This is a genomic window from Bacillus sp. 01N45, from assembly GCF_056399205.1.
The window spans coordinates 1-115,343 of the sequence record NZ_JBFTQW010000015.1; the positions used below are offsets into that span (position 1 = coordinate 1).

The 115,343-nt window shown below is 32.5% G+C and carries 90 protein-coding genes and 16 pseudogenes; 20 read left to right on the top strand and 86 right to left on the bottom strand.

Annotated elements, in window-relative coordinates; genetic code table 11:
- From AC1DMU_RS25525 to AC1DMU_RS25605, 17 genes and pseudogenes are all read right to left on the bottom strand, one after another.
- Positions 1–205: AMP-binding protein (locus tag AC1DMU_RS25525; RefSeq protein ID WP_476941637.1), on the bottom strand; the 205-nt coding region annotated here is incomplete at its 3' end.
- 378 nt (positions 206–583) lie between these two features.
- The gene (locus tag AC1DMU_RS25530) at positions 584–1,843 is read right to left on the bottom strand and encodes an MFS transporter (protein WP_097891355.1); all 1,260 of its coding nucleotides are present in this window, start codon (positions 1,841–1,843) and stop codon (positions 584–586) included.
- Positions 1,844–1,852: 9 nt separating this feature from the next.
- Entirely contained in the window at positions 1,853–2,776 is a 924-nt protein-coding gene (locus AC1DMU_RS25535) for an aKG-HExxH-type peptide beta-hydroxylase (protein WP_476941602.1), read from the bottom strand.
- Between the two features lie 37 nt (positions 2,777–2,813).
- The gene (locus tag AC1DMU_RS25540) at positions 2,814–3,911 is read right to left on the bottom strand and encodes a ThiF family adenylyltransferase (protein ID WP_098215793.1); all 1,098 of its coding nucleotides are present in this window, start codon (positions 3,909–3,911) and stop codon (positions 2,814–2,816) included.
- Between the two features lie 1,043 nt (positions 3,912–4,954).
- Positions 4,955–5,113, bottom strand: coding sequence for a hypothetical protein (locus AC1DMU_RS25545; RefSeq protein ID WP_476941603.1), 159 nt, complete (start codon positions 5,111–5,113; stop codon positions 4,955–4,957).
- Positions 5,114–5,486: 373 nt separating this feature from the next.
- Positions 5,487–5,677: pseudogene (locus AC1DMU_RS25550) on the bottom strand (DnaD domain-containing protein); the annotation flags it as partial.
- Positions 5,678–5,941: 264 nt separating this feature from the next.
- Positions 5,942–6,088: pseudogene (locus tag AC1DMU_RS25555) on the bottom strand (JAB domain-containing protein); the annotation flags it as partial.
- A gap of 146 nt (positions 6,089–6,234) precedes the next feature.
- Positions 6,235–8,148: a group II intron reverse transcriptase/maturase gene (gene ltrA / locus AC1DMU_RS25560; RefSeq protein ID WP_476941604.1), complete on the bottom strand. Its 1,914-nt coding sequence runs from the start codon at positions 8,146–8,148 to the stop codon at positions 6,235–6,237.
- A 188-nt stretch (positions 8,149–8,336) separates the two neighbouring features.
- Positions 8,337–8,516, bottom strand: coding sequence for a hypothetical protein (locus tag AC1DMU_RS25565; protein ID WP_000858402.1), 180 nt, complete (start codon positions 8,514–8,516; stop codon positions 8,337–8,339).
- Positions 8,517–8,863: 347 nt separating this feature from the next.
- Positions 8,864–9,181, bottom strand: a pseudogene (locus tag AC1DMU_RS25570) (JAB domain-containing protein); the annotation flags it as partial.
- A 432-nt stretch (positions 9,182–9,613) separates the two neighbouring features.
- On the bottom strand, positions 9,614–10,828 hold the full coding sequence (locus AC1DMU_RS25575; RefSeq protein ID WP_476941605.1) for a hypothetical protein: 1,215 nt from the start codon (positions 10,826–10,828) through the stop codon (positions 9,614–9,616).
- 320 nt (positions 10,829–11,148) lie between these two features.
- On the bottom strand, positions 11,149–11,646 hold the full coding sequence (locus tag AC1DMU_RS25580; protein WP_476941606.1) for a hypothetical protein: 498 nt from the start codon (positions 11,644–11,646) through the stop codon (positions 11,149–11,151).
- Between the two features lie 597 nt (positions 11,647–12,243).
- Positions 12,244–14,007: a DUF262 domain-containing protein gene (locus AC1DMU_RS25585; protein WP_476941607.1), complete on the bottom strand. Its 1,764-nt coding sequence runs from the start codon at positions 14,005–14,007 to the stop codon at positions 12,244–12,246.
- A gap of 811 nt (positions 14,008–14,818) precedes the next feature.
- Positions 14,819–18,607 (bottom strand): hypothetical protein, encoded by a 3,789-nt coding sequence (locus tag AC1DMU_RS25590; RefSeq protein WP_476941608.1) that lies wholly within the window; start codon positions 18,605–18,607, stop codon positions 14,819–14,821.
- 264 nt (positions 18,608–18,871) lie between these two features.
- Positions 18,872–20,093: pseudogene (locus tag AC1DMU_RS25595) on the bottom strand (McrC family protein).
- Positions 20,086–22,248 carry an McrB family protein gene (locus tag AC1DMU_RS25600; protein ID WP_476941638.1) on the bottom strand — a complete coding sequence of 721 codons (2,163 nt, stop codon included), beginning with the start codon at positions 22,246–22,248 and terminating at the stop codon, positions 20,086–20,088. The pseudogene AC1DMU_RS25595 and the gene AC1DMU_RS25600 overlap by 8 nt, the downstream one beginning before the upstream one ends.
- A 240-nt stretch (positions 22,249–22,488) precedes the next feature.
- A complete protein-coding gene (locus AC1DMU_RS25605; RefSeq protein ID WP_476941609.1) occupies positions 22,489–22,662 on the bottom strand; it encodes a hypothetical protein in 174 nt (57 codons plus the stop codon).
- Between the two features lie 314 nt (positions 22,663–22,976).
- Between AC1DMU_RS25605 and AC1DMU_RS25610 the strand changes: the two genes are divergently transcribed.
- On the top strand, positions 22,977–23,960 hold the full coding sequence (locus tag AC1DMU_RS25610) for a tyrosine-type recombinase/integrase (RefSeq protein WP_476941610.1): 984 nt from the start codon (positions 22,977–22,979) through the stop codon (positions 23,958–23,960).
- 208 nt (positions 23,961–24,168) lie between these two features.
- Positions 24,169–24,933: pseudogene (locus AC1DMU_RS25615) on the top strand (hypothetical protein).
- Positions 24,934–25,222: 289 nt separating this feature from the next.
- Here AC1DMU_RS25615 and AC1DMU_RS25620 read toward each other — a convergent pair.
- The 4 genes from AC1DMU_RS25620 to hsdR form a co-directional block, all read right to left on the bottom strand.
- A complete protein-coding gene (locus AC1DMU_RS25620; RefSeq protein ID WP_476941611.1) occupies positions 25,223–26,008 on the bottom strand; it encodes a restriction endonuclease in 786 nt (261 codons plus the stop codon).
- Positions 26,009–26,175: 167 nt separating this feature from the next.
- Positions 26,176–27,507, bottom strand: a complete 1,332-nt coding sequence (locus tag AC1DMU_RS25625) for a restriction endonuclease subunit S (protein WP_476941612.1) — start codon at positions 27,505–27,507, stop codon at positions 26,176–26,178.
- Positions 27,504–28,958, bottom strand: coding sequence for a class I SAM-dependent DNA methyltransferase (locus tag AC1DMU_RS25630; protein WP_476941613.1), 1,455 nt, complete (start codon positions 28,956–28,958; stop codon positions 27,504–27,506). Before AC1DMU_RS25630 ends, AC1DMU_RS25625 begins: the two co-directional genes overlap by 4 nt.
- 110 nt (positions 28,959–29,068) lie before the next feature.
- Positions 29,069–31,396, bottom strand: a complete 2,328-nt coding sequence (gene hsdR / locus AC1DMU_RS25635) for an EcoAI/FtnUII family type I restriction enzme subunit R (RefSeq protein WP_476941614.1) — start codon at positions 31,394–31,396, stop codon at positions 29,069–29,071.
- A 733-nt stretch (positions 31,397–32,129) separates the two neighbouring features.
- On the opposite strand from hsdR, the gene AC1DMU_RS25640 reads away from it, so the two are divergent.
- Positions 32,130–32,990 (top strand): hypothetical protein, encoded by an 861-nt coding sequence (locus AC1DMU_RS25640; protein ID WP_476941615.1) that lies wholly within the window; start codon positions 32,130–32,132, stop codon positions 32,988–32,990.
- A gap of 151 nt (positions 32,991–33,141) precedes the next feature.
- Here AC1DMU_RS25640 and AC1DMU_RS25645 read toward each other — a convergent pair.
- The 8 genes and pseudogenes from AC1DMU_RS25645 to AC1DMU_RS25680 form a co-directional block, all read right to left on the bottom strand.
- Positions 33,142–33,649 (bottom strand): annotated as a pseudogene (locus AC1DMU_RS25645) (JAB domain-containing protein).
- A 393-nt stretch (positions 33,650–34,042) separates the two neighbouring features.
- Positions 34,043–34,387 carry a hypothetical protein gene (locus tag AC1DMU_RS25650; protein ID WP_476941616.1) on the bottom strand — a complete coding sequence of 115 codons (345 nt, stop codon included), beginning with the start codon at positions 34,385–34,387 and terminating at the stop codon, positions 34,043–34,045.
- Positions 34,388–35,032: 645 nt separating this feature from the next.
- Entirely contained in the window at positions 35,033–37,327 is a 2,295-nt protein-coding gene (locus AC1DMU_RS25655) for an RNA-directed DNA polymerase (RefSeq protein ID WP_476941617.1), read from the bottom strand.
- A 971-nt stretch (positions 37,328–38,298) separates the two neighbouring features.
- Positions 38,299–39,336: a hypothetical protein gene (locus tag AC1DMU_RS25660; RefSeq protein WP_476941618.1), complete on the bottom strand. Its 1,038-nt coding sequence runs from the start codon at positions 39,334–39,336 to the stop codon at positions 38,299–38,301.
- Between the two features lie 41 nt (positions 39,337–39,377).
- A pseudogene (locus tag AC1DMU_RS25665) lies at positions 39,378–39,543 on the bottom strand (tyrosine-type recombinase/integrase); the annotation flags it as partial.
- Positions 39,539–39,658 (bottom strand): annotated as a pseudogene (locus AC1DMU_RS25670) (IS6 family transposase); the annotation flags it as partial. The pseudogenes AC1DMU_RS25670 and AC1DMU_RS25665, both read right to left, overlap by 5 nt.
- A gap of 433 nt (positions 39,659–40,091) precedes the next feature.
- Positions 40,092–41,402, bottom strand: a complete 1,311-nt coding sequence (locus AC1DMU_RS25675) for an HNH endonuclease (RefSeq protein WP_476941619.1) — start codon at positions 41,400–41,402, stop codon at positions 40,092–40,094.
- Between the two features lie 4 nt (positions 41,403–41,406).
- Positions 41,407–43,659 carry an AAA family ATPase gene (locus AC1DMU_RS25680; RefSeq protein ID WP_476941620.1) on the bottom strand — a complete coding sequence of 751 codons (2,253 nt, stop codon included), beginning with the start codon at positions 43,657–43,659 and terminating at the stop codon, positions 41,407–41,409.
- 633 nt (positions 43,660–44,292) lie between these two features.
- Here AC1DMU_RS25680 and AC1DMU_RS25685 point away from each other — a divergent pair.
- From AC1DMU_RS25685 to AC1DMU_RS25695, 3 genes and pseudogenes are all read left to right on the top strand, one after another.
- Positions 44,293–46,155, top strand: a complete 1,863-nt coding sequence (locus tag AC1DMU_RS25685; protein ID WP_476941621.1) for a DUF262 domain-containing protein — start codon at positions 44,293–44,295, stop codon at positions 46,153–46,155.
- Positions 46,156–46,710: 555 nt separating this feature from the next.
- Positions 46,711–46,895: pseudogene (locus AC1DMU_RS25690) on the top strand (hypothetical protein); the annotation flags it as partial.
- Positions 46,889–47,061, top strand: a pseudogene (locus AC1DMU_RS25695) (IS6 family transposase); the annotation flags it as partial. The pseudogenes AC1DMU_RS25690 and AC1DMU_RS25695, both read left to right, overlap by 7 nt.
- A gap of 171 nt (positions 47,062–47,232) precedes the next feature.
- On the opposite strand, the gene AC1DMU_RS25700 reads toward AC1DMU_RS25695, so the two are convergent.
- Positions 47,233–48,081 (bottom strand): helix-turn-helix domain-containing protein, encoded by an 849-nt coding sequence (locus AC1DMU_RS25700; protein WP_476941622.1) that lies wholly within the window; start codon positions 48,079–48,081, stop codon positions 47,233–47,235.
- A gap of 483 nt (positions 48,082–48,564) precedes the next feature.
- Between AC1DMU_RS25700 and AC1DMU_RS25705 the strand changes: the two genes are divergently transcribed.
- The 3 genes and pseudogenes from AC1DMU_RS25705 (at position 48,565) to AC1DMU_RS25715 (ending at position 50,637) form a co-directional block, all read left to right on the top strand.
- Entirely contained in the window at positions 48,565–48,780 is a 216-nt protein-coding gene (locus AC1DMU_RS25705) for a hypothetical protein (RefSeq protein ID WP_061531644.1), read from the top strand.
- Positions 48,781–48,966: 186 nt separating this feature from the next.
- Positions 48,967–49,935, top strand: a pseudogene (locus AC1DMU_RS25710) (DNA/RNA helicase domain-containing protein); the annotation flags it as partial.
- 235 nt (positions 49,936–50,170) lie between these two features.
- Positions 50,171–50,637, top strand: a pseudogene (locus AC1DMU_RS25715) (DUF2691 family protein).
- Positions 50,638–50,695: 58 nt separating this feature from the next.
- Here AC1DMU_RS25715 and AC1DMU_RS25720 read toward each other — a convergent pair.
- From AC1DMU_RS25720 to AC1DMU_RS25915, 40 genes and pseudogenes are all read right to left on the bottom strand, one after another.
- On the bottom strand, positions 50,696–51,742 hold the full coding sequence (locus AC1DMU_RS25720) for an N-acetylmuramoyl-L-alanine amidase (RefSeq protein ID WP_476941623.1): 1,047 nt from the start codon (positions 51,740–51,742) through the stop codon (positions 50,696–50,698).
- Between the two features lie 92 nt (positions 51,743–51,834).
- Positions 51,835–52,323: a phage holin family protein gene (locus AC1DMU_RS25725; RefSeq protein ID WP_476941624.1), complete on the bottom strand. Its 489-nt coding sequence runs from the start codon at positions 52,321–52,323 to the stop codon at positions 51,835–51,837.
- Between the two features lie 72 nt (positions 52,324–52,395).
- Positions 52,396–52,776, bottom strand: coding sequence for a hypothetical protein (locus AC1DMU_RS25730; RefSeq protein ID WP_476941625.1), 381 nt, complete (start codon positions 52,774–52,776; stop codon positions 52,396–52,398).
- Between the two features lie 15 nt (positions 52,777–52,791).
- Positions 52,792–53,724, bottom strand: coding sequence for a hypothetical protein (locus AC1DMU_RS25735; RefSeq protein ID WP_476941626.1), 933 nt, complete (start codon positions 53,722–53,724; stop codon positions 52,792–52,794).
- Between the two features lie 15 nt (positions 53,725–53,739).
- Positions 53,740–54,120 (bottom strand): DUF1998 domain-containing protein, encoded by a 381-nt coding sequence (locus AC1DMU_RS25740; RefSeq protein WP_098851812.1) that lies wholly within the window; start codon positions 54,118–54,120, stop codon positions 53,740–53,742.
- A 12-nt stretch (positions 54,121–54,132) separates the two neighbouring features.
- A complete protein-coding gene (locus AC1DMU_RS25745) occupies positions 54,133–56,073 on the bottom strand; it encodes a hypothetical protein (protein ID WP_476941639.1) in 1,941 nt (646 codons plus the stop codon).
- A gap of 860 nt (positions 56,074–56,933) precedes the next feature.
- Positions 56,934–59,111 (bottom strand): hypothetical protein, encoded by a 2,178-nt coding sequence (locus AC1DMU_RS25750; protein ID WP_476941627.1) that lies wholly within the window; start codon positions 59,109–59,111, stop codon positions 56,934–56,936.
- A 629-nt stretch (positions 59,112–59,740) separates the two neighbouring features.
- Positions 59,741–61,654 (bottom strand): hypothetical protein, encoded by a 1,914-nt coding sequence (locus AC1DMU_RS25755; RefSeq protein ID WP_476941628.1) that lies wholly within the window; start codon positions 61,652–61,654, stop codon positions 59,741–59,743.
- A 15-nt stretch (positions 61,655–61,669) separates the two neighbouring features.
- Positions 61,670–64,135, bottom strand: coding sequence for a hypothetical protein (locus tag AC1DMU_RS25760; RefSeq protein WP_476941629.1), 2,466 nt, complete (start codon positions 64,133–64,135; stop codon positions 61,670–61,672).
- A 21-nt stretch (positions 64,136–64,156) separates the two neighbouring features.
- Positions 64,157–65,893, bottom strand: a complete 1,737-nt coding sequence (locus AC1DMU_RS25765) for a hypothetical protein (RefSeq protein ID WP_476941630.1) — start codon at positions 65,891–65,893, stop codon at positions 64,157–64,159.
- A gap of 16 nt (positions 65,894–65,909) precedes the next feature.
- Positions 65,910–67,268, bottom strand: coding sequence for a hypothetical protein (locus tag AC1DMU_RS25770; RefSeq protein ID WP_476941631.1), 1,359 nt, complete (start codon positions 67,266–67,268; stop codon positions 65,910–65,912).
- A gap of 13 nt (positions 67,269–67,281) precedes the next feature.
- Positions 67,282–67,659, bottom strand: a complete 378-nt coding sequence (locus tag AC1DMU_RS25775) for a Low copy number virion structural protein (RefSeq protein ID WP_476941632.1) — start codon at positions 67,657–67,659, stop codon at positions 67,282–67,284.
- Positions 67,660–67,671: 12 nt separating this feature from the next.
- Entirely contained in the window at positions 67,672–68,046 is a 375-nt protein-coding gene (locus tag AC1DMU_RS25780; protein WP_215559154.1) for a Low copy number virion structural protein, read from the bottom strand.
- 44 nt (positions 68,047–68,090) lie between these two features.
- A complete protein-coding gene (locus tag AC1DMU_RS25785; RefSeq protein WP_476941633.1) occupies positions 68,091–68,474 on the bottom strand; it encodes a hypothetical protein in 384 nt (127 codons plus the stop codon).
- Between the two features lie 10 nt (positions 68,475–68,484).
- Positions 68,485–70,029, bottom strand: a complete 1,545-nt coding sequence (locus AC1DMU_RS25790; RefSeq protein WP_476941634.1) for a hypothetical protein — start codon at positions 70,027–70,029, stop codon at positions 68,485–68,487.
- Positions 70,026–70,709, bottom strand: a complete 684-nt coding sequence (locus tag AC1DMU_RS25795; RefSeq protein ID WP_098961796.1) for a hypothetical protein — start codon at positions 70,707–70,709, stop codon at positions 70,026–70,028. The genes AC1DMU_RS25790 and AC1DMU_RS25795 overlap by 4 nt, the downstream gene beginning before the upstream one ends.
- Positions 70,706–73,090, bottom strand: a complete 2,385-nt coding sequence (locus AC1DMU_RS25800) for a phage tail protein (protein WP_098961797.1) — start codon at positions 73,088–73,090, stop codon at positions 70,706–70,708. The genes AC1DMU_RS25795 and AC1DMU_RS25800 overlap by 4 nt, the downstream gene beginning before the upstream one ends.
- Before the next feature lie 30 nt (positions 73,091–73,120).
- Entirely contained in the window at positions 73,121–73,525 is a 405-nt protein-coding gene (locus tag AC1DMU_RS25805) for a hypothetical protein (RefSeq protein ID WP_098961798.1), read from the bottom strand.
- Complete coding sequence (locus AC1DMU_RS25810) at positions 73,504–74,001, bottom strand: hypothetical protein (protein WP_098230544.1); 498 nt, start codon at positions 73,999–74,001, stop codon at positions 73,504–73,506. Before AC1DMU_RS25810 ends, AC1DMU_RS25805 begins: the two co-directional genes overlap by 22 nt.
- 42 nt (positions 74,002–74,043) lie before the next feature.
- A complete protein-coding gene (locus AC1DMU_RS25815) occupies positions 74,044–74,640 on the bottom strand; it encodes a hypothetical protein (protein WP_000118567.1) in 597 nt (198 codons plus the stop codon).
- A 12-nt stretch (positions 74,641–74,652) separates the two neighbouring features.
- Complete coding sequence (locus AC1DMU_RS25820; RefSeq protein WP_000208342.1) at positions 74,653–75,069, bottom strand: hypothetical protein; 417 nt, start codon at positions 75,067–75,069, stop codon at positions 74,653–74,655.
- The gene (locus AC1DMU_RS25825) at positions 75,066–75,482 is read right to left on the bottom strand and encodes an HK97-gp10 family putative phage morphogenesis protein (protein ID WP_002175907.1); all 417 of its coding nucleotides are present in this window, start codon (positions 75,480–75,482) and stop codon (positions 75,066–75,068) included. Before AC1DMU_RS25825 ends, AC1DMU_RS25820 begins: the two co-directional genes overlap by 4 nt.
- A gap of 1 nt (position 75,483) precedes the next feature.
- Positions 75,484–75,810, bottom strand: coding sequence for a hypothetical protein (locus tag AC1DMU_RS25830; protein ID WP_000392019.1), 327 nt, complete (start codon positions 75,808–75,810; stop codon positions 75,484–75,486).
- Positions 75,811–75,838: 28 nt separating this feature from the next.
- The gene (locus AC1DMU_RS25835) at positions 75,839–76,372 is read right to left on the bottom strand and encodes a hypothetical protein (RefSeq protein WP_000406978.1); all 534 of its coding nucleotides are present in this window, start codon (positions 76,370–76,372) and stop codon (positions 75,839–75,841) included.
- Between the two features lie 13 nt (positions 76,373–76,385).
- On the bottom strand, positions 76,386–76,550 hold the full coding sequence (locus AC1DMU_RS25840) for a YqbF domain-containing protein (RefSeq protein ID WP_000691127.1): 165 nt from the start codon (positions 76,548–76,550) through the stop codon (positions 76,386–76,388).
- Between the two features lie 16 nt (positions 76,551–76,566).
- A complete protein-coding gene (locus AC1DMU_RS25845) occupies positions 76,567–77,547 on the bottom strand; it encodes a phage major capsid family protein (protein WP_098230543.1) in 981 nt (326 codons plus the stop codon).
- 20 nt (positions 77,548–77,567) lie between these two features.
- Positions 77,568–78,758 (bottom strand): XkdF-like putative serine protease domain-containing protein, encoded by a 1,191-nt coding sequence (locus tag AC1DMU_RS25850; protein WP_377867348.1) that lies wholly within the window; start codon positions 78,756–78,758, stop codon positions 77,568–77,570.
- A 28-nt stretch (positions 78,759–78,786) separates the two neighbouring features.
- Entirely contained in the window at positions 78,787–80,127 is a 1,341-nt protein-coding gene (locus AC1DMU_RS25855) for a phage portal protein (RefSeq protein ID WP_476941635.1), read from the bottom strand.
- A gap of 93 nt (positions 80,128–80,220) precedes the next feature.
- Positions 80,221–81,468, bottom strand: a complete 1,248-nt coding sequence (gene terL / locus AC1DMU_RS25860; protein ID WP_476941636.1) for a phage terminase large subunit — start codon at positions 81,466–81,468, stop codon at positions 80,221–80,223.
- 189 nt (positions 81,469–81,657) lie between these two features.
- Positions 81,658–82,149: a hypothetical protein gene (locus AC1DMU_RS25865; RefSeq protein WP_098961803.1), complete on the bottom strand. Its 492-nt coding sequence runs from the start codon at positions 82,147–82,149 to the stop codon at positions 81,658–81,660.
- Between the two features lie 17 nt (positions 82,150–82,166).
- Positions 82,167–82,352: a hypothetical protein gene (locus tag AC1DMU_RS25870; RefSeq protein ID WP_000892958.1), complete on the bottom strand. Its 186-nt coding sequence runs from the start codon at positions 82,350–82,352 to the stop codon at positions 82,167–82,169.
- A 501-nt stretch (positions 82,353–82,853) separates the two neighbouring features.
- The gene (locus tag AC1DMU_RS25875) at positions 82,854–83,354 is read right to left on the bottom strand and encodes a sigma-70 family RNA polymerase sigma factor (RefSeq protein ID WP_098230537.1); all 501 of its coding nucleotides are present in this window, start codon (positions 83,352–83,354) and stop codon (positions 82,854–82,856) included.
- A gap of 269 nt (positions 83,355–83,623) precedes the next feature.
- Positions 83,624–84,004, bottom strand: coding sequence for an ArpU family phage packaging/lysis transcriptional regulator (locus tag AC1DMU_RS25880; RefSeq protein ID WP_098961806.1), 381 nt, complete (start codon positions 84,002–84,004; stop codon positions 83,624–83,626).
- Positions 84,005–84,078: 74 nt separating this feature from the next.
- Positions 84,079–84,258 (bottom strand): Fur-regulated basic protein FbpA, encoded by a 180-nt coding sequence (locus AC1DMU_RS25885; RefSeq protein WP_098230535.1) that lies wholly within the window; start codon positions 84,256–84,258, stop codon positions 84,079–84,081.
- Positions 84,259–84,262: 4 nt separating this feature from the next.
- Positions 84,263–84,877 carry a hypothetical protein gene (locus AC1DMU_RS25890; RefSeq protein WP_098961807.1) on the bottom strand — a complete coding sequence of 205 codons (615 nt, stop codon included), beginning with the start codon at positions 84,875–84,877 and terminating at the stop codon, positions 84,263–84,265.
- A gap of 235 nt (positions 84,878–85,112) precedes the next feature.
- A complete protein-coding gene (locus tag AC1DMU_RS25895; RefSeq protein WP_476941640.1) occupies positions 85,113–85,895 on the bottom strand; it encodes an ATP-binding protein in 783 nt (260 codons plus the stop codon).
- Complete coding sequence (locus AC1DMU_RS25900) at positions 85,879–86,643, bottom strand: conserved phage C-terminal domain-containing protein (protein WP_098961809.1); 765 nt, start codon at positions 86,641–86,643, stop codon at positions 85,879–85,881. Before AC1DMU_RS25900 ends, AC1DMU_RS25895 begins: the two co-directional genes overlap by 17 nt.
- A gap of 79 nt (positions 86,644–86,722) precedes the next feature.
- Positions 86,723–87,007, bottom strand: a complete 285-nt coding sequence (locus AC1DMU_RS25905; RefSeq protein ID WP_098230531.1) for a hypothetical protein — start codon at positions 87,005–87,007, stop codon at positions 86,723–86,725.
- A gap of 68 nt (positions 87,008–87,075) precedes the next feature.
- A pseudogene (locus tag AC1DMU_RS25910) lies at positions 87,076–87,340 on the bottom strand (DUF771 domain-containing protein).
- A 184-nt stretch (positions 87,341–87,524) separates the two neighbouring features.
- Complete coding sequence (locus AC1DMU_RS25915) at positions 87,525–87,731, bottom strand: helix-turn-helix transcriptional regulator (protein ID WP_000549412.1); 207 nt, start codon at positions 87,729–87,731, stop codon at positions 87,525–87,527.
- A gap of 138 nt (positions 87,732–87,869) precedes the next feature.
- Here AC1DMU_RS25915 and AC1DMU_RS25920 point away from each other — a divergent pair, with 138 nt between their 5' ends.
- Complete coding sequence (locus AC1DMU_RS25920) at positions 87,870–88,514, top strand: LexA family protein (RefSeq protein WP_098230530.1); 645 nt, start codon at positions 87,870–87,872, stop codon at positions 88,512–88,514.
- A 228-nt stretch (positions 88,515–88,742) separates the two neighbouring features.
- A pseudogene (locus tag AC1DMU_RS25925) lies at positions 88,743–89,824 on the top strand (right-handed parallel beta-helix repeat-containing protein).
- A gap of 273 nt (positions 89,825–90,097) precedes the next feature.
- Here the strand turns inward: AC1DMU_RS25925 and AC1DMU_RS25930 are convergent.
- The 3 genes from AC1DMU_RS25930 to AC1DMU_RS25940 form a co-directional block, all read right to left on the bottom strand.
- Positions 90,098–90,391: a hypothetical protein gene (locus tag AC1DMU_RS25930; protein ID WP_002204138.1), complete on the bottom strand. Its 294-nt coding sequence runs from the start codon at positions 90,389–90,391 to the stop codon at positions 90,098–90,100.
- A gap of 4 nt (positions 90,392–90,395) precedes the next feature.
- Positions 90,396–90,596 (bottom strand): helix-turn-helix transcriptional regulator, encoded by a 201-nt coding sequence (locus tag AC1DMU_RS25935; RefSeq protein WP_000933886.1) that lies wholly within the window; start codon positions 90,594–90,596, stop codon positions 90,396–90,398.
- Positions 90,597–90,784: 188 nt separating this feature from the next.
- Positions 90,785–91,210 (bottom strand): HD domain-containing protein, encoded by a 426-nt coding sequence (locus tag AC1DMU_RS25940; protein ID WP_215559148.1) that lies wholly within the window; start codon positions 91,208–91,210, stop codon positions 90,785–90,787.
- A 170-nt stretch (positions 91,211–91,380) separates the two neighbouring features.
- Here AC1DMU_RS25940 and AC1DMU_RS25945 point away from each other — a divergent pair, with 170 nt between their 5' ends.
- The 3 genes from AC1DMU_RS25945 to AC1DMU_RS25955 all read left to right on the top strand — a co-directional run bounded on the left by AC1DMU_RS25945 (position 91,381) and on the right by AC1DMU_RS25955 (position 92,726).
- On the top strand, positions 91,381–91,668 hold the full coding sequence (locus tag AC1DMU_RS25945; RefSeq protein ID WP_373452624.1) for a hypothetical protein: 288 nt from the start codon (positions 91,381–91,383) through the stop codon (positions 91,666–91,668).
- 281 nt (positions 91,669–91,949) lie between these two features.
- Positions 91,950–92,315: a hypothetical protein gene (locus AC1DMU_RS25950; protein WP_088609809.1), complete on the top strand. Its 366-nt coding sequence runs from the start codon at positions 91,950–91,952 to the stop codon at positions 92,313–92,315.
- 138 nt (positions 92,316–92,453) lie between these two features.
- Complete coding sequence (locus AC1DMU_RS25955) at positions 92,454–92,726, top strand: HU family DNA-binding protein (RefSeq protein WP_215559147.1); 273 nt, start codon at positions 92,454–92,456, stop codon at positions 92,724–92,726.
- A gap of 187 nt (positions 92,727–92,913) precedes the next feature.
- Here AC1DMU_RS25955 and AC1DMU_RS25960 read toward each other — a convergent pair whose 3' ends face one another.
- Together AC1DMU_RS25960 and AC1DMU_RS25965 are read right to left on the bottom strand one after the other, a co-directional pair.
- On the bottom strand, positions 92,914–93,492 hold the full coding sequence (locus tag AC1DMU_RS25960) for a GNAT family N-acetyltransferase (RefSeq protein WP_215559146.1): 579 nt from the start codon (positions 93,490–93,492) through the stop codon (positions 92,914–92,916).
- Between the two features lie 393 nt (positions 93,493–93,885).
- A complete protein-coding gene (locus tag AC1DMU_RS25965; RefSeq protein WP_215559145.1) occupies positions 93,886–94,356 on the bottom strand; it encodes a DUF6773 family protein in 471 nt (156 codons plus the stop codon).
- Between the two features lie 561 nt (positions 94,357–94,917).
- Between AC1DMU_RS25965 and AC1DMU_RS25970 the strand changes: the two genes are divergently transcribed.
- On the top strand, positions 94,918–95,706 hold the full coding sequence (locus tag AC1DMU_RS25970) for an MBL fold metallo-hydrolase (protein WP_215559144.1): 789 nt from the start codon (positions 94,918–94,920) through the stop codon (positions 95,704–95,706).
- A 208-nt stretch (positions 95,707–95,914) separates the two neighbouring features.
- Here AC1DMU_RS25970 and AC1DMU_RS25975 read toward each other — a convergent pair whose 3' ends face one another.
- From AC1DMU_RS25975 to asnB, 6 genes are all read right to left on the bottom strand, one after another.
- Positions 95,915–96,514 carry a TasA family protein gene (locus AC1DMU_RS25975; RefSeq protein WP_215559143.1) on the bottom strand — a complete coding sequence of 200 codons (600 nt, stop codon included), beginning with the start codon at positions 96,512–96,514 and terminating at the stop codon, positions 95,915–95,917.
- A 258-nt stretch (positions 96,515–96,772) separates the two neighbouring features.
- Positions 96,773–101,014 carry a S8 family serine peptidase gene (locus tag AC1DMU_RS25980; RefSeq protein WP_215559142.1) on the bottom strand — a complete coding sequence of 1,414 codons (4,242 nt, stop codon included), beginning with the start codon at positions 101,012–101,014 and terminating at the stop codon, positions 96,773–96,775.
- 403 nt (positions 101,015–101,417) lie between these two features.
- Positions 101,418–102,059 (bottom strand): response regulator, encoded by a 642-nt coding sequence (locus AC1DMU_RS25985; RefSeq protein ID WP_029437449.1) that lies wholly within the window; start codon positions 102,057–102,059, stop codon positions 101,418–101,420.
- Position 102,060: 1 nt separating this feature from the next.
- Positions 102,061–103,893, bottom strand: a complete 1,833-nt coding sequence (locus AC1DMU_RS25990; protein ID WP_088062909.1) for a GAF domain-containing sensor histidine kinase — start codon at positions 103,891–103,893, stop codon at positions 102,061–102,063.
- A 454-nt stretch (positions 103,894–104,347) separates the two neighbouring features.
- The gene (gene satA / locus AC1DMU_RS25995; RefSeq protein WP_088062908.1) at positions 104,348–104,902 is read right to left on the bottom strand and encodes a streptothricin N-acetyltransferase SatA; all 555 of its coding nucleotides are present in this window, start codon (positions 104,900–104,902) and stop codon (positions 104,348–104,350) included.
- A 216-nt stretch (positions 104,903–105,118) separates the two neighbouring features.
- Positions 105,119–106,945 carry an asparagine synthase (glutamine-hydrolyzing) gene (gene asnB, locus AC1DMU_RS26000; protein ID WP_098133275.1) on the bottom strand — a complete coding sequence of 609 codons (1,827 nt, stop codon included), beginning with the start codon at positions 106,943–106,945 and terminating at the stop codon, positions 105,119–105,121.
- Positions 106,946–107,345: 400 nt separating this feature from the next.
- On the opposite strand from asnB, the gene AC1DMU_RS26005 reads away from it, so the two are divergent.
- Positions 107,346–107,915, top strand: coding sequence for a TetR/AcrR family transcriptional regulator (locus AC1DMU_RS26005; RefSeq protein WP_088062874.1), 570 nt, complete (start codon positions 107,346–107,348; stop codon positions 107,913–107,915).
- Positions 107,916–108,005: 90 nt separating this feature from the next.
- On the opposite strand, the pseudogene AC1DMU_RS26010 reads toward AC1DMU_RS26005, so the two are convergent.
- From AC1DMU_RS26010 to AC1DMU_RS26020, 3 genes and pseudogenes are all read right to left on the bottom strand, one after another.
- Positions 108,006–108,447, bottom strand: a pseudogene (locus tag AC1DMU_RS26010) (ArpU family phage packaging/lysis transcriptional regulator).
- A gap of 546 nt (positions 108,448–108,993) precedes the next feature.
- Complete coding sequence (locus AC1DMU_RS26015) at positions 108,994–110,337, bottom strand: patatin-like phospholipase family protein (protein WP_088062873.1); 1,344 nt, start codon at positions 110,335–110,337, stop codon at positions 108,994–108,996.
- Between the two features lie 174 nt (positions 110,338–110,511).
- Positions 110,512–110,958, bottom strand: coding sequence for a hypothetical protein (locus AC1DMU_RS26020; RefSeq protein ID WP_016089889.1), 447 nt, complete (start codon positions 110,956–110,958; stop codon positions 110,512–110,514).
- A gap of 235 nt (positions 110,959–111,193) precedes the next feature.
- Between AC1DMU_RS26020 and AC1DMU_RS26025 the strand changes: the two genes are divergently transcribed.
- Together AC1DMU_RS26025 and AC1DMU_RS26030 are read left to right on the top strand one after the other, a co-directional pair.
- Positions 111,194–111,649, top strand: coding sequence for an exosporium protein D (locus AC1DMU_RS26025; protein WP_088062871.1), 456 nt, complete (start codon positions 111,194–111,196; stop codon positions 111,647–111,649).
- Between the two features lie 773 nt (positions 111,650–112,422).
- Positions 112,423–112,609, top strand: a pseudogene (locus AC1DMU_RS26030) (hypothetical protein).
- A gap of 574 nt (positions 112,610–113,183) precedes the next feature.
- Here the strand turns inward: AC1DMU_RS26030 and AC1DMU_RS26035 are convergent.
- Complete coding sequence (locus AC1DMU_RS26035) at positions 113,184–113,408, bottom strand: hypothetical protein (RefSeq protein ID WP_088062870.1); 225 nt, start codon at positions 113,406–113,408, stop codon at positions 113,184–113,186.
- Between the two features lie 507 nt (positions 113,409–113,915).
- Between AC1DMU_RS26035 and AC1DMU_RS26040 the strand changes: the two genes are divergently transcribed.
- Both AC1DMU_RS26040 and AC1DMU_RS26045 read left to right on the top strand, forming a co-directional pair.
- The gene (locus AC1DMU_RS26040; protein WP_088062869.1) at positions 113,916–114,113 is read left to right on the top strand and encodes a hypothetical protein; all 198 of its coding nucleotides are present in this window, start codon (positions 113,916–113,918) and stop codon (positions 114,111–114,113) included.
- An 18-nt stretch (positions 114,114–114,131) separates the two neighbouring features.
- Positions 114,132–114,344 carry a hypothetical protein gene (locus tag AC1DMU_RS26045; RefSeq protein WP_088062868.1) on the top strand — a complete coding sequence of 71 codons (213 nt, stop codon included), beginning with the start codon at positions 114,132–114,134 and terminating at the stop codon, positions 114,342–114,344.
- A gap of 78 nt (positions 114,345–114,422) precedes the next feature.
- Here the strand turns inward: AC1DMU_RS26045 and AC1DMU_RS26050 are convergent, their stop codons facing one another.
- Complete coding sequence (locus AC1DMU_RS26050) at positions 114,423–114,737, bottom strand: hypothetical protein (RefSeq protein WP_088062867.1); 315 nt, start codon at positions 114,735–114,737, stop codon at positions 114,423–114,425.
- Positions 114,738–115,343 lie beyond the last annotated feature (606 nt).

The following is a 115,343-nucleotide window of genomic DNA, read 5'->3' on the forward strand; positions in this document are numbered from 1 at the left end:
CCCCTACCATACTTTCAGGTCCTACGTTTCGTTTCTGTAGATAAAAAGCTAATTGATTTACTTTTTCATTTAATTCCTTATAAGTTAACTGTTGTTCTTTATATACCAACGCAACAGAATTCGGATTCTGAATCACTTGCTGTTCAAATAATTTTTGAACAGCATGTTCTGATTTATCAGTAAATTTAAGGTTAATATTCATTATATCGCTCCTTTAATATCATATTTAGCAGTAATCATAGTACTCATATATCTTGATTTACTCTTTCTTAAAATCTAGAATATTATCAATAGATATATAAAACAGGATTAGGTTCCGAAAATTTGATTATTTAATTTATTATCTTCATTAAACGGGTAATTGTTATATTTCTAAACATTAGGGTTAATTTTATCCACCCTTAATACGGTTTATTTCACCGACTAATCAAAATTTTTATATCGCATTTAAAAAATTAATGAACATAAAAACTTTTAGAAAATCCTAAAGGTTTTTATGTTCACTATTAATTTTATTACCCATAGCAATCATTAATTTTTTAGGGTATACACTTAAATATAAAAAATATTATTACTTACAAAATCATGCTTCTGTAATAGAGCTATTATTTACTTGATCGTTTTTAACATATAAAAATTTATTCATAAGTAGTGAAACAATAACTGGCAAAATACCAATAACAAACAAAGTAAACATAAATGTTGTATTAGCAAATAACCAACCAACTAAAAATGAACCTATTCCCATACCACCTATAATTAAAACATCAATAGCTGCAAATACTCTTCCCGAAGCATTGTCAGGAGTCTCTTCCTGAATAATAGTCATAATAGGTGCTTCCGGCAACATAGTAAAAATACCTATAAATAAAACTGCTAAATATGCTACGAAAACATGATTTATTCCACCACAAATAATACAAGCAATAAAAGAACCTAATACGCTTATCCAAATTATAAAAGTAAGATTTTTCTTACCAAAGTGTCCACCTAATAAAGTTCCGATAACACACCCTAATCCATTAATCGCTAAATAATATCCCGTACCTGAACCTTCTTGTCCAGTTATATCAGCAAGATATGGAACAAAAACAAAGACTGATCCAACAACTATATGAATAAAGCATAAAATAATAGAGACAGAAAAAATCTTTTTATTGAATAAAATAAATTTAAATCCCTCTACAATATTATTTAGAGAATCTGAAATTTTAACCTTTTGTTCAGTTTGCAACAATCCATCAAAATTTTGATTGATAGATTTTGGTATAAAACACACTAAAACTAAACAAATTAAATATACTAGAACATTAATTAAAAACGCCCAAAATAAATCGTTTAAACCAACCAATACGCCTCCAATAATAGGAGCTATCATAAGAGAAATTGTACCTAATGAAGTCGTAAGTGTATTCATTGCTAATAATGAATCCTTATCAACTAATTTTTTACCAATTGTTAATCTAATAGGGTAATCTATAGTTCCTACAAACACCTGAATTAAGGAAACTAGAAGAAACACATATAAAGAATTAATTTTTAAGAAAGAAAATATAATAAGCATTGTCATAGATAGTACATTTAAAAGATTTATAAAAATAATTATTTTTTTCCTCGGAAATCTATCAATTATATAACCAGATATGGGTGAAAAAAGTATATATGGAATTTGTCTTGTAAGACCAAATATCGCAACTCCTGTAGTTCCAAATTGCTGATAAATCAAAGCGGTCATTGCAACTACATAATTCCAATTCGCAATACTTGTTAAGAAACCGGAATATAAAAAACTTTGAAAACCGGGAAAATGAAACGTTTGCTTCAAATACTTAAATAAGTTCATAAACTCTCCTTAAGAATAAATTAATAAAAACTCGCTCAATTCTTGTTTAATTTCATCAAAAAAGATTTTCCCTAAATTAGAAAACTCAGCTTCGTTTTCTAAAATCTCCACACCTTTTTCCAATCTCAAAATAAATTCTTTTTCCAAGTTATCCATTGTTATTTTTTCCTCTTCAGATAAAACAACTTCAGATTCTTTTATTTTAGAAAATACTTTTAAAACTCTCCATAACACATATGTAGCATGTAACGTACCATTTAACCAACGTTTATCTTCTCTTAAAGGAGAATCTGCTTTTTTAGTTAAATTTTCAATCATTCTTCCAAATGTTTGTTTAACCATTAATGCTTGATGTCCACTTTCATGTATTAAAACATCAACAAAATTCATAGCATTCCAACCTGGTTTATTTTTCAAAAATATTGCCCCAAATGAATATGCTCCAGTAGCCGAAGTAAAATTATCACCATTAGAATCAATCACAACAATCTTTTTTGATAATAATTTTATTTGTTTATAAGCTTCTGGCCAAGCCTTTTCAATAATACTTAAAGCTCTATTAATTAATTCACATTCTTCTGTAGTTGGAACATTCATTTTCAACACAATTTCTCTATTTAAATCTTTTGAATTACTTTCAGATAAAATATCAAGTGAACGACTAACCCAATCATTATCATTTATAGAATTAAACCATGACTTATCTTGTTCTGAGATAGCAAGATTTTCCTTTAAAAGCTCAACATTTTCAGGATCACGATAAATTGACCAAGCCATAGCTGGATGGTATTTTAACTCATCTGAAAAATTTATTTCATACTTACTTAATAATTCTTTATATGTATCTAAAAGGGCTAATAAAAATTCATTTGCTTCATATTTCAACTTAGATTCCTCTAGAGTAATAGTAAATATGTCTTCTATTCTTTCCATTAATTAAACATCTCCTATCAAATATTAGATTAATAAATTATATAGAACACGATTCACATAATTCATTTTTCAACACATCCTCTGTTCTTACAATATCACCTGTTTTAAAAGTTAAAACTTTATTTTTAGTTAAAGGCTCATATGTACCTGTTAACCAAGAAAACCATTCTAAAAACTGATAATGTGATGATAATGTAATTCCTGAAACAACAGAAGGATACTTTCTTCCTCGTTTCTTTTGCATCCCAATAATTAAATCCTCATAATCACTTTTGTCTAAATTTTGTCTTATATATTCTTCATAGCATGTAAAACAAGCTGTTTCTTCTGGTATAAATAATGGACCAATCTGTTGAGCAAAGCTTCCTATATAAGGAATTTTTAACTTTATACACGCTTCATTTACCCACCTATTCAATATAAATCTTGGTTCATCAGCTTCTACAAAAATAAAATCAAGACCATCAGCAAACGAATAAACATCTTCTAAATTTTCAACATAACTATTAATACATTCCACATTAACATCTCTATTAAATGAATTTATTCTCTTTTTAATAATTTCGGCTTTAAATTCACCAATTTGATTTTCATCATAAAAAATTTGCCTAACTAAATTCGAGGATTCAATTTTATCTCCATCCATTAATTTAAGATAACCAACACCAGTAGCTCCAAGCATCATTGCTAATAAGCTACCTGTTCCTCCCATGCCTATAATCCCAACTTTGGCATTTCTAATTTTTTCAAAAGCTTCCCAGGGATTATTTTTTAAATCCGGAAAATTTTCAAACAAATCAATTAAAGTAAAATACCGATCATATTGTTCATTAGAAAGCCATTCTGGAACCTTTCTTTTATTACATTCAACTACAATTCCATTTTCAGAAAATGTCTCTAATATTTCCTCAATTTCTACTTCTGTTATATCATAATTTTCCAATCTTAATTCATTAACAATTTGCTTTATATTTTTAGTGCCATCACACTTTTCAAGTAAACATTCAAGTATAGATTCTGCTTTTTCAATTCTCATATGACGCCCCATATGACTGTTTAGAAATATATCTCCATTCGACAGTTTTATAGGCTCAATTGACGATGATACTATAGGGAATTCAATTTGTTTTTTCATTATAGTAACCTCTCTAAAATAAAGTATTGAAAATCTATATAATATATAAACTAAATATTATTCATATTTTGAATCAAAAAATCAGTAAAGGGGCCTAATGTAAATAGGCCCAATTACTATTTTGAATTAAGCGCGTGGCTCGCCAAGTGAAGATGTTAATTCTTCAGCTTTAATGTTAACTTTAACTTTAACTTTTTTCATGATTATCAACTCCTTGTTATGTAATAAAACCTAAATTGTAATAATATACAACACTTAGATTAAGCACGTGGCTCGCCAAGTGAAGATGTTAACTCTTCAGCTTTAATGTTAACTTTAACTTTAACTTTTTCCATGATTATCAACTCCTTTTCTTGTTTTTTAAAAATTATGTTTGCATAATTTTCATACTTGGATTAAGCGCGTGGCTCGCCAAGTGAAGATGTTAATTCTTCAGCTTTAATGTTAACTTTAACTTTAACTTTTTCCATGATTATCAACTCCTTTTCTTGTACTCAAAAAATTATGTTTGCATAATTTCTACACTTGGATTAAGCGCGTGGCTCGCCAAGTGAAGATGTTAATTCTTCAGCTTTAATGTTAACTTTAACTTTAACTTTTTCCATGATTATCAACTCCTTTTCTTGTTTTTAAAAATTATGTTGTCATAATTTCCACACTTGGATTAAGCACGTGGCTCGCCAAGTGAAGATGTTAATTCTTCAGCTTTAATGTTAATTTTAACTTTAACTTTTTCCATGATTATCAACTCCTTTTCTTGTACTCAAAAGCTTATGTTGTAATAATATTCCACACTCGTTCGTTTGTAAATATAAAATATTCAAAAAATTCTTTATTTTAACTTTATAAATACTTTTCTGAATTTACAGAAAAGTATTTATAAAGTTACAGTATGCTATGTGCTTAGATATATTAATATGGGATTTACATGAAGAAATAAATGGTTTTTAAAAATATGAAGAATTGAAACATTAGTCAACCAACTAAATGTATAAACCTTTCAAACAAACAACGGCAGTAAACGAACATTCAAAACTTCCTATTTATAAACCCATCTTTTCAAAATCCATAGTAGATAATTTGTTTTTGGGATTATCAAAATATTTTTGCATTGATTTGGGTTTTATCAAATTTTTCTTCTGCCTGCCAATTGCTTGTTTGGCATGATTATGTAGCTCTTCGACAGATTGCCACACCTTCAATACAATCACTCCTTCAACTTTGGAATCTGATGAAGCTTTTTATGTGTCTAAAGCTAAAAATGCAAATTGAATCTCTTAATATAAGCCTTTTCAAAATCAAATATTGTTAGTTGCTCAGGCATTATAATCACTCCAAACCCTTACTTTTTATTTTTCAGCTTGATCATAGACTAGTAAAATTGCTTACTGGGGTTTCCGTTTAAATATTTTCAAAATGTTCCCTACAGAAATACCAAATTTCCACATCTCTCGAAAATCATTAATCTATTGGATACTCCACCCATGATTAAATTTCTCTCGCATAATATAATCTACTTCCATTTGACTTAAGCTTCTTTTCGATATTTAGCTAATACTTGTTCTAAACGTTTACGTTTACCTTAGGCGCATTCTTTTGTAAAGCTATTTCCATTGCCTTGAGAACAAGTTGTGAATTTAAATCTTCAATCCCCGTATTATTCCCTTCAGCCACAAATGGTTTACTAACTCCAAAGTTTGCTCGTTGAATGCTATTGGGTTTTCTTCTACTACTTTTCTATCACTTGAGCAACTTACTGCTTCTTTTCCCTTCATATCAAAAACCTTTAAGCTAATTTTGCTCGCTTTAGATTAGAGTTACCTTGTTAGGTTATTAGGCATAGATCCTTTTTTTCTTATCCTATATTTCTGACCTTTTAATCTGTCCATTTCCACGAATCACATATTATGAATTCATTTATAAATCACACTTACAAATAAAAAAATAAGAAGATCCATGCGAATAAACGCTTTAGAATCTTCCTATTCCTCCTTATACACCCTTAAAAATAGTTGGCTTATTGCTTTGTATTAGATAATCCCCTTTTTCAATAAACTTACATAACTATTATCCCCAATGATGACATGATCTAGTAGAGGGATACCGATAATAATTCCACACTCCTTTAATCTCTTAGTTACTTCAACATCTTCATGAGACTCCATACTATGTCCTGATGATAGCAATAGGTAAGACTTTGAAGTTATCTCCATCTTTTCCCCTGCTCCACACCGTGCATGCAACTTTCATCGCACACGGCATTCCATCGTTTGCCTTCTATTTCATTTTCCTCAATCTACTTAGTTTAATTTGAATCCCTAATTTACTTGATTATTTCATTCCCAATTAACAACCTTAGTTTATTCAACTTTATAAGTTGTTCCTCATTTAATTTAAGAAATTCAAGATATCTTTGAATTGTTTCTGTATCTGTGGCATGGATTAGCCGGTGAACATCTCTAGTAATTAGTACTAAGTTGGAATATCTATCGTCCTTTGTTTCACTCCATAATTTTTTATGGTGGCAATCCATTTCCGTAAGAATCAATTCTTCCCCTGTTACTGCACATTTTCCATTTTGGGCTATAAACAGCGATATTCGATTGTCATTAAACTCAATTGTTACTCGTTCGTTTATGATAGGATGTTCCCTAATCCATTGAACTTGCCAGTTTGGAACTGACTTTTGTTCTCGATGCATTAGTTCCCGTCCTTCTTTGGTGAATTTATTAGCACCATTTTTGGGCATTAACGCTGTTTTCGTTTTAATAAACCCAATTGGAATGAGGGGATATCCATTAATATATCTTGTCATCTTTGATTTCAAATAAGGTTTAATGCCTTTATCTTTGATTGGATAATTGGTTGTTTTTCTTAATGAGAATTGCTTTAGTCGATGACGTTCTACTTGTGTTAGTTGATATTGTATTGGCATCAGACTATCGTTTACTTGCGTTGCGATTTGATAGTAATTATGAATGCCAATGACCATGCTATTGTAGATTCGAATGTTTTTGATTAATTCATTTTCGTTGGGAGCTTTTTGCATGAGTTTGATTTGGTCTTTAAGTTGCTTTTTAATCCTCTTTCGTGCTTTTTCTGCTATATGTGATTGACAGACGTATTTTCTACGTCCAAAACGATTATATCCTTTTCGTTCCATTTTCAGTTGAAAACCGAGAAAATCGCTGCTTTTCTTTTTCAGATTTGTAATTTGAGATTTCTCTTCAGAAATAGAAAGGCTTAACCGTTCCTCTAGCCACATCTTACTTGCTATGAAAATCTTTTCCGCATTTAATCGTGTTGTAGTGAAAATTTTAAAATCATCTGAGTAACGGACAATATACATTTCTTTTAATGTAGATGTTTCTCTAAGTTGTTTATAGCGATAATCGCGTCTATACAATCCTGTTTTCTTATTAAAATGGTCATTAATCGTTCGACACTTTTTACTTTCCCATTGGTTTGCAATCCACCAATCAAATTCATTTAAAGTGATATTCGCCAATAGAGGGGAAAGTATTCCACCTTGCGGTGTCCCTTTTGTTGGATGTACGATTTCTCCATTTGGTAAAACAATAGGTGCTTTTAACATTTTACGTATAATCACAAGTAATTGTTTATCACGAATACCCATTGTCCAAATTTGTCGCATAAGCTTTGAATGTTTCACTTCATCAAAGAAACCTTTAATGTCTATGTCCACTACATATTGCATTTTATTATTGTTTATTCGTCCATTACATGCGGATATTGCATTTTCAGCTGATTTTGTCGGCCTAAACCCATAACTATATTTATAAAAATCAGCTTCACATATAGGTTCCAGTACTTGTAGAATACATTGTTGTGCAATTCTATCCCACATAGATGGAATACCTAATGGTCTAGTTTTTCCATTAGATTTTGGAATTTCCACACGTTTTACTTTTCGAGGATTATACTGTTTAAATCTTTTCTTCACAATTCCAATAAACTCATGGGTTCCAAGCTCTTCAACGTCCTTTATCGTAACTTCATCGACTCCAGGCGTGGCACTTCCGTTATTCCGTTTAATATTTCGATAGGCGAGTAGAATGTTGTTGTCTGAAGTAATGATTGACATGAGGTTTTTAAATTTTTGTTTGTCCTTACTTTTTGCATAAAGTTCATCGAAGGTTTCAGTCATGCCATAATACTCAGCATGGCGTAACCTTGTATTTTTCATTCTAGGGATCTTCTTAAAGTTTTCGTTCAAGATATATCACGCTCCAATCTTGGCTCGTGACCTTTTTAGTCATACGAGAATCCTTGAGATGATTGAGTTGAAATAGTTTAGGCGAAACGACTTGAGGCTATTGTTCCATTCCCATTACAGAAACTTCACCACTCCTGCCTCTACTCTCACTATCATAAAAGGAAGTTATAGATATATTCCTTTCCTCCCTACCACTTCATAGAGTGTGTACTCTCCATGTTGATAGCTTTCCACGTTCCCTTAACTCTATCTATTCTTAACTTAGGTGCTAGCTCTTGCCTGACGTCCTCTCCATCGCCTGTAACGATGCATGGAGCTTTCGAAACCACCATACTTACTCGCCCACGGAACGCACTTGAAGTTTTCATCAAGTCTACTCATTTCTAAGTAGTTCCACTTACAGACATTTCGTTCGCTAGTTCGTCAGTGTTTTACCACATTCTCACCATATTAAGTTTTTCACGACTCACGACCTATCAGTTGTACCAACCACCTCTGGTTAGCTTTCGGTTACTCATGAGTACTACGACAACTTTCAGCCGACTTCACCGAGCTTCACACCCTATTCTTATACACATTCGAATAACGCATGTCGGAGTATTAGAGTAGGCATTTCAAGGCGTTACCCTATCATTCTACCTATCGAGTTAAGAGTTCACGACTCTCTTACTTGCCATAAATGACGTTCAGACAGCGTGCGTAACCTTTTCAGTTAGGAACGTGTCGCACGATGGTTATGAAAACATACGATTGAAGATGCATTGTTTAATATTGCCGTGCGGAAGGTTTCCCTTGGATGGACTAACGATGAATCAACAGTTCCTTCGAACACGATACTACAACCAATAATTTCATTCTTTGTATTTAAGTTAAATACACCAAAAATTTCATTTGGCCTTGATTCTATATCAAATATAATCTGTGCAAAGCGTACAGCATCCGCTGGACAAGTGATTTTCTTTTTCTCAATATCATAAATACGATTACTGTCTTTTACCAATTTTACAGATTGAACCATAATCTTCTTACCCATGTCCTTCTCCTTTCGAAATAAAAAAGACGAGACTGTACCTCTCATCTTTTTTCAACTTCTTTTGTATTTTAAAATTCAAGACTCTTACTTCTTTACTACATTTCTTAAAAATTTAAGACATTCTATCACACCCTTGTTAGTTCATTACTTGTCCTATTCCTACAACGCAAAAAACCTCTCAGGAATACATTCGTATTACAAATTAGCGTATATGTTTTATACACTTCCTTGTAAGGAATCGTAAACCCGAAAGGTTTGTGGTTATTTAGGAATGATTAAAAAGGAAAAAATTTCTTTACGTTATTATAAAGTATAATGAATAATCTGTCAAATGAACGAAATACGTTTAATTGCCTGTGATTAGGTCTCTCCTCTGATAGTTACGTAATTAATTTGTAAATAGACACTAATAAGTTACTTACATTTAATTTACTACTTTTTACTATAATCTTTATTCCAAAAACGATAGAGCGAACGAAATTCATCTGTTTTAGAAATATCAATTTTCTCCTTTTTTCTCTTATCATATAGTTCATCATTCTCTATCCCAAATATTTCTCCCACCACTGGCTTTTTCCCCTCTTCATACATAATAAAATCAGGAATGAATCCCCCATAACCCTCAATTGGTAGATATGGTTTTACAAATAACTTTTTCTGATGACAGAGTTCATTATATATAACCTTTTCATAATTACTTTCAACAAATAATCCTCTTTTTGAAATTGGAATCAAACAATAATTCCCTAACGTCAATTTCCTATGATGGTATTTACTTGCCCTATATACAAATCCAGCAAGAATATATCTATCACTATGGGGTTCGCTTTTTAGCTTAATATCAAATTCTTCCCAATTAACATAAAACCCAAACTCTTGATCAAAAGCATTTTTGCAAACAACGTATCCTAAAGACTCCTTTCCTATTTCCTCGGACTTCCTTCCTCTCTCAGGAAGGTATTCCATATAAACAAAAGCCACGTCTTTTTTTACTTCTAAGCCCCTAATATTTTTACCTCTCAACATTTGTTCAAAGAACATTTTCTGTAATATTTTACTCTTATTACTCAATCTAATATCCTTTGAAACTCCAAATACATGTTGAGATACTTCATTTGAATTTGTCGGAAGTCTTCCCTTTTTACCTGTGACAATTCTTTCCCATGACATCATGTTAAGTTTGGTAGCCAATCCAAAGACAGTAGCTTCTCCTTTTTTTGTAGAGTTAGGATATTCTATATAGATCTTGGTCTTTCGTTCCTCTTCTTGCTTCACATTCTCTTTTCCTATTTTTTCTTTTGAAGGGGGTATCAACGCTTCCATTCTTACAACATGTTCCCCTTTTTCTTCATCATATTTCCACGCTTTTTCATAAGCACTGTTCCCTTCATATTGAGGGCTTCTAACACAATTAATAGAATGTTTCTTTTTTCTAGTGGCAGGATATAGATAAGGAATCTCTGTCTTGGACACCTTCATCTCAACATGGTTTAAACAAGAACAGTATAAAGAAATTATTCCCTTCTCTTGTTTTTGTTTTAGAGTATTCAGATAATAATCGTTAGCAGATTGATAACTCTTTTTTTCTAGTAACATACCTGTTTTTTTATCAAAAATTTCAAATGAACGTGATGTAATCAATTTCATATCCCCCTACTCATATATAATTCATATATCTTACATGTAATCCTATAAGAAAAAAATGTTTGATAAACGATATATACCCTCCTCTAAGTTGAGAAGTTCTACTTAGCAAACGCTCAAACCGTTCACCCTTAAATACCCTTGATTTCCCCAAAAATAAATCCTTTTATTCAAAATATTCCCTAATATTTTATCATTTTTTATGCAGTAAACCTTTTAATTACCACTTTCAATAAAACAAAAAGTATATGTATTCATATCCTTTTCTGTACTTTAAATTTCCCAACTTCAAAAATGTCACTTCTATACTTTTCAAAAATTATTTATTCGTCCTTCTCACTTATACATTCTTCTACTATGAATTTAAAAAAAAGCAATTTAGAATGTTCTTTTTTTAGCGAACTTACTGCCTTAATAGAAACAAAAGTATAAATCAATAATACGAATAAAAAGGTAATTGCTGTAATTATAACCCCATTCTGTTTAATCAACCCTTCACTAAAAAAATAATTATTCCCAAGAACAATTAGAAAGGTAGTAATAAACGGGACGATAAATTGAATCATCTTATATCCATCATATTGTTCTTCTATGCTAGATACGCGACTGAAGGTATTTTTTAAAGTCTTTTTTTCTAGTAACATTAATGCACTTGCTTCTTTTTCTAATTGTTTTTTAGAAAATAATCCTTTTTCATAATTAATTGAATGTGTTACAAACTTTCCAAAGGATTTATTATCTAAACATATTAACTTACTATCTAATTCCTCAGTTGTTAAGTCACTAAACTTAGCAATCGTCTCTTTATTTCTAAACAACACACTCCCCCCTCACTTCCTAATATTTACAAGAATTATATCATTAAGAAGATCAAAGACAAATGCGCTTACTTACTACTAATTGAACAAAAGCGTAATTTATCAGAGTAGTTTGCTTCATTGGCATTACGTCAATTCTACAAGAAGAAGGAAATGGCGAATTACCACTATCTATGAAATGACAAACGAATATGTCAAACAGTGAACTAAAGAAGCAATTTGATGATGATACATATTTTCACGGTATTGCTGAATCGCCTTCTAATAGTTTTTCCATTTATCCCATCAACACTCCACAAATACATCACAACATTTTTTATAAGAAAATTACTACGCACGAATTAATAAAATAATACAATTAATAATTTTTGTTCTATACCTAATCTACTAATTTCCTTTTCACCTGAATATAAACCCGTTTACAAATACCTATTTTACCATTTTCTGTGTTTCAAATAATTTTCGCCTCTAAAAAGGTATCTTTAAGATTTAGTAATAACCAGGAATGTAAAAAAACAGACCGATTTTTAAATCAGTCTGTTTTTAATTCAATAATACTTGATTTTATATTAAAAAATAATACGATTTAACTATTTCTTTTTATTTTACCCCAACTTTAATGACTAAATTTCGCCCTAAAACATTAGTATAATAATCTTCAGCCATTTTCTTAGCTCTTTCCTCTATTAATTCTTTAGTAAATTCATGAAGATCATCGTAATCTGTTACGAACTGTGAAACATATGAATACTTAGATTCTTCATACTTCACCCTTTTCTCTTTAAAATCTTGATTATCAATTTCATTGTTAATCTTTTCTTCTAATAAAATTAAATTTCCTATGCTTAAACTATATTTTTCATTTTTATCTTCAGAAAGTATGTGCTCGACAGAGCCATCTTGTTTTGAGATGCTCTCTTCGGAATAATATTTTTCTAAATTGTTTAGTACATACTTACTTAACATATTTGATTTATTTTTCCCCTTAGAAAACTCCAACTTAATAAACTCTTCCTCAAATTCGTTATAATTTGGAAATATTTCATCTAGCGTTTTCTTTAATTCGTCAATAATCTTATTTGCATCTTCCTTTGATTCAGCAGCATTTAATTGAATAGCAAACTTCGAATATTTAAGCTCCAACATATTAGATCTTTTTTTACACAAAGAGTTATATGCAAAATGAAAACCATGTAAATATATCAATATTTCTTTGAATTTTTTATTTTTTATTCTATCTTCATTTCGAGCATTCAACAAAGCCAATAATGCTACACGAATTTGTTTTATCTTAAAGTAATTATTAAAGTAACTTAGACACTCCGGAATAAATAACAATTCTTTTCTATTATCATAATCTTTAGTATATGGACAGACTATTTTCATATATAACTCTGCCGCTTTTTCAACATCCATTAAGAATTTTTCATATTCTTCAGGTTGTATTTCTTTAATAAATTCATTATAAAGCTGATCATCTTTTACTTTCTTATATTTTGATATCCAATAATGCCTAAAGAATGTTTGAAATTCTATTCTTACATCTCTAGAAGTCAAATTACTCTTAATTCTATTCCAAATATTATTTGCTTCATCTGTTGGTTCAATAGAATCTAAATACTTAAATATTTTATTTTTAATTAAATCTATTGAGTCTAACTGCTTTCCTTTTGCATTTAATATCTCAAAGATCGTGTTTGAACTTTTTTTATCCTTTGTAGATATACATATAATATTACTACTCAATAATTGCGTTCTAATGCCTTTTAAAATATCAATATATGGTATATTATTAAAATCATCATTGTTATGTAACTTAATTAATTGCTCTTTAATTTTCCCCTCTTTTAATATTTCATTACAATAATCATATGCTTCTTTCATTCTATCCTGCTCTTCATCTATCGATTCTAAACTACACTCTTTTTTCATCTGTATTAAATATTCAAAATAATGATTTGCTGTACTATTCTCTAAAACCTTAGATAATTCTCCATCATCATTTTCCTTCATTATGTAGTTCCACACTAAATCACCTAATTTTTGTTCTTCTATTGCATAAAAACTTTTAGCAAGAGACGACAAGAATATAGTCATAGTTGTAATTCTTTGTTGTCCATCTATTACTTCTATCGTTTTATTAGATTCATTAATATCACCAGCAAGCAATATTGTGCCGAAAAAATACTCACTACATTCTACTTTATTATCTTTTAATTCTATTCCTAAGAGTATATCGTTAACAAACTCTGACACTTCCTTAATCTCCCAAGAATAATCTCTTTGAAATCTTGGAATATAAAGTTTATTATTATTATGCCCTAACATTGCCCTTACTTGCAGATTGTTAAAATTAAAATTCATCCTATTATCTCCTTCTTGTATTATCCATATGATTTTTTGGTTATATAGTATAAAAACCCATGATTACTCTTTTATTTATTATTTAAAATTTTGATAGTTTCCCAATCTTTTTAAATAATATCCTTTGCCAAGGCATTAAAAAATTTAGTCAAAGTAATTTAATTTTAATACTACATCTCATAACACTATATTAATATATTCTTATAAACCTATAATATTTTACCATAAATTTATACATTTTTGTATTTGAAATGAGCTCGAAAATCTATACAAACTTACTTACCCTATCGTCTCTATGTATCAAAATGGCACTTAAATTTCTTTTTCAGCAATTAAAAGAATAAATACTAATTAATCTATCTTCCTTTTTATCAAAATAAATTATAACAATTTTATAAGACTACCGACTTTGTTCTTTACCTTCAGTATAATATCTTTTCTTCCTAATTATCTAAAATATCATTTTTAAATTAAACATTTTCAATAGACACAAATTCAATTTCTTTCACCTTTAATACAACTTTATTGAGTTATTTTTCTTTTTAGGTTATTATCACGCTTTATTATATAAGCTATTTTTCAGTCTCTGGCGCCACTTCACATACTATAATGACTTGAATTTAATCCTTAGCAGCTCCCTTTTTTCCAAAATCCATATTTATGCGCTACACATCAAGAACAAATTTTCTAGTAATTTTATTTTCTACAATTTTTCACACATTACTATTTCATATATCTCCTTAATTTCTTCATTAAAATAGCCTTAATTCCTTATTAGGAATTAAGGCAAGAATGCAAAGATATACCTCTACTACTCAAAACGTTCATTTCTCTCTCTCTCTTGCTTGAACTCTCTTTCTTGTTCCATACGGATATTTTTTTTGAATTTGATTTCATTCTTTCTTGCCCAATCTGCGATAGAGACATTTTCATGTTCTTTCAAATCTGATAGTAGAATTAGGCGGCTTTCCAGCTGTTTAGCTTGTGATCCCCAAAATGAATGAGACCAGAAGGAAGAATAAAATTGATTTAAAATTAACAGTGGCTCATTACAATTATTGATAATCCATAACGCTAAAGTTGTCCATTCCAATTTATCCTGATTTTTATTTTGTTGAAAAGGAATAATAGTCGATGCTAAAATAAGGCACCTTTTTTGAAGGTTTGCTTTACACCAGTTAATAATTACAGCATCTTTAATTTGAGATATTGGACCATTATCCGTTACAAGTTCTTGGTTTATCGAATAATAAAGTTTATCTCCTCTTTCTAAAAACATATCAAGGAAAATTATTGGTTGATTTTTGGCAAGTGTATTTAGAACCTTTTCATAATCGCTTGAAAAATAATCATAACTTTCAAGGGATCTAACAAGACTATCACATAAAACTCTAGCATCCTCTTTTGCAGATTCATCTGCAAAACATAACTCAATAATATTAGCTAACCTAAAATCTATTTTAACTGTCTCATTTTCTCTTCTTAAAAACAGGTATTTTAATACTAGTTCTCGCCCTAAATGTTGTATATCATGACTTAAGACATCTTCTTTTGAATACCAGTGAAGTTTCATATGTAGAATATTAATTGCCACTTCCACTCCATCTTTCCTTAAAGAAATCTCTCTTAATAGTTCTGATAAATCAGCATCACTTATAGTTTCATACCTCAAATGACTATACTGCCATATTGGTGCTAATCCATACTCCAGTGAGCGCTTCAATCTTACTACATCTTTCGCATTCATTTTTACACTTACCTGCAACCATGGATATACTGTTGCCAGAACATCATTCTTTGTGGACTCTTCTAAAATCTTCTCCGAAATATTTACATCCATTTCAGAAATCCTATTTAGAAAACCTCGAAGCACTCGATATCTACGTTTTGATACTTCTAGTCGAGATAGCTGATTACAAAAATCCTTCCACATTTTCTCTGGATTGGCACATCCTTCTGCCAGCCCCTGCCCAAAGCTAAAAAGTCTAAAAGAATCCTGACTTAAGATCTCCGGTAATATTTCTTTAAAAATACGGTCTTGTGAACCAACCTCCTTACCTAAAGTTCGAGTCACCTCTTCTGCTGCACGATATTCGTTCCCCTCTTGATTGCTATCAGATTCGGCTAATTCTAAGGAATAATCAGAAAAAGCATATAGCCTTGCACGCTCAATTAAAGATGTTGGTTTAAGAATTTTATCTAAATTATTTAATCGCTTGTGAATTTTTGAATCCATTTCGCCGCTATCAAATTTCTTAGTTTCTCTAACAGCTAACCAGCCTTCATTCCAAGCACCTTTTGTAACAATCATTTTTACAGCAACCTCAAGTTCATGATACATGCCTGCTTTTATCCAAAGACCTCTAAACTGCTGGGCTAAAAGATTTTTAACCTTACAGGAAGCTGGATGCTCAGAAACCGCAATATTTACAGTGTACTCAATAAATAATTTATACCATTGCTGCATGTCATTATTATTATTTGGTATAAATCCATAATCTCTTAGACGAGCACCAAATTCAAAGCTAAAATGAGATCTAAAATGCCACGATCTCAAAGCTGCGTCTAATAAAGAAATGCCTAAATTAACTTCATTTTCAACATTTGACTCAATCAACTGCTGAATTCTACTAAGCCTTTGTTCCGCTGTTGCATGTGTACCTGAAAGTTTAATATAAAAAAGAGATTTCATCACTTCTCTGATTGAATTGTAGTTTTCCTCTGGTTTTTCTGATAATGCAAAACGACAAAGTAATTCAGTCGATTTATTAAACAGTTTCTTATCATACGCCAAAGACCTAAGAAGCCTTGTAAAATCGCTATAATGGACATTATCTCGAGAATAAAAAAACTGCACATTCTCCATCTCTGCGACTCTTTCAATTGCAGAAAGTGTTAATTCGGGATTTAATGGGGCAATGTTTTTAAGTAAATTTATACCCAATCTATCCAAATTGCTAACATCCTCCAATAAACCATTCTCTCCAAACCATTTTCGAGAAATTTCTAAAGCACCTTCACATTCGTGTAAATAACTTAGCCGTCTAGAAAAGGATTGCAATAACCTTTCAGAACCCCTTTCTTCAAACACATCACATATTATATTAATTGGTATGTTTTCAAAGGCTCTCCGTGCAAGTTTATTAGCAATTGCATGGGGTAATACAGCTCTCCATACACCTCTCTGCTGTACTAAATCACGTCGTTTTAACTCACCTACATTCCTGTATAGTTCTTGAGCACTCATGCCCACCAAAGAGCCTAAAAGCTCTAGCTCTGCATTATTCTCCGCAGTCATTTGATTGTTAAACGAGTACACTAGTGAACAAGCCTCTGCAGCTCTCAGCAGTGATCTACTTGGTTCATTCCTTTGTTTAAACAGCCTATCAAAAAGTTCACTATCCCTTAATTCTGACAAATTTTCTCCTTGTTTAACGGTTCCTGCCACAGCTATAGCAATACGCGCATTTCCTCCTGAAAAATTCGCTATCGTACGTGCTCCAACTTCTGTTAAATGACTGAATCGAACAAGTAAAATTTTTTCTATTAGTTCTGTAGAAGCTGGTTCTAAAAGTATCACTTCAGTGTCTTCAGGTTGATCTTCACGAACGTCATATTCTATTGTAATTAAGCTAACTTTACTTCCTTTTGCTGAGCAAATAGTCTTTAAACGCTTATGTAAATCTGGGGGACAATTATCTATAGCAAGGATTGCTGGTTTCCGTAGAGCTATTAAACGTCTAGCAAAGTTAGGAGGGTCTGGATCAGGACTATCGCTAATATCTGTATAAAATACAGACGACTTATGTAATGGATTTTCCCCAATCCTTCCGTCGAATAACGCTTGAAGTAATCTCGTTTTTCCTACACCTGAAAGTCCAACTAACCGTACCGCTGCGGATGCAGACAAATGAAACATATTCCATATTTCGTTAATTCCATCAATTGCAGAGGAACCATCCTCTTGAGATTTAGTATTATTATATAAACAAATATGCTTGTCAAACACATACTCCTCTTCAATTCCATTAGGACAGTTGGACCAATTATCGTATCCTTGCCACCCTTGAATTGGCTTTCCAATTCTTTCCCTTACCCAAAGAACTAAAGCCGGATGACTACGGACCCATCCAGCAATTCTTTCTCTATCATAAAAGTCAACCTTCAAGTCTTTACTATTAGAACAATCAACTAAGGCCTCTTCCATAGCTTTTTTTCGATCTTTTAGTGCAGAGTCTGCAGTTGAACCTTGACTGCTGACGATAATATATGCTCCTTTAGCATCAACTAACTCTTTAATAACAGGCCTAAGCTTTCCTTTAGGTTTCATTTCATCAATTATATTAGCTCTAGCCATATCGGGCTTTTTCACTTGAAAACCCGTTTTTGCTCTAGGAACAAAGCCATCATTATGTAAAGCAGTTGTAACCTCAACACGAACATCAATGCCTCCATCTTTGGCATTTTGATGGCCACCCCAGGTAACACCTGCGATCGGTAAACCAGAAGCATGGAGATCCGCTTCACAAAGAAGACCCACTAACGATCTTAAATCACTATCACTTAATTCACTAATGTCTTTACCTTCAATCTCAAGCATATAGTTAACAGTCCTCCCTTTAATAATTTCCTTATATTCAATTACACTAAAAATATGTAATCATAGACTTTAAAAAATAACATAACTCATTGATATTCCGTCTAAAAGTTATACTATTATTTAATTTACAGTACACCAAAATTTTAATAGTAGTATTTTTTAATGAAAATTTATATTCATCCTATAAATAAACCTTTAATCCAATCAATAAATCAAAAATAAATTTTCACATCATTAGGCATTTCCACATTCCCCATATCTATTTCATATATCTAAAAATGCAGAATTACCCTTTATTATTCCTTTCAACTCTCTCACAGTCTCAGGAAATTCATCTATTCTTACAGTGCACATTTCAATAGTTTTTTCAGTATCGATAACTTTCCACACAGGATGAATAACTTCTCCCTCCTGTTTCGGATACAGCAATATGCACCTTTGAACTTCCTTATAAGCAGTTACATACGCATACATTTGATAAATGTCACTCTGAACATAACTACTTCTTCCATTATTTGTTGCACGTTTCCACTTCGTATCCATGATTATCAATCACAAAATCTGGTTTTAATAAAATGTTCTGGCGTCCACTCTTCTTATTACGTAATAGCCTCTTCTCTGCATGTTGACTGATTATTTTATTATTACCAATAGTCTCTTGTAGTGCTACTTCAATATATTTTTCAAACAACATATTCATTTGAAATAAGAAAGAGAACGATGATGCTCCTCGCCCTTTACTATAAATCGTTGCCCGCTCAACAATTAGCTTAGCAAATAAAGCTGCTTGACGAAAACGTTCATTCTGTCGGTTAAATGTAATGCTTTTTATTTCCTTCTCTGTGAAATGTACTACATCCACAGGTTCTAAGTAGCCTAAACAGCGCTCAAGATAAAGTTTTAAAGCATGTATTTTTGTATGCTTTTTTACAATGAGCAATGCACATTTAAATAGCTGATTTAAAGAGTTATTTTCCGTATATTCATCAAATGCACAATATGCTTTTGTTTTTTGAAATACATTCTTATAAATGTGTTTACTAAGCTCGAGTTTGCCACGCAGAGTATTTAAATTTTCTTCATGGCGCTCGTATGTTTTAAAAGTCCCTTTTCTGAGTTCATTTAGCAAACGAGTAAGAAATGTAGTAAGAACTGCCGTAAGCAGTTCTCCTCTATCTTCACCATTTAGTACTTCCTCATAAAATGAAACCGGCAAAAAACCTGTAATTGAAAGCATTCCAAGCAATGCCTTTCGATCGTCAATAGGTGTGAGTTTTATTTTGGGAATAATTTCGTACCTCACATCTGAACATTGTATCACGCCAACATAATTAATAAAGCGAAGTCGTTTATACTTCTGATCAATCACCAGTTCATTTGGATATTTTTTTTCAATATACCGTATAAGCCCATCAAATTGTTCTGCTGTAACGTCATTTTCTGTAATCCAGTCATACGCCTCACGCACTATAATTGTCTTATTCATAAATCGCTATTAGCTCTTGTGCTGTTAATTTTCGTTTCATCCGGTACAGTGCAGGAATATAAATAGATGGCTTTTGTTTAAACAGTTCATTTACATTAACTTCTTCTTTATAAACAATATATTGATCTTCCTTTGAACTCCCTATTCCACCCAAAACAAGACCGATCTTTTCCCAATCATCATAAAAATACTCTTGTAAAAGTGGAATGATTTTCGTTTGAAAAATAGCTATAACTTCATTATCTGTTTTCGCGTTTATAAAATACGCATGCCCAATTATATGATCTCGGTCATACAGTACTTCAATACGCTTATTAATAACAGAAAGCATTTCAGCAAGGTCAATTTCATCACCAATCGATTCAAGAAGATCAGTATTTGGCATGATTTCTTCAAACACAAAGCGGCGACGTAACGCTGTATCAAGCAAAGTTATAGAGCGGTCAGCCGTATTCATTGTCCCAATTACATATAGATTGGGTGGTAACGTAAACTTCTCTTTTGAATAAGGTAATTCAACAATCAATTCATTACTTTGTGTTAAACGCTTATCCTCTTCCAGTAACGTTAACAGCTCACCAAAAATCTTAGAAATATTACCTCGGTTCATTTCATCAATAATTACAACATGTTTTTTCGCATTCGAATAATCAAAGGAACCGTTTTCCAGCAATGCCTTTTGAATAATTGCCTTTTTCTCTTCTCCTTCAACTTCAATTTTCTCTTCGTCTTCTGTTGTATTTTCCATTTTTTCTAATATCCAGTTTAATACAGACCAATATCTCGTCTGATTACACCCACCAATCGCCTCTCGAACAAACATAGTATTATTCTTCCAATCAATATCATGCTCCTGAACATAGCGATACAGATTTAATAAACGATTCTTTGAAACTATTGAACTAGTTTTTACATCTTCACTCGTTACAACGATATTATTTTGCTCGGAAATGTATGAAATGAAATTTGTCGTTCCTGTTTTTGATTCGAATCGAATATTATTCTTCAAACCATTCTCAACCAGGTAATCATAAAATTGCTCAAAACGAACTTCATTAGAAAAGTCCTGACTAGTGCTTTGAATTCCTTCATACATCGCTTCAAGAGCGGCTTTTTTCAAAATACCATCTGTTGGCACAAAGTTCCCTTTTCCATCAGATTTCAATCCTTCTATAAAATCTTCATATCCATAGGACTGATGGAACGTTACGAGATGAATTTTCCCTTCTTTAGTTAAACGTGAAAACTCTTGTTGCAATGCCTCTCGTCCATCTGCTTTCAATTCCTCATATGTTCTTTTATCGATTAATTCAAGAGCATGTTCAACAATTTGATATGTTTTCCCCGTTCCAGGTGGACCAAAAAATACATAGTTTCTTGGATCTATATCTAATATTCCACTAGATTCTTGGGGCGTATTGCTAATTTCCTTTCCCTGCATAAATACTAAATTTATTGTATTCTTACTTTTCACTTCATTTAATGTACTACGATATCCTCCGTAACCTATGAACTCCCTCTCCTCAGTATTAATCCACTCGACTGGAAGGAGATGCCCGTACTCTTCAGAGAATTCATAACCATCGATAGTATCTTTGGTAATTTTTCCAACAGCACTAACTCGTAACACTGATCGTGTCTTCCCATCAACCTTACGAGTAAAAGATGTTTTTAAAGTAACAAGGTCTCCTTCTTTCATTTTTAAAAATTGCTTTAACGCTTTTTGTCCTGCTGATGTTTCTTCTTTCTCATCTATGATATCTTCAATATTTTCTTCTTCTAAAAGAGATGATAAATCCTCATGTAAAAATCCTATCGCTATGCAATTGTTTTTCAATAAAAAATCTTGAATGGAACGATCTTTTCCATATGTATGTCCAGCTAGCCAATAGTTTCTATTCTTATCAAGCGATTTATCCCGCTCAGAAAATGTATCCCAGATAAATCTTGAAATCTTTTCATTTGACCAATCTAAAAAAACATTTTCTTTTTTAATAGCATGCAACACTGCATGATTCAACTCAATTGCATTCTGTGGAGTAAGCAATTCATCTTTTATATGTAATTCCTTTCCAAGCTCGATCAATATTGGTGGTGAATAAATATTAAAAAACTTCTCTGGAACATAAATATTTAAAATTTTTAGCAGTACCATATTATAAATTGGTAAATCCAATGTAACAATTTCAGAAATATGGCCTTCCTTTGCAAGTCGAATTGCCTCACAAATCCCTTCTTTTAGAACTTTAAATTCTTCTTGTAACTGTTCATCTTTTAATACCACTTTTTGTTTACCGTAACTTTTACAGTACTCACCAGTTTTAGCAAGATAAATACCAAATTTGGCAGAATTGGCTCCACCAATGCCGCCTAATATATTTTTTCGCTCGAGCCATTAATTGAAACAATCTTTTGTTTTAGTATTGGCATATTCTTCTATGGTTAGATTTCTTAAGGATTCTAACGGTAAACGTTTTACGAATTCTTGGCGTCCTGATTCTTTTTTAGCAAGCAATGAAATATCGGGTTCAAATTGAGTAGCTTTTTGGGTCACGGTTTGAAGCTTCATTTTGGAAATTACCCCCATTTAATTTTATAGATTAATTATAGAATATGAGGAGAAAAGAAGGAATTAATTGGGTGCAGGTTAATAAATTTTGTGGATTAGGCTTGAAGATTGAAAAATGGTTACTTCCCATAACTTAGTTAGAAGAGCGCCACCTTGACAGGCTGGAGGTCGTGAGTTCGAGCCTCTCCGGGGTCATACCTTTTGTATCAACTGTTGATAATTTCATATTTTGACCAAAACTAACGGTGAGTACCGCTCAAGTTTTGATTGAAACTCCTCCTTTAACTCTAAATGAGAATGAAGGAGGTTTTTTTATGTCTTTAACATACTTCACTGAAAAAGAAATTCTAAAAAAACGACAACCCCACAAACGAAAAACTAGCAAAATTTCAAAAGAAAATTCTGTTGAACGTGTATTCGAAAGATTTGTTGACAGTAAAGTAAAACAGAATTTACGCCCCAAATCATTGAATCAATTCCTTCTTATGTTTAATAGTATTAAGGCATTTCATAGAACACAAAATGCTCACACATTTTATATGAATGACATTACAACAAACTTCATTTCTAACTGGGTCTACTGGTTAAAAAATGAATATATACACTTTGAAGGTCACGCTTACGTACCTGAAAGTGCTCAAACTGTTGGATTAGCGGATGAAACGATTGCTAGTAGGATAAAGCGATTGAAAACATTTATAAATTGGTGTTTGCGACAAGAAATCATCAGTAAAAATCCATTCAACAAATTTGAAGGATTCCGTAAAGATAATACACAAATTGATATTCTCTCGATTGATGAATTAAACAACTTATTGAAAGTGGCGAAATCATATTCCAATAAGAGTTTCAAACACTTTCGTGATTATGTATTATTACACCTTCTCATTGATGGCATGTTCCGTATAACCGAGGCATTGTTATTATCACCATCAAATATTGACCATACAAACCGAGCGGTAATTATACAATCCAATAACGCCAAATCACGAAAATCTCGTACCGTACCATTATGGAATAAAACCTATCGCCTACTAATGCAATTGCTAGAGGAAAATGAAGCGTTTGAAGGTGAAGTCGATGATTTAATTTTCTTGTCATTAAGTGGTCGTATGTTAAGTAAAAACAATGTATTACGTGATATTCGAAAATACGCTATTGAAGCCACAATTAAAAAACGATTTTATTTACATTTAATACGTCATTCAGCGGCTACTCATTATTTATCATCTTCTGGTGATGTTGAATCATTACGAAAAATCCTTGGTCACGCTGATTTACGAACGGTTCTTATATAGTCATTTGGCAGACAGTACTGTACAAGAGAAACATGCAAATTACGGATTCTTTGGAAGTGAAAATGTAATCAATCGAAAACGAAGTAATAAAAGGAAATAAAAATAAAACCGTCTACTCCCCCACCGACCAAAGTTTGGGAATAAACGGTTCACCACAAATCCGAGAAGGACTTGCTATGTATTTTAATTGTAGCAAAGTTTCTTCTCTATGAAAAGGAGAATACTTATGTGTATTAAAAGCGACATTAATTACATTCAGAAACGTTTGCTTGAACGACTGAACGTTAAAACTGGATCCACTTTATTTACTATCATCGAAGCGATTTCTCAACAAGCGTACGCAAAATGTTCGTTTGTAGTATCACAAAAAAATTCAACACTAGCGGTTAAATGTGATGTTACCACTTCTACAATTTCACGCAACCTAAAGAAAATTAAAGACAAATGCGCTGATTTAATTCAAATTGAATAAAATCGTAATGTATCGGAACAATTCGCTTCGCTAATATTTACGCTAATTTCACAAGTTACTCGTGAAGAAAATTCACAACTAAATGATGAATGTCAAACGGATATGTCAAACGGTGAACAAACGGAGGAAGGCAATGATGATACGGAATGCCACGATATTGCTGAATCACCTTCTAGTTGTTTTTCTACTCATTCCGAAGTATATATTTCTAATCCTAATAAAATTATAAATACTAGTATTGTTAACAAAGAAGACGTTATACAAAACGATATTATTCATGACGAATATATATTTGCACGTAAAAACGGAATCAGCACAAAAATGTTTTTCAAGGTGATTGATGAAATCAAAAATAAAAATAACATAAGCAACCTAAAGGCATATATCCGTGGAGCAATTAAAAATGTAATGAACCATATATCATTCCGTAATGGAACACGTAAATATGAAAATCCAATGAGTCAATTGTTTTATGATTGGTTGAATGATGGCGGACACTAAACGGTATAGATTTTGAATTTCTATTAATAGATTTATAAATACTTGCCGTTTGCTGTCCGTGAATTAAGTATCATAAAATTGTAAGGCTAAATAAAAAACACGCATCGAATGAACAATACGTGACTTTAATGAACAATTTAATTATGGAAAATGTAGTTTAAAAATATACTGGGATATAAGAAAATGAAAAAATAACGCTCATTAATCAATAAATACAATGAGCGTTATACAGTAAAATTTCTATTTTAATGTAAACTTGAAATAGCCTTCTGAGCAAGGCAAGTATTATTCAATCTAATTCCAACTTTTCTTGGAGTCCGTACTTAAAAATCAATTCTACAAGTTTATGTCCATCAATCAATATGATGTTTACTTTTACATCTGCTTTTTTCAACGCTTCTACAAAACGAATGGCTTCACTAGTAAATCTCGTGGTAGTAAAATAATATCCTATCCTACCATTTCTTACAACTAATGCTCCTGTAAAATTTCGCAACAATGGCTCTCCCACCGAATAATATATACCCTTTGTTTTAGATTCAAAATAGATTTTCGATTCTTCGCCCAAATGGACAATACCATCAATACCTCCATCGTTACAATGAGGTGTAATTTTCACTTGTTTTACAAAATCAACATTATAAATTTTAGACAAAACTAGCCCTGATAAATGTTCAAATTCTGTTTCATTTATATTTCTTATCTTTTCTAGATACTCGTCATACTCCTGTTTTTGTAATTTTACGATTGGCTTTCTTTTTATAAGTACATTCAGATCATGGTTTGTAATTTTATTCGGTTTTTTCGCTAATAATTTCCTTGCATTATCAGTTGTTCTGAATGGCTTTACACCTTTAAAGACTAAACCCGCTTCAATTAATCGCTTCATAGAAAAACTTACTTGTGAGTAGAATTTCCTTCCGCCAGATTTAACTCTTTCATTCAGTTCTTCATCAGTTAAATCAAACAAGTGCGCCAATACTTCTACTGCCTCTTTCAAACTCTTAATGGGATACATATCAATTAATGTCAATAAAGGTAAATGAACATCATCATACATACTAGGTAATCCCATCTGCAACATCCTTTCGATTTATTTTTTATTATGTAATCGAAATAATATTGTGTATTTACCTCCAGTATAATCAGTTACTTACCAAATCTACAACATTGACAATAAGAAAAATCCATTCATTTTAACACAATATATTTTCAATCGTGTAAAAATGAATGGATCTAAAATTAACTTAATACTTCTTCTTTCACCGTAAAGGCTCCTTGTAAAACAGCCTTCATTAGCTGCTCGCTCTCGTGCTTAGATTTTTCAATATTTGCTGCTAATTCATCACATAAAATCATTAGTTGCTCAACTTTTTCAACTATACGTTTTTGTTCGCTCAATGGTGGTAGGGGGAATATTAGGTTTCTGATTGCATTAACCCCTATGTTTCCTTGATTAGCAGTTCCTGTTTCAGTTTTAAAGATTTCATTTAGTAACAGATCCGCCTTTAAAAACAAGTTTACCAATGAAGGAAGAATTCTGGAATTCACCTTCAAACAACCTACGCGCTGATTTAAAAATAAATTTCTATTTTCTAAATGCTTCTTACCAATCAATAAAGTGTAAAAATAATCCCTTTTCCCTCTAGTTCCTGTCATTGTAACCAATATATCATCTAATTCTAATTTATATTTTTGGTTTTCGAGAGCAAGTTCATCACTTATGAATACACAATTAGATTCAAGTAATAAACTATTATTCTTTACATTCCCTAAACGAATAATTTGATTATTAGAGCTATCCACATATGTTGAACTTTTAAATGCACATCCACTTAAAAAGTTTGTAATATCACCTAGACGGGTCCATTCCCATCCTTTAGGTAATACAAAAAGCTTCTCTTCATCTGTAATTTGAGGCATTGGCTTGTCTTTTTTAATACTCTTCTCTTTAATAAATCGCTCTTTTTCTTGCTTGATTTTTTCTAAGAGGATACTGGCTGGTTCATCTTTCGGATTTTGTGGAACTAGTTTACCTTGAACAGCTTGTTGCAAGATGGATTGACGCAATCTTATAACATTTACTTCCTGGTTTGAAATGCATTCAGATAAACTTTTACTATATTTGCTAATTTTTTTTATATTTTTTACAACACGAGTTTGTTCCTGCAGGCCAGGCACTAAAATCGATACCGACTTAAGCGAGTTAACAGTTAATGATACATTTGCAGTGCCTTTCATTAAAGGAACTAGAATTTCATCTTTCATCAATGACAAATAAATATAAAGATACTCTGCATCTAATATTGTCCTATCTTTAGGAAGTATAGCGGCAAGAATATTACCTAGAGAAAATTTCCCTTCTTGATAATGAATCCTCTTAATACTGGCATGACCATGACCAGTTGAAGATACTAATGGAATACACACTGCCTTGCAATCAAATTGCCACTTATTATGTGTTTTTCTTTCTTCTGCGGTAGTCACAAGAGGGTACTCTCCCTCAACAGCTTTCATGATAGGTACGTTTCCTTTAATTACATCACATAGTTCTCCAATAGTGTATATTTTCATCCTGAATAGAGCTCCTCTTTAATCTCAGCAATTATCTTATTGATATGTTCTTGACTCTCCTGAATTTTACTTAATATTTCTAAAGGATTCTCAATAACTTTCTCATCTACTTTGGTAGGGTTTTTAAAATCTAAGTTGTAATCTTGTTCCTGTACTTCTTCAATAGAAACCTTCCACGCATACTTATTTTCTTCTCGATTGTTCCACCACTGACGTTCAGCTTCAAATTCCTCTAACCTGATTGGCTTTGTCTTTGTATAGTTTTTGTACCCTGTTGGCAACTGATGTTCGTAAAACCAAATTTCTGTTGTTGGATTTGTTTTATCAAAAAATAACAGGTTTGTTGGAATATCAGTATAAGGAGCAAATACACCTTTTGGTAATCGAATAATTGTATGAAGGTTAAATTCTTTCAGTAACTTTTCTTTAATTCTGCCCTTTACACCCTCTGTTCCGAACAAGAACCCATCGGGTAATACCACCCCCACTTTACCTTTTTCTTCCAACCTCTCCATCATCATTACCATAAACAAATCTGCTGTTTCAGAAGTTTGAAATTCTTTTTTGAAATTTGTTTGAACAGATTTTTCCTCTACTCCACCGAATGGAGGGTTCATTCCAATTTTATTAACCTTTTGTTCATCTGAAATATCCCGAGTATCAAGCTCAAGTGAATTGTCACGTCTAATTTTAGGAGCATCTACACCATGAAGGATTAGATTAGTTACTGCTAATAAGTGTGGCATTGGCTTTTTTTCAATACCAATGAGCCCTTTAAATACTGCTTCCTCTCCGCCGGTACGTTTGTATTCTGGTTGCTTTCTCATATGTTCTAAAGCACAAGTTAAAAATCCACCTGTTCCACATGCAAAATCAGCAAATGTCTCTCCAACTTTTGGGTCTAACATTTCAACAATGAATTCTGTTACTGCACGTGGTGTGTAATATTCACCACTATTCCCCGCACTCTGTAAGTCCTTTAAAATCGTTTCATAAATATCGTTAAAAGCATGTCGCTCTTCATAGGAACCAAAATCAATTCTATCAATGACATCAATAACCTGACGGATTAGGGTGCCATTTTTCATGTAGTTATAAGCATCTTCAAATACATATTTAACTAATGCAGCGCGTTCTTCTGTTTTCTCATCAATTTCTAATTCCTTTAGAGTAGGAAAGAGTGCTGCGTTGATAAATGTAACAAGTTCCTCACCAGTCATTGCTTGACCTGTTGATTTATTTGGTCGTGCCCAATCCCGCCACTTCAAACCTTCTGGAATGATGGAAACATATTCATCTTCAAATACTTCCCATTCCTCTTCTTCTTTTGCATCATATATTTTTAAAAATAGCATCCACACCAACTGAGAAATACGCTGAGCATCTCCATCAACACCAGGATCTTTTCTCATTATATCCTGTATAGATTTTACAAAATTTGAAATCGTCATTTCATCTAACCTCCACTTATCAATATGCAAAGTATAACACAAAAACTATATCACAAACATAAAAAAACAAGAACACACGTTTCATGTTAACGTGTGTCCCAATCAACTATTTAACTAATATCAAATAGTTCTTTTTCTAGCTCTTTTATAGCTGTATGCCAACCATTTTTTCCACCAAAAGCTTGTATCAAGTCTCTTGGTTTTCCAATTTCACAAAATGGTTCAAGTCTTAAAACTTTGGCATCGTCTAAGTTATAAACCCCTTCATTCATGTATTTTTCTAAGAGATTTTCTAACACCTTTTGCGCTACTTCTGAGTACTTACCAAAATAATTTCGTTTTTTTACATTATTAGCCCGCTCTTTCCTAGTCAGCGGCTTCATATCGTATGCTATATGACAAATCAAGTCAAAATCATCAATTTCATTTAGACCTGTTTCTTCACGCAAAGCATCTAGAATAACACCATGTTCCTTTAATTCCTCAATAATTGCTTCTTTTCGTTCTTCGGAATTCCAACGCCTTAGAAACTCATTTAAGTCGGCAAACTCTTCCTTTATATTACGTTTAGAATAATCTCTAAGCGATTCCGTAACTAACTTACCGTCTTTGTCATAATATTGAACTCGTTCATGTAACAATATTACCTCAACATCGTTCACATAAATCTTTCTTCTTGGTTCGCCACCATCACCGTCATCTCCAGTGTCACCACCGCCGTTGCCAGTTCCTCCCCCTTTTCCTCCTGTGCCACCTTTGCCGCCTTCGTCCTCACCACCATCAACTGGAATAGGATCTCCATTGAAATCAGGGTCAGCAAATTTATTAGACACATCTCTAAAGTCCAGCAAGTTAAAGTACAGCTTGTCGTGCTTCTCATTAATTCGAGTACCACGACCAAGAATCTGCTTAAATTCAATCATTGATTCAATTCGTGAATCAATGACGACAACTTTACAAGTCTTTGCATCTACACCTGTTGTAAGCAACTTTGATGTTGTTACAATAGTTGGGTACTTGCTATTCGTATCTATAAAATTGTCTAATTGCGCTTTACCTTCGTTATCATCGCCTGTAATTTTCATAACATATCTTGAATCTTCTTTTACTAAATCACTATTTTCATTTACTAATGCTTGTCGCATACGTTCAGCGTGTTCAATATCAATACAAAAAACTATCGTTTTCATAAATCTATCTTGCTTTTTAAGAAAATCTGAAATAACTTTTGCAACTAATTCTGTGCGTTTTTCTAATACTAAATTTGTATCAAAATCCATTGTATTATAAATACGGTCTTCAATAACTTTTCCGTCTTTATCAAGTTGCCCCTTTTTAGGTCTAAAGCCCATTAAATCTTTATCAAACCCGTAGCGATATACCTTGTAAGGAGCAAGGAAGCCATCTTCAATTCCTTCTTTGAGTGAATAAGTGTACACTGGCTCTCCAAAATAACCGATATTAGAAACATCTTCTGTTTCTTTTGGTGTTGCTGTGAGTCCAACTTGTACAGCATCTGAAAAGTATTCAATAATTTCTCTCCATTGTGAATCTTCTTTTGCAGAACCACGATGGCACTCGTCAATTACAATCAAATCAAAGAAAGAAGGAGGAACTTGCTTATAAATTTTATCCTCTTCATTAGGACCTGTTATTGCTTGGTACAGTCCTAAATAAACTTCATAGCTTGTATCTATTTTACGATTTTTAATTTTTGTCATTACAGACTTAAATGGCTTAAAATCTTGATTCATGGTTTGGTCAATTAGGATATTCCGATCTGCAAGGAAAAGAATTCGTTTTGCTTTTCTTGCTTTCCATAAACGATAGATAATTTGGAAAGCGGTATATGTCTTTCCTGTCCCTGTTGCCATGACTAACAATATTCTATTTTGACCTTTTGCCACACTCTTAATCGTTTCATTAATTGCGTTCATTTGATAATATCGAGGCGTTTTGTCACCAAGTCGAAAATAATACGGTTCTGTAATTAACTCCTCCTCTTGACTATCAATATTGTTATATTGTTTATAACGATTCCATAATTGCTCTGGACTTGGAAATGCATCTAAACTTATTTGTCGTTCCTTACCTGTTAATCGGTCATGCTCAAGAAAGCCATCACCATTTGAAGAATATACAAAAGGCACCTTTAACATCTCACCATAACCAATCGCTTGTTGAATTCCATGACCAATTGAATGTTTATTATCCTTAGCTTCGATTACTGCAATAGGCAGATTTGCTTTATAAAATAATACATAATCGGCTCTTTTTTTAGTTCCCCTTGTGACAAGACTTCCCCTTACAATGATTCTGCCATCTGTTATTTGATATTCTTCTCGTATTTGTCTATGTAAATCCCATCCAGCGTTCACAATTGCTGGTGTAATATATTTTGTACAAATATCACGTTCGGTCATTTCTTTTTTGTTCATTACAAATTGTCACCCCCGTAAATTTTCCAGACAAAATTATATTTATAATATTAAATTTTACCATATACATATACATATAGTATTGGAATTTATGGAAACAGGGTATTTTTCATATAATAAAAATTTTATAGTATTTTCTATATGAAAACTTTAAATTTTTCGTTAAAAACATGCAATTTTCTATAGTTTTTTGCGTAAAAATCGCACAAAAATGACATAAAAATCGCATATTTTTCATTCAAGTTAGGGATGGGGATCCATTAGTATTGCGGTTCTTCGCAGTTTTCTACGTCTAAAAAGCGTCATTTTCTCGATTTTTTAGTTATGGGGATGGAATTTTTAGTATTCTCCCACCTCCCTGTCCTTTGACCCTCCTTACTTTTTTTTTTTTCGGTAGAGGGCTATATATCTATTTCTTGCTATTCTTTCATTTCCTGTATTTTTCATATTTTCCGTTTCTTTGGGTTGTACTATATATATATATTTCTCGAGCACACAAAAAACATAGTTGTTTACTGTTCTATTTGCATTTACACTCAATTAAATGCTCGCATACTTTACAATGCTTTGCTTAATATATAATATGTTTCATCTGTATATGAACCAAATCCATAGTTACCTGCATATGTTAAATACACTTCTTCTAATGTTCGGTCATCGTATTTATTCTTGATTAAACCTTGAGAGAATAGTTGCTCCTGTTTTGCCTGTTATCGTTGGACACGTCGTTTATATGAACACTCAAATACAGCAAAAAGAATACATACAAATTTCTAGATTTGATGATTATCCAGCAATTGAACAAATGTTTTTTAACCTATTTGCAGAAGCACAAGAAAACATGTTAGATAATGATGGTATTATCAATCAATTCTTTCCAATCAATTCAATAGCTGATTACAAAGTTAATAGAATAGATTATTGCGTTAATCTATTCTCAAATAATACCGCTCAGTATATGGAACTAATTAAAAGAGCAGACATTCCAAAAAAATTTGAACCTGTCATGGTCTATGATTCAACAAGCAAAAGAAAAAAGCTCTATAAAAATGCATATTATGTAAAAAATAAATCGGTATGCTTAAATTTTTACGATAAACAATACCAACTACTACAAGTAAGAGATGATATTGTGGCTGATGATGCTAATGAAATTATTCGTTTCGAAGTACAATGTGCGAAAACAAAATTAGGAAATTTATGCAGAAAGCAATCCATTTCCAATTCTTTGTATCATCTATCTAACGGCGAACTATCCCAATCTATTTTACTTAAATATTATGTACAGTCGATTGGAATTGGTGACTATTACACATTAGCAAAAGCTAAAGAAATTATATGTGTTGCTCCCAATTATACAACTAAGAAAAAACAGCACATGATTATGACCCTTGATCTCGTTTCCCAAAAGAAGTATGTTTGGAAAGCTAGAAACGAATCTAATATATGTCCAAAAAAATTCGATAAAACTCTAAAACACCTAGCAGAATTAGGAATAAATCCAGTAACGATACCTTCTAGATGGAAGATACGATTCTTACCTAATTTGCTTCCTGATATTATAAAAGTAATGAAGGGAACTAAATGTTCATGAAACTGCTTTGTATGACCCTTCTCTCATGAGGACTACCTATCAGTATAGGTATCAAGGGTATAATATATATTTAAAGCTTGAACTTATACAACGAAAGAATATGTAAAAAATAAAAGGAGCGGCTACATATAACCCTCCTTTTCCATACAATTTAGATATATCCCTTCTCTTTTAAAGAAACAAAACTATCAAAGCAAACTATAACATGATCGAACAATTCAATACTAATAATTTCCTCTGCTTCTACCAAATGTTTTGTCACCTCAATATCTTCACGGTTTGGTGTTTGGTAATTATCAGGGTAATTATGACAAGGGTAATAGAAGCTGTATTTGAAATAATTGCTGGTTTAGGACCTCTCTCGGATGGGCAATACCGGTATTTAAACTTCCAATATAACCAACATTAATAACTGTTGGTTGGTTTTTAGTATCTAGACAAGGTACAATGAAATACTCTCGATCCACCTCTCCTAAAAACTGCTTCAACAATACACTGGTATCTTCTGGAGACTTAATTCTTCTTTTCTTATAAAGAAGACTCCCCTCTTTCACCATTTTTAAACGGACGATGTTGACTCGTTTTGCTGGTTGATTTGTACCAACAGGTGCTTCCAATAATTCAAGCTGTTTACCTGATTTTACTTTAAAACGTTCCATCTCTTCTTCCTCCAATCATGACGAAAGTGGTTGCTCTCCATACAAAAGAACACCCCTCCTTGTACTAATTCATATTGATTATATATACTTATTAGATTGGAGTTTATCTTTAACTTACTAATAAATATTTGTACCTTAATTTATTTATAATCAAGGAGCAATGTTATGATAGTTGACTTACTTTTTCCAATCCCATTTTTTCCATACTACTTGATCCCCATATCTTCTTTGTACTTCATCTTTTAGCATCCATAAGAAATTACATGAATTTTCAAAATCACCCGTCAAGCAACCTGAAATAAATTGATGACAGTTATCGAAAAGTACATGATAGTTTCGACTCTGTCCCAATTTTTCTATGGCTCTTGCTCCAGCATCCGCAAAACCAATTTCCTAATCATGTTTATTGTCATAGGGAATGCAAATTTCATAGTTAAATGTAGTTATATGACTAGTAAATTCCTCAAAGGTATTTTCAATAATTTCTCCTCTTGCATTAAGTGCAATTATTTTGTCATTTCCTATATAAATACCCGATTGTCCACTAATACCAAAACCAATTTCAATAAAAACAGGAGTACCAAAACTTGGTCGGATATCTTTTGGTTCGTTAAACAATTTGAGTAGCGTATCGATAACCTTATCGACTGACTCTACCGCTTCATCCACAATTTTAAAAGCAATTTTTAATGGTTCCGTAACTACAAAGCCCACCAAATCAAAAAACTCCCTCATCATTTACTTAAACCTCCATTAATAAGATTTTCAAATTCCTTTTATTAACACTCTTAGTAAATCAGTTTAAACAGAAGCGTCTTCCTTTCTCCCAAATAAAAAGATGAAATCAACAAGGGCAAAGAGAAAGTTAAAGAGGAACAAGTCTAATAGCCCTATGTACCATTTATACTTTCATATTTTTTTACCGTATTATTGATTTCATCTTATTATTATTGATTAATTTGTTTTGCCGACATCTATGGTTGTTATTCTCTTTATAACCCAAACGAGAGTAAGATATACGCTCAATACCTCAAATTTATTAAAAACCTCTCTACGTTTAAAAATCCCTACCAAGTTTCATAAGAACAGTTTTATATAACCTTGTTTCTGTATGTAACGATTTTTCATATTGTCCTAAGGATACGATTTGCTTAGTTTTTATTGTAAATGAATTACATATTATATCCTATCCTATAAAAACAATATAACTACTTTAGTATCTATCCCTTCAAATAACTAGAGAAACAAATACCTCATCCCTATCTATTTAAACAGAATGGAGTAGTAGGTGTTTTTAGCAGTCAAAAAACAAGCAGGTTACTTTTTATCATAAAAGGTTATCGTTATTTATGATACAGTTCACCATAACTATTCTAAGTGAGATTAATATTCTTCTTCGACAGAAAAACGAATCTGTTTATTTTTCATGTTAGATAATAAAAATAATTTTGACCAATTATTAAGCTCCATCATATCTTCTATCTTTGTTTCTTCTGGCTCTGGCTCTGGCTCTAGCTCTATTTCTTCCTCTGACTCTACCTCTGTTGCTTCCTCTGGCTCCGCCTCTGTTGCTTCCTCTGGCTCCGCCTCTGTTGCTTCCTCTGACTCTACCTCTGTTGCTTCCTCTGACTCTACCTCTGTTGCTTCCTCTAACTCTACCTCTGTTGCTTCCTCTGGCTCTGCCTCTGTTGCTTCCTCTGGCTCTGCCTCTGTTGCTTCCTCTGGCTCCGCCTCTGTTGCTTCCTCTGGCTCCGCCTCTGTTGCTTCCTCTGGCTCTGCCTCTGTTGCTTCTTCTGGCTCCGTCTCTGTTGCTTCCTCTGGCTCCACCTCTGTTGCTTCCTCTGGCTCCGCCTCTGTTGCTTCCTCTGGCTCCGCCTCTGTTGCTTCCTCTGGCCCCGCCTCTGCTGCTTCCTCTGGCTCCGCCTCTGTTGCTTCCTCTGGCTCCGCCTCTGTTGCTTCCTCTGGCTCCGCCTCTGTTGCTTCTGCTACTTCAATTTGAGATTGTATACTTTCGTAAATTGAATCTTTAAAATCTTCTTCCAGATTAATTTGATACTCAGAAATAATATCCTCTAACAACGTTCCTAAATCCCTATTTGAGCCTGTAGAGTATTTATTTACACAAAGGCTACTAAGAATATTTTTAACTTCTACCTTAACTGCTGAATAATCTGGAGAAATAAATGAAATATTATGTTGTAGTAACTGTTTGAAAAAATTATCATTACTTAAAATGCTTGAATCCTTATCTAACCAATTATTTATACAACACTCATATAGAAAAATCCAATTTTCATCATATAAATCGTTATTTGCAATGAAACTCTTATATTTGCTAAAATCCGCAGATGCATGCATTAAATTTCTATCGTTTAGTACCATCATTAAAATATTTACTAAAGGATTTTCATATTTGCATAACTTTTCTGTAGTTTTCTTATCCATACTTATCAGAAGTTTATTTGCAAAACTTAAAGCCCAAATTATCTCATAGTCGTTATTTAATTCTATATTTTCATTTATTACTGAATGTACAAATAAACTTAATTTGTCTAACTCCATTTCATAACCTTTATACTTATAACTTTCAATAATCTCAAATACAGTTGGAATCACTGTAGAATCGACTAATGCTGTCTGTAATAATAAAGATTGAAATATACTCCAGTTCTCTTTATAAACTATTCTATTCCTTAAAACTTTTAGAGCATACTTACTTATTCCTTTATCATTTATTTTAATTTGATACTTAAAAATTTGATTAAAATATTCTTTCAAATCATTTTTTTCTAGAAGTATTTGTATATCTCTTTCTTTACTATTCTTAAATTTGAAATTTTTAAAGAAATATACCCAGGATGTATCTATTTCTAATGGCAATTTTAATATCCTTGTTTTTTCAACATTCGTATCTAAGTTATAATCTTTCAATAGTTTTGTCATAATACTTAATGCTCTATTTGCTTCTTCTAAGGTACTAAAATAATATTCCATATCATCTGTATATCTAAACCCTGGAGTATCTTTTCCCACTAATATTTGAAACTCTTCATCTATAGAAGTACCGATAATTTCTTGAATAATGGCTGAAGTCAATGGTCCAATTGGAATCCCCATTGTCTGACCATCTTGCATGTTTCTAACTTCTAGATCAATTTTATTCCCTAAATAAGTCAAATCTTTAGAATTTGCTTTAGCAACCGCTTTAGTATGCATAGCCCAAGGGATTGAATGAGTATATATACTTGGGTAGTACCTATTAATATCTATAGATAAGATATATCTATTAAAAGATAAGTTTTCTAATCTGATATCTTGTTTTTTGTTAAAGCTATATTTGTTTTTTATTTTACCGTTTGAAAATTCTATCTTTGTTAAAGAAACTTTAGACTTTTCATAGTGTGTTTCTAATTCACTCCAATTCTCTTCTAGTACTTTAGATAGCTTTATGTAATGTAACGGGTGAGGAATAGCAGCAATTCTTCTAAACTCATTTTTTTTCGGTATAGAATACTGAACTAACTTACTCCACTTATTTACACCATGTTTAGATAATTTACTTTTGCTTACATCTAATTGTTCTAGTGCATCAGCTAAACTTTTACTATTAAATTCAGATGGTAATTCTTTGCTAAAAAAACCATCTTCCATAATAATTTGTGAAATTTTCTTTTCCATAAAACACACCACCAGTTTATATATATAATATATTCTATCATACCAAAAACGTATTTACTTTATTAAAATAAATATGCTTTTTAACCTCATTTACTTATGATATGGTTCACCGTAACATTGGATAGGGTAAGATAAAAGGTAGAAATCAAATAGATCTCTACCTTGTGAATTCACATATGTTTATTTCAATCTAGGAATATCAGAGAACCGGCCATTAAACTTTCTTCTCGGACACTACTAGTAAGCAGTTAGATAAATCTACTCAACTCATAGAGCTTACCCTTATAGTTATATGTTTTAACTCTCTTGCACAATCCTAGTTAATTCTCTAACGGAACCAACTCTATTCAAGAAGAATTTGTCCCAAATATCCAGACATGAAATAAAAACACCTTTTTGGCCTTTTTCCATCGATTCATCATAGAGCCTTAAAAGAAGTTGCGGTAAATCTGTGGCCATTAATCTAAACCCAGAAGTAAAATCACGAGTTTCACTTGAATATTTATCGCATATTTCATTACAATAAGTAAAAATAAGATCTTTAAAATCAAGTAAACTCCCTTTATAATTCTGTAGCTCATATATAAAATAAGATTTGTCATCTCTTAAGTATGGAGATTTAATATATCTTACTATTAATTTTTTTGCTCTACTAGGTCAACTAACTCGTAATGTAATAATTTCTCCATTTCCTTCGCTATATCAGAATCATATTCATTCAGGAAATTCCCAAGTAATTCGCACATTTTGATGCGTGTTCCTTTTCATTTATTAAACGTATTGCTCCCGATACTACCCCCTGCCTTTGGGAGATGTTTCCTTTAACTAATTCTTCGTATTTCTTTTCAAATAAATTATATGGTACGCTACTATTATTTCACTACCTAATTTTGCTACTTCATGTATTTTAGAATTAGCCATTTCAATAATTAAACTTTCAAGTAAATCATAGTTCTTTTTAATTGTATAGTTTATAAAAAAAGCCCCATAACTTGTACAGATAACACGAAAGTCGTCATTAGCATTTTTAATAAATAAATCCACTGCTTTTCACGATCGATGTTAATTATGGGTATTAGCATTCCTACAGCTGCAATACGAACTGATGGATGTGGGTCATTAATTATTTTTTCTATAATCTCATCTTTATCTATAAAGAAATCAGACTTTTTCAAAAGAAGAGTTGTTATTGCTTCGACAGTAACTCCCCTTACGCAATTAATACTATTATCAAATAATTCTTCAACACTTAAGCTATCCATAGATTTATCCCAATTGGTAGAGTGGACATTCATACTATCTATCTTGGGATCAGGATGATTAACAGCTATATAGGTAAGTTTATTAATTATTTCATCAGGCCACTCAATATCATTCCTAGCTCTTAACAACCTGCAAAAAGACATCGCTATTTGCCGATTATCTTCCTTCAAGTGCCTACACAATACCTTAACAATAGTTTCAACTGTAGCTAGTTGACGGGTATCTGCTTCAAGATTTTCATTGTTTAACTCGGTTATTTCAAATGCTCTAAATACTGCTGAAATGTAACTAGGATTTGTTTCTTCAGGAAACTTCAACGCTAATCTTCCAAATCGTTCAGGATCATTTTGCGCTGCCTTCTCTAAACTTCTTGCAAATTGCCAAATTGAGGTTGCTACGAAAGTTCTATCACTTGATACTTCCCACATTCCAACATGTTCTTGCGGTATTGATTTATTTGTAATTATTCTTAACCTAGCATTATCACTGATTTTATCTAAATTCCTGTCAAGTTTTGATCCAATGGAACCTCTACTTCCTTTAGGTTTATTTGCAATTTCCTCCTCAGAAATTCCGTTATACCTTCTATAAAGTACAGAAATTAACTCTGAAACTTCTAAACTAATTCTCGAGGGGCTAAGTTGGGTTAGTAGCAAATACTGAGCTTCTCCCCAGTATTGCGGATAATATCCATTTTTCCTATATACTAAAGATTTTCTAGCAATCTCAACAACACCAGTGGTCACATTACCTACAAAATCTCTTCTATTTTGTTAGCTGCATCTTCTTACATGGTTGGTATTACATGCGAATAAGTATCTAATGTGATTTTGATGTTACTATGTCCTAACCGTTCAAAAATCACCTTCACATTCACACCTTTAGCAAAAGAGCATAGTAGCATTTGTATGACGTAAACAGTGGAATCGAATCCTTGGCACAGCTGCTTTCTTTCATCATTTTCACCAGGTTACGAAAACTCAAATTACACCGTAGGTACCACCTTACTGTTAATAAGATTAGTTCCGGCTGATAATGCTTTTGTTTAAATTTTTTCTTTTTCCATATTGATCACACAACATTTTAGAGTAATGCTATCAGTATGTCCAAGTTTAGGAGATTACTTGCAAGGCCTTTAGAATTTTTGCACTAGATCCAGAAATACTATAGAACCCCTCGTATATTGTATAATATTCCCATTAAAATATCATACTATCATTATTAAAAATAAAAGTACGCTTTTTAGATATCATGCTGTTGATACATCCAGTTATAGACCTCTGTTTAAATGAAATAACTTTAATTATGTTTACAACAATCGTCATTAAACCTTAGCCCCTTCAAATTTTTTTAATATCTAAGATAGCATGTATTAACTAACCAATACTCGCTTCATACGCAATAACCAAGAGTATTTTAAGTCTAAAAAGTAAATGGCCTCTAGTAAACATTTAAATTTGTTCAATAGAAGCCATTTTTAGAGTTACAGTCTTTTTCTAAATTATTTATTGATGAAATGATTTATCTTTCTAGCTAATATCTTAGATTTTTTAAATAATTCTTTATCCCAGTTACTAAATATTTCGTCATAAATGCTTTTCAGATGGAACATGATAGAAATCTGAGAATTATAGCATACATATGGAAGAATCCTTTCAGCATCTTGACTAACTGTTCTAGCAAGTGTCGAATTAAGACCAGGTAATAAGGAAATAATAGTTTTATCCTTATAAATATCCGTAACACATTGCATGACTAGCATAATTATATTCAATCGAGGAAGTAATGCCTCAACATTAGATAAATCGTAACTATCCAATAATTCCTCTAACTGCGTTAATAATACTGTCTTACTCCGTTTTTGGAAACGGCTAAATTCACGGGTACTTATTTCTTCTTTTAATTGTTGTAATCCCCTTCTATTTAAAAGTAATTTTCCCATAGTAGGAAGAATCACATCATCTTTTAGAGGAAGATCAATTAGTTGGGAAAGAAGATTTGTTCTTTTATGAAGCTCATCAATCATATTATAATACGCCTCAATTTCCCCAAAACATGTAATGAATTTTTTAAAATCAGTTATTTTTTCAGGATCTAAATTTGTTTCTAAATCATTAATTTTTGATAACTGGTTAACAATTTTAATTGTATTTATATCCTTATTTAAATTAATAATTGCTTCAAACATTTCTTCATGTGATGGTTTTTCAAATATTTTTTCAATCTCCTTCAACGTTTTCTCTGAATCTACAGCACCATTAATCATCTTTTTAACTGGACTTGAAACCGCATTTTCACTCTTAACTTGTTTTATTTTACTAAGCGCAAGATCTAGCCTATTTAAATTACAACATTTAATTGTATTTTCACCTTTATTATTTTGATCAATTCCCACAAAAAATATATAGTCTTGAATTTGAATATATTCCTCATATAAATCAATATGTGCATGAATTATTTTAAAAGCATCTGAATTAAGCGGATAATCTTCCTCAGTATAAGAATCAGGTAAATCAGTGATAAGTATATCTTCACTTCCTTTGGCAGTATTACATCTATCGCATGCTAAAGTTAAATTTATCGGCTCGTATGTGAAAATTTCGTATTTACCTTTATGTACAATATGCTCAATATCCCCAGGAGTCGTCCCACAATCCAAAGGAGATTTACAATAATAACAAATATTATCATTTAATGGATCTTGAATTAAGCTACTTTTTATTTTATATTTAAGATATTTTAACTTAGGCTCATCCCACTCATATTCATATTCTTTTATAGATCGTTTTTCAGCATCTGTTAGTCTATACATTTTTTCACCCTTTTATTACTTTCGAAGATATTAAAGTAATGACTTCTTTTAAGGGATCAGCTTCTTTTAAATTCTCTGACATTTGATTCAAATAGTTTACTCTCGCTTTTATATCTTCTGTAATTTCACCTAAGCTAATTGCCAATAAAATTTTATCTAGTTCATCCGCTAAATAATAATTACGATCTGTTGCCATACCAAATATATTAAATAGAACATCCTCAACTGACCATCCAAATGTTTCTTCATTGCGTAAGCGAATCCAAGTTTTAAATTCCTTTTCTATCTCTAGAGAAACAAGCGAGGACATACCTTTTTCTAAATCAGAAACCATAAAATGTGAATGTGTTGCTAAAATAAAATGGCAAGATGAATGATTATGTTTAAATATTTCTTTAATACCATGTACATATTTATTCTGCCAGTTGGGATGAAGACTAATTTCCGGTTCATCCAAGAGTACCAATGAATCTTCTTCTATTTTGGATAAAATATTAATCATAGTGGTTAAATATTGTGATTCTCCTGAACTAGCATCTTCTAATTTAAAGAAATCTTTTTTCTTTATATATACAACAGGTTCTTGAAGTATACCAATTTCAAATAAGTGCCACAACATGTGAAAATTCTCATAATACTTATAGTATTGTTCTTCGGCATTAAGATGAAATGTTATAGAAATATTATCATTTTTCATACTAAAAATACTGGGATCTTTATCAGAAAATCCATATATAAACTCCATAATATCTTGATGATCAATTAAACTCGTGTTTCGGAGTTTCTTTTTTTTTATTTTTTTAAGAAATTTATTTTGAAGTGTAACTATATTACTTTCCGTAATGATATCCTTTAACCTTTCATTGTTTTTGGTTCGATATTCTATTTTAATTACAGGACACAACTTTACATATTCCATAATGTACCTTAACATTTTAGTAAAATTCCCTTTTTGAGAGGAACTTACGATATTTAAAACCAGATTTTTCGAAGTTTCTCCTACCCTAGCAACATTATCAGAGCTTTTAATACCTAAATAACTATACTCTTCCAGCGGCTCTTCAGATTGCTGCATAAAGGTGAACCTATCATTAATACTAAATGCACTTGCAATTAATTTTCTTGGAAATCTTAAAGAATTAAAAGGAACCTCTATTCCATTCTTTAAGAATTTTCTATTTCTATTCTCATTAATGATGGTATAGATAATCTTTCCTAGCTGATATTCCAACGTATAGTCTATTTCTCTCGACATATGCGTTTTAATAAAAGCTTTTTTATAATTATATACATCTAATAAAATCTTTTGAATATTAGAAAGGATCGTACTTTTACCTGTACCATTCGGACCAATCATAAGTGTAATAAATGGACCATCACTTCTCCGTTCTCCTTGAACAAATTCTACACTTATCCATTCACTATTCGGATATTTATATTTAATTTTACGTATTAAAAAGTTGCCTTCTTCGGGACTAGATTCTTTTTCCTGAAGAGCATTGTCCAAAGGATCAGGTGCTGTTAAAAAAAAGGGATTAATAAATTTGTTCTGGTTTTCAAAAACTATTCCTTTTTTGATATTCTGTGTTTCGGATAAAAAATTTATATTTCCAATCTTATGCTTGCTCTTAGTATTAGGATTATAATAGTATTGGGTAGCTGTAAAATACCATCCACCTGGTCCTATTAAAGTATCTATACCTTTCTCGATCATTAATTGTGATAGTGGATCCACACTATGAAGGGAGAGTTCATATTTTGGATATAAAATTATTTTCTTCTCTTCCAAAACCTTTCTTGGTTGTTTTTGTAGAAAATGAAATATTTCTTCTGAACACCCAACTTTAAGCAATGGAAATAACCATACTTTGCGTAATTTTTTATCTAAATCAAATTGTACACCTTGTTTTGGAGAAGAACCCAAAATAACTCTATCTATGAAAGTATACCTTGCTTCCTCCACTTCAAATAAGTACACTTTTATTCCCATTTCATTAGAATGAAGTAAGGTCTTATTTTGCATAAAATCTAGGCTTTGATCACCTTTTCTTCCCATACCCGTATAAAGTAATAATTCTCCTTCTTTCTTTATCTCCTCATATGGTAGTTTATTTTTAAAAGATAGCAGTACAAGTGAGTTAGTTTTTAGCGAACGTCGCATTCCTCCTTGAGAACTACATTTGAAAATTCTGGCTAGATTTTTATTGTCGATAATACTTCCAGGTTTTAAATCTTCTATTGATTCAATCTGTTCCATGGTCCACATCCTCATTACTTATTACACTACTATTTAAAATTGTTCTATATAAAATATTTAATAATAAAAAGAGGAAAACATCAATTACATTATCCCTGCTCTTTTTTATCTATATCACATACTAAACCCCTGATCTTGATGTGGCATACTTGTTATTGACTCCCCATATTATTTCTGGTATTACTATATCATCCAAATTATATATTAATTTAATATTTAAATTTACAAATAAAATACTATCTTGTTTGCTAATATCTCTGAAGAAGCAAAAATAGTAAATTACATACTTTAAACAAGGTTCGACTAAATAAGGTCAATGAAACATTAAAAAATAAAGTAAATATTGATGATGACAAACCATTTCATCTTGTTGGAACTAAAACTAATACAAGAAAAAATGATATCAGCTTCTCTTCAAATTGAAGTATTTTTTCACTTCTCCCCAAGATGAATCCAAAATACAAATGTTTGTACAATAAATCTCATTTTATTCTATATATTAAATTACGCCTAAATATTATATTAAAGGGATAGTTTAATTATAAAATTGATTGTAAACTTATTTTATATTGTTTCTTCCCGTAAAAGTTGTTCAATGTAGTTACGGGAAATTTAAAAAGGAGGAATAATTTTATGGCTACTGAAGTAAAACAGTATAACGTATCAGATATTGTCGCCAGCATACAAGAACCCGATCCTAATAAAAGAAAAATAAAGATTACCGTACCAAAAATGCAAAGAAACCTGGTATGGAGCAAAGAACAAAAACATAAGTTTATTGATACTTTAAAAAGAGGATTTCCATTTGGTTCCCTCCTTTTATATAAAAAAAATAATGATGATTCATTTTCATTGATTGACGGACTGCAAAGAACCTCAACAATTAATCAATATTCTAAAGTTCCCACATCCTTTTTTACTTCTGATGATATTGATGATAGTTTTGTTGACTTTTTTATTCAAACAGTTGATAACCTTAATAAGGATCAAACCGATAAAATTAGAGATATTATTGAAGATTGGGTAAAGAGCTTAGATGGATTTGATGAAAAACATAATTTTTCTTCTTATGACTTGGTTCGTAAAATCTCAAAAGATTTGAATTTAAATCTTACCGTGGATGTTTTTGATGATTTAGTTGATAAATTTAAAGAGTTTACTTCAAAAATAAAAAAAGAAGCTGATATTTCACAAATACAAATTCCAGTAGTAGTTTATTATGGAGAAGAATATAATCTACCTGAAATTTTTGAGAGGATTAATTCTAAAGGCACTAAATTAAATAAATATCAAATTTTTGCAGCCACATGGGATAAAACATTACCAATTCACAATAAAAATATAATAAAAAAAATAGAAGAAAAATATAACATGTTAATTGAAGAAGGCTTTGAGATTGAAGGTTATTTTCCAGAACATTTTTTTGAAAAAGGTAAACAATTTTCATTATTTGAATACCTATTTGGATTAGGTAAATATTTAAGTAATGAATATCCTCATCTCTTTGGTAAGTCCGGAAAAGCTGATACCACTGACTCGGTAGGATTTAACCTGGTTACAATATGCGCTGGACTTCCTCTAAATAAAATGATGCAGCTACCGGAAAAAATTTCAGGATTTAATGTACCAAAGCTAGAAAAAGCAATATTTGAAACTATTAATTTTGTACATAACTCTCTTTCAGCCTTATCTTTTAAAGCAAATAGAAAAAATAAAAAAGACAAAGGTGATAGAATATATCATACAGAACTTCAAATAGTTTCGATTATTGGAACAGTATTCCACTTAAAATATGATAAAGATTTAAATATTAGAAATACTTGGAATCATAATGAATCTATTTTAAAAAAATACATTTCAATGCATTACCTTTACGATATTCTTAGAGATACTTGGAGAGGTTCTGGAGATTCTAGATTGAAGGAGATTGTATTTGATGAAGATTTACAAACCAATGCAAAATATCTTCAGCCAATCCCTGAAAACAAATGGCACAATCTTCTTCAAGAGTGGTTTGATTCACAACTTAATAGAGCAGAAATTCAAAGGGTAAAGATAAATGATCAAGATATGTTATTTATCAAATTTTTATATAATAGCATCCTTACAAATGAGGAAAATTTTGATGTATATGAAGTTGACCATTTATATCCTATTAATCGATTAAAACGAGTTGCTAAAGATCTTAACGGCATCCCAATTAGTGCGGTTTCAAATTTGTCATTGATAAAAAAAGATATTAATAGGGCCAAAAATGATAAAACGCTTAAGGAATACTTGGATCTTAAAGTAAGTACTGGTCAAATGACTCAAGCCAAAGCAAATGAAGAAATATCAAACTTAAAAAAATTAATATTCTGTGATGTTTCTGAGGTTGATATTATTAAAGATAACCATGGAAACGACCAAATCACCAAAGAATGGTATATAAGTGAATTAAAAAAGCGCTTTATCGCAATGGAACAAGTCTTCTTTGAAAAAGTCTATAAAAAATAGTAACCACTTAGTAACCGCTTTGATTTGAGGCGGTTACTATTATATAAATCATTTATTTTAAATCTGTGTATATGTATAATCAGTAACAATCCTTATAAAAGTACGTTAAAGACACATTCTTCCTTCTTTCAAATAATCAAGCCCTCGCTGTATGTAGATTAGGAACATAAATCAAAAAATAACACTACGTAATGTGATCCCTCTTACCATAAATATTTATTGTAGTTTACATTAAAATGATCTTTATTTACACAAATTAAACCTATAAAATAATATCCCTTATAAATCTTGAAGCTCGTTATAATCCCCCCTTTAAGTAGTAATTAAATTATTATTTTTTATTCTTCAAGGACTTGTATATCTATTTACCACATCTTTGTAAATTTAGGTTATTAACAAAATAATTCTTTTCCTTTAAACTATAAATTATTTACCTTGCAATGTAGGGGGATTCCCGATTTTAAAATCCCTGTGTTTATTGCCTACTAGCAATACCCTTTTTTGAAGTTTAGGTGACTGTGATGTATAATTATAAAAATTTAAGTAGTTATATATATGAATAATATAAAAATAATAGCTAAGGTTTTAGGATAGGGCTACAAATTGGTTTATTTTAAAAAACTTAAGTAATCGAGTGGGCTGATCATACAATTGAAACATTAGATAGTCCTTCTATTGAAATTATAGAAGTTTCTTTATCCAGTAATGATAAGTTAGTTGATATTGTATCTAAATTAAAGAGAGAGTTCGTTCAATGTTGGGATTGAAATTTTTTCGTACAGCTAGATCTATTCTTTCAGGAATAAAAGCGATTCATATTATTAAAAAGGTCAACTTATTTTACGGGACAAGTCTGTCCAAAATGAAATGAAGTTTATTCATCAACTATTCGAAACGGCTGCATAGAATAGATATAATCTATGCACCAGAACATAAAAAAGAGTGATCTAAATAGATCACTCTTTTTTATATTTCCTTTTTAATTTTGAAAATACCTATTTTTATTTTGGTAGATTCATAACTTAAGCCAATCTGTAATCATACTATGTTTCTTATACTTTTTTTAATCTTCTATACTTAAAGTATTGCTATATTCCTTCTAATAATACTATCAAGTGTCGCATTAATTTGTTCTTTTAATTCTTTATAATCCTGTTTGATTTCTTTTTCACTACGTTTCTGTTCTGTTAAACCACGACTCTGGGAAGTATATCCCCCAAAACTCGGATGATCAGAAACCTTAGGAAGATAAGTATTATCTGTCATTAGTATGTTTCGGTTAGATATTCGGGACAGACTAATAATTATAGACAAAACGTCTTGTTTTATCATTTCATCATCAATTCTTCTTAACATATCTAAAGTATGAAGAATTGCTTTATTGTTTGTAGGCTCAACATATTCTTGTTCATTATCAATCCTTAACATGTCGTCTAATAAAGGCAAATAGTTTCTTCTATATTGTGCATTTTTTTCCACATCGTAGTAACTCACCGTTTCTACCATTACTCCCTTACACTGACTGAATTTGCGAAATTCAGCATCTTCTCTTAATGTTTCTTTAGCCATAATCGCATATTGAATCATTCGTTCTTTTTCTCCATAAGGAACCCCTTTTTTCGTTAGTATTCCCCTAAAAGACTTCCAAAATTCTTCATCCAGCTTTGTACCTTTGTAATCTCCGAAAAATTCTTTTGAATACTCCTCCATATCACCATACAAAAGAAATTCAGGTTTAACCCTTCCCAGCACTGCAATTAAATTCAACTTTTCTTTAGTAGGAATATTCTTTCCATTAATCCAATTGCTTACATTCCCTCTAGACGTATTATTAATAAGAGTCCCAAACGCTTCAAGAGTCCAGCCTCCCGACTCTCTTATATCATTAATCCGTTCTCCAACTTTCTCTCTATTAATTTCAAACACTATATTACCCCCTAAAAACAATGTGTTTCATTTGTTATAATTATAACAAAACATATAAAAATATCAACATCAAAACAAACAATATATAAAATTCAAAACAAATAACATCTCCATTTCAAAACAAAAAACCTCAATAATATATTGGAGGCTTTTTGTTTTATATCCAAACCGTTTATGTATATCACTCTTTTTGAAACCAAGAACATGTCATCGTTATCTTCCCTTCAACACCACAAACAATGTATTGTGAAGTACAACACCCAAAAACATATGCAAACCAACATCTGTACGGTATGGTAACAGTACCTTAGCCCACGAATCTATATGGTCTGTCGTGGGAGTCTCAAATATTTATAACTTATATGATACTACTATTAGCTTTGTAACTATAAAATAAAACCACTCATTTAAGGTGTCTTTTCTTTTTACAATAAATAATGTATTATATAGATAAAAAGATTTATATTAGAAAGGCGAGATAGTTTGAATTTTAATACACCAGAAATACAATCACAAGTAGCAGGTTTACTACATTCAGCAATAAAAATATTTGTTATAATACTAGCTGTTTATGCAGCACTTTTAGCGATTTCACATTACATACCAAATAAATTAAGACCCATAATTGCCCCTTTTATAATATGTGGAATCTTATATGCAGGATGGAATTTCCGTGGATATCTTATAGCTTTATTTTAAAGACACTTTAAAGTGTCTTTTCTTTACGGGATTAAGCTAACCCAACAATGTCTTAACGTGAATTTTATGTTTTTTCATTTACTTGGCCCAGTATCAGCGTTGCTGTAATCAAGGGCAAAGTAATGCTAATACTGAGCCTATTTTTGTAAAAATTAATTGCTTAACTTTGGTTTCATTTGTAATAGAAATGGATATAAAATGGATTTTCTCGAAAAGAAAATGATTCCAAAAGAACAAATTATCATTTTTGATGAAGCACAACGAGCATGGGATACAAAAAAAGTCGACCAGTCACTCACTCGAAGAAAGCGAGAAGCCCAACACTTAAGTGAACCGGATATTATAATGAATATTACGACAAATAATAAGCCGTGGAGTGTAACAATTGGCTTAATTGGTGAAGGTCAAGAGATCTATTCTGGGGAAGAAGGCGGTCTCCCTCTGTGGAATACTGCGATCGCTGGAAAAAACGTGACTGTTCACTCGAAACATCCTAATTCTGTATTCACAAATGCAGCACATTATAGAACTCATTCTCAGCTACATTTAAACTCATCTTTCCGTGCTCATGCAGCTTTAAAATACTATGAAATTATTAATACTTTATTAGATGTTAGTTTTGAACAAACGAAACAGCTTATTCATAACCTACCAAAGGAACATTATCAGCTTTTTATTACGCGTGATTTAGACAAAGCAAAAATCACTTTAAATCAGCTTTATCAGGATGATACAAAAACAGTTGGTGTCGTCTGTGCTGGTGGCGCTGATCGTCAAAAAGAAGTCCCTGTTTTACCACGAGATGAACGATATGAAAGACCTAATAAGATTGCTCAATACTTTAACTATCCCGGGTCTCAATACTATTGTAAAACCCTCAACTATAGCTCAACTGAATTTCAAACACAAGGACTTGAACTAGATATGGCGCTCGTTCATTGGGATGATGATCTTTATCTACAGAATGGGGCTTGGAAGGGGCAGCACTATCAATGGGGTGTCGAAGATCCGTTCCAAATTAAACTCAATGCATATAGAGTTATTTTAACAAGAGGGCGAGATGGAACAATTATTTACATACCACCAAAACCCATACTAGATGAGACTTGGAACTTACTTAAAAATCAGTTAAAAATCCCTGAATTAATGTTTTAAAATCTATAATGATAGACTATATTCTAGATTCCCTCAGAATATAGTCTATTATTTTTCTATTTCACAGCAACCGGGGAATCAGTCTTAAAAGACTTAAAACATTTGACTCTTATATGATAATAACGTTCTTTTAGAAGGGGTTTTCAAGAAAATATTAGTTAAAACAAAAAAAGCCGCCTCGATTAAGAGCCGGCAATTTCCTTAAATAATATAAATAAAGGGAGACTAGCATACAATGAATATAGGAATACATTTTCACGCTCCAGAAGATGAAACTTTAATTTGTCCATATTAAAATTACTAGAACTTTTTAATTCTAACAATTTCATTTGGCAAATAGATACTGCCGAAATATACCTAAAAGACTCTCATGATAACTTTACATTTGAACAATTACTCGGCGACGAACGTTTTATAACTGAAAATAAGTTAAAACAATCCTTAATAAACAAAAAATACTTTTTAGTCTTCTTAACAATATGCGCTTTTCCTGATATGAAAAAGAATATCCCAACATGGATAAGAACAGCATCAGATTTTAATACTAGTGATTGTGAATTTTTATTAAATATAGTTGATGGTTTTGATATTAGTATTTTATGTACAGATGAGCGCTTACTTCAGAAGTTACATCAACATGTTCAAGACCTAGGTTATTTAAATACTAAGTATTTAACAGAAAGGACTGCAGGAACTTTTTAACTAAATCTTAAAAAGAAGGATTCAATACTCCTATTAAATCCTTCTTTTCCATTACTCACTACTTCACATTTACATAATAAGTACTAGCTGTAATATAGAACACATTACCTCTACTATTCTTCACTTTATATTGTGGTGAACCATTTACAGATACTTTATCAACGATAGTGAACCCTAAACCTTCACCGACAGTTCCTACAACATCTCTATCAGCCCAGGAAGCTTTTGAATAGAAGCGTAAGTCATTCACTTTAGAGACTACACGTTTTCCTTCCACAGATGAAGATTCTTCTTTATAGCGAATGTATGATGAATCGTTATAAACCCACTGATTCCCTCCAAGATTTAACCAGTTTCCTACTTTACCCCAGACTTTATATGATTCACCCTTTTGTAGCTTACGAATGACATCATTGTTTGTGGATGGTCCAGATCGAAGATTTACATTTAAACCATCGATATAAGCTACTCCTGTTACATCCGTTACACTTTCAGATGGTTGTTGTGGTTTTACTTCCATAGTGACAAAATGACCATTATACGCCTTTAAAACATCAGAACGGAATTGAGCTTCTGATACACCATGTGAAGCAAGATACCCCTGTGGATCCTCATGATCTGTACCGCCTAATTTGTATGTGATATCTTTATGAGTCCATAATCCAACACTCGGATGGATATTTCTATCTTTTAAAATTTTCGCAAGTAACTTTATATATCTTTCATATGATTTTTTGAATTTAATTGGGTCACTAGTCTCAGAAAGTTCTACATGTACAAATCTAGCATTTGCCGCTGGACCTGCACCCCATGCACGATATTTAGTAGAAGCGATTTGAATTGTTTCATCCCAATCCGTTGCATAATGAACGAATGCATTTCTCCATGTTCTAGCTTCATAATTTCTAATATTGATAGCAGGTGCTTCTGGTGTCACTGTGGAATGTGCTACTACTCCCTCATATGCACCCACACCATATCTATATCCTTGCTTAGGTAAATCTGGAATAATCATTTCTCTATCTGCAAAAGCACTTGCGGAAGAAGAAAATAAAATAATACACATGATAAATAACGCGCTACATTGTTTCATTAATTTTTTCATTTCGTATTTTCCCCTTTAATATTTGCATAAACAAAAAGAGCACCTCAATTGAGACTGCTCCTTTTGCTATCATTTTTTATATTTGTCTTTATTTAATTTTTTTCTTTTCTAGATTTTGATCTTCTAATTTTCGCTTCAATTTCAGAAGATACACTTTCTAACAACCAAGTAGGAATCCATTTATCCCAGCCAATCCGTACACAATTGGCTGTAAAGCTATTAAAAATATGATAAACTAAACCACCCGTTACCATAAAAAAGAAAAACTCTGGTAGTTTAAATGCAATATCAAATAAATGCGCTAAAGAAGGTAATAAAAAAAGCACCACAGTTCGTGCAATGCCCTCAATTCCATATTGTGATGAATACGTACCATCTAATTTTGAAGCCTTACTACCAGTTATCCAATCTAATACAACTACCCATACCAAAATAATAATCCAAATTAAATTAGATTTACCATATAAAAAATTAAATATAGTTCCCAATCCCCCACTAATTACAGAAGCAATTTTAAATTGGGTGGTATTAATAACATCCAGTACATTTAATGTTTTTACAAGTTCATGAATCCGTTCCAAACTTTCACCCCCTTTTTTACATTTCAAAGCAAAATAAAAAAGCCTGCTTTAGCACGCTATTGTATAAAAGATTTACATATTCATTTTCTTCCACGCATACTCTAGTGGTTCAGTTCGTGGTGGCTTCATTACTTCTTTTTCAGAAGTTCCCCCCTTATTTTGGGATAAGTTATGCATAACGCCTCGACGAATAGAGATTTGCCTAATTCCTGTGCGCATCCAATCATCCGGATTAACAATTGCACCTTGATGTGTTAGGAGTTGCCTAACGCCTGTATGTGAAAAATCGATTGGATTAACAATAACCCCTTGACGATGTGTATTGATTTCACGTATTCCATCATGATATAGCGTTGTTGGAGATATGATTATACCCTGATGTATATTAATTTCGCGTGTTCCCGTACGGTATAGATTTGTTAGAGATATAATCATACCTTGAAGTACTGCCATATACTTACCTCCTACTTATTCGATCCGTAAAGCTATAGTATTATCACCAAAAGAGTTACATACGCCAGATGTATAAGAAGTATTGAACAATTTGTATTTATGAATCTCATCATTTTCAATAATTTCTACAATATCACCATAAATATAATTACTACCTCTATAGATGTAAAAGCCATCAAATTTGTATCTAAATCCATCGTTACCATCTCCCCCATATAAAGGCGTAAAGACTATCTTCCCTTCACTAGAAGGTATCTTTAGAAAAACGTTACTCCAATAAAATGTAGAATTCATAATAGAAATTGAGCTAGTACCTGCAAATTTACTTCTATTAGTTGTATGTGTATATGCTTGACCGCGAGCGCCACTGCTTAACAAAATACTGAATGGATATGAATACGGTGTAAATAATTCCGGTTGATAGTATTCGTCTGGAAGGCCTATAAAACCAATCACTGTCTTTCCTTTATGAGATGGGATTTCATCATCATTTGCATATACACAATAAATGACAGTATCTTTATCAACGTATAGATATAGGTCAACCATATATTTTTCGAAATTTAAAGGAGTAGGATTATTAGTAGAACTTGTTTTTCCGTAATGAAATACCAGTGAGAACCAGGATTCTTCTCCTGTTCCAGCGCCATTTTCTTTATCATATCCCCTTATAAGTCTATAACTCCCATCTGTATAAAAAACTTTTGGATCTCTTATATCAAGGGAGGGTAATAATTCAGAATTATTCCTTATGGTATCGAATGGCCGTAATTCAATATAGTTATTTTTTGTTCCATCGTTGCCCGTTGAATACATAACAAAAAGTTTATCTTTATTTGTCTTGTCAGCATTTAATTGCTGCCATCCAGCCTTTTTCATTTCATCAATAATCTTCATAAAGACTTCTCTGCGCTCTAGTCTGTGTAACTTACAAATTTTATTTGTCATTTTATATGTTCCTCCTTAATTTAAACGTATTGCTTTTATAGAAACATTAAAAGTAGAGTTTGCTACGCCCCTATTTTCTATATAAAGATGTACCTTGTTTGTATGATCTTTATCCTCACAAGGAATAGCCAAAATATCATATGTTCTTTTTTCTGATAAGCTTTTATAAATCTGATTCCCATTCTCTTTTTGATCGTACATAAATAACATTGCTTCAACGTTTGAATCATTTGTAACTTGAATGGTACGAATATCGTATTTGTTACAACCTACATCCAGCGGAGCATATAGAACTTTCCCTGGTTCAATTGTAATTTGTACATTCCTCTCAATAAGGATTGATGGTGTAATCTCACTTTCGGATGTATATCTATATAATTTCATTACAGTTCCCATATTGTATTCACCTCAATTATGTTTTAGATGAACATTAAAATAAATTGGTTCAAATGCTAGTAAATTTGTATCCTTCACAACCTTTACCCAAAAGTCACGTGTACTTTGTGCGGCTATTGAATCAATCTGTATTTCATTCAAATAGTTAGTACCATCTAATGAAATACGTGCCCAGGTATAGCCGATTTTCTCCATGTATTGCTGGATTGATAGTTTTATATTTGTAGCAGCACCAATGTTATCATTTACGATTGTCATTTTTACAATTCGCTCATTATCCACCATGTAACCTAAATTCGTTGGATCTGTTGTATTTAATTCATCGTTATTCATTTTGATTTGTAAAGATGAACCCATACAATACATATCCCCACCATAAAAGATAGTTTGTTTCTTCGCTAGTAGTTCGTTTTCTTCATCATAGATTTCTACGATTCCTTCAAACTCTAAAGAAGGAAGTAGAATATCAATGCCTGTATGAGCTGCAGCAACGATGCTAGTAGACAGGATATTATTTGCAGAATCTTTTAATACAATCTTATAATTTTTATATAGTTGACGCAGACGTAACATATTACTCTTTGTCATAATAATTTTATTGATGTCAAGCGGTACAAATCCCTCTGCAGTTCCTCTTTTTAAAACAACACCAATTCTTTTTGCTACTAATGAATCATTATCCATATAATCAAAGGATGTATCTGTCTTTGTATAAAAATCCCATTGATTCTCCTTACAAATTGCCATCCACTCTTTATGGCTTTGAGAACTATTAGCAGAATAGGATTCAAGGAATTCAACCTTATTCTTTTCATTTTGATAGATCAGTAAGCCGCCTTCATCTCCTTCTTTTGTAGGAGCATAATCTGCAATAACCTGAATTGCAAAGTTATCTTGTGGTTTATCAATTAACAGCATAACGTCTTTATCTGCAGAATGATTCATACGTAGGAATCCTTTTTTAACAGCATTGTTAAATGCACTTGATGGTGACATAAGCCATTTGGGATTTACGGAATCGAAATCATCTACAAATAATTTTCCGCTTTCTTTTTCATATAAGGATACTTTTGGCTTTTTAATTAGATCTGATGATTGTAATTCTCCACCGAATACGTCAATTGCATCTATAATATTTTCTTGAGCTTCAATTACAACTGTATGAATACCTGCAGAAAGATTTAATTTCTCATATGCTAAACATTGTTGTAATGGAGATTTAGGAGAAATTGTGTAAGTTTCAGAAGTACCGTCTATTGTAATTTGTATTGGATATCGATAACTTGAGTAATTATTGTGTTCTGAAATAATTCGAATTCCAGTTCCCGAAAATGCAAACTCACAGGTGACAGGTTCGTTACCGTGATCACTATTATGAAAAGATACTGTATTGTTAAAGTAACCCTTAGAGTTTGCTAGATGATTCCAAGTGCCTGTATATTTAATATTACTATCCGTATCATCAAACCGTTTCCAACCTGGTTCCGGTTTAAATAGTGCATCACCAACTTTTGCTGGTTCTAAAATAGATCCATCTGCATCTATATCAATTGCATCTAGATTTAATACATAGTCATATATTTCTACAGTATGTTTACCCGGATTAAGATCTAATTTTTCGTAAACTATTACTGATTTTTGATCTGAGGTCTTATCGATTTTCGGACAATTGTAAGTGATTCCGTCAATTACTATTTTTGTATTATCAAAATATGTACCATCTGTTCGATATGCTAGTAAACGCAATCTAGTACCAACAAAGTTAAATAATACACGACCTAACTTATCTTGCTCATCATTTTTAACATGTGCCGTCTTATTGTAACCATCATCCCAAAAAGTATGAGTCATCCAAGTTCCAACATACTTAATATTGCTATCTGAATCATCAAACCGTTTCCAACCTGGTTCCGGTTGTTTTAAAATATCACCGACTTTTGCTCCTAAATCCACGTAATCAATAGCAGACAAAAATGTATAAATCGACTTATTATTGGAACCAGTAGTGAAACCATCATAAGTTACTTCTACTCTATAGGTCCCTTTAGGTAAATCTAATTTCTCAAAACAAACTCTAAACTTTGATGTATTATTTTGAATTACCGAACCTTTAATCCAATTCCCACCATTTATTCTTACTTTTATATTGTAACGATGATCGGAATAAGACATTTGCATTATTCTAAAAGCCGTTCCAGTAAATACAAATGAAAAGATATCTTCATTTGTATTTCTAGGATTAAGGATGCCAAACCAACAACCTTCCTCAGAAGGATTATTATCTCCACCTACTACAAACCACGTAGCATTGGGATATTCTTCTGACCCTCTTATATTTTGAAAAAAAGTACCAATGTTAGCTTGTTGGCAATATTTACGATTCCATCCGAACTCTGGATTAAGTAAACTCTTACCTAATTGAATTGCCATTTTATCACCTTATATTATTTAGTTTTCTTTAATGTAAGATTGTTAATAAATAACTACTACTTCACATAGTTTCAAACTTATATTTCTTTTCCTACACACTCTATTTATTCTCCTTTTTCTATGCCTAGCGCTCTTTCAAGTAAGGTAACTATATTTTTATACTAACTACTCAATCGTTCTTTACTACCAACAAAAAATCAATCCATATTCTCTTTTGAGTTCTCTATTATGATAGAATTCACAGAAAGTTCCGGCTAGACTCAGGATTTATTTAAATGATTACATTCTACATCTTTGTTATATAAAAATCGTTTTTGGGGTCAATTATAATTTTTAAAATTTTTTTTCATTAATAACGTTGCTGTTCTTATATCTTATTTACATTAATTATGTTTTAGATGAACATTAAAATAAATTGGTTCAAATGCTAGGACATTTGTATCCTTCACAACCTTCACCCAAAAGTCACGCGTACTTTGTGCAGCTATTGAATCAATCTGAATTTCATTCAAATAGTTAGTACCATCTAATGAAATAAGTGTCCAGGTGTAACCAACTTTATCCATGTACTGCTGGATTGATAGTTTTATACCTGTAGCAGCACCAATGTTATCATTTACGATAGTCATTTTTACAATCCGCTCATTATTCAACATGTAGCCTAAATTCGTTGGATCAGTTGTATTTAATTCTTCGCTATTCATTTTGATTTGTAGGGATGAACCCATACAATACATATCTCCACCATAGAAGGTACCTTGTTTCTTTGCTAGTAGTTCGTTTTCCTCATCATATATTTCTATGATTCCCTCAAACTCTAAGGAAGGAAGTAAAATATCAATGCCTGTATGAGCTGCAGCTACGATGTTAGTAGAAAGGATATTATCTGCAGTATCTTTTAATACAACCTTATAATTTTCATATAGCTGGCGCAGACGCAACATGTTACTCGTTGTCATAATAATTTTATTGATGTCTAGCGGTACAAATCCCTCTGCAGTTCCTCTTTTTAAAACCACACCTATTCGTTCAGCTGATAATGAATCGTTATTCGCATAATCAAAGAATGTATCTGTCTTTATGTAGAAGTCCCATTGGTCTTCCTTACATATTGCCATCCACTCTGTATTGCTTTGAGAACTATTAGCAGAATAGGATTCCAGGAATTCAACCCTATTCTTTTCATTTTGATAGATTAGTAAGCCGCCTTCATCTCCTTCTTTTGTAGGAGCATAATCCGCAATAACCTGGATTGCAAAGTTATCTTGTGGTTTATCGATTAACAGCATAACGTCTTTATCTGCAGAATGATTCATACGTAAGAATCCTTTTTTAACCGCATTGTTAAATGCATTTGATGGCAACATAAGCCATTTTGGATTTATGGTATCAAAATCATCTACAAATATTTTTCCGCTTTCTTTTTCGTACATGGATACTTTTGGTTTTTTAATTACATCTTGTGATATTAATTCTCCACCTAATATATCGATGGCATCTAAATACAATGCGTCTGTACTAATAGTGACAGTATGAGAACCTGGTGCAAGATTTAACTTTTCAAATGAAATGCATTGATATAATACATTTATAGAACTTTCATACATCTCAAATGTACCTGCGTCTACTCCATCAATATTAACCTTAGTTAACTTACCTTTAAAACTTGTCGTTCCGGATTTCACTGCAATTAATCGTAGTCCCGTACCACTAAACGTAAACTGAATTCCACATGTTCCTGGCATGGAATATGATTTCATGTGAATTGAGTTATTGTAGTAAATACCTAGACTGCTTTGATGCACCAGCCAATCGCCAGTATAATTAATATTGCTATCCATATCATCAAACCGTTTCCAACCTGGTTCTGGTTCTTTTAATACATCACCAACTTTAACAGTTGTAAGAAGTTCTCCCCCTAATATATCAATTGCATCTATAATATTATCTTGAGCTTCAATTACAACTGTATGATTTCCAGATACTAGATTTAATTTTTCGTAAGCTAAAATCTGAGTGCCGGCTACTTTTGGTGAGATTGTATACGTTTCTGCTGAACCGTCTATTGTGATTTTTATCGAGCCTCTGTAAAAAGTTGGATTACTGCCGTATTGAGAAATAACTCGTATGCCAGTTCCCGAAAATGTAAACTCGCATTTGGTATTTTCGTTACCCTGTTCTGAGCTCTTGTACGATAACGACTGATTATAGTAATATGTATAACCACTAGCCTGGCTCCAAGGTCCTGTATATTTAATGTTAATATCCGTATCGTCGAACCGTTTCCAACCTGGTTCCGGTTCTTTTAAGACATCACCGACTTTAGCATTAAAATTTGCGTAATCAATAGCAGATAAAAACGTATAATGATTCTCATTTGAACCAGTAGTGAAACCATCATAAGTTACCTCTACTCTATGAGTGCCGCTAGGTAAATCAAATTTTTCAAAACAGACTCTAAACATTGATGGAGAATTAGAAATTACTGAGCCTTTAATCCAATTCCCACCATCTATTCTTACTTTTATATTGTAACGATGTGCTGAACTAGATTTTTGCATTATTCTTAAAGCTGTTCCTGTAAATGTGAATGAAAATATATCATCACTTGTATTTCGGGGGCCATCACCTGCAACCCAACAGTCTTCTGCAGAAGGATTACTATTTTCACCTACTATAAACCAATTAGCATTTGGGTATTTATCCTTATCTCTTATACCTTGAAAAAAAGTGTTAACGTTATCGCGTTGGAAATACTTACGACTCCATCTAGATTCCGGTTTCAGTAAACTATTGCCTAATTGAATTGTCACTCTATCACCCTATATTATCTAGTTTTCTTCAATGTAAGCTTGTTAACAAATAACTAATACTTCACATAGTTTCAAACCTATATTTTCCCTACACCCTCTATTTATTCTCCTTTTTCTATTCCTAGCACTCTTTCAAGTAAGGTAACTATATCTGCAGACTAACTACTTAATCGTTCTTTATTTCAAAAAACCAATCCATATTCTCTTTTTAGTTCTCTATTATGATAGAATTCACAGAAAGTTCTCCGGCTAGACTCAGGATTTATTCAAATGATTACATTCTACATCTTTGTTATATAAAAATCGTTTTTGGGATCAATTATAATTTTAAAATTTCTTTTCATTAATCTCGTTACTGTATCTATATCTTATTTACCTCAATTATGTTTTAAATGAACATTAAAATAAATTGGTTCAAATGCTAGAGAATTTGTATTCTTTACAACCTTTACCCAAAAATCACGCGTACTTTGTGCAGCTACTGAATCAACCTGTATTTCATTCAAATAGTTAGTCCCATCTAATGAAATAAGTGCCCAGGTATAGCCGGTTTTCTCCATATATTGCTGGATTGATAATTTTATATTTGTTGCAACACCGATGTTATCATTTACGATTGTCATTTTTACAATACGCTCATTATTCAACATGTAACCTAAATTCGTTGGATCCGTTGTATTTAATTCTTCGCTATTCATTTTGATTTGTAGGGATGAACCCATACAATACATATCCCCACCATAGAAGGTAGCTTGTTTCTTTGCTAACAGTTCATTTTCCTCGTCATATATTTCTACGATTCCCTCAAATTCTAAAGAAGGGAGTAGAATATCAATGCCTGTATGAGCTGCGGCAACGATATTAGTAGACAGGATATTATCTGCAGTATCTTTTAATACAACCTTATAATTTTCATATAGCTGGCGCAGACTTAGCATATTACTCGTTGTCATAATGATTTTATTAATGTCTAGCGGTACAAGTCCCTCTGCAGTTCCTCTTTTTAGAACAACACCAATTCTTTTTGCATCTAATGAATCGTTATCCATATAATCAAAAAATGTATTAGTTTTTGTGTAGAAGTCCCATTGATCTTCCCTACAAATTGCCATCCACTCTTTATTACTTTGTGAACTATTAGCAGCATAAGATTCAAGGAATTCAACCTTATTCTTTTCATTTTGATAGAGCAGTAAGCCACCTTCATCTCCTTCTTTTGTAGGAGCATAATCCGCAATAATCTGGATTGCAAAGTTATCTTGCGGTTTATCGATTAACAGCATAACGTCTTTATCTGCAGAATGATTCATACGTAAGAAACCTTTTTTGATAGCATTGTTAAATGCACTTGATAGTGACATAAGCCATTTTGGATTTACGAAATCAAAATCATCTACAAATATTTTCCCGCTTTCTTTTTCGTATAGCGATACTTGTTTTTTTTGAGCATTAAAGGGAATTAACGCTCCGCCTAGAATATCGATTGCATCAAAATTCATTTTAAATCCGGATAACTTTACTGTATGAATTCCCTCAGCTAAATCAAATTTTTCATATAATAACGTCTGCTGCTGTACAGTAGTCCCTTTATAATTGATGTTTTCACTTGGTAGATCATCAATTGAAATTTGACCCGTATCATATAAAGGAGTTAACCAGCCTATAATTCGTAAAGCTTTACCATAAAAATGAAATTTTACAGTAGCCAATTTGTCGCTATATGGACCGAAGTGCGAGGAACCACCGTAGTTTTCTGGGTTTGTAGTCACGCCCCATGCTCCAGAATATTGAAAATTACTATCCGTATCATCAAACCGTGTCCAACCAAGTTGAGGTTCTTTTAGAACATTACCGACTTTCATAGGAGTGACAAGCCCTCCCGGCGCTTCAAAATCTAGAGCATCTAAAGTACTTACCCCATCTGCATGCAAAACAACGTTATGAGTTGCATACTGTAGATCTTTTTTTTCATATAAGAGAACAGAATAGTTTCCTTCTATAGAATCGGGGTCACCAACAGTATAAGATCCATATTTCACCCCATCTATCTCGACGTTAACAGTGCCAGGCCAAAGTTTATAAGTAGCACCAATTATACGAAGTTTACTACCCACAAACGAAAATCGTATTTTTGATTTGCCACCACAAATATGATATTTACCATAAGCAGCGGAAGACAATTCCCTTATTTCCCATGCGCCTTCATACGTAATAAGAGCACTATTTATGGCATCATCATAACGTTTCCAACCCGTTTCTGGATTTTTGAGTACTTGTCCTATATACGCCATTCCATCCCCTTCTCTTTATCTCGTTTTCTTCCAGTTTGAATTTGTCCACCAAGATTGACGGCTATGACGCAGCCATAACTTCGGATCATCATTTTCCTTTTCGATAACTATTAATTCATCTGGTTTTACTGTATCTAGCACTCTCTCCATTTTGAATAGTTCATTATCCTCTAGAACAGATTCTCGTTCTGGTGTACGTTCAAATCGTTCATATTCCTCTATAACGCTTCTTAATTCATGTTCCCTATCAAATATACCTACTTCATTAACTACAACTTCTACACTAGCCTGTCGTTCTAATAATTCTTGTTCACTAACGATTACATATTGTTCAGATTCCCTTGCTGCATCTACAGTTTCAATTACATTTGTATCTGTTGTTATAACGTCTTTATCAGCTGGTGTTATTTCATAAATAATTTCACCTTCAAATTCACGTATAAAGTTAAAGGACTCTTGCTCCGTAATAAAGGCTTGTTGTGTAGCTTGTTTATAAGAAAAGTCTAATGATATATGTTCAGCATCTAAGATAACTGGAATGATGTCAAAAGCTACTTCTTCAATAACTGCAGTTGTAAATTCTTTCATTGCTTTTTCAGATTCAATTGTTTGTTGTATTTGCATTTGCATTATTTGTAATGTTTTAGAAGTATCTTCGAAAAGTGTAATTCGTGTTTCTAGTTCTTTTCGGATACGACCAAATAAATCGAATTCCGGAAGATATACAGGGATCCCCATACCTTCAAATAAATCAAATTCTTCTATAGAAGCCTGTAATTCGTTTGTTGTTTTATTAGCTACAGCACTATAATCTACATTGGTAATCATTTCTCGTGCTTTTATTTCGGATGAAGAACTTTCAGATATATGTACAAGCACTCCTGCATCTTCTTTATCTGCACACTCTAGTTTAATTACATTCGCTTGTAATTCATGTGAGACATCTGCAAATGCTACATCTGATGACGAGCTTTGTATTTCTTTTAATAAACGCTGTGAATCGTCTACATTAATAGTGTTGGCAGTTAATTCATTTAATCGTTCAAATTCATTGGTGATGATTTTTTGTGTTTCAAATGTATTCTGTATTTTGATTGCATTTGAAGTTACAGATACTTCCTCAACAGATAACACACGAGAAGTGATTTCACTTTCTTGTGAACTTGTAAACGCTGTGGCAAACACATTTTCTTTCTTTACAAATTCTTGTGTATTGAGCTTAACAGAAACATGTTCTCTTACAATGCGTTCAAAATGATGAGTTTGTACGATATTGGCATTCTGATCATCAATTCTTTCAAATTCACTAGTTTCGATGTTTTCTATTGTACATACACCCACTTGTTTATTTGAATTTTCTATTATAATATAATGTGCAAAAAGCTCATTCATCCGAATAGAAGAGTCAAAATTCATATGAGTAGCATCTATAACAGGCTCTCTTTTTGCAGTTGTTAAATCTTCACTTGGAAGTAAATCTGCATTTTCTATTATTGTCTTACGTTCAAAATCATGTTGTTTTTCAATGTTCGTTGCTAATTCTCTTTGAATTCTAGCGAACAAGTCGTAATCTGGAAGATAAACAGGAGTTCCCATTCCATCGAATAAATCAAATTCTTCTAAAGAAGCTTGTAATTCATTTTCTGTTGTAAATGTTTCGTAATCATCCAGCAAACGAGTTTCTAGTTCTTTTCGTTTTGTTTTACCACAATCTTCTGTGTTAATTAATGCATCAATGGTTGGGGAAACGATATTTGATACAGCACACTCGTTATATTCTCCGTGCATTTCCCTAGTTACAATTTGACTTATATCTCCATAAAATTCTTCGCCATATAGCACACGAGCGACTTTTACCCATTCTGGTAATTCATCAACACCAGCCGCTACGAACTCACGTAATTTATTTTTTAATATATCCTGCTCTATGATTTGAGCTGCATCGTATTCTTTGGTTATAAGTTGTGATTCATTTGCATGATGCACAACTGCGTCGTTTCTTTCATTTGGTCTTTCGCTCTCTACCCCTTCGATATGGTCTATATCGAAAATTCGTTCATGTTGTATGTATTCATCCGCACAAATAAATTGCATTGGCAAACTATCAATACGTTGAGACTGCTGGGTTTCTAAATTGGCCACATCAATAATTCGATTTAATTTGAAATCAGTTGAGTCAGAAATAGAAGCATCCATTTCATTTTGTCTTAGTGCTTCTTCAATGACTCTGGATAAGATTCCCTTAGCTCGTACTTTCGTACCAGTAACTGCTGCATTATCTTCCCTAACCGCCTTGTGCCTCGCGTAGGGAGCGATGCAAATTGGATAATAAACATCATTCTTATTTTCTGTGTTTGCTGGAGTAATAGAAAAAGAGTAGGTTCTCTCATTTCTATTGGGTCCAGAGCCAACTATGACAACATGACTTTTTTCTTTGGTACATATAGAAGGGGAAGCAATAGAATAAACTTTTTCACTCATTCTTCTGCTACCCCCTTATTTTTAGATATCTTCTTTGTAGATGGCTAAGCCAATTGGATTGAAAGGCGTTGCTTTTGCTTGCGTCATAGGCGAAACAGGTGTGGTCGGTAATGTATAGCGGTATAATTGCGCCATTTCATAATAAGCGATAATTTCAGCGTCATTTACCGGTGGTTCATTAAATGTAATGGTTTTATCATCGGAATTGTACACATATTCTTCCTTTGGTACCTCTATACAAGATCGTAGTAACTTTAAGGTATCACCTTTAGGTTTATGTTCTAAGTGGAACACTTTACGCGCCCCGTCACCTTTTCCTAACACTTCATTAGAAACTGTTTTTTCAATTTCTAATTCATCAGCTTGCTGGATGTTTTTCGGATGAACAGCATAGACATCATCTAATTTACCTACATACCCATCATTAGGATGAACAATATACACTTGAGATAGATGATATTTACCACTATACACAGACGGATTAAAGCGCCCCTGACCATTATCAACATCCATATTATGAGTAATGAAAGAAAGATAATGATGTTGGTACATAGAGCCTGTATAAGATTGTGCTAATTGTACCGTTTCATTACCGTTACTTGTACTTTCTCCGTAATCTATCGTTGTATTTCCGACCTTTTTATTTGCAGAATATACAAATTGGTCACCTGTACGACAACCTGCTGCGATTATCATATTTCTTCGCGGAGCATTTTCAAATGTATACATTCGGCCGATATAAACAGGGACGAATAAAGCACGAACGGGAGCAGGTGTTGGATCTACACGCATAAACATTGCTATACGATCTCTATTGGCATTGCCGTACAGATAAACCACTGAATCTCGCTTCCAATCTCTTGTAAAGCGTCGTTCGGGTGTAAAACTAATTGGTGTATAGGGTGAAGGATTTGCGAAATTAAGCGCTGAATATACTTCACCCATAATGCTTAACATATCCTCTGTATCAAATGATGTTTTTGCCGTTAGTGTATCTATTGTTCCATCTGCTTTAGGTTCAACTGTATAGAATCCAGCCATTTTAATATTTTCTGTACTTGCGGGTGCCTTTTTAAACACAACTTTTGTTTCTGTGTATGTGTATTCTTCTGGTGGAATAATCACATCATTTTTATAAAAAATGGTACGAGACTCATCAAAATTAGGGAACGGATATTGAAACTCCGTTTTGGTTCCATTCCCATTCCCTAAATTACTTGATTGATCCGATAATTTTAATTCTTTTTCAATAAAATACTTACTATAAGTGAAGAAAATCATGTCGTTAGAAGGTTCGTAAGCATCACTAGCAAGTCTACATTCATATGTAATTTTATCGTTTTTCGCTGGTGCATCAGTAAACTTAATTTCTCCAGTACGTGCATTTATTGTGTAACTTTTTTTATCTTTCACGATACTATTTATATAAATAACAAGAGAGCTTTCCGTTACTGGAAATACAGGCATTTGAAAGGCTTTCTTTGTCCCATCTCCTACACCTAATTTTCCTAAGGGAGAATCAGCTGTAATGTATCGATTATCGGTAAAATCAGTTACATTTGTATCATACGCAGTAGCTACTCCTAATTTTCTACGTTCCCCATCACTACCAGCTGCTTCAAATAAACGAACATCAATAAATTTACTAATCCCACTACGAATACGGAAAAATAGCTTTCTATCCCATCCATTAGTAGTAAATATTTTTTCCAATTCAATCGGTAATGTTTGTAAATACGATATTTTATCAAACCACATATATATTCATCCGCCTTTATCTTGTTTTTTCATAGATTCCTAAACCAGCTGGACTATAAGCAGTAGCAGGTAATTTTGTAATTGGTGAAATTGCATCGACCGTAAAGAAACGATAAATGTCATGAGTATCTGGACAAGTATTTTGTCTTACTTTCAATTTATCTCCATTTAATAAACCTAAAGGAGATAGTAGAACGATATAAGGCATATAACCACGAACACCTTCTTCCGGGTGAACAATATACGCTCGTGACGTATGGACTTTATTGCTGTAAACAGAAGGGTTAAATTGATATTTGTATTCATCATTTTCATGATTCTGCCACGCGTTCGGATACTGGCCACCTGTTGTACTTTTTCTATCTGGTGGCATCATGTTAGGTGGTACATTCCAAGCTAGATAATGTGCTTGATATCTTGCTCCAAAACGTGATCGCTTAATTATGATGTTATCAATACCGTTACCTGGGCTTTTAGGATACGATTTTGTTCTCGGCATATATTTTTTAACATCCCGAAATGGAGTTTTACTTTCAAAGTCATATTTATGCGAGTTCGCTTCTGGCCCTTCGTCATAAGCTGTTCCCGCCCATAGAGCATCAGCGATTGTGTCATCAGCTGCATAACTTTCTAATTTCCCCATATAAACAGGAATAACAGGAACAGAGTTATTATCAAATGCAGGTGTTTTGTCTGCTTGTATCAAAAGTACGACACGAGATTTATCTACTTGTCCTGTAATACGAACCATTGAATCTGGCCACCAATTCGAATCGGCATCTATATTTGTTAGTTTAGGATTTCTAAAAGAACACTTCACCCAAGGTGACATCATAAGTTGTGGATCATCAGTGTATTCATAAGAGTAAGTTGTATAAATTTCACCCGAACTTGGAATTCTATTTTCAGTTTTTATTTCTTTAACGTGAGATAATTCAACATCCATTATAGATTGGAATTCAGAACCATCTTGAGCGCCCATAGGAATTAAACTATTATCTTGATAATTTGGAATTTGTTCTATCATGTATAGATACATACAAGAACGATCTTTATACCTTGGATTATTTTCTACGTAAGATCGAAATTCTGCTTCACCTTTCTCTGTAGACAAATCAATATCTAATTTTGTTTTAGTTTCCCAAGCTGAGGTCTGCACGATTCCGTACATACCACCATCGGAATTTTGTAAAATAACGTGTTTTGCACACCAATATTTATACAACTTAGTAGTTTTACCTGAGATTGTTTGCTCTTTTTCTTTATAAATGTATTTATAAAAGATTTTGACTTTCTTCCAACCGTTTTCAGTCATTAAATTTATGAGTGAATCTTGAAAGTCTGCTTCTGAAACGATTTTTTCAACGTATGCCATCTATTTCACACTCCTAATCTCTTAATAGTTGGTAATTAAGCCATATAGCTTTTTTCTCTGCAGATGCATTGTGGTATTCGAACTTTAGCTCGGCATTAGCAGGTATAGGTTTTACAATAGAGAAATTAAATCCCTCCGGCACATCTTTTACATAAACCTCTTTAAACACTTGTTGGCCATTAATAAATAAATTCCAGTAGTCCGAATCACTGTAATGTGAAGCAGCAACAGAAAAAGCAATCATTTCTGTTTCGAATGGCAATGAAAACTTATCTACATGAATGTCATAATGAATACCAACTCTTCGCCCTTGTATGAATGGCTCTGTTTTTGTCGGGAAGTAAGGCGCGTCGAATCTTCCACCAGCCATATAATTAATTGCAAAGCTCATCAGTACGCCTCCTTATCTTAAAAAGTGCAATTCAAACCAAACAGTTTTATCAAGAATTCCTTGGTTATAAAATCGGAATACAATTGTGTCTCCTGCTTTAACCGCTTTATAAACCATAAAATGCATCCCTTCCGGAAGACGCTTTGTATAAATATCTTGGCAAACAGTTTGTCCATTCACAATTAAATCCCATTTATCATCTAATTCGTACATGGAGGAACTAACACTAATTGCGTAAATCTCCATATCTGCAGGTAATATATATTTCACTTCATCCGTTTTATATGATGTGGAATCCATAATGAATCCAGGTACGAATGGTTCTGTTTTTGTTGGATGAAAAGGTGGATCTAATCGACCACCGGCTAAATAGGTTGTTTCAAACAAGAGCAATCACCCTTTTTCTTGTATTAAAAAATTCCCGTGCATCATTACGACACATCGGGAATTGTTAAATCAGATAGTATACCGTTACCTTTATTAAGAAGTCTCGGCTGCACACGCTCTAATTGCTTTTGTGCATTGTATATTAATTGTATCTCCATTTCTTTTCCGGTTATTTTATGAGAGACAAGAACCTTTTCTAGCATACCTTGTGCATTGAAAACTAAATCGTAGTGCAGATATTTATCGCCATCAACTGCAGATAGTCGAGCGCCGTCACGAATAAGGGTATATCCTTCGGTCGTTCCTTCTTTAAATACGTCATTCGGGTCATTACCAGGCATTGGTTTACCACCGGTATATATTTGCCTATCGATTAACCCTTTCATTAAATACATAATTGGATCATATAAGTTTTTTTGCATTATCATAGAATCACCCCTAGTTTACCCTCGTAACAGACCAAGTTTTTGCTGGTCGTTGGATATAATAGTGATCTTTGTTTTGATTTACCCTAGGAAATGATAAATCTGGTAACGAACCATAATCAAACAAGATATTATTTTGCGTATCCAATACTTGCAAACGTCCTGTAAGAATCCCTTTTGGGTTTCGTACTGCTTCAAATACGATAGTATTCACACCATATTCAAGTGGAATATCAACATATGTCGGATTGTTCCGGATAAAATAATTTTCTTCGATTAATTTATCATTACAGTAAATATTTAATAAATCGCCATCCTCTACATCCCAATCCCAAAGTTTTAAACGTAATGTATCTACATTTACTGTAATACCAGTTATATCTGTATATGGAGCTGGTTCATACCCATAGTTAACAGATAAATCTAAAGTTTGATAGAATCCATCATCTGCAGATATCATGGTATTAATTCCTTTAACAAAGTAATTCCATTGTTGACCAGAATCTCTATTGTAAACAGAAACCACATCGAATAATTGAATCCTTGGATCTCCAATGACTGCTACTGTTAATGTTCTGAACTTCTGGATTGCTTTTAAATGATAAGCAGCAGCAACCGCTCGCCTTGCAAAGAACGTTGTCGCCCAAGGAACTTCTATCATTTCCTCTCGTAAATCACCCTGCGATACATTTTTTAATAGAAACGAATTAAGAAATCCGTTTGCATAATCTCCACATTTAACAACAATGCTGTTACTTATATCCTGGTCAGTTAGCTGCATATCTAAAGAGACAAGGTTTTCGCCTTCTCTAAAACTAAACTTTGCAGGTTCATTAACTGCATAGTCTGGCATTTTCATAAATGTACAACTTCCATCTGGTTCATGTTTAATGTAGTGGAATGTTGTATCTATAATATCCCGTACAATTTCATCCCACTTTTGAAACCTCTTTCCAGTTGCCCCTTCAACAATCCAACTTTCATTGGTCCCAGGAATGTTTACCCTACTTCCGTGTAATGTAACTCCTGCTTTTTTAAGGAAGAATTTCACTACATCATATACATTTCCAGTCGGTGCAACAATTTCATCTGATCCCGGCGTTGGAATTACTGATTTTTGTAGAACCTTTTTATAAGATGTTGTGCAGGTAACTGATATTGTGCCGCTTTCGGCATTCACCTTTACGTCAGATACAAAGCCATGTATATAAGGTAAAACCTCTTCACCGTGGCCAATAGACACCTTAAATTCTGTCTGTGGATACAGTTGATTTGTATTTGTTACTTCACTGTTATAAAACCATTCTTGAATAGAAGAAAACTTACCATACCAATTATCAGGAGCCATTTGACCGTATTCATTTGCAAAGGTAATAGTAAATGTACTTGCGAATTGGTCTGCGTTCTCCTGGACTTCTAAACYCGTTACACGGTGTTGAATTTGGACGTAAGAAGAAGAGTCCCTTTTTTTCATAAAAACAATTAAATTAGGGGAGTTATTCCCTAATTGGAAGTGACTCCCCAACATTCTAATTAAAGATACAGAACCTTCCCTCATATGCCATCAACTCCAACGCCTGCTTGTGCTGTTGATATTAATTTACATTTTGCTAGTACTAATGTGCCTTTTCGTATAGTATCCACTTCATTAGGTGGTATAATACCTCCGTAGGTACCATAATCACCAGTGATAATATGAGTACGATATATTTCCCTCATGAAATCACGCCAATATTTTATATCTCTAAATAGAAGGGTAAATTCTACTTCACATCCTTTATTGCCAGCACTTTGAAAACGCGGATACCCATGCATAACATTGTGAGTTTTTAAGCCGTCTAGTGACTTTGGCATCTTTGTTTGCTCAATCATTGCAATGTTAGGAACATGCCCAAATGCATGATAAGAAGCTTGGCTTACATAGGCTATATCAGAATCACCATAACCGATTGTTGTAAATTCAATTGTTTGTGGGCCTGCACCAACAAATATTTCTCGTGCTTCCCAAGCGTAAGAACCTCTAGCCCTAAACCGTTCAATACCATTTACCCGAACAATAAAGTATTTATTCGGCAGCATACCATCTGAACCAATAGGAACCTGGGACATAAAATGAAAGTTATATGTCCCTGGCCATCCAAAAGTAATGGTATATTTTATTGTGTTTTTTAACTCTACTATATCTTCAAAGAGGTAATATGAACCTGCTTTTCTATGCAATGTTTTTAATATACTCATACATTCCGCACCGCCATTCCCATTAGATCGTCAGCAACTACGTTTTGTAGTAATTTTCTCATTTTCACAAAATCCTCTGCGGTTTGCAATTTTTCAACAGCAACTTTGAATGTAGCATTTTGAATTGTAACACCTTTATCTGTTTTCTTTTCAACAGAAGATTGCCCAGCAAATGGATGTGCAGCTTTTCCAATCATATCAGCAGAATGTGCCCCCATTTGTCCAATTCGGGTAGATACATCCGTTACTAGTTGCATCGGTTTTGGTGGAACAACCGCTTTATTTAACAATCCAGAAGCCTTGTCTACAGCCGGAATCATTTTTTCCATCCCTACACCAAGACCTTCTGTAATATATCCGCCGTATTCCATCATTAGACGCGAAGGAGATTTTATACCAAAGAAACTTTTAACTGCTTTTGGTATTCCGTCTACAACGCCTTTAGCTTTATCAACAACCCAGCCAGCCATAGATGTCATACCTTTACCAATACCAGCAATAATATCTTTCCCCCAGCTTACAGCGTCGTTTGCTATCCCTTTCACTATAGAACCAACTTTACCGAATACATCCTTTACTGTATCAACAATGCCGTCAAACGCTCCGACGATAGCTTTTTTAATTGCTGCAAAATTACTTACTATGAAATCTTTAATAGCACCAACAACACTAAATATTGTGTTTTTTATCTTATTAAAGTTATCCACCACAAAGTTAACAAATGTCCGAACAGCAACTATTATTGTTTCTTTAATAAAATTCCATGCGGTTACAATAATAGACTTTACGATATCCATTACAGTCGTAATTGTGTTTTTTATAAAATGAAATGCTGTAACCACAAAATTCTTTATAGTCTCTAATACAGTTATAAAAACTGTTTTAATTACATTCCAAATCGTAGAAATAACCGTCTTTATTCCATTCATTACAGTTGTAATTATGCTATGAATTGCTTGAAACACACTACTTACAACTGATTTTAAGAAGTTTAATACAGTCGTAAAAATTACCTTTATTCCATTCCACACTGTAGAAATGACGGTTTTTATCCCATTCATCACAGTCGTAATTATGCTGCGAATTGCTTGAAATGCACCACTTATAAATGATTTCAAAAAGTTTAGCACCGTCGTAAAAACTGTTTTTATAATATCCCAGCCAATTTTAAAAATACTTTGCCATATTTTAATAGCAGTAGAAATATAGCCTTTAATAAATTCTAAGGCAAATTTAACAACATTTTTTATTATATTTAGCACTGTATTAAATATCGTTTTAATTAGATTCCAACCAATTTCAAATGTCTTTTTCCATATGTTGATATACACTGTAATTACAGCAGTAATTACTTTCCATGCCCCGCTAAGTATTTTATCTATAAACGATACCGCAGATTGGAATACTTTTTTTGTTCCTTCCCAAAAACTTGAGAAAAACTTTGACAAGCTATCCCATACTGACTTCGCAACTTTAACGATAGCATCCCAGCCTTTAGAACAAATATCACTGACCCATTGTACTGCCTGCTTTGTATATTTCACAATTGAATCCCAATTTTTATACAGCACATATACTAAAGCAACCATTGCAATTATCGCAAAACCCCATGGGCTTAATACTAATGAAAACATTGATTTTCCAAGACCAGTCAATATCTGTGCAAACTCACTAAAAACTTTAATAAGTTTTAAGGCATCTTTAATAATCGCCGTAATTGCACCCGGTATTTGCATTAATGTTTTAACTATATTTACAAGGCCACCAATGATTTCACTCGCCTTAGATATAAGACCAGAAACAGATTTGATTAACTCAACCGTTTGCTTCAACGATGGTATTACTATATTAGAAATCTTCACGACTTGTTGAGCGATAGGTTGAATAGTTCCAGCCAAATTCTTTGCATCTTTTTCAGTTAACCCAAGCATATCCTGTAGTTTTTTTTGAGAACCTTCCAAATCAGTAGCAAATTGTAAAGCTTTGCTATTGACTTGTTCTATTGGTTTTGTAACTTTATTTGAAATAGTGTCACCAAACGTTTGCATTTGCTTGCTAATATTCCCAAGAGAATCTGCTGATTTTTGGATTTTTTCTTGCATTGTATTAGAGGCTTTTTGCACTCTCTCTTCAAATTTTTCTACACCTTTATATGCCTGATCCGCTTTGTTACCAATCTTCCCAAAAACATTGGTCGCCCCGTTACCAAATTTTTGGATTTGGCCATTTATTTGATTAAGTACTTCTGCTGGTTTTTGAAATTTTTCTTGTATGTTCTTAGAAGCCTTTTGTAAACTTTCCTCAAACTTTGCTAAATCCTTATAAGCTTCATCTGCTTTAATTCCAATTGTACCGAACAACTGGAATACTTCTGTAAACATTCACTCCCCCCTTTCTAACTAGGAAGTTTTTTATTCCTTATCGTCTTCAAACTGAAACTCTGCAATCAGCTTATTTGCATGGTCGATGCATTCCTCTTTGGACCAAACTTCCATAGTCTCATTTTCTTCCCCATCCGACGTAGATTCCGTAAGTCCAAAAGCTTGCAAATAGTCATGAAAAGTTGTTCCTTCTTCTAATTGCCTTGTTTGAAATCCGATAAAGGCCATCTTTTTCCATTCATTTAATTCTTCTTGCTGCTCTTCCTGACTAATAAAAGAAAATAAGTCCATTAAACGAGAATACGGTATGGATAAGACATAATCATCTGTCCATCCATACCGTTTTTGGACTTTATCAAAAGCCCTTAGCATATTTTGCTCTGTTTCTTCTATGTATTTATTAGAATCCTTTTCTACATTTCTTTTTTGTTCCATTTGAGACTTTGAGATTTGATTAGACCCTTGACCTGATTGAAAAAAGACATTAAATCTTCACTTTCTAATAATCCTTCAATAACTGCTACCATGGCTTCTGGTGGTAACTGATCGAATTCTTCACGCTTAATCTGTAATAGACTAGAGAAAAATTCCGAAAACTCATCTTCACATTCCGGAATCATAGACAATAATTGAAAGACAAACTCTAAACCCTTTTCTTTTTTTTGTTTTTCAATTTCATTTAACTGTTCTTGTTGCTCTTCATTCATTTGGGCCAATTGGATTTTTTCATCGATTTCATTCTTTTCTTTCCCAAACTCCATAAAATCAGTCATTGCATGACGACCAACTTTAGAAATAATCTTAGTAAAACGCCAAACATCTTTTACATTTAAACGTCTCATCTTCATCTTCTGACCTGAAATTGTAATTTCCGTACCATTATGCATCATTTTTTCTAGCATTGTTGTCATATTCACTATCTCCTTTTATAACCTAAAAATAAAACCTACAACTTATTTACTTGTTGTAGGTAATTTAGGTGCTTTTTTCTTTGGTAAATAAATTTCATAAGGGGGTGTATTAGGCGAACTTTCGCTATAATGGCCAATAAATTTGCATTTAAGTCCTACAGTCCCTTTACCATCTTTTAAATCAATTTCTACAGAAGAAACTACCATTGCATTTCGGATAACAAAAATAACCGGAATATCACTTCCTGAAACTACTCCTACTATTGCAATATCACTATAACTTGTGTCTTTAATTTCATTGGTTGGTTTTACAATGTTATAATCGTTATCAGTCGTACTATCTACATCTACGCCTGGTAGAGCTAACTCTAAATTTTCTTTCGTAAACTCTACAAGTGTAACCTCCATATGTGGTTCATCTTTTAATAGCCATTTTCCACGAACTAGTTTTCCTAAAACACCATCAATATCAGCATCATAGTATTCTCTAGTAAACCCCACTTTACAGCCACCTGTAGTAGCTCCTAACATCTCACCTAGGTCTTTTACACTTTTAAAACCTTTATACATTACACCCGGTCCAATAACAAAATTATCAGTTGTACCCTCACGTACACCATTAATAAGCTTCCAACTCATTTTTTTCCCTCCTTAATATAATTCCATTCTTCCTACCCGTACAAGAAACTTAATACTAATATGAATAATTGATGGATCTTCATCTGGAACTGTAATACTGCCTGCTCGATGAATCGTAATAATACCAGAATCTCTTAACAATCCCGCTTCTCTGTCTAACAAATGTTCTATTCGCCTTGAAATTACATCCGCTTTTTCATAATCACCTTGGCCACAATATATATCAAAAGTGAGGATCATACGATCAATTACCTCTATATCATCCGGATTATTAGATTCAATTCTCATTACCACATAAGGCATTTTCATATCATTTTGTGCAGTTTGAAATGTTAGAGCGGGCTCTCCTTCATATTTCGATAGATTACTTTGCACAATTGTATCTTTCTCAATAATATTTCTAATTGTTGCAATCGCTTTTGTCGTCATTGTTCTCCTCCCAATGTCCTTTTTAATTCTCCACGCTCTTTTTCAAACGTTTTTAAGAAAAAAGGCCGGGCTTCTACAGTACTTGTACCATTTTCGACATACACCGCTCTTTTTAATTGACTTCCAATCGTTCCCACTACTTCGTTATCTGTAATATGTAAGCCATATTTAATAGAATCTTGTAATTCTCCCGTTCTAGAAGCAAATGTCTCTCCTGGTTTTGAAGCAATATATGTGCGACTTGATCGTGGAATTTTATACTTCACACCATTGTGACTACCTGATACTGTTTGTTTCATTTCTCGTTGCAGTTGATTGCAAGCACTTATAATTCTTTCTACCATTATTTTATTAAGTTGTTCTTTAACTTGTTCTACATTACGTGTAACCATGAATTCCGATGTATTCGTCATTTTATTCCAACAACTCACAATACAATTCAATATGGTGATTTAAAAATGATGGATTTCTTGGTTCTCCTCTTACCTCAAATACATAATCATGAAAATAGATTACATCATTTGTATGGATGTTATGTTCTGCAGAAGTATAAATTTTAAAATTCGGCTCAAAATTTTGCTTATTTCTTTTTAACCTTTCATTATCTACCGCTGTGTGTGTTGTTACACGACACTTCATTCTTTCATAAATAATGACAGGCTCTTCTTTAAAATTTCCTGCCGGCTGTTTTACCTTTTGATTCCTTTTCACAGTTACTTCATGTATATATAATTCTTCCATATCTAATGTTCACAGCCTATTCTTTCATTCATAATGCTATTAAAGGGTTTCTACTTCGGTATTTTTTTAATACTTTTAAAATCTTTTTATTAACAGTTTCCTCATCTAGCGATTCAATATTTATTTCATATGAATAATCTCCGATATTTGCTGATTTTTTCATATTTTCATATTGTAGATTTGTTCGAATTACCGCATAACACGTCATATCGATGATGCATTTTTTCATTAAAGTCAAAAGCCCATCATAATCTTGTATTGTATACTCAAACTCATATAATTGATTCTCACTTAAACCATATACAGTGCAACCATCAGAAAAAACTGAACTGGTAACTTCTTCTCCAGAACCAATATGGATTACCTTGATCAAATTTTCTGCTCGAAAAGAAAGCCAAGCCAATTTACTTGTTCTAACTTTCTCTTTCATTGGGTTACTTGGCTTACTTCTCAAATAGTTTTTAGTAATCAATTCATATTGACTAATGAGCTCCTGGATTACCGTATCGGGCATTCGTTGAACATTCACCCTGTTCTTTATGTCCTGTACAGTAATTTCCATCCTTCCACCTCTTTTACTTCTCTTTCTTTTTAACCTCTATACTATCTATTAACTTAAAATGTCCTGTACTCAGTAAATAGTTTGCTTTCTCATTTGCAACCTTTTCCTTTACTCCGTTAAAAAAAGTATAGCCATACGCAGTATATGTACCGCCTAATTTCAATTCTATAATCTTCATATACAAATTACCTTACTTAATTTCCAAATTTATCAGGAATATTAGTAAGAATTGCTACTGCGTCCATTTCTTGAATAACTGCATCATCATCCAAATGAATAACATAGAATCGCTTATCTTCCATAACAGCAGATTTTCCTTCTACAGTCTTACGAACTCGCGTGTCATACGTATTTACCGCAATAAAGTTTTTAGGATCTGCAAAAATAATTACATCATCTTGAATAGAAGGGACTGTGACAATCTCATACCCCAACGGCTTATTAACTTGATCCCCTGTACCTAATAACGCAGCATCGCCTAAGCCAGTTGAACGAGTTGTTAAATATTCAATCCACTTCTCTCTACGAGCAGGTGACATAATCCACTTTAAACCTTCATTTTTATATTTATTAGGCATCGCCTTAGATAAATTAAAGATCGAGTCTTTACTAAACCCAGCGCTAGCTTCAGCATCTCCCGTTCCCGTCACTAATTTAAAATGATCGACAATATGAGATTTACTTGATTGTTTAATTTGTTTTAACCAGCCATCATTAATTTGTAGAAATGGATCCTCTGAAGTTACATCCCCATTCCAATGCAGGTCTTCAAGGTCAATACCTAACTGAGTTGACATTAATGTCATAACAGTATCTTCATATCCTTCACCTTCGATATTTTCTCGAAGTAGCTCCTCCGTTATCTCCCATGGTAAACGAATAGAAACTGTATCATATTCAACTTTCGACGTTTCTACACCTGCTCGATAGCCATCATCACTATTTTCCACTTTCCTACGCAAAATTCGACCACCGATTGCAATTTTATCTAATTCACCTTTTTTCGCTTTACGAATCTCTTTGCGATGCAATTGAGAAAATGGAGTTGCATCAAATACCATTCGGAAAAATTCTTTACTTTGTTCCGGATATAATAGCCCCGCTTTCATTCCTCCTGTTGTCATTGTACTCTTTTCAATTCGTTCAATACGCGCTAATAATTCTTTATTATTCATAGATTCATTTCTCCTTATCTTTATAGATCTAATCCTACCCATTTATTTACTGGTTTTCTCATCTCGTTTGTTGGTTTGGCATCAGCCCCAAGACTTTTACGAACTTGTGCTGATCGCTCAATTACTTCAAGTCTCTTTGAAATGGGGTCTATTACCTTCTGAATAAATTCACTTGTCTTTTTAGATTCTCTGTCATTTTCTAATTCATTAGTATCATGAGTTGATTCAAGTTCTTTATTTAACTGTTCTTCCAACTCCTGTAACCTCTCGAGAAAAGGACCCATTTCTCTCTTTACAATGTCTGCAATTTCATCTACATTTTGATCTGCGTTTTTTTGTAACTTATTTTCTTTAATTTGGTTCATCAAAGAAATCATTTCATCAAATTTTTTATCATTTTTCTTATATAAGATTTTGCCTACTTCATTTATGGAATTAATGGTAATATCTTCTGGCGAGAAATCTGTATCACCACCCTTCATTGTATTTAAAATGTCCTTCATTTCATCTAAGGTGGAAACCATCCGCTTAATATCTACATTTCCCTCCCAAATCCCAACATAAAATACATCTTCAAACAAATTAAATACTTTTTGCATCTTAGAGTTTTGTTTATTATTTAATGACTGATTATCCATCTCCTGAGTTTGTTCCTCGTCATAATGTGACTTAAAAAAACTAAACATCTTACGAATTACACCTTTCTCATCTTGTGTAAACTCATCCATTTTTGGCATCTCCATTCTTTCTCCAACCCCTCCCATCGAAAAGCCTGTGATTTTCCCTTTCTTGATTTCTTTCCATGTTTCACTATCGTCTACTCGAACAGTCATAAGCCATGTTCCTTTTTTAATATTTTGTTTTCCAACAACCGTATTATTTTTAGAAATCCAGCTTTCTACTACTGTTCCTTTTCCTGCCAACTCGTCATGGTTTTTATCTATGTATCTATATTTCTCTAAAAAATTATAAGCCGCTCTTTCAATTTCCTCAGCCGTCATGATATCACCATGTGCATCTTCTATATTGGGCTCATAAACAACCCCTGTTACAAGTTGTTTTTCATCTTCCCTCTTTAAAATAGGAACATTTTTCAAAACATTAGAGCCATTCATGTTCATACCCTTCATAATTGCAAAAGGCCTACCATTAGCCCCCTTTGTTACTAATGAAACATAACTAATTTCTACGTTTTTCAATTCATTTGGCATAATATATTCCTACTTTCTAGCAAGACTACTAAATCGAATTTGAATCTTCATTTAAAAATTTATCTCCTTCTAGAACTGGTTCGTATCCAATGACCTTTCGGCATTCATTTCTTGTTAATATACTCTTTTCGTATCCGTCTATTGCATATTGCATATCACTCGCTCGATCATCTGTATCAATTTCATTTAATTGAAACTGCCAGTCCAATTCCCCTAATGTTCCTGAAAACTCTTTAAATAATTGTGTATTTAATCGATGTTCTAAAATTTGTTGACCCGGTTCAATAATTGATCTTTTATACATTTCATTCATTTCTTTTGCTGTCGTCTGTCCAAGTGATCCTGTCATAGCCCAACCAATTCTATATGGTGGCACTCGATGAGCTACACAAATTTCCATAGCATTATCTTGGCGATATAAACGAAAGCTCGCTTCTTTGACATCAGGCCCTAATTTCTCTAAGCGAGCTTTTGCCCCTTCAGGGACAGGAACAACTGCTAACTTATGATGTTCTCCTTTGGTTTCGACAGAGAAAAATGTTTTTAATTCTCTTTCAACTGAATCATCTATTTCATCAACACCCTCAACAAACAAAACAGCATCTGGAATTGTTTTACCAGTAAAATAATTAATATTGTAATCTCTTACAGCTTGTGATCCTACAATGGAACCAATGGAACTCACATAATCCGGAATACCATAGTATGATGATCTAGAACCAAATTTACGAATTACAATAACTTCACCAGCTTTTTCTTCAGTGTCTAATAACGAGTTTTCATCTAAGCTATCACTAATCATTTCTCCATCTACTAACCTAAAATCAGATGGATAACTAAATCTCTTAAACCATCTCTCCTCATTATTTACAATCTGTGCAAATCGAATCTTATCTTTATGCGCACGTACCGTATGTGCTGGAATATGGTGAATCTGCGCTGGTTCCCCTTTCAAATTACGAACAACCTCTATAATTCCCCAACCTACAGTTTCATAATCCTCCCAAACTGCCCTAAGTATTTCGCTACTTGTCATTTCATTGTTGCAATATCTCATAAAACGCTTTAATTCTTTATATTGTTCTTGATTTGCCTCTGTCACTTCATCTAGCGGTGCAAAATCAAATCCCATACCAGCAATATCATTTACTTTTGCACTAATACATGCCGAGTGAATAGGGTTACTTTCTCTCAAATTTAATAATACTTGCATATCATATGGAGGCTTCACTAGTTCTTTATCACCGTACACTTGTGCAAATGGATCAATTGCCATTTGTTTACTTTGAAGTTCCTCATTACGTAAAGTCGTCTCACGACTTTGTAATTTAAGTACTTTCACATTCTTAATTGCTTTTTTCTCAACCATAAAACCTATGCCTCCTTTCATATACAAATCATTTATTCAATGTTTTTCATAATAACTTTACCAATATAAAAAAGCTGAACATGTAATGTTCAGCTAAACTCTTTTTATTTTTCCACCCATTATTTTTTTTTGCTTAGTAAAAAAGTATTCTAAGGCTTGTGACGTTGTATCTACTTGATCATTATGTTTACCAGATGGGAAAGAAGCTAATTCATCTACATAATCATATACCCAAGATTGTATTTTAGGATTAGGTATATATACATTTCCAGATTGAAATTCAGGGGATATCGCCTCAGCACGTGTTTCTTTTGAACCCTGTGGATTTATAGGAATGATTCCACTTATTTCATTCTTTAATGAACTAATAATGGCAGGGCCATTTGCTTTTTTTTCAACTAATTTCGGAATGGGCTTTTTAAACCCAGAATTCCGAAGAATCGACTCATATTTATGATGAAAAACAACAAATGCTTTCTTTGTTTCTAGGAAATTCATTTGTGCCCTCACTTGATCAATTAAATATTTGTCTCCATCTACTTTTCCCCAAATTTGTCCAACTACAAATGAACTTTTATTTGTAGTGTTATCAAAAGCCATATCCCAGGAAGTAATAATTTGATCAAATTGTTCCCAATTTGGTAATACATCATAATATTGAAACCAGTTCCTTTTAAAAATATTCCCTATATCACTTGATGGTTTTTGTTGCCATAAAGATAACCATGAGCGTGCAGAGGAAAACTTCTTTTTATCTTCATAATAATTTTGGCCATAGTGTTCAACCCATAAGCCTTTTCCTATTACTCTGTTTAATGGATCATCCTTTGACTCTGCTATAGCAGGAATTGATAACACAGTCCATTTTTCCTGTTCTTTCTCTAACAATCTACCAGCTAAATCGTCCTCATGCCATCGCGTCAAAATTAGAATTACCTTTGCACCTTTTTGTAAACGTGTAGACAAAGTATCTTCCCATTCATCCCATAGTCGATTTCGGTATGTAATTGATTCGGCCTCTTGGCGATTTTTAATAGGGTCATCAATAATTAATAAATCGGCTCCTTCCCCTGTAATCGAACCACCAACTCCTACAGACAACATTCCACCAGAATGGTTATGTAGTGCCCAATCTGTTACTGAACCTTGTCGCTCATCAATTCTAATATTAAATATTTCTTTACCAAACTCTTCAATCTTAGCACGATTTCTTCTACCAAACTTTTCAGCTAAACTTGATGCATAAGATACCTCTATAACTCTCTTATTTGGATACTTTCCTAAATACCAACTTGGCAATGTTTCTGTTATAGACTGTGATTTTGAATGTCTCGGTGGCATGAACACCATTAATCTATTAGTCGATAATTTCTCTTCAATTAAATCTTGGCAAATCTTTGTTATTAATTTTGTGTGTTTTGCATGTTTATAGAATCCCTTATGTGTATACTGAACATAGAAAGGGGTAGTTCACTTTTGCCAATTCTTTAAATGTATTTTCATCTATTAACTTATGCACATTCATCCGTGTCATGATTGTGATTCTCCTCCTTGAACTTTTTCAAATAATTTCATAGCTAAATCAAGCATTTCCTCATCACACCCAATTTTCATGGCCATTTTATTATGCTCTACTTTCATTTCTCCTGAATGATTTACGTTTGCTTGCAATTGATCTTTCCTTCCCCATTTAGTTGGGAATTTTCTTTCTAATCTCCATGCTGCCGCTTTCCAATTAGATTTTGCATGCTCCCCGATTGTCTCAACGTCTCTCGCCTCACTAAATGCTAATGCCTGATCAATTTCCATGACTAACTTCACATAAATCTTATCTTTTCTCGGTACTACTTCACCTGTCTTTTCACTCGTTTCAATTGCTCTACGCCCTTGCTTTAACCAAACATAAACTATACTTCTACTAATTCCAACTAACGCACATGCGGTTTCAATATAATTCCCTACTTTAATATATTGGGTCAACCTATTTATCAGCTCATCATTCAATTTCATTGGTCGCGCCACTAGCAGTCCCTCCCGTTTTAACTCATCATTTGTACTTCTTTTTCTAAACACTCAATACATATTGTTGTTATATTGTCGTCAACTACCTCACGAATAAACATTTGTTCACAATACTGAATTGTGATTGGAAATTTCAAAACCCACAAACATTTTTCAAGGCAAATTGAACATATTGGCATTGTATCTATATCTTGTTCTAACATCTAATCGCATCCTTCTGTAGTTTTTCATGTACTACTGCCTATTTTGTAGTAAATAAAAAGATGCCGTTATTTTTAACGTATTCCCCGAAAGAATTCTCCTTCCTCAAGCGTGTGAAGGGCGTAGCCCAACGATAGGTGGGAGATGAATTTCGGTTTGGCATAGCCAAAAACTTTTGATAAACTAGCTATATGAAGTTCTTTGATAACTTGATATAGAAGGTTGCAGGAAGAAAATAGAGTGCGAAAACCAAGCCATTCGGTTCCTGCGTAAAATATCAACCGTACCAAAAGAGCATCCATGCGTTGGACATCTAGGGGTGGAACACCCCGAAGTAACGCTCAGGGAGACGAAAGGTTACTTTCGTCGTGGAACTGAGAAGCTCCCCCTTCAAGCTTTGCTCAGTGGCGAGTAGTTCACATTTCATTTAAACTTATATTATTACTTTCTATTTATAGGTGGCACTATGGTGACAAGAATGTGTTTATAAATAAGAAAAAGCCTTAACTACTTTCGCAGAAAAGACTTTTTCTTACTTGTTTAGCAATTTTTATTTCAGATCTATATAGAATCGTTTTAATTGTACTTCTTGAAACATTCAAATATTTAGCGATTTTCTCTTGTGTAATTCCCCTTCCTCTTGACATGATATATATTTCTCTTTCATATTTTGTCAAAGTAGAGAGCGCATCTTCTAGTTTTATTCTTTCCCATTCTGAAATGACACTTTCCTTGTTTTCATCATCCCATTCATATGTTGTATCAGTACTACGAAAATACCTTTGCATTAACAAGGAATCATATGATTTTTCTCGTTGGTAAGCAGCTCTACGTTCTATTCCCCGGCGATTACCCGGCATCTTTGCATTCTTCATCCACTCCAAAGCATATGTGACATCACTAATCATACTTGTTAATATTTTAATCTCTTCTTCTTTTGCACTTATTTTGGCACGTTCTAACTTACATAACGTTTCCTTATATTGGACAATTAAATCACGCATATACTATTCCCACCCTTATAACAAAGCAAAATTGTTAAAAATAGAGACCATCTAAATCTACATTTAATTTCCATTTAGTTTTTCTCACCAAAAAACTAAAATTATTAAAAAAATCTTCCTTAATACTATTTATCATTGCTACTTTGTACTTATATGATATGTGTATATAACGATTCATTTTTATCTCTTTTTCATCATTTTTTTACACAAAAATAACCACCTGCTTGTTACACAGGTGGTTATAATCCATATTAAAAACTTATTCATTATTAGTAATCTTTACACTCCTCAACCTCAATCCCTAATGCATATGCATAGTTGTAAAAAGCAGTATTTCTTTTTCTATAATAATCTCCCTCGGATAAATTCAGCTCTTTCATAATCTCATATCTATTAACTCGATTCTTTAACAAGTATTTTTGAATAATTATTCTATCACTTTCAATATCTAGTTTTTCTAACCCTTTGTTCATCGCAATAATATAATTGATCCGCTCTTCTTTCGAATTTTCTTTTAATATATTTTCTTTCGAGAGTATCGTTTCGTTAAGATAATTACATTTCATAAATAACCTGTATTTCTTTATAGCTTTCAGTACATTTTCTTTTGTGGCTTCTTTATTTAATACTGGTAATTCTATATTTAACATGTCAAGCTCCTTTCTTATTATTTATCCTTAATCATAATTTGAATTTCATATATCAAGATCATTACAATGATTTGCTATTGAGGCTTACATTCTTTATGTACTATTTCATACATTGCATTGCTAATATTTATTTTCTTATCCTTATGATTTTCGATTAATTTTATTAACTCATCACTATTTAATTCGTATAATTGTTTATCTTTATATTTATAAATTCCATTTTCTATAAGTTGATTAATTAAAAATAACTTCATCTTGTTACACCACCATATCTTCAACGAAAAATTGAATCTCAATATCTTTTGAATTATGATAACAAATTTCTCCCCCATTAATCGGAACACATCCTACTACAATTTGAGATTCACTTCCACTTTTTACAATAGCCACTTTATACAATTTATTATCTCTTTCAACTACATCACCAAGTCTAAACTCATCTATTTTACGCCCTTTGATAGCGAATAATTTTGCCCGTTCAAATAATAATTTTTCACTTTTTTCAGCTTTCCTAATTTTTATTTTCGTACTCTTTTCAAAATGACCATAATTATTAGAGAACTCCTCTCCATTAATCCAGAACCAACTACCATGCTTTATTTCTTTTTCATTTTCTTTACAAAATTCAACGATGAATTTTTCACTTTTTTCATTTTCAATATACAATAATTCTCCTTTTCGAATAGTTTCTCTACAATCTATAAATTCATTCTCAAAAAAGAAATTAATTTGTTGATAACTTTCTTTTTTACCTAAATAATCAGCAATTACTCTTTCACCTTCTATTTTCCAACACATCGGTGTCTCTTGTACTGTTGTAATCCAATTTGTTTTCATTCGTTTAATTGCTTCAAATCCTTTATATGTTCTCATTTTCAAGATACCTCCATTTAATTATTTAAAACATATTAATAAACTTAAAAACTGCTTTCAATGTACATACGTGTAATTTCTGATCAAATGCTCTTTCCATTCCTCATATTCTTTCTTTACTTCCGAATCACTTCACTTGCTTGCTAATTAAAAGAACCGATTCATACAGTACAAATTTCTTGAACAATATGTTTTCATGTGCATCTATATTTCCTACACAATATATATTCTTTTCTTAAAAAGGTAATTTTCTCTTACGCTTATCTCTTGTTTTTTTAAATTCTATGTGTCGATATGTATTAAACATACGAGATGTAACTCTTTCATCGTACGCTTTTATAATTGCCTCACCTGTTAAATTCGTTGTAATAATTGTTTTTTTCCCTTGTCGTCCATCAAATAGTTTAAATAACACACGATTTACAAATGCTGTTGCTTTTAGATCATTAATATCCATATCCCCTAGCTCTGCTCCTAGATCATCAATGACTAATAAATCCATAGAAATTAGCATATTTGTTATGCTATGCTCTGTTTCACATGATTGCGTATTAAATGTCGAACGTATGTAATCAAAAAGTTCTGAACTTGTAACATACATAACTTTATCGGAACTTTGTTCATTCATTTCATGAGCTATAGAGTATGCAATATGACTTTTTCCAGCTCCAACTTTACCCACGAGAATCAAATTAAATCGAATATCATTTAAATAGTCTGTAAGAGCCTTATTAGCTAAAATTAAATTGTTTTCATCCTCTTCACACTCTGATATAAATGTCGAAAATCTAGCTAATTTAATAGTTTCATCTTTAATAAGACTATGATCGTAAAATATACTTTTACGTTTTCTTTCCTCTTTTTCATAACGAAAAATATTCATCTCTTTTTCTAACCTTCTATTTTCTTCTTCTAAACGACATACTGGACAAATCGTTTCACCCTGAATCTCCATCAATCTTACCATTCGCTTCCTCTCCTGATTACATATCACACATGTTTCAGAAAGGAAGTTCATTCTCTTCGAAAGACTTTGTACTATATCTGTTACCTTTGTTAAAGCCATTTGATTTCACCATCTTTCTCTGCTGCAAATATCCCTCAAATTTAGTTCCAAATAAGGTTTCTGGTCTTAAATATTTTGCCTGTTCTGTATAAAGCCATTCTTTCGCCTTCGTCTCAATAACTTCTTTAAATTCATTTATATTAAATCCCTCTTGTAGTCTAGATTTAATTAACATTTGTGTCTTTTTAGTTGAAATACGATAACTTGTATTACATACACTGTTGAGATAATTAATTATCTCTACTATATCTTTTTGAGTGGTATTCTCTGAGTTAATCTTTTGTGTAGTCTCTGGTATTGGTTGAGACATATTTTCATTTTCCATCATGACAATATGTTCTTTTCGTTGAGACAATTTGTCACAATCGTTATCTATTTCTAATTCAACTAGTCTGTTATAATTTATTGAATACCATTTTGTTTTATCAAACTTTAATTTGTTATAGTTACCACTTATCAATAAATTAAACTCTTCTAGATTTTTAACAATACGTTTCAACGTTCTTTCATTCCAAAACGGAAACTGTTTATGCCAATTTGTAATGCTATTATAGACCCAATAACGATCATCATAATAATGTTTCGAGCGCTTGAGCCAATAATGTATTTGTTGAAGAAAAATTGCCTCGTTCAACCCAATCTTACTTGCTAATCGAGGTAATACTAATAGTGGCTCATCCTGTATTAGCAAACTACTCATTTTATCTTCCTCCAGAACTTTTTCTAAAAATCAATATATTACGTTTCTTATATATTAAAAGTTTTGTTCTCCAAAACCTTTAAATTTCCCAACCTATTAATACTTTTATAGCTTGATTTGCTTGCTTCCTTGTTAGATCACTGAGTGATTGAATATTAAGTTTTTCTTTTAATTTATTTTTGATTTCCTCTTTTGATATTACTCCGTCATATTTCAATGCTATTATATGAATTTTGGCATAAATCATTTTTAACTGTTTATTCGAAAGTTTTTCCCATTCAAAGCGACTAGTATTACTAAATTCTTCATTTTCTTTAGTATTCTTGCTGACATATCCTTGTTTTTTTGTCACTTTAAAAACCAAGATTAATCCTCTCCCCTACAATAGACTTTCCTATAAAATTTGTTTTTAAGACGATAGTCTTTCTTTTCTTACACCTCATTCTCTGTTAGCCAATTTAATAAAAATGCCTTCGTTTCTTTAGCTGGAAAATACCATTTCCCGCCCACTTTTAATTTTTGAAAACGCTGATTAAAAAAGAATTCTTTTTGAATAGTATCCCACGACATGCACGTTCTTTTTTAAATCATTTGTATCCCAAAATACAAATTCTACATCCACTTCTTTAAGCTTTTCTTCTAATTTTTCTACATATAATCTTCTGATTGCTCTTTCATCTACTTGAATATTTAACATTCTATATTTACCCTCAATTTTTATATACCAAATACACTTTAGCGTTTCATTTTTTGAATCTCTTTCCTTCTTTTCTAAGTAAAAACCAATATATAAAGCGCCTTTAATAGTTGGATTATTAGATATTTAGTTTAAAATACCTCCAAAACATCCTATAATCCATATATAATTACGTGCATTTTTGTCACAAATTATTTAAAAAAAGATCAGGGAATAACTCTTCTATAGATTTCTCTAAATAGCACGATAACATATGTGCCTCTTTCAGAGTGAATTCACTTTTATTATGTTCCTTTGCCCAATATGTACGTGGAGAAACATTAAGAAAATCAGCAACTTCTTCAATAGTTTTTCTCTTTAATTTTCTTTCTAAAAATATCATTTTGTGCATTTTTGTCACCTCTTTTCAAATTCAAATATAGTACTACGTGACAAAACAGTCAAGAAATTTTTTACAAAACAACGAAGAAAGTTGCATTTTTGTCACACCAATTATATAATCAATCAAAGACGGAGGTGACAAAAAGTCATGAAATCATTCGGTTTAAAATTATCTCTATTGATGAAGAAAAATAATATGACAGACGAACAATTAGCTGAATTATTATCTGTTAGTAGAACTACTGTTTTACGGTGGAGAAATGGTGAAAGAAGCCCTAAAATGTCAAAAATATCACAAATCGCTAAGATGTTAAGTGTCCCTGCAACCTACTTTATCGATGAAAATGAATCCTATTGTCCTGAAGATCAAGCAATTGCCAAACGGGATATTCCCATTTATGGTACAATCGCAGCTGGTAAACCAATTGAAGCTATAGAAAATGTAATTGGTGATATACAGGTACCTGATATCATTTTAGATAAATATGGATTTGAAAAACTACTAGCACTTCGTATAAACGGAGACAGCATGAATAGAATTGTACATGATGGACATATAGCTGTACTTGAGAGGACAACAAATATAAATAATGGCGACATAGCCGCTGTACTTATCAACGGATATGACGCCACTTTAAAAAGAATTTACAAAACCAATAATCGAATTATCCTAGAACCAGATTCTTTTAATCCTAGTATACATCCATTAATGTTTGATTGTACAGATATAGAAAATTGCCCAGAAATAAAAGTAGTTGGAAAATACATTTGGAGTTGTGCACCAATTCAATAATATATCATCAATAAATTAAGTTATTTTTTAATAAATTTTAAAGTAAGGGGGCTCCCCTTACTTTCTATAGGAGGAATTTATCTTGGCTAGTTTCAGAAAATTACTATTACATACTAAATAGAATAAACTGGGTATCTCACATTTTAAATATTATTATTGATGCAAGATATAAACCCTGAATTTTAACTGTATAGTTTAGAAGAAATACTAAAAATAAAGAAGAAAATGATGAACTATCAAGAAATATTCTCCTCATTAAAAAATCTTGTTTTATCTTATTACTTTCTTTCAGTATGTTAATTTTCACACTTCCAGTACCCGCCTTTGCACAATCCAATAACAATACAAATTCTGTTACAAATTACTATGTATCTCCAACAAGAAGCGACCTTAATCCCTGGTACATTAGATCAACCTTTTACTACTATTCAAAAAGCTGCTAACGTAGCTAAAGAAGAAAGTACAATCTACATAAGAGGCGGGATTTATAACCAAAAAGTTCGTGTCACTCATTCTGGTGCCTCAGAAATCCCCATTACTTTTCAAAATTACCAGGTTGAAAAAGTCATTCTCCATGGTTCTAAGGTCAAGTTACATGATAACAACAACATCGGAATTGTTCTGATTGGACATGAAGGTGTATCACCAGTAGCTTCTTTAGATCAAGCACGGAATGGAATTGTACGTAACAATATTGTCCATCATAATTCATCTATCAATAATACCAGTTATAATGAATATTCAGCTGATGGTATTTACGTGGATCGCGGGAAGGAAATTATTATTGAGCAAAATCAAAGCTATGAAAACGACCTTGGTATTGAGGTGGCAAGCGAACATGCAGGAAAAAGTGCAAGCCAAATTACCGTTAGAGACAATACAATATCCAATAATATCATGAGTGGTATTGCAATTGGTGGATATGACAGTAAGCAAGGATATGCTGAAAATAACACGATTACGAACAATGTAATTTATAAAAATGATACAAAAGATCAAGAGAGTGGCCAAATAGAATTAAATTATGATACCCGTAATAATGTAATTACCAATAACCAAATCTATGCAAGTAATAGTCGTATCTTTATTAGCAATAATTTTAGTAAAAACACAGGAAACAAGCTTGATTACAATCAATACTATGGTGAGTTCGATCAAACTAATGGCTAATGGCTAATGGCTTATGGCAATGGAAAAGAAAAACGTATAAAGGATTTTCATCTTATCAAGCGGGTATGAATCAAGAAGGAAATGAACAACATAGTGTATTTAGCAAATTGTCTCCCTCATTCAAACTTATTTTAAAATGAAGCAAGTTTACTAAAATGACTTTATCTTAGCACACTTCAAATCCCCTCCCCTATAATGGCAAGGATGAATTAAAAATTGCAATTTTTCCACGCTTATAAAAACTCTTCATTTATTCTTTAAGTACATAGGCGTATCTATAATTATATTAGTAAGCTGCGGCCAATTTCTCCTAATATTAAGTACTAATACCTCCGCAGAAATTAATCTATTATTAATTCAGGAACAAGTATATTGAAAATATGACCCCTTATTTTTAGTATTTCTTTTTATATTTAATAGCTCCTTCTCCAATATGAATAAGCAACTTTTATTATCCCTAAAGAAATAAAGAAATATAAGAGGATATTCACAAATTGTTCTGCTGTAATATATTGAAGCATGTTAAGGAGAAATAATATAACTATTCCCAGATAAAGAGTATTATATAAAAAATTAGTAGTTTTATACTGAATATCTAAACCTCTCTCATCTCTTGCCTCTTGGCTTTTTTGAAATTTAAACATATATAATTCACTTAAGCATGATAAAACTATAATAATAATTACAGCATACTTTATAAATTCCATTTGTTTATTCCTCCTTAAATTCGAAAACTTCCTCTAACGGTTTTCCAAAAGCTTGGGCTATTTTAAATGCAAGAATTAAAGAGGGATTATATTTATTCCTTTCCATAGAAGCGATAGTCTGTCGACTAGCACCTACTCTCTCTCCTAAATCTTGCTGTGTCCAACCTTTTTCGGCACGGCAGACAACTATCCGGTTGTTTAACAACTACCCCCACCTCCTACAAACACTTTATCCTAATTTTAACATTTTGTATATAATTTTTAACATTTTGTATATTAGTTTTTACATTTTGTTAAAAATTATATACAAGGATCATTTAATATTTGCATGAAGTAATTTCTTTAAACAATTAGTATTCTAGAAAATTGCTACTAAAGAAGTTACTGTTTCTTTTATTCCTCTAAAAACTGAATCGCTTTACGATACTTCTCCAACCGTTTTAAGTCTTTATCTGTTATCCTAGCAAGTCGTGAGCGGTCAGAATTATGTTTTAAGTCTGCAAGTTTGACAGTACGGGCAAGAGAATTTTCTTTCACTTTGCTCAGATACTCAAAATAAGGCGTGTATTTCTCTTTTGTCAGTACCTGCACTGCCTCAACTATATTATGAGGTATACCAGCACTTAACAGATCATTAGCAGTTATCTCAGTATCCTCCAGAACATCATGCAAATAAGCAGTAGCTTTCTCTTCATTCGTATTTACAAAGCTAGCAACTTTCTCAGGGTGTTTGATGTAATCAATTCCTGCTTTATCTACTTGTCCAGCATGGGCAGTTTTAGCTATTTCATGAGCTATCTCTATATAATAAGGTATCATCACAAAAGCTCACTTTCTATTATCATTTATCAGTACTGTATTCAATAATTTCTTCGGTTATTTTCACACAATGAAACACAATAAGCAAGTTTAAAAATTAAAAACGCCTTCCTTTCCCTTCCCCTATGAATCTACAGAAAGAATACGCTTGAAAAATAGAATCTGAGCCCATGATCAAGCATGCTGATATACTCCATACAGAAATGAAGCAACAATTAAAACTTGTTTCAGAGGCTTCTAAAGAACACCAAAAAGAATATAAAAAGATAGATAATATTATAACGGCGCTTAATGAACAAATGTCTTCACCAACTGGTAACTTGATTTCATTTAATCAGAATGTTAATGCTTCAATTCAAAAATATAAAAAGGCTCAAGGAAGTGTCGAGATAGCAAATACCGATGAAATTAAAAGCAAATCTGAACAGATTCAAGAATCCACAACAAAAAAAGGCTAACAAAGTAAAAGTAAACAACATATAGATTTGAATTATATTTCTCAACAACCAAAATTACTTAATGTGATAAAATAATAATTGGATTGGCATCCAATACCATATTACGATGGTTCAAGTCGCAGGAAGGCACCTTAGGGTGTCTTTTTTTGTTTGAAACACATTCTGCCAAAATACCTGTATCTTTGTTAATTTACGACTCACATAATCCAACAAACTTCGTATATACAATTTGTTACCCTAAATGGGTTGACAATACGATCAGTTATAGGAGGATTTTGTGAATGGTAAAAACAGCTTGTGCAAGTATTATTACTGGAATTCTTTTAATATGTTCAACAGGATGCGCCACTCAAACTGATTCTATTACAGCTAAAACTCAATCAATAGATGATGGCACTTATACAACAAAAGAGATCACAGACGCATTTCCTGTTGGGACACCCATAACTACCTACATTCGAAAAGAAGAAAAACTGAACGTAAAACAGCTCACCAGTATTCCGCTTACAGATGGTAGCGTCGGTAGAGTTCTGGAAGCAACGGATGGTTTTGTTGTTGTATGTGGGAATGAAAAAGGAGTTTTTGATGTGTTAACATTTAAAACTTTGGAAGAAGTAAAGAAATATGAACAAGATTTAGCGCGATAATTAATAAACTTCTTATGCCTTTTACACAGAAATTGTCACCTAGCTCTTGCTATGGCTTTTCCTATGTACAGTATAATTGCATCATAAGTAATCACACGTTATAATAGTCACCTAATTACATATGAAGAGGTGCAGAAAATGAATAAAACAGAATTAACAAAAGTAGTAGCAGAAAAAGCTGAACTTACACAAAAAGATGCTGCTGCAGCAACACAAACGTTATTAGATACAATAACAAATGCGTTAGCAAATGGAGAGAAAGTACAGATTCTTGGTTTTGGTACATTTGAAGTACGTGAAAGATCTGCACGTACAGGACGTAACCCACAAACAGGTGAAGAAATGCAAATTGCTGCTTCAAAAGTACCTGCTTTTAAGGCTGGAAAAGAATTAAAAGAAGCAGTGAAATAATTATACATATTGAAAAGGGTTTGATATTCATATCAGGACCCTTTCAATATCCTTTTTGTTCAAAAAACAAAAAAGTATCATCCAATATAGATTAGATGATACCTCCCTATTCATTTTTCACAAATATAGATAAAAACTAAAAGTAGATAAAAACAATAATAATATAGAAGCGTTATATATATTCTCTTTATTTATATACAGCTAGTTTTTGTAATAGTTGTTCTTTTATAACCGGCCATTCGCTTGCAATAATACTATATACAACTGCATCCCGTACATAACCATTTGGCAATTGTCTCTCGTTTCGCAATACCCCTTCTTTTACAGCACCAAGTCTTTCAATTGCGCGCTGTGCTTTTTCATTTCTTAAATCCGTTTTTATTTGCACACGTAACATATGTAACTCTTCAAAAGCATATTTCAATAACATATACTTACACTCAGTATTTATACTTGTACGATGTACACTTGGATGATACCATGTTTGCCCAAGTTCAACCGTTTTGATATCATTTGAAATACTGTACAAACGTGTACTACCTACAATTTCATTCGTTTTTTGATCCACAACAATAAATGGTAAATCAGTTCCCCCTTCAAAACCTTTTATTGCTACTTGAACATACTGCTCCATATCTTGATAGCTATCCATTTTAGCTATTAAATACTTCCATATTTCTTTATTTCCTTCTACTATGGTAAATAAGCTTTCGATATCATTTACATGCATTAATCGTAACATGGCTCTATCATTTACTAATTCCATAAACTATTCCCCTTTTCAATAGATGCTCCAATAGGTGGCATTTCATAATCATTTTTTCAAATGATTATGAAATTGGATATAAATCGAATGATTTGCTATAAGCTTAAAATCACTAAACATTTCCTTGCCCTTCTTACTATAATTTTCACGTAATTATATCTATTTTAAAAGGTCCGCCATATATATATTCTCTTTAACTAGTGGTATGGTTTGACACACCATTCCTACAGCTTTTTTTAACAGCATAATGTTATTTTAAACTTACATTGCTGGCTGTACTCCATCGCTATCAACCTAAGAGGAGGAAATACAACAAAAACAAAAAAACGATACAAAAATAATAAAAAAGCTTATCATTAAGTACTAAAGGATAAGCTTTTTTGTCTATATTTATTAAATTTTATTAGATCTCTTCCAAGCTATTACTGTAATAAGATATTGAATACCAAATAAGAAAACGAAAAGTATAATGAATTTTGCTATTGCTGCTAACCATCCACCGAAATCTTCAGGGAAGTAATATTTGTATGTAGTAGCACATATTGCTACAAAACACAAAATAAAGGTATCACTCATTTTTTCTTTTAATTTTTCTTTTAATTGCTCTTTATTATTAATATCTGTTTCATAAACACCAGTTAGAATAGATTTAATAAAGAAGAAAATCATATAACAAATTATAATTGCTAATGAAGCAATCCATTCTAGGAAAGGGCGGTGTAGATATGCTCCCCTTATAATAACATCAATAAAAGCTAAAAGTAGGACAACAATTCCAGATTGAGCCCAAATTTTCATTTCGATTTGTTGAATTCTTTCATCTGAGTGTGTATTGAGTGAAAACCATTTTTTTAGTTTTTCCATTTTTGAGTTCCTCCCAAAACTATTTTTCTTCCACATTACGAGAAAAATCCCCTCAAGGTATCTCAAAAGCAGGACAATTATTTAATATTCCTATACTCTCCAACATACAACAAAATACATCGTAAAATATATCTTAAGATGTATTTTAAAGGGGAAATCGGCATCAGTTTTCTAACCCATATATTTATGAGGAGCTTTACCCAAAAATTGGCCTTGTGTTAATTATTAACCTATAAGCTGGCCATTATTTTATGCGAAATTTTATACATATGGAGTAAAGGAAATAAAGATAATGATTGCTTTTAACCACTGATATAATGGAATGAATAAGAAACTGCATACGTAGGTGAATAGGATGTTTCACGAATATTAATTAGTCGGGGATTGTTGATAAGGAGAACTTCTGATAATGAGACGTTACGTTAACCGAACATGTATAGGATATACACTGTTCCTTATTCAACCAAATGGCATTTTAGTTCAAGAATGACAGTAGAAGGTTTCAAGTAAGTTAATAGAGAAAATTGTTGGTATGAGAGTTTAGAAAGGGGAATTTAGTAAATGGTTAAAATTAAAGACTCATGGTTTACAGTAAATCAAATAGATAATACAACTTTCGCTATTAGTGAGTATGGACATTGGGAACAAGTTCACTCTTATTTATTAATCGGTGAGGAGAAAGCTGCATTAATTGATACGGGTCTTGGGATTGATAACATAAAAAGGATTACAGACCAGCTTACAAATTTACCGATTATTGTTTTAACAACACACGTCCATTGGGATCATATTGGAAGTCATGGTGAATTTAAGAATATTTATGTACATAAGGATGAAGAAGACTGGCTAGTCAATGGTATTAAGAAACTTTCTATCGAACAAATCAGAAAAGATGTAAGTCGTGATATTACAATTCCTACACCAAAAACGTTTAATCCAGACACCTATAAACCCTTTCAGGGTAATCCTACAGGTTTGTTAAATGACGGTGATGAAATAGAGATAGGCAATAGAAAATTGACTATCTACCATACTCCAGGACATTCTCCGGGACATATTTCAATTTTAGATAATAGTAAAGGTTATTTATTTACAGGTGATTTGCTTTATGATGAGACTCCAGTGTATGCTTTTTTCCCTACGACTAACCCTATGGATTTAACGCAATCGTTAAAGAAAATATCCAAAATCCCCAATGTTACGAAGATTTATGGAGGACATAATACAATAGGTCTTGATGCAAGCCTTTTACAAGAAGTGGGAAATGCAGTTGAGGAACTTAAAGAAAAAGATCAAGTAAGATTCGGAACTGGAATTCATAAATTCAAAGGATTTAGTTTGCAATTTTAATTATGTTTATTAAACTAATTGGGGCTTTAATTGAGCAAGAAACTAAAAACTTTTAACTTTCTCTTTCGAATTTCACGTCAACTAGTACCTCTTACGAGGGGCTAGTTGTTATTTTTGTTGTATACATATTAGAAGCATAAGCTGATCAAAACGGCCATCTTATGCTTCGTGTTACAGTTTTAAACATACAGTATACAAATTATCACACTTACTTTTCTTCACCGCTTGTTTGCATGGAATTAAACGTCCAATTTAATTTCAATGCATCTCCTTGAAATACATTTTGGTCTTCACCGCTATCTACGAATGTGAACATTACATAAAAGGTATCATCATCACCAGGAGCAAGTCCATTTCCTTCTCGATCTACAATACCTTTCTTTACAAGGTCAGGAATATTTCCATTTTGCGTAGCTACCTTTAATTCAGATAATGTAGTAGACCATACTGGAACTTCATTTTTATCCAAATTCCACAAGAAATCCACACGGATATGATCACCAAAATCAGCATTTCCATTATCCCCTTTCGCATCGATTACACTGTAATCTGTCAGGAGTTTCACATCTCCTATTGCTAAGGTTCCTTTGTTAACTAATTGAAAACCGCGCTCCATTTCATCACCTGGTTTTAGATTGTCGACATTAATAACAACTTCAGGATTCACACTCAAATCTAAAGTACCCGCTGCAAACGTGTTTTGTGATACTTCCTTATCACTAAAATACGCATATGTTCCTCCGCCAATTAAAGATAAGCCCAGCGCTGCAGTTATGACACCCATACCAAGTTTTTTCTTCATACCCATTTCACAAGTCCCCCTATTTTTAAAGTTCAAACTACAAACCTTATTTCCATCCCACAAACAATAATAATTAAACAACTACCTTGTCCCATAACGAAAGCGAACTTAGTTTAAACTAATTACTTCATGTACCCAAACGACTATAACTTTTAAAATGACCGGTAATATTACCGTGAATCATTACCGGTCATTTGTTAGCCAATCTCATTTCATTTGCTATTCATTGTCTGATTACTTTATTTACTCTAGAAGTTTGTCCACTTATTTTTTTGGTTCTAAACCGATAGAGCGTAAGATTTTATCTAACGTCACTGGCCCTACATTTTCTTTCGGTTTCTGATTTTCTTTGGCATCAGGACCCTTTTTCAAGAAGTTTTTCTCAATAAAACGAATATCCGTTTCATCTACAACACCATCTTGATTTATATCTCCATCTTTTACAGATACTTTTCCTTTTCCATATGACAAAGCTACTATTCTAGCATCTTGAATATCCACCATTTTATCGCCGTTTACATCACCTGCAAGGTTATCATCCATGTCAGCTCTAAAGTTTTGTCCCACTAATTCTCCATCCTGCATTTTCCCTATTTTTGTTGTTAATTTACTATTTAAATGACCTGGCATTTCTACGAAAATATCATATTCTTTATCGCTCACTGGGACATTATGAATTTCAAATTGTCCGTTATCATTAATCGATCCTGTATATTTCTTTCCGTCCTTGCCAACTGCATACACTTTTGCTCCTAGTTTTGTATAGTCTTTCTTACCTAAATACCCCTCTTCATTCAAGAAAGCTTCCGGACCAATATATCCTGTAACCGTTGAATGTTTTGAAACAATAGCAAAAGATTTATCTTTAAACACAGGAATCTCATTGCCTTCTGTTGCACCAACTTTTGTATAAGAGAACTTATCTACTCCAAATGCAGTTAAATTATTAAAGTATTCATCGCTCGTCATCTCGAATGTAACATCTAAAAATGGTGTATCTCCATCTAATCCTTTAAATTCTTTTCCTTCCAATGACGCGCCAACTTTCACCTTGTTTTCCCAAGTTCCTTCTTCACTTATCTTCGGATCTTCTAATTTAAGGTTCAGTCCATGTTGTTTTACATATTCCGTAAGTGCTGAATTTGGTTTCACATCTGTAAATTTAAAGAGCTGCTTGTAATAAGGAATTTCAAATGTACCTGACATAAGCTGTTTTACATTATTAAGATTCAAAGTTAACGTAATTTTTTCACCTAATTTTATTTTATCTTTGTCATAACTTGGAACAGCGTATTCTGTCCCTTCTTTTACAAAGACATAATCTTTATATCCAGTTGCCATATTCCCTGCAGTGGCAAGGTCATATCCAAATAATTTTAAATTTAATGGCTCATTTATTTCCTCTGGAAGTACTCCAAATTTAAAATCACCATTTGCTTGAATTGTATTCAACCAACCTGATGGGAAGGCTGAGTTTTGATAATATACGATTTGATTCGCTTTTTGATCATACTGCAGGCCTTTTGCCTTTAATGCATCTACTGTAGAATCATAAATATTACCATGCACCCATAATGCATGTTGACCGTCTTCTTCTTTAAACATGGAATCATTGACTTCGTGTATACCAGGTTCTACATCCTTAAATTTCATTTCAGGTATTACATTATCAATGATTATGCTATCGCCTTTTGTATACGATTTTCCTTCTTTATCATATCCAACGAAGTTCAATTCGTAATCTCCATCAGACAACATAACAGGTTTATCTCCAATTGGATGAGCTGGATCTCCTGTGAATGGAAGTACATACCCTCCCATACCAGAAAACATCATATACTCAACATTTGGTGTTAGACTACTTGCATTAAGTGTACCAACGACTCCTAGTGCCTTCCCTGTCTTTCGGTCCTTCACAACTGCATCAATGGTTTCAAGGGGACTATTTAATTTAAATGTCAACGGCGAACTTGGTCTTTCCATAAATGGATGGAATTTAGAAGCATCTGTTGCCATTGCATCTCTTAGTAAATCCACAGACGCAATCCCTTTTTCTGTGAATTTAACTGCAAATGGTACTTGATATACTTCTTTTTCATTGTTTTTATTTGAAATATGAATATAGCCCTCATATCTGCCAAATTCAGCGTTTTCCGGAATGATAATTTCAGGACTAATTTCCCCTGATGTACCAGGAGCTACTTTAATAGAATCTGGTACGTTTAGCTTCACACCATTCTTCGCTGCATCTTGCACACCTACACTTGTAGGTGAAAACTCTACTTCTAATTTAAATTCTTTCCCATCTGTTTTACTGCTGTTCTTAATTAACACTTTTCGGCTATCTTTAATAGGCCCAGTTTCAATTTGATTTTTATACCCAAATGCAATAGAACCTGTTTTTTCTTCAATTTCTACTTCTTCATCATCTACAACGTTTGATGTTTTATCGATAACCTCGATAGATGTATCTGCATGAACTGCACGATATGCATCAATTCTTCCTGATCCCACCTCAAATACAGAACGCTCTTCTTTTAAGTCAACTGCGGTATTCATAAGTGCTTCTTTTACTTCAAATGGACTATAATTTGGATGTTCTTGTAAAATGAGTGCCGCTACCCCCGCAGTATGAGGAGTTGCCATAGATGTACCTGACATACGTCCATACGCTACCGGATAATTTTCTCCATCCTTTGGATCATTAATATATTCCGGAACGGTTGAGAAGATAGACACACCTGGTGCTACAATATCTGGCTTAATATCATCTGTTTTAGTTGCAGGACCACGGGAGCTGAAATCAGCTAAGTGATCTCCCTCTGTTCTTATATTACTAAGTTCCCCAAACGCTAACGACACATCTCCTTGTACAGCTTTTGCTTGTAATTTCTCACCATCTCCTTTTGTTAAGCGGAACGATGGAATAGATGAAGTACTTTCTCCAAGATAACTTGTAATTTCCCCATCTACATTGTTATATACAATTACTGCCTTTGCGCCTGCTTCCTTAGCATTTTTAATTTTTTCATCAAATGTAATCTCACCGCGTTGGATAAGAGCTAACTTCCCTTTTACATCTTTCCCTGTAAAATCACCTGATTTCCCAAGCCCTGCATATACAACCGATAAGGATTGTCCTTTCAAATCTTCAATCTTATCAGTAAAACTTTTTCCAAGTAGCATCATCTTATCTACATGTACATCACCTGCATCGGCGGAAAACGTTGGAATAGTCATTGCAGCGTCACTGGCTCCAACTGTAATGGGAAGTGCTGCTGCACTAGGAGATCCAATGGTACCTTCTTCCGGACCACTATTACCAGCTGCTACTACTGTAACAACACCAGCTAACATCGCATTGTTCACTGCGACAGAAGTAGGATATAAAGGATCATTAATAGACGCTCCTAGTGATAAATTAATAACATCCATATCATCTTTCACTGCTTTATCAATCGCAGCAAGAATACCGCTTGTTTGTCCACTTCCATATGGACCTAATACGCGATATGAATATAAATCTACATCTGGAGCAACGCCCTTAACCGCATAATCTACATTATTCTTTTTGTCTGCAGAAATTGTCCCAGCTACATGAGTACCATGGGATGTATAATATGCACTTCCCTCATAAATCTCAGGATATCCTCCAGAATTTTGCCAATCCTTATACGTTGTTTCCATTGGATCAGCATCATTATTAACAAAGTCCCATCCTTTTATGGAGTTCGGATCTATTTTGCTTGGGTCCTCACCTTGTTTTGCACGGTATCCTTTATATGCATCTTTTAAATCTGGGTGGTTGTAATCAATACCGGTGTCCAGTACGCCTACCTTAATTCCTTTACCTGTTATTTTTTCATCATGTAGCTTGTCCACACCAATTTGCGGTACACTATCTGCCATTTTTGGTTCAACAGCAGTCTTAGCTGTTTCTTTCGGCAAATCAATTTTAACCTCATGATCTTCCCATACACGCTTAACCATACCGGTACGAACTAAATCTTCAATCATGTTCGCAGGTATAGAAATCGCTACACCATTAAAAGCATTCTTATATTCTCTTGTTATTTTGGCAGCTTTTAAATTTGTCCCTTTCTCTTTATTCTTTTGAAGCTGTTCAAGCTCTGCTTTAAATCCTTTATGTGATGCTTCTACCTTTTGTTCCGCATTTGAAAGAGCTACCTTTTTCCCTTTAGCCGCTTGTTTTAATACTTCAATTTTGCTAGGTGCTTGCTTAAATTCTATAATCACATTTACATTATTAGGACTTGCGGTATTGATACCTGGCGAAATAACAAAACCCGGTTTTGTATCTAACGTTTTTAAGGCTTTACGTTGTTCCTTTGTAAGGCCTTTTAAGATAGCATTTGCATCATCAATTCCAGTTAAAGTAGATGTATTTACCTCTTCCGCTAATACGTTATATGGAATTCCTTGAGACAATAACATTCCAGCTGTTAACGTTCCAATAAGAATCTTTCCAAATTTCCCTCGTTTCATATTGCATCTCCCCATTTTTAATATTATTTTTTGAAACAAATTGATTCTTAAATTCCCATTTAGCATTGGAAACTCTATTAATCTTAATCTTTTGTATCATGAAAGATTTCCAACACTACTGCCATCCCCATACCTCATATAGCTAATCACTCACTTTACTCTTTCTATAAGAGCCCCCCATCATTTATTTTCAACAAAATATTTTTACAAAATGAATTATTAACAAGGTTAAAATGTAATTCTATTTTTATTATTCCACATTTAGATTATTCTGAAAATTGAACAAAAGGAGTATCTTTTCTCTAAGGATTCTATGCCTACATAGTACAAAAGAACTATCTTGTCCTTTATTCTTTGTGATACAGAATAAAGCAACACGATAGTTCTTTGAAAGATTTCTTATTTAATCTAGCGGAACCAATTGATTTCGGACTGCATAAATCACTGCTTGCGAACGACTTTTCACATTTAGCTTTTTAAAAATTTTATTGATGTGAATTTTAACTGTTTTATCACTAATATATAAAACTTCAGCAATCTCTTTATTACTAAGTCCTTTTACTAGTTCAAAGAGAATTTCCTTTTCACGTTCCGTCAGTTCATTTTCATTTGATTCTACTTTCATTTTTTGCTGATGATATGTAATTAATTTTTTAGTCATACGCGGATGAATAACGGAATCGCCTCGATATAACATTCGAATTGCTGCTACTACCTGCTCTGATGAGGAATCCTTCAATAAATAACCATCAGCACCGGCCTGAAGTGCATCCATTAAATACTCATCATGTTCATACATTGTAAACACAAGTACTCGGCAACTCGGATAATTTTTTTTCACTAACTCTGTAGCTTCAATCCCATTTTTCCCTGGCAGGTTAATATCCATCAAAATACAATCTGGTCCGCATTCTTCTACTTTTCCCAATACTTCATCCCCAGAGCTAGCTTCTCCAACCACTTTCATATCAGATTCATCCTCTAGTATGCTCCGAATTGCATCCCGTAAAAAAGCATGATCATCTACTACTAATATTTTAATCATTTTACGCACCCCTTGTTTGTGAATCTGGAATTAACAGTGTAATTTCTGTCCCTTTTCCTACAGAACTATCAATCTGTAAAGTAGCCCCTAATTGGTCAGCTTGTTCATTCATATGTAATATACCATAATGTGGCTCATTCTTTGTTTTAACCATAGACTCAAATAGTGAAAAGCCAACTCCATTATCCTTAACCCTTAAAAGAACGTGTTCACTTTGATAACTGAGTAAAACATCAGCCTTTTTTGCTTGTGCATGTTTTACAATGTTTTGCAAACTCTCTTGTAATGTATCAAATATAACTCTTTCTTTTGAAAAACTAAGCGCACGTGCATGACCTCTTTCATGATAGGTAATGTCTAGTTCATATTCTTGTTTTAAAGATTTTATTTTACTTGCTATTGCCTGCTTAAGGCCTAATTGTTGTGTCGGATATGGTTTTAAAGCATAAATAGAATAGCGAACTTCTCCTAGACTTCCTCTTAAATCTTTTATGCTTTTCTCAACTACTTGCTGCATATCTTTTGGTTTATCACGGTATTTTTTCTGCGCGGATTCTAGTTGGAATATCACCCCGGCTAATGTTTGCGCAATACCATCGTGAATTTCACGGGCGATTCTATTTCTTTCTTCTAAAATCATTCTTTTTTCCTGTTCAGAAATCAATATCCTTGTTTTAACAACGTTAGCTAATTGGTTAGAAAATGTAGCTAACGACTGTACATCTTCCGGAAAGAAACCCGCATTTCTACTTTTCCCTGCAACAAACATTCCGACTAATTCACCATTTACTATAAGAGGAAAATATACAAGTGAGCGTATAACACTATCAAATATTTCATCTCTAGGAGCCGTACCAATTTTCCAACCATTAAATACAAGATTTTTAGAAAGTTCCTCAAACGCCCTGAACTTTTCTGAATCATCAGATATATCAGAACGGACTTTCCCATCTTTTAATAGAATATTCCAGTTCCCATCATCTTTTGTCCATATTACATATGCTTGTATGCCAAAAAAACCTTTAAGTGCTTGTTTAATATGTTTCAAGTTTCCTCCGGTTAATCCTCGACTAATTTCGGTCGTAATAAGAAATAACTCATATAATCGTTCCTTCTCCATCCTTATCCGTACAGAAAAAGAACTAATAACGGAAGTTGCTACAAGTGGGAAAAAGAAAAACAGTACTGTAATCTCGTTTACTTCCACACTATATGTACTAATTAATACGTGCATCAGTGCCGCATAAGAGAAACCAAAAGTTTCACAAAGAAATACCGTTACAGTTTTTTTATACCACTGATGGATTGAATATGGCTGCAGAAGGAGTAGCATTAACAAATCGTAAAAACGATTGTTGAAAAAACAAAAAAACACGCAAAATAATAACAAAGATATTAAATTTTCATATAGAACTGACATAACTATCTTATTAATTAATAAGGACATACATTTGTTTGAAAACCATTCGGCCAAGATCAAACTAAGTGCATGCTGAGTACTATTAAATAACATTCTTTGTATCGGTGAACGACGGTGCAGGTGAATAAGTAGTGTAACGAGTACAATAGCAATAATAGTTACATGGATTCCAAACTGCCAATTCATTGCGTAAATGATCGGAAAGGTAAGCGAGCTAGTTCCTCTCCAAAATCTTACAGGAAAATACTCTGCGATCCCCATAAATAGTAACAACAATATTAGTATTGTTGGATGAGAAGGGATTTTAATTTCAAGTAAAGATATAGTTATAGTAACCAAACCAAGAAAAGAAATAAAATAAAGATAGGAACTAGCAATCTTTTCTCTCATAAAGATAGAATTTACATCTTTCAAAACAACCCCTTCTTTCTTTATAAAAACTTCATTTTCTTTATTATCCACTAAAAAACCGGCACTGGCAAAATGGAAGAACATCCACTAGCCAATCACCGGCTGTGTACTGCACCTAAATAGGCAAGACACAATACTAGTATATATCAGTTCGTAAAATTTACCCACTAGCCAAATGGTGTAATTGTACATACTTTTAGACTTATATCTACTAGTACAAAAGATATATACAAAAATAGAATTTTGATTCACTAAAACAATTCTAAAAAAATAGAAAGGCAACCGTAAATACTTACCTATTGATTTTATTCAAATCTAATTCACATATCATTTGATTATCGGTAGCAAGATCAAAGATGCCCCCTACTCTCGGAAAGAAACCTCCTTTTTCTTTTAGTTATTTGCTTGTCCCGAATGTAACAGCGAGGAATTTATATATTCAAGTTTTAGTTTACTTTCATTTGAAATGCAAATACCAATACATTGCAATTTCATCGCTTTCTTCATGTATCCCTTTATATACTAAAAAATCCAACCCACCTATTACAAACCCACATTTTTCATAGAACCTACATGCTGCTACATTATTATTTTGTGTTTCAAGCATTATACCTGGCATATTGCTTTCTTTTGCCCACTGCGTTGCTTGCTCAATTAACCTCCTACCAACTCCAAGTGAACGATATTTTTTATCCACCTTTATATCTTCTATGTAAGCATAGTGATTCCAATTCTTTTTCAATACCATTACTCCTATAATTTGATCATGTAAAATTGCTATGTAAATTACTTGTTCAGGCTTATTTATATATTCAGTGTACGCTAGTTCATCATCATATTGATCTTGTAAATAACTTTTCTCATAACTTGGAACGTCTTCTACTGTATATTCTATTTGCTTATTTACTTTTGAAAGAGAAAAAATTAACCGAGAGTTTACTATAAAACTATCATCAATCTCCGGTAAATTGTCTAAATCATCTATTTCTAATTCTCTAATTAAAAGGTTCATCGTATTCTCCTTTACGTGGGACCTCCAATTCATATTATTCCCCCTAGTTCTTTCCATGTCCCTTATTCAATTCTAATTTACTAACTGATTAGCGTTATTGCAAATCAAAATAATAAAACCGCATCTCCAATTATTAGATAACTATCTAATACATTGGAGGTGCGGTTCACTTAGGTCATTGATGTTTCAGCTATTCTCTTTATTTGAAAATTACATCTACCATACTAATTTAATATTATATTCCTGAAGCCAACTGTTAACTTGAAGTAAATAATCTATTATACCTCGTGCATCATTACCTGAAATTACTTCGTCTTTTCCTTCTGCAATAGCACGAACTCTTTCTACATTAATTAATGGCAAAATAGGTGATTCAGGATTGTTCAACACATGTAGCATCCAATCGCTAATACCTTGTAGATATGAAGCATCCTTTGTGCTTGGATATGCACTTTTTTTGCGATAAAGTACATCCTCTGGAAGTACATTTTCAAAAGCTCGACGTAAAATACCTTTTTCAATATTGTCTATACTTTTCATTTCGAATGGAACATTCCATAAGTATTCTACAAGCCGGTAATCGCAAAATGGAACTCGTACTTCAAAGCCATTCATCATACTTGTACGATCTTTTCGTTCTAGCATAAATGGCAAGAAACGTGTAATAAACATGTAAGACATTTGACGTTGCTTCATTTGCAGATCACTTTCACCTTCTAAAAAAGGAACCTCAGCAACTGCATCTTCAAATTTTTGTTTTTGATATTTTTCAGGGTTAATCTTCGCTTTAAAATCCTCTGATAAAATTTCTGTACTATACCATAAATTAACACTCCAAGGGAATATCTCTGCATCTAGAAACTTCTCTTGATGGAACCATGGATACCCTGAGAATACTTCATCTGCGGATTCGCCTGAAAGTGCAACTGTTGCGTCTTTTTTCATTTCCTTAAATAGCAAATAAAGTGATGTTTCTAGTTCCCCAACTCCAGGTAGATCACGCGCTCGCATTGGAATTAATAAATGCTCTATTAAACTATCTGATCCCAACTCTATAGAGTGATGCTTTGTTCCTACATATTCAGCCACACGTTTCACCCAAGGTTCATCACGATCAAAACGAAGGAAGTCTTGCTCAAAGTCTTTTTCATCATTGATGAAATTCAGGGAATATGTATGAAGGTGTTCCCCTTTATTCCCAAATTCGTTTCCTGCTAAACCTGTTAGACCACTTGAATCCAAACCACCGGAAAGCATAGATACCACTGGTCTATCAGCAATTAACTGACGTTTAACCGTATCTTGTAAAATGGAGCGGATAGTCTCCACTGTCATATTAATATCATCTATATGGTTTTTACTTTTAAGTTTCCAATACTGTGTCGTATTCGAGTCATTAGAGGTAAACGTCATATAATGGCCAGCACGCACCTCGTGTATATCCTTGAAAATCGCATGACCTGGAGTACGTGTTGGTCCAAGACAAAATACCTCAGAAAGTCCTTCTTTATCTACTTCTGCATCTACAAGTGGGTGCGAAAGTAAAACTTTTAACTCTGAACCAAAGAGAATTGCACTCCCTCTTTGAGCGAAAAATAAAGGCTTCACACCTAGATGATCACGACCAAGCATCAATTTCCCAAATCTTTCATCCCAAATACCAAAAGCAAAAATCCCATTTAAGTGTTGAACACAATCTTCTTGCCATTCTAAATAGGCATGTAGTAATACCTCTGTATCAGACTTTGTCTGAAATTCATGACCTTTCTCCTCAAGTTCTTTACGTAATTCTTGATAGTTATAAATTTCTCCATTGAACGTAAGACCAATCGTATCATTTCCATCTTTATACAGCATAGGTTGAAGGCCACCTTCAGGATCAATGACGATGAGACGTCGATGACCTAATGCCGCTCGTTTTGAAAACCAATGCCCCTCTGCATCAGGCCCTCGGTGAATGATAGCATCTGTCATTTTTTTTAACGTTTCTTGTTCATGAGACAGGTCTTTAGACCAGTCTATCCACCCTGCAATTCCACACATAGTGTCTACCTTCTCTCAAATAGTATAGAAACCGACTAAAATCAAATATCAGTCGGTTTTCCGTAAAAAAATCCGACTAAAACCATCTTTTAGTCATGTTTATATAATAAAATGAATTGAATAAAAAATCAAACAATTCAATCAAGAAAGAAGTAACTATCCCCTTTCATTTAAATTCTCATCGTCCGATTAAAAATTATTACCTCACACTTTCATTTTATCCCTAAATTAGAAAGTTGCATTCTATTATAGTTATATACTAGAAATAAGAATGGTGTATGTTATTCTATAAGAAACAAATAGAGGAATTTCTATTAAGAGTTACAAAATTACAAATGAACTAATACAGTATGTAAAGACCGAAAACTTCGCTAAATATATCAAGGATAGGGTGTAGACAATGATAAAATTAGAAAAAGAAAATAAAAAAATGAAAATCATTCAATCTGCCACAATACTGTTCTCTACGCGTGGTGTCCGTAACACAACGGTTGATGAAATTGCAAAGAAAGCTAAAGTTGGTAAAGGAACTATTTATTATTACTATACAGATAAAACTCAAATATTATGTGACTGCTATATGCGTCATATTCAACTTAAACGCTCACAATTATTTGATTTATATAAAGAGGAAAAGGATGTTTTACTTCGAATACAAAAAATCCTTCATTATATCAGCCTAGAATATCATCAAGACCCATTTGTTTCTACACTCTTTCAAGAATATAAAGAATACCATTCACCTGAAATTATAGCTTGTTTTAAAAAATCTGAAGAAGAAGCAATTAAAATGATAAGTAATTTGCTTGAAAAAGGTTATCAGCAAGGGACTTTTCATAAGGTACCATTACCGCTAACAGCTTTTATGTTAGTGCGAATGATTTTTAACTATGAACAGGATTATATGAAAGATGATAAAAGTGATAAAGAATTTCTGCAGTTGCTAAAGCATATGCTTCTTAAAAACTAGTTTTAACCACATACAAAAAAATAATTGTGGTACAAATATATGAATAAGAAAACCGCCTAAAAGGGTGGTCTTTTTTTGGCTTTAAATCAATTACTTCTTAATTTCTAATTTAAGAGCAAAAGCTAAATTAGAAATTGCTCTTAACTTCCAACGATGATAAATACGTTCAGCCATTCCAATTTCGCTATAGACCATATAATCACATACAGATTCTTCTAAATAACGCTTATTAATAATCTCCCTCTGTATCTTACCAGTACAGCCATGATCTAAGCGGCTTAAAAACTAATCAATACAAAATGACATTAACTCCAGCCACTCTTCATGCTCACTTTGTTGCAAATTAGCAATCGCTATATCCTCCAAAGCCTTTCCAACATTATGTATAGGGCCATGTTCTCTCCTTTCATAAGGAGGAGTGACTTTCATTTCCTTACAAATCATTCCTAACTGTTTATATAAGAACACCCTCTAACTTCTCTTGCGTTGCTGCTCTATCGATTTTTGGTAAGAAAGATAATTGTTTAATCATGTAAAAGCACTCCTTTTTATTTTAAAATCACTTTTGTCTTAACGCTTCGCGTCTACGTTCATAATAAGGACTTTGCATCCTCATTCCCCCCAATTTCACGAGTACTTAATTTTTCTTTTTGTTTTTTCTTCTTTCTTTTCTTGGATTGCTTTTTCACTCACGTAACTGATCTCTTAGTACCTTCATTTTCCCATCTCTCTTTTCAAAATAAAAAGAACACCTATTCCTAAAACAACTTTCATTGCTGCTTTAATGAATTGATGTCCTCTAGTTTTCTAGTAGGACTATATAATATCCCTTTAAAATCCCTCTTCTAAAATTTATTAATTTCTTTTGATTAACTTTATCACTCATGCATGACAACTATGATTTTCTTTTATCAACATAATATTCAGTTTTATCTATTGTTTGATTTAGCTAATTCTCATTTTGACTATTTTAATTTATTTTTTTAAATTCCCCATTTGATAATTTCAAACTACAAGCGTATGAATATTATTAGTATTTTTAAACAAAATAAAAATTACACAAAACATTTTCAATATTTTAAAATTTATCTACATCATGTAAATTCTCAAAAAATCCTCCCGTAAATCTATGTTTTCCACCTCGGCGTAATATTTTTTCTAAATCATCCATATCTTCCGAAGGAAATACAGGAATAGGCACGGTATTTATATTCTCCATGTACTCAGGTAATAACGACCTTAACGCGATATCCATTCTTATTTCGCCCGCACGCATTAAAGTATTAATCTCACTATCATGAAAGCTGTCTAAATCAGTGCGAAGACCAGCTAACAGACTTTCAACATCCTTAGAACGATTTGGTAATTTATAATCAGGTAAAGGAGTTTTATCATTATAAAAAGGATTATTATTTTTTTCGAATAAAGATTGAATAGGTTTACTAAGAATAAGTTGCAATCCTGGGTATATTTTGGAATCTAAGGTTTTTAATAATCTTCTCCTTAAAACTACAATTTGACTATTAGATGTATCTAAAATCCGTTTAGTTAATTCAAAATGTGAAGGTATTTCATCTTCTTTCCAAAATTTTTCAGATGCAGAAGCGTCTAAAACAAGGTAAATTTCATCAATACCTGCGTCTGGATCAGGAATAAATTTCATAGGCTCCTTTCTATGTTTTGTATTTGAAGAGGAGCTACTGTTTTTGTTCTCACCATCTGATATTAATATCGGCTCAGTCCCGATATTATCAAATACTCCTCCATCAGAAAACCAAAGTGTGTCAAATTTCAACAAAGGATTCCCCTGCATTCTATTTTCTGGATCACTAAAATTTCTTCCCTCTAATGATAGTGATATAGGTGCGAATAAAACTGGAAAAGCAGCTGAGGTCGCAACAGCATAAGAAACTGTAATATCATCAAAATCATTTGATTTTCCAATAAGTGTTCCATATATTTCTTGATTGGAAAAATAAAACATCCTCATCGTATCTAAACAAGTTGTATTACAGTACCATTTTATAGAGGAATTTTCTAATTCCTTCATTCTTACCCCTTCACATAAATATTTATCTAACATTGTAGGAAAGGCTTTGCTGCATTTTTCACGAATAGACTTGAAAGATAATGCTTGTTTTGTAAACGAATTCGTGAGTAACTTGGTACGAAGATCTATTTGTCCTAACTTTACCAATGGATTCACTACGCGTTCTTCAAAATCATTTACATTACGGAATGATCCACCTTTATGCAATGCAAGCATAATAGCGGCGGCAGTAATGCTGCCACCTGAAACAGAACTAATACTATTTACACAATGATCTAGCTTGCATTCAACTAAACGTTTATATCCCCCTAATGCATAAAAAGTCGCTCTAAACCCACCTCCAGAAAACGCTAATTTCAATTCCTTCTTCATCTATGATTCCTCCTTAACTCTTCCACCCATAAAGTTCGAGTAAAGTTATGCAAAACGTTTAAATATAAAATACTTATTAGTAATAAAGTAATTCATGGAATGTATCACTTACATGTGATACATTCCATTCAACAAATTGGAAATTAGTTTTGTTTTTTTCTGATATTCAAATCTCTATCTGTACTCTTTCCCATGATACTTAATAAATCCTACAGGGCGATGAGTAAAGTGTATTACCGCATACCCTGGATTACCTTCGCTTGGAGTCGCAGTAGTTTTATCTAAATACTCACCTTGTAATTCAATTTCTTCTCCCTCTTCTAAATCCGGGATACGATTTGGTATTCCTAAATTATCCCCATAACGAATTGCACAAAATACTATGGTATCGATGGTTAATGATTCTGGTAACCCATGAGCATCAATAAGTTCTACTTGATCAACTATAATATGTTGATGAGTACCCCCTTGAGGGTTTGTATCATCTTCTTCCACTTGTTTTATGATTCCTTTAACATGAACAATAGGACCGTGATGTGATAATGGATGACGATGATGCTCCATAGGATGGTCAGCTAAAGTGTGACCATAATGAGGATGTCTTTTTAAATTTTCAATCATAATTCTACCTCCAAATTTTATTATAGATATTGCTCTTTCTTGAACAATCTTTTGTATGTTATATCAAGTTTATTCATTTTTCATTTATATTAGTATAAATAGAAATTCAAAGAATACCTTTTAAAACAGCGTTTTCATTCAGCTTTATAGAGCGGATTTCATATTTTTGTACAAGCACTTTTCCTTTTTGATAAATAGAATATATCGATACCTCGAAAAGGAGATTAAGATAAAGATGGCTGATTACTTTTACAAAAACGATAAAAAATGTTATAAAAAACAATCGAATTGTGCACAGCAAAAAGCTTCCTGCTCCATTGCAACACATACAATATCTGGTACTGGGATTAATTTAAATGGAAATATACTACTAGATATTTTTGTTCCCCCTAACTCAACAATCACTGCATTTGAAGATTTTACTAACAACCATAATAAAGCATTACTTCAATTTTTTGTTATTGGTGGTCTCCCTCCTGTTACAGTAACCATTGTGACAAGGAATTCTTCTAGACCAATTACTGTTACTTTGGAGGCGCTTGATACTAGAATATTTCAAGTAGAAGATTTTAAAAGTCTTATTTTCACAAATGCAACTAACGAAAATGGTGGTGTTAGTATATTCGTTGAAAAAACATTCTGTATTTGCTGTAATAGTGAAAGCAACTCTTGCGATAAATATTACAGTTGATTAAGTATGTAGTAATTATCTTATGCAATTTTCTAAAGGGCACTAATACAAGGTGCTCTTTTTCTCTTGTTATGAAACAAAGACTTCACATACATTAAAATCTTAAGTTGATGGACATGTGGCGGACCCCTACTAATATTCTTGCTTTTAAATCATTTTCAGTATATTATATTCATATGGTAATATAGGAATTACGATATACAGAAAGGGATCAAATCTATTTGTAAGATTTAAATCCTTTTCACAGATAAAAAAATTTCACCAAAACGTAATATAACTTATACTTGTCTTTTTAAGATGTATCTAATAAAAACACATTTTTTATCAATAAAATTGTGTTTTCAATATAAATGAGTACTTTTAAATAGAAGTTTATTTACTTTCAATGATAGGAATTAGTGTTCTAAAATATAGAGAAATAAGGCACCATACATAGTACCTGACAAACTTGAGAGGTTTTGTATGTATTTTGCTCATCACAGATACAACAAAAGAGCCTTACCTATCAAGGCAAGACTCTACTAGTTTAGTTATATAATTTTTACATAACAACTAAGAAACTAAAAACATATAACACCAAGTAGCAGAACCCTAATATTCCTCCTACAGCTAATACCTGTTTAGCCCAACTTTTAATTTTCAGATTACTGTAAATCACTTGTACTCTTTCCATATTTCCTCCTATTATGGCGAACCCTTAAAGACTCTCACCTCCGTATGGTACCATTAAAGAATGACTAGTAGAGATATAATTTTTGTCTAAACGTATAAATATGCAATATTGCATACAAAAATGTATTGTTATATATGTAAGCGCTTACTATAATAAGGTTATAAAGATTCAACACATCTTAATACAAAAACAGAGGAGCGAATAATATGGAAATCGCAATGGCAGTTTTAAAATTTATAGGTGGAGCAATACCATTAATTCAAGAACTTCTAAAAGCATTTATGTAATTCCATGGTTTAGCAATTTTTTATAAATATTATCATACAAATGATCTGTATATCAAAGATAAATTGATTTACAGATCATTTGCGTGATTAAGGTCCCTATAACATGATTGAGGGGCTTTTTAAATTTTTAAATACTTACGATTACGTCACATCAAAATCAAGTTAGCAAAACAAAATGAAACATACGCCAACCATTCCTATGATTCTACAAAAAGAATAGCGTATTTTTCATTTTGGAGCATTTTAAAACTTTAACTCGATGATAATGAGGTAAAAGTTGTGATTTAGAGATACGATCAGATTATACAAAGATACCCCACCGATATGTGGAAGATTAAGAATACACTTGCGAAATTGAAATGATTGAATTAAAAAATTTGATATTTTCATTATTGCATAGGTTTCCTTTTAAATGATATACGTCGACTTTACCATCGATAAGCAATGACTAATGTCTCCTATTCAATCGTAAAGATCACCCATGCCATGTTCTAAAGGAACCCTCTTGGCTAAAACGATAAAAATAAAGAGAGACACTTGTCCCCCTCTCCATAAGTACTTTTATTTTTAAATTTTAAATCATGCCTTTTAATATTAAACCCAAAACCGACATAGTGATTGCGCTAATAATAATTCGTAGAATCCAAGTTGTATTCAGGCTAATCTTTTCTAATTGCTTATTAATTGTAGCTATGTCCTTCTCATTAATTGTTGTGCGAGTTTCTAAATTACGAATATCTCGCATAATTTCTTTTTGTTCTGCTTTTAAATTGTCAATTTTTACATAAACATCTTCCAATACGTTCACACCCTTTTGTAATCGTAATAAAGCAATCTTTACATGATATGAGACAACCTTATTCTTGGTGAATTCATTGCAGGAAATTCCATACAAAATCCGTATTTTGTTAAAAATAAAAAAGAGACAGTTTCCCCTCTTTAAATACATAAAACTTGATTTTATCCAGCTTTATCATTAATACCATTGATTTGTTGCTTTAATTTTAATTCACTTAACTTGCGTCCTATTTGAATTGAAGGTCTCTCAACTGAATAATACGTAATGCTATAAACTGTTTTTATGAGGATTTCGTATAAGTATGATTTAACTGATTAAGGCTATTTTCAAAGACGACATATCAGCGATAATTTTTGTCTATTCTATATAAGTGTTAGCATTTATATATATCTTCTATTTGTCTTAGTTTCTTATATTCACTAAATTCCAATTCCTCTTCTTGTAAATCTATTTATCTAAATGTAAAATTATAAATAAGTTCTAACATTTTGAATCGAGGTGAAAATCATGAGAAGTTTTAGCTCATTAATGATCTCTACTGTTTGTTCAATACTTCTTATAATTTGGAATGTCTACTCCTTCTATAACGGCTTCACAACAGGGCGCACATACTACTGGATTAATGGTATCGCAGCTTTTATCTTCCTTTTATTCTTTATCCTTAACATGCGCGATTTTAAAAAGAAAAACTACAGGACCTCATAACAATAGGAGTTGATACATATGTGGGAAAGATTTAAAAACTATAAGTATTCCTCAAAGGAATTAAAATTCATGCTTTGGTTATTTGGTATTACTTGTTTTGTACACTCGGTTGCTTTCTTTGGCGGACTATTTTCTTCTGAATTTCTTTGGTTTAAAGGTGTTTGCGCTATTGCAGCACTACTAGCTTTTATGGATGTTAAGCGAAAAATTAATAAATACAAGATAGCATGATGAAAAGGAGCCATTACAGGTTCCTTTTTTCTATTCAAAATAAAAAAGCAGCTGTTAGGCTACTTAAAGTTTGTCTTATCACCAAATAAAATGATATATATATTCTCCCGTTACACTTTCATCAACTCCAGCAGCCCTAGCAAATCTCATCACGTCAGCACCCTGAAGGAAATACATTGTTAGCATTACTGGCACACGTGACCACATAAACCGATAAAGTTCATTCACTCTTTGCTTAGTTGTAACAATTAAATCGTTCGCAGGTCCATTAATCCACGCAGAAGTTCTAACTGAAGTAAACGGAAGATCTTTCCCATTCACCACTATTCTCGCCATAATATGTGTTATATCCACATCGATCCCCTCATTCCAAGAATCAAATCTGTTTCCCATATTTACATAAATATTCGTAACTATAAGAAATGTTTAAAGTTAATTTTTTATAAAATAAAAACGCAGCTGATTCGCTACTTTTATTTGTTCCCATCTTTAAAATCAGGGTATTTACTATATTCTTTTTTAATAACGTCTTCTCATGCATTTCGCTTGTAAAGCCCGTTGCTTTTCCTCATCCAAAACTTCTTCAAATGCACATTTTAATCTTCTATATCTAATTTCATCATTTGTACTTTTCCTAAGTTCCGGAAATAGTAACTCCGCTCCTGTATGTTTTGGAATTTTACTTTTAACAGCCGGTAATCACGTAATACCTCTATCACCAAAGGACGTATTTCCTTCTCATTTATATTTCTAGAAGAGTAATTCATACGATACGGTTCCCCTCCGTTCAATCTACTTACTTATAAACGAATTATTTTGTTTAAATTTATACAGCATTGTATTATATTTTCGGGTCTTACTTCATAAATCATTGTCAGGAGAATCTGCATGTTTGCAGATTCTTTTTTTGTAAAATAAAAAAGCAGCGGATTCGCTACTTTAAAGTAAATGATTTAACCTTGAATCCCCTGCATTTTCCTTGCCAGTTAAAGATTACAT

Excerpts from the sequence above, each read along its gene's own strand:
- AC1DMU_RS25825 (WP_002175907.1), bottom strand. The coding sequence starts at position 75,482 with ATGACGAATACATCGGAATTCATGGTTACACGTAATGTAGAACAAGTT.
- AC1DMU_RS25950 (WP_088609809.1), top strand. The coding sequence starts at position 91,950 with ATGGTAAAAACAGCTTGTGCAAGTATTATTACTGGAATTCTTTTAATA.
- AC1DMU_RS25625 (WP_476941612.1), bottom strand. The coding sequence starts at position 27,507 with ATGAAAATATACACTATTGGAGAACTATGTGATGTAATTAAAGGAAAC.
- AC1DMU_RS25870 (WP_000892958.1), bottom strand. The coding sequence starts at position 82,352 with ATGTTAGAACAAGATATAGATACAATGCCAATATGTTCAATTTGCCTT.
- AC1DMU_RS26015 (WP_088062873.1), bottom strand. The coding sequence starts at position 110,337 with ATGAAGAAGGAATTGAAATTAGCGTTTTCTGGAGGTGGGTTTAGAGCG.
- AC1DMU_RS26025 (WP_088062871.1), top strand. The coding sequence starts at position 111,194 with ATGGCTGATTACTTTTACAAAAACGATAAAAAATGTTATAAAAAACAA.
- AC1DMU_RS25815 (WP_000118567.1), bottom strand. The coding sequence starts at position 74,640 with ATGAGTTGGAAGCTTATTAATGGTGTACGTGAGGGTACAACTGATAAT.
- AC1DMU_RS25590 (WP_476941608.1), bottom strand. The coding sequence starts at position 18,607 with ATGCTTGAGATTGAAGGTAAAGACATTAGTGAATTAAGTGATAGTGAT.
- AC1DMU_RS25775 (WP_476941632.1), bottom strand. The coding sequence starts at position 67,659 with ATGAGCTTTGCAATTAATTATATGGCTGGTGGAAGATTCGACGCGCCT.
- AC1DMU_RS25960 (WP_215559146.1), bottom strand. The coding sequence starts at position 93,492 with ATGGAATTAGTAAATGATAGAGCCATGTTACGATTAATGCATGTAAAT.
- AC1DMU_RS25895 (WP_476941640.1), bottom strand. The coding sequence starts at position 85,895 with ATGAACTTCCTTTCTGAAACATGTGTGATATGTAATCAGGAGAGGAAG.
- AC1DMU_RS25620 (WP_476941611.1), bottom strand. The coding sequence starts at position 26,008 with ATGGGATTACCTAGTATGTATGATGATGTTCATTTACCTTTATTGACA.
- AC1DMU_RS25980 (WP_215559142.1), bottom strand. The coding sequence starts at position 101,014 with ATGAAACGAGGGAAATTTGGAAAGATTCTTATTGGAACGTTAACAGCT.
- AC1DMU_RS25880 (WP_098961806.1), bottom strand. The coding sequence starts at position 84,004 with ATGTTAAATATAGAATTACCAGTATTAAATAAAGAAGCCACAAAAGAA.
- AC1DMU_RS25900 (WP_098961809.1), bottom strand. The coding sequence starts at position 86,643 with ATGAGTAGTTTGCTAATACAGGATGAGCCACTATTAGTATTACCTCGA.
- asnB (WP_098133275.1), bottom strand. The coding sequence starts at position 106,945 with ATGTGTGGAATTGCAGGGTGGATAGACTGGTCTAAAGACCTGTCTCAT.
- AC1DMU_RS25630 (WP_476941613.1), bottom strand. The coding sequence starts at position 28,958 with ATGACGATTTCAAATTTTGTAAAATCTATACAGGATATAATGAGAAAA.
- AC1DMU_RS25730 (WP_476941625.1), bottom strand. The coding sequence starts at position 52,776 with ATGGCAGTACTTCAAGGTATGATTATATCTCTAACAAATCTATACCGT.
- AC1DMU_RS25565 (WP_000858402.1), bottom strand. The coding sequence starts at position 8,516 with ATGAAAACTTCAAGTGCGTTCCGTGGGCGAGTAAGTATGGTGGTTTCG.
- AC1DMU_RS25585 (WP_476941607.1), bottom strand. The coding sequence starts at position 14,007 with ATGAATTTTAATTTTAACAATCTGCAAGTAAGGGCAATGTTAGGGCAT.
- AC1DMU_RS25920 (WP_098230530.1), top strand. The coding sequence starts at position 87,870 with ATGAAATCATTCGGTTTAAAATTATCTCTATTGATGAAGAAAAATAAT.
- AC1DMU_RS25875 (WP_098230537.1), bottom strand. The coding sequence starts at position 83,354 with ATGCGTGATTTAATTGTCCAATATAAGGAAACGTTATGTAAGTTAGAA.
- AC1DMU_RS25800 (WP_098961797.1), bottom strand. The coding sequence starts at position 73,090 with ATGTTTACAGAAGTATTCCAGTTGTTCGGTACAATTGGAATTAAAGCA.
- AC1DMU_RS25535 (WP_476941602.1), bottom strand. The coding sequence starts at position 2,776 with ATGGAAAGAATAGAAGACATATTTACTATTACTCTAGAGGAATCTAAG.
- AC1DMU_RS25820 (WP_000208342.1), bottom strand. The coding sequence starts at position 75,069 with ATGACGACAAAAGCGATTGCAACAATTAGAAATATTATTGAGAAAGAT.
- AC1DMU_RS25760 (WP_476941629.1), bottom strand. The coding sequence starts at position 64,135 with ATGAGTGAAAAAGTTTATTCTATTGCTTCCCCTTCTATATGTACCAAA.
- AC1DMU_RS25850 (WP_377867348.1), bottom strand. The coding sequence starts at position 78,758 with ATGCCAAATGAATTGAAAAACGTAGAAATTAGTTATGTTTCATTAGTA.
- AC1DMU_RS25940 (WP_215559148.1), bottom strand. The coding sequence starts at position 91,210 with ATGATACCTTATTATATAGAGATAGCTCATGAAATAGCTAAAACTGCC.
- AC1DMU_RS25795 (WP_098961796.1), bottom strand. The coding sequence starts at position 70,709 with ATGAGTATATTAAAAACATTGCATAGAAAAGCAGGTTCATATTACCTC.
- AC1DMU_RS25765 (WP_476941630.1), bottom strand. The coding sequence starts at position 65,893 with ATGTGGTTTGATAAAATATCGTATTTACAAACATTACCGATTGAATTG.
- AC1DMU_RS26050 (WP_088062867.1), bottom strand. The coding sequence starts at position 114,737 with ATGGGAAACAGATTTGATTCTTGGAATGAGGGGATCGATGTGGATATA.
- AC1DMU_RS25890 (WP_098961807.1), bottom strand. The coding sequence starts at position 84,877 with ATGAGAACATATAAAGGATTTGAAGCAATTAAACGAATGAAAACAAAT.
- AC1DMU_RS25975 (WP_215559143.1), bottom strand. The coding sequence starts at position 96,514 with ATGGGTATGAAGAAAAAACTTGGTATGGGTGTCATAACTGCAGCGCTG.
- AC1DMU_RS25835 (WP_000406978.1), bottom strand. The coding sequence starts at position 76,372 with ATGGAAATTACTGTACAGGACATAAAGAACAGGGTGAATGTTCAACGA.
- AC1DMU_RS26020 (WP_016089889.1), bottom strand. The coding sequence starts at position 110,958 with ATGATTGAAAATTTAAAAAGACATCCTCATTATGGTCACACTTTAGCT.
- AC1DMU_RS25735 (WP_476941626.1), bottom strand. The coding sequence starts at position 53,724 with ATGACAAATAAAATTTGTAAGTTACACAGACTAGAGCGCAGAGAAGTC.
- AC1DMU_RS25675 (WP_476941619.1), bottom strand. The coding sequence starts at position 41,402 with ATGTATAGACTAACAGATGCTGAAAAACGATCTATAAAAGAATATGAA.
- AC1DMU_RS25845 (WP_098230543.1), bottom strand. The coding sequence starts at position 77,547 with ATGAATAATAAAGAATTATTAGCGCGTATTGAACGAATTGAAAAGAGT.
- AC1DMU_RS25970 (WP_215559144.1), top strand. The coding sequence starts at position 94,918 with ATGGTTAAAATTAAAGACTCATGGTTTACAGTAAATCAAATAGATAAT.
- AC1DMU_RS25785 (WP_476941633.1), bottom strand. The coding sequence starts at position 68,474 with ATGATAATGCAAAAAAACTTATATGATCCAATTATGTATTTAATGAAA.
- AC1DMU_RS25605 (WP_476941609.1), bottom strand. The coding sequence starts at position 22,662 with ATGAAGCTTCAAACCGTGACCCAAAAAGCTACTCAATTTGAACCCGAT.
- AC1DMU_RS25855 (WP_476941635.1), bottom strand. The coding sequence starts at position 80,127 with ATGGTTGAGAAAAAAGCAATTAAGAATGTGAAAGTACTTAAATTACAA.
- AC1DMU_RS25830 (WP_000392019.1), bottom strand. The coding sequence starts at position 75,810 with ATGGAAGAATTATATATACATGAAGTAACTGTGAAAAGGAATCAAAAG.
- AC1DMU_RS25955 (WP_215559147.1), top strand. The coding sequence starts at position 92,454 with ATGAATAAAACAGAATTAACAAAAGTAGTAGCAGAAAAAGCTGAACTT.
- AC1DMU_RS25720 (WP_476941623.1), bottom strand. The coding sequence starts at position 51,742 with ATGAAAAAATTAATGAAACAATGTAGCGCGTTATTTATCATGTGTATT.
- hsdR (WP_476941614.1), bottom strand. The coding sequence starts at position 31,396 with ATGAACAAAAAAGAAATGACCGAACGTGATATTTGTACAAAATATATT.
- AC1DMU_RS25540 (WP_098215793.1), bottom strand. The coding sequence starts at position 3,911 with ATGAAAAAACAAATTGAATTCCCTATAGTATCATCGTCAATTGAGCCT.
- AC1DMU_RS25685 (WP_476941621.1), top strand. The coding sequence starts at position 44,293 with ATGGCTACTGAAGTAAAACAGTATAACGTATCAGATATTGTCGCCAGC.
- AC1DMU_RS25915 (WP_000549412.1), bottom strand. The coding sequence starts at position 87,731 with ATGCACAAAATGATATTTTTAGAAAGAAAATTAAAGAGAAAAACTATT.
- AC1DMU_RS25750 (WP_476941627.1), bottom strand. The coding sequence starts at position 59,111 with ATGCAAAAATCTAGTTCAGCACATCGTTACAATATAAAAGTAAGAATA.
- AC1DMU_RS25655 (WP_476941617.1), bottom strand. The coding sequence starts at position 37,327 with ATGGAAAAGAAAATTTCACAAATTATTATGGAAGATGGTTTTTTTAGC.
- AC1DMU_RS25840 (WP_000691127.1), bottom strand. The coding sequence starts at position 76,550 with ATGAAGATTATAGAATTGAAATTAGGCGGTACATATACTGCGTATGGC.
- AC1DMU_RS25810 (WP_098230544.1), bottom strand. The coding sequence starts at position 74,001 with ATGACAACAATGCTAGAAAAAATGATGCATAATGGTACGGAAATTACA.
- terL (WP_476941636.1), bottom strand. The coding sequence starts at position 81,468 with ATGCCACCGAGACATTCAAAATCACAGTCTATAACAGAAACATTGCCA.
- satA (WP_088062908.1), bottom strand. The coding sequence starts at position 104,902 with ATGAACCTTTTAATTAGAGAATTAGAAATAGATGATTTAGACAATTTA.
- AC1DMU_RS25640 (WP_476941615.1), top strand. The coding sequence starts at position 32,130 with ATGAACACTCAAATACAGCAAAAAGAATACATACAAATTTCTAGATTT.
- AC1DMU_RS26040 (WP_088062869.1), top strand. The coding sequence starts at position 113,916 with ATGAGAAGTTTTAGCTCATTAATGATCTCTACTGTTTGTTCAATACTT.
- AC1DMU_RS25965 (WP_215559145.1), bottom strand. The coding sequence starts at position 94,356 with ATGGAAAAACTAAAAAAATGGTTTTCACTCAATACACACTCAGATGAA.
- AC1DMU_RS25600 (WP_476941638.1), bottom strand. The coding sequence starts at position 22,248 with ATGGTACTGCTAAAAATTTTAAATATTTATGTTCCAGAGAAGTTTTTT.
- AC1DMU_RS25530 (WP_097891355.1), bottom strand. The coding sequence starts at position 1,843 with ATGAACTTATTTAAGTATTTGAAGCAAACGTTTCATTTTCCCGGTTTT.
- AC1DMU_RS25610 (WP_476941610.1), top strand. The coding sequence starts at position 22,977 with ATGTCTTTAACATACTTCACTGAAAAAGAAATTCTAAAAAAACGACAA.
- AC1DMU_RS26045 (WP_088062868.1), top strand. The coding sequence starts at position 114,132 with ATGTGGGAAAGATTTAAAAACTATAAGTATTCCTCAAAGGAATTAAAA.
- AC1DMU_RS25650 (WP_476941616.1), bottom strand. The coding sequence starts at position 34,387 with ATGATGAGGGAGTTTTTTGATTTGGTGGGCTTTGTAGTTACGGAACCA.
- AC1DMU_RS26005 (WP_088062874.1), top strand. The coding sequence starts at position 107,346 with ATGATAAAATTAGAAAAAGAAAATAAAAAAATGAAAATCATTCAATCT.
- AC1DMU_RS25755 (WP_476941628.1), bottom strand. The coding sequence starts at position 61,654 with ATGGCGTATATAGGACAAGTACTCAAAAATCCAGAAACGGGTTGGAAA.
- AC1DMU_RS25885 (WP_098230535.1), bottom strand. The coding sequence starts at position 84,258 with ATGAAGTTATTTTTAATTAATCAACTTATAGAAAATGGAATTTATAAA.
- AC1DMU_RS25930 (WP_002204138.1), bottom strand. The coding sequence starts at position 90,391 with ATGGAATTTATAAAGTATGCTGTAATTATTATTATAGTTTTATCATGC.
- AC1DMU_RS25770 (WP_476941631.1), bottom strand. The coding sequence starts at position 67,268 with ATGGCATACGTTGAAAAAATCGTTTCAGAAGCAGACTTTCAAGATTCA.
- AC1DMU_RS25575 (WP_476941605.1), bottom strand. The coding sequence starts at position 10,828 with ATGAAATTGATTACATCACGTTCATTTGAAATTTTTGATAAAAAAACA.
- AC1DMU_RS25680 (WP_476941620.1), bottom strand. The coding sequence starts at position 43,659 with ATGGAACAGATTGAATCAATAGAAGATTTAAAACCTGGAAGTATTATC.
- AC1DMU_RS25740 (WP_098851812.1), bottom strand. The coding sequence starts at position 54,120 with ATGGGAACTGTAATGAAATTATATAGATATACATCCGAAAGTGAGATT.
- AC1DMU_RS25985 (WP_029437449.1), bottom strand. The coding sequence starts at position 102,059 with ATGATTAAAATATTAGTAGTAGATGATCATGCTTTTTTACGGGATGCA.
- AC1DMU_RS25945 (WP_373452624.1), top strand. The coding sequence starts at position 91,381 with ATGATCAAGCATGCTGATATACTCCATACAGAAATGAAGCAACAATTA.
- AC1DMU_RS25805 (WP_098961798.1), bottom strand. The coding sequence starts at position 73,525 with ATGGAACAAAAAAGAAATGTAGAAAAGGATTCTAATAAATACATAGAA.